We start from the raw sequence: 115,343 nt of genomic DNA on the forward strand, positions 1-115,343 counted from the left end.
ACAAGTAGAATCAAGACGATGAGTGCATAAATTACTTTTTGTCGTACGTCAGGGTTCATCGTTCGAGTGTTTGTTTTCTTCTGATGATGGCCGTTTGTTAACGTGCGCCCATACCATCTAGCAATAACCATCTGGACAGCGATGCCTGCCGCTGCTACACCCGTGAACCATATCGCTCCAAATTGACCAAGTGGAATAAAGATCCACATGGTCAGCATAGGGGCAAGGGATTGCCCTGCATTGCCGCCTACCTGAAAGATGGATTGTGCAAGACCACGACGTGAGCCAGCAGCCATATGGGATACGCGTGAGCCTTCTGGGTGAAAAGCAGCTGAGCCGAGTCCCACGAAAATAACCGCGATTAGAACAGATGAATAGTTTGCAGCGTACGCAAGCAATAGCATGCCTGTGAAAGTAAATCCCATCCCGATCGGAAGTATTGCGGGTGTGGGTCTTTTATCTGAGAACCATCCCACTACAGGTTGCATAATAGATGCCGTGAAATTAATGGCGAACGAGATCATGCCAATCTGGGCAAAGGTAAGGTTCATCGATTGCTTCAGAATTGGAAAGATAGCTGGTATGACGGATTGAATGGAATCATTAAATAAGTGTACTAAACTAATGGCAATCAATATCCAAAATATGGTTGGATGATTATTATCTTCAGGGCTTGGTTGTAACTTCGCACCTGCTTTGGGGATGGATAGGCTCAGATAGGTGACCTCCTAGGGCATGCAAATTTCAAATTATGAACTAAGAATATGAGGGTTCGTCTTTAGTTCATTTTATCTATTATCTACGGTTTCGGGGTACATGTCATGATTCATCAGTCTATGTTGCGCCATAGCTTCGTATTTCGTATTTTCCTGACCATAGTTACAGTAGGGATCAATAGATATACCACCACGTGGTGTGAATTTGCCCCATACTTCAATATATTTAGGGTCCATTAACTTAATAAGGTCATTCATGATAATATTCATACAATCTTCGTGGAAATCTCCATGATTACGGAAGCTAAAAAGGTATAACTTCAGAGACTTACTTTCAACCATATGAATATTAGGAATGTAACTAATATAGATTGTAGCAAAGTCCGGCTGACCTGTGATCGGACAAAGACTAGTGAATTCAGGACAATTAAACTTAACGAAGTAATCTCGGTAGGGATGCTTGTTCTCGAAGCTCTCTAGAATCTCGGGGTCATATTCAAAAGAGTACTTCGTTCCTTGATTCCCGAGAAGAGTAATATCTTTCATTTCATCTTGTTGTCTTCCAGACATGTTCATTCTCCTTTTGTCGCTATTAATCATAGCCAAATGATATTTTATTTTATACACCTCGTTTATTTCCCCACACTAACGTATGAAGCTGAGGAAGCACTCGAACGTTATTAAGAATAGTCGACTCCATGACCTGTTCAATTAACCACTCATAACGTTGCAATAGAAACGAGGTGTGGTCCGTTATATCCATCGTATGCACGTCTGGATTTCCAATCTGGAGGAATAAAGGAACAGTAGGATAACGTAAATGGATCTTCTCAGAGTAGTTCAAATCAATGGCATCAAAGATAACGACTTTTAGACTGTGTGTAAAAGGAGCAGGACGTTGCTCTAGACGCTCCAATATATAATCAAGCTTCTCCCAATCCGTGCTCATGCCAGAGCTTGGAGGCTTAGGAGACAAAGTGACCTCATCAATATCCAATAGCCAATCTTGCCATTTAGAGCCTTGCGTCTCTACTGCAACCGTAATATGGTGCAAATGAAGTAAGTCTATCAGTGAACCTAATTGAGGAAGTAGGGCGGGGTTGCCACCTGATAGAGTTACATGAGAGAATCGTTGCCCCCCAATATCGGATAGTTTCGTCCATATGTCCTCCGGCTGCATGGCTTGGATCTGGTCAACACCACTACCGTCCCAAGTAAAGGCTGAGTCGCACCACGAGCAGCGATACTCGCAGCCCGCCGTACGAATAAACATGGTCTTGGTCCCAATGACCATGCCCTCACCCTGAACGGTGGGGCCGAATATTTCCATAACCGGAATAGGAGGAGATGACTTGCCCTTACTCATTAAATCATCCACTCCCGTCTAGCCTCAGCATAGCTGGTTGGTGTCTCATACAATCTTACGAATTCTGTACGTGTTGTGGCTTCTGAGGTCTGATGTATTCTAGTACTCAGGGCCATCTCTAATTGTTCAAATAGCCATACGACCATATTTTCAGCTGTAGTGTTCATCTTCGGTAAAGTTTCATTCAAATAGCGGTGATCTAGATAGGGTTCAATAGACTCTTTCCAGATCGTTTTGATATCTCCGAAATCCACGGTAATCCCCACGTCATCAGGGACACCGCTAATACCGAAGACGGCTTTATACGTGTGTCCATGTAAGTTTTTACATTTGCCCTCATACGCATGTAAGTGATGAGCAGCGTCGAATGTGAACTCTTTGCACACGAGTACTCTTTTACGATGATAACGTAGCTCTTGATGATCTATATCCTCACCTAATCGCTGCAGTTGGTCAACAATGCGAAATTCCCCTGGAGTTCGCATCATGACTGTACCTTGCCTTGCAACGGGGAGGAGTTTCGCTCGGCAGAATACTGCTCAAGACCAGCCTTCCGAAGCTTGCATGCGGGGCATTCTCCACATCCATCGCCAATGATGCCGTTATAGCAAGTTAGTGTACGTTCCTGTACATACTCAAAGGCCCCTAACTCATCAGCCATTTTCCACGTCTCAGCCTTATTTAGCCACATTAGAGGAGTGTGGATGACAAAATTATAATCCATGGATAGATTAAGTGAGACATTCATCGACTTGATGAATACATCCCGGCAATCAGGATAGCCACTAAAGTCTGTTTCACATACACCTGTAATAAGATGTCTGGCACCTAATTGTTTCGCGAGAACTGCGGCAAAACTAAGGAATAGTAAGTTACGACCCTCTACGAAGGTGTTAGGAAGCTCTCCTTCTTCGTGTGAAATTTCTTGGTCGCTACGAGTGAGTGCATTAGGAGCAAGCTGATTCAGGAGACTCATATCGAGAATCGTCTGTTTGACACCCAGATCCGCGGCTATACTTGCCGCACATTCAATTTCTAGCTTATGACGTTGTCCATAATCGAACGTCACTACCTCTACCTCAGTAAAGTGTTGTTTTGCCCAGAATAGGCATGTGGTGCTGTCTTGACCACCGCTAAATACGACGACTGCTTTTTCGTTTGTAAACATAAAAAAACCTCCCTATCTTCTTTAGATTCTTAGAAGAGAGAAAGATTCATGAACTAGTTTCCAACTCAAAAACAATCCTTACCCGTAATGAAATAAGGAAAATAGTTTTTTATAGAGGGAGTTCGCGAACCTCTCCCATGCATGTATGCATGGATCATCTTCAATTGTTTCAAATCCACATAAAGTGCGTGTTCAAAAAGTTGACTTTTTGAACAACCTCTTATGGGATGTTGAACGAGATTCATTATAACATGAACATTATTTAATAAACACACCTCCGAAGGGAATCACTTCTCTAAGGATGCGTTTGATGACGCCTTCATTCTCCATTTCCTTCTCTAGCTTGTGATTCTGCCTTCCCGCTTGATATAGGACAGTACCAAGTCCAGTCATCTTCCAATGATAGCTCATGTATTGGCTAGCTAGGGTGTTCCCATAGACTGTAAGTTCCAGCTTTGCATTCTCAGGATAGGCAACGAGGCTGCCAGCATCTACATACAGAGGCTCAGTAGGATGAAGCTCAGTTTCACATACGGGTCCTTGTGTTAGGATACCAACTGTTCCTGTACCCGCGAATTTCACTTTGACAGCATCACGTGTGATAAACATATTTTTAATTCGTAAAAGTCTAGTCTGCATCGTGATGTCATGACTATAGAAAAAAAGACTACGGAAATCATAGAGCAGATCACTTCCCTCTTTCAGTTCGACAGATTTCATAGCAAAACCAGGAGGTAAAGCTGCAACAAATTGGCAAGGGCCTGTCATGTCGGCTTGAATCAGTCTACGTTTACGAAATATCCCTTTCACGTTCATGAAGCGATCACTACGACCATCGGAGGGACCACGATAGGATACAATCTGTTCAGGATGGAGTAAATGGAGCTGTTCTTGATCTCTAAGAGAGAAGGTCACAGCTTGTCCGATTCCACCATCGTTGTGATTATTTGTCTGGATCTTCATTTATACCGTGCCCCCTGAAATTACTATTTATTAGATCTTTGCATGATGAATCTTAGGGTACGTATAAGAATGAAGTAACCTATGAATAATGCAATCGCCCAGATAATAACGACTTTGATTTGTTGTGTACGGCTTTGCTTTGAACTTTCAGCATCCTGTAATAATGTAATGGTCTCTGTAAGCTGACGATTCTGCTCCATCAGACTTATTTGTTGTTCTTGGTAATTCTTGATATTTACTCTTGCTTCTTCGAGTTCATTAAGGGTTTGTTGGTAGTTCTCCTTCAGTTTATTCACTTCACTGGGAATTTCTGAGAGCTGCTCAACTCCATTATAGAAATCAGTAAAATAATTAGCGTGAGCTGTGGGTGACAAGAATAGAAGACAGCCAGACAAGAGTACAAGGAAGAAAGAATAGATGATACGTATTTGATCATTCTTCATATTAATCACCGCCTAAAGTTTGTAAAGGATTGATGTGGGTTATATGTATCAATACACTACTTAAAGGACTACGAAAAGGATGCAAAATTCTGAAAAAAATATATATAAATATTCATTACTGTTAATGGCGAGCCGGTAGGAAACGGACTCTTAATCGATAAAATTACACTTATCTACCTATCAAGATGGAAGGTGAATCTTCCATTGATGCAGAGAGACAACGGAGTTATCGTAAATTTCAATCTAATCTAGGATGTAGAATGAGTCCCACACGTGAGTGGGGCTTTTTTTATGTAAGAAAATGTTTAGTGTGAGTTCAAGTTCGATTCTTTCCATTATACTAAAATAACATAGTTATGGCTTTGACTCTATTGCATAAAATGTAAAAAAATGTCGGATAAATCTATAAAAAAATAGCTGAGATGTGAGGATAATATGATATTTTGTAGTCAATAAGGTTAAAGCTTAATAGAAGATTCTTCTCATCAATGTATGTTCTGCAACTTGTAATGTAGATGGTCATAGAAAGTACATATATAACAATATATCTTCAGATGAGCCGGTTCGCTAATATGCGACCGTTTTTTTTCTATATTTTACAAAAAACGACACGAGAACGTACGTTCCCTGACAATCAGTTGTCAATTTATATTGGTACATTAAGTATATGAGAGGGGTAAAAAATATGAAAATGGGGATTGAAGCAAGCTATTCTTGGAACCATGAGCACATATTTGCCAGAGGTGCCGACAAAATATACTTATTAGTCCAATGGTATGCGGGGATGTTACCAACAACAAGAAGAAGATCCACACCTAAGCTACTAGCTCGTGACGTTGAACTATACTTATGGCTTGAACCATATATAAAAATTGAACGTATCTATGGATGTGAGGATGTGAAAGGATCTCAGCAGTTATTAATCATTCCGCTGGGGCATCTTTATAATGGTATAAAGCAGAGCTTAATTGTAGAGTGTACTCTTCTACCATCTCAAACAGCAGGTGTGAAGCATGTGCTTTCTGCACAATGGAGATATAAGGAGGGAAATAGAGGAAGAGCTAAGCAACTTTCAGTCGAAAAAATTAATATCCACTACACCTACGATCTAGGTCGTATCCGGAGTGTTGGAGATATTAATGTAGAGAAGCATATTAAATTACTTAAAACCCCGACAGTGGTAAAGGAGGCAATTAAATGGTTTGAATCTGGAGATGTGGATCAAGGTGAATATATATTAAGGAGAAAGGGAGATGAATTGCTATTGTTTGCAATTCATTCGGGAGATCCCAAGCTTATTGAAGAAGCTGAGATGCTGTATCGATTAAGTAAGCATTACGCCGATACATACCGAGGATTTTCATGAGAGTGAAATTAAATATCGGGACTATACTATCATTTTTTTAGTATTTCATGTATAAACATAGCTAAATAGTTCCATATAATACCAAGATTTTAGAAGGGTAATATACCTAGAAAGTCGAATGGACTAGTTGCGCAACATTTAATGAGTCTATTTTACTACAAAAGCTAGGGGAGTTTATATGACTGACAGGCTAATCCGCTTAATGCGTATCATTACGTTAATTCAAGCGAGGCCTGGTATTCTTACCAGGGAACTTGCGGAGCGTTGTGGAACTTCAGAACGTACCATTTATAGGGATATGGTCGCGCTTAGTGCAATGCATATTCCTATTATTCATAAGGGGCATGGAAAGGGGTATATGTTCATAGGCAACTTTGCTCTATATCCGTTAGATTGGACGGATGAAGAGATGCAGGCCTTCTCTAAATTGAATACAGTGATGGATCAGATCACACCCTTACTTCCCGTTGAATTTCAAAGTGCCTATGAGAAAGTCATGGCAGCTAACTATAAGTACAGGACGGACAGAGCTGAATTGGTGCAACAGTTAAGTGATACGCATGGTATTGTGGTAAATGATGAACGTTTGTGATCTATAATTTGACGGTTCTCAGCTAAATAACGTACACATTTTTTAAGCCAAAATCCCTAACGGTGATTTTGGCTATTTTTTTGTGGGATAGTACAAGCGGAGGCAGTTTAATGTAGGTAGCTTTTTTTTATGATAGAATAGTAAAGGCGATCATGGAACCTGTGATCATGAACGCGACTAACTATACAAGGAGGAGAATCAGTGAGTGATTACGTACCAGATCGATCGCAGCAAGAATCTTCAAAAGACAAGAACAGCTTTAACTTGCGGATCAATCTATTTTTCTTTAGTACATTCCTCATATTTTGTGTCATTATCGTACGTCTGGCGATTCTGCAGTTCGTAGAGGGACCAACACTCACGGGCGAAGAAACAAGAAGAGATGTTAAAAATGTACCGCTTAATCCAATAAGAGGAACCATATTCGACGCAACGGGAAAGGTGAAGTTAGCTTATTCCACCCCGACGCAGTCCTTATATATTACGTTACAGAAAAACTATAGCGATAAATTGGATGATAATGGTAAAAAAGTTAAAAGTAAAAACTATCCCGAATTAGAAAAGATAGCAGAAGATATCGTAGCTGTTTTTGATCAACATGGTGAATTTGGTAGTACACGATTAACAAAAGAAGATGTTCTGGATGCTATGGATATCAATTACAGAAAATATCAAGGATACGTCCCTCGGCGAATTAAGATGGATGTTACGGAGAATGAAGTTGCATATTTCATGGAACACAAAACGGATTTCCCAGGTATAGAAATTGTGGAGGAGAATATTCGTCATTATGATGCGGATACAGTTGCTGTACAGACCGTGGGATATATTAAAGATTTCAAAAGATCTAAGACACTGAAAAAATATGAGACAATTAGTGCAGATATCCAGAGTGGCAAGGAGCTAGATCCAGGTCTGATCTACACTGAGCCTGAGTTTGTAGGTTTTGATGGCTTAGAGCTGATGTTTCAAGACGAGTTACGTGGTAAAAGTGGATATAGAAAAGTTCCTGTCGATCCAAGGAATATGCCTGAAGGTGTAGATGAAATTGTTGCACCGGAGAAGGGGAATGACATCTATTCCACTATTAATAAAGAGGTACAGGTAAAGACAGAAGCTGCCATTATGGATCAATTGAACTGGTTGCATCGTAACCCCGTTTCTGGGAAGCTTCATCCAGATGCAACTACGGGCTTTGCTGTAGCGATGGAAGTGAAGACAGGTAATGTCGTTGCCATGGCTAGTATGCCTGATTATGATACGAATCTTTGGAGTTCAGGAACGATAGCCTCGAAGGATTGGACCAACAAGGTTGAATTCATCTATCAGAATGGGACCATTCGTGCTTTTAATCCAGGTAAGAGTGGTGCCCATCCAGAGTCCGTGGTTCTTTTAGGTTCTACGATTAAGCCACTTAGCGTATTGATTGGTTTGAATGAAGGACTGTTCACAACGAATACCTATTACAATGACACGGGCGCAGCTTATTTTGGTAAGGAAGGTCATCAGGCAAGGGTTCGTAACTCGGGTGGGCATGTATATGGTTCTATGGACCCTGCAAGAGCAATTGAGAAGTCTTCTAATGCATTTATGGTGGATAAAGTGGGGATACCACTGAATAATAAATACGGATCTAAAGTGATTGAAGTATGGGATGGATATATGAAGGATTTCGGTCTCGGAGTGGTTACGGGAAGTGGGCTTCCTGGAGAACAGAGCGGAATACGTGAGTATACGAACGAGATTGAAAGTACGCAGTCTAGAATGGCGTATGCATCTTTTGGTCAAGGAGGTAAGTATACGACACTTCAGCTCGCGCAATTCACAGCGATGCTGGCTAATGAAGGGAAGCGTATGAAGCCCCAGCTTGTTAGTGAGATTAAAGATAGTAATGGTAAGGTAGTGAAGACGTTCGAGCCAGAAGTGCTTAATACGGTGAATTTCCCTAAAGCCTACTGGGATGAAATCCACCGCGGCATGAAGAGTGATGTATCCGCTTTTGGCGACTTCCCTTATTCGTTTGCCCGGAAGACGGGTACCTCAACGCAGGATGTTGGCCCCAAGAAAGTGGATAACGGCGTATTCATCGCTTACGCGCCACGTGATAATCCGGTATTGGCCGTCGCGGTCATGATTCCGGAAGGCGGATTCGGTTCGCAAAGCGCCGCGCCGATTGCACGGAAAATATTCGATGCGTACGACGAGGTTTATGGATTAGATGGAACACCTCATCCTAAGACAGATACTACAGTTGACTAAGCAGAATAACGTCAGCTTACAGGGTACGATTTAGGTGAGCATATGATAGGAGGATAATGATGAGTAACCAATACAAATTGTTAGCGTTAGATATGGATGGCACTTTACTTAGAGATGATGAAGAGATTTCACCCGAGACAGTGAAATGGATTAAGAAAGCTGTAGAACATGGCATACATGTCTGCTTGTCTACCGGGCGAGGGTTTGCCGGTGCTTTACCTTATGGTGAACAGCTAGGCCTTTCTACACCTATGGTTACTGTGAATGGAAGTGAAGTATGGAAGGCACCACATGATCTTTATCGTCGTTCTTATATGGATGTACAATTAGTTAAGGATATGTACGAGATTGGAATGAGAAAGAATTCGTGGTTCTGGGCTTATTCTGTGGATACAGTCTATAACAAGGAACATTGGATACAGAAGCCTATTGAAGACGAGCAGTGGCTGAAGTTCGGTTATCATATAGAGGATCATGACGTTCGTCATGAAATATTGATGGAACTACAGAACTTGGGTGGACTTGAGATTACTAATTCTTCACCGTTTAATTTAGAGATTAACCCGCAAGGGGTGAATAAGGCAACAGGGATTCTAGAAGTATGCCGATTACTTGGGATTGAAATGTCTGAAGTGATCGCTGTGGGGGATAGCATGAATGACCTCGCTGTCATTCAGCAAGCGGGTCTTGGTGTGGCTATGGGGAATGCACAGCAGGTCGTGAAGGATGAGGCGGATGTGGTGGTTGCAACGAATAACGAAGATGGAATTGTAGAAGTCATCCAGAAGTATATTTTTGGATAGGAGTTGGGTTTGAGTGACAATACTTGGATGGATTCTCATCATTGCTTTGTTTGGAGTAGGAATGGCGGGTGCGGTGTTCCCGGTTCTTCCGGGGGCATTAGCCATTTATTTAGCCTTTTTTGTATATGGTTGGTTTTTTGGCTTTGGTGCCTTCGGAGCATGGTTCTGGATCATTCAAACATTAATTGTCGTAGTTCTTTTTGTAGCTGATTATATCGTAGGTGCATGGGGAACTAAGAAATTTGGTGGTTCTCGTCTATCTGTCATTCTAAGTACGATTGGTGTCATTATCGGTCCCTTTGCCATACCAGCCTTCGGTCTTATTATTGGACCGTTTATTGGAGCTTTGGTTGGGGAATTGATATCGGGCTCATCGTTATCGAAGTCGGCAAAAGTAGGCTGGGGATCCTTGGTGGGTTTATTTAGCAGCATGGTTGTGAAGGTTATTTTACAGATCGCTATGATCGTTGTTTTCTTTATTTGGATCGGTAGGTACTAACCTATGAATAGTAATTAAAGTATGTCTTACATGCGCTCTGCTGGTTGATGGAAAGAAGGGGAAGAGGTTTGGCGAAGAAGGAATCTTTTATTAAAGGAACACTTATTCTGACAGCGGCTGCTTTAGTTGCTCGTGTGCTGGGGCTTGCACAACGGGTTCCATTGGAGCATATGCTTGGAAGTGTAGGTAATGCTTCATTCGGTATTGCTAATACCGTCTATTTAATGTTATTAACAGTGGCAACAGCAGGTATCCCTAGTACACTTAGTAAAATGGTGTCGGAACGTTATGCATTAAATAGACCGGGTGAGGCTCAGCGGGTCTATCATGCGGCTTTACTATTTGCTGCGATGGCAGGGGTTATTATGACACTGTTGGTGTATTTTGGCGCTCCTTATTATGCAACATATGTAGCGAAAGTACCGGAATCTGCATTAGCTATCCGTGCGCTTGCGCCAGCCTTACTATTATTCCCGACTATTGCCATGATGCGTGGCTATTTCCAAGGTCGCAACAACATGGCAGCTGGCGGTATTTCACAAATCGTTGAACAGTTTGCTCGTGTGGGTACGGGGCTTATTTTGGCATTCGTATTACTGAATATGGGCTATAATGATAGCTGGGCGGCCGCTGGAGCTTCATTCGGTGGGGTGTTAGGAAGTATCGGAGCGTTTGGGGTTATGTTGTACTATACGGTCAAAATGCGTAAGCAGGACAAGGTTGCTCTACTTCAAAGTGGGCCCGATGCAGCATTACCACTGCTGAGGATCTACAAAGATATTTTTACGTTATCTATACCGATCGTTCTGTCCTCACTGGCCGTGCCAGTAGTCAATTTTATTGATTCTTCCATTATTAAAGGCTTACTAATTCCTCAAACGGGTGAATCCCAAGCCACATATCTGTTAGGTATTTTGACTAGTCGTGCGCAGAGTATCGCAGGTATTCCACCAATTCTGGCAATTGCGCTAAGTACATCACTAATACCGATTATTTCTGCTGCTTTTGCACGACGGGATGAGGAATATCTGAAACAACAGGTTACGTTAGCGATGCGGATCGCTATTCTAACTGGCATGCCTATTGTCATCGCACTTTGTGTGGCATCTTATTCTGTAAATGGTCTTATATTTAGTAGTCTGGATAGTAGCGGAATTATTATGATACTTACATTCGGTACTATATTCCAAATTACAATGATGACATCCAACTCTATTCTGTTAGGGATAAGCAAAGCAAAAGTATCCATGGTGAATGTCATGATCGGGATTGTGGTGAAGTTTGGCGCCAGCTATTTACTAGCTCCGTTCTTTGGGATTTACGGCATTATCGCAGCAACAGGTCTTTGTTTCCTAGTGATCACTTTACTTAATTTGAGAACGTTGAAGAAGATTGTTCCTTTCTCCATTCTGGGATCACGTTGGGTAAGTTTCCTTGTCGCGGTGGTTGTATCGGGAGGAGTTGGGTTCGGCCTGAATCAAGCGGGTATTCAGCTTGTACATATTATGCCCGATAGATTAGCATTTCTAGTGACCTGTCTTATCGTTGGGGGAGCTGTTGTCGTTGTTTATTTGGTATTACTTATTGTCCTAGGCGTACTTAGAGAACAAGAACTAGCTAGTTATCCACGTATGCTTCGGAGAATATTTACTCCCCTTATGAAGTTACAACCTTCACGTCTGAGAACTCGTAAGCATGAAGTTGGATCAGAATAATGGGAGATGCTCATTTATTTATGCCCATGATATCATGAGCTAAGCTAATCTTTTGTATCGCATTACGATGATCATGACTCATTTCAATCAGAAGGGGTCTTGGAGGCTGAGTGATATATTGAGTCAGTTCTTCCTTATCCCTTAACCAATCGTAACGAGGAATAGGATCATACGGCATGTCGTACCATACATCATTTAGAATAGGGCTATAAATTCTCTTCTCAAGGGGTAGCCATTCGTACTTTAATAGCTCTGAACTCTCATGTAGAGAGTTTAGGGCTGTTTCTTTGTCCGTGGTAAACAATTGAGGCCAATACTCACTACGTGAACCTTGGTGTTCGGTGTGAAGAGCATATGTCGTTACTCTTTCTAGTACATCTTTGTAGCCAAACAAAAGACCATAAAGCGCTTTGCCAAGATTAATTCGTTCATCAATATCGGAGAAATTCTCAAGTACTAAACCTACTAATCCATATGTAGGTCCTGTATTTTGTCTAGTGTTATCGGGGTTATGTTCATCACGACTGCTTCTACCTAAGGGAAATAAAATTTGGTTGATATGGGCGAGATGCTGCATCCTATACTCAGAACTTTGAAAAATATTTTTTTGAAAATAGTTATGCTTTACCACACGCTCTTCGATATAATGCTGCTCATTAATTATGAGACCGACAGCTAAAAGCGCACTATTTCGATCAATCCAGAAATTATTCCAGAAGGGTGTCATGAAGGTTGAAATATGAAAGCTTGGTAAAAGGTGAAAACAGCTACTTCCGATTCGTTTACTGTGGATATAGAGCTGTAGTTGTGGATATGCATCTTGAAAGATAAGTGCATTACAGCGTTCTAACATTCGGTAAATGTCATCTCGAAGAGACGATGTCATCAAGTTCTTCATCAATTCCCCTTTGAGATCACTCATGTTCCAGCCTCCATTACGAGATACTAGATGAGCTAAAAGTGCCCAGTGAAGCTCGGGATATTGTTCATAGCATGCTAAATAAGCTTTCGTCCGTGTCATATTACTACGATTGGCCTGGGTGGTTGCATCACGAATTTGTTGTAGGATGGAGAAATCTTGCTCTGTTAAGGACTGGACGCTACTGTCTTTCTTGTATAAAGAATTGTCATGTGAACGATTGATATCGTCGGTTGCCCGTTGCACTTGCATACGAATGATATGGGCTGTCTGCTCATTCCATCTTAAGGATCTACGATGCTTATGAAATTGGCGGGATAATCGCCAGCAGGTGTATTTACCTTTTACCACTTCGGTTACATTCTTAGGGAATGTACTTACAAGGCTCATGATCTCAGTGAATCGGTGGGGATCCGTAGGATGCATATCAGGCATAATGATTTTCCTTTCTAGGTAGATTAGACTAACAGATTAGTTCCTACCCACAGTATGTGTTAAAAATTTGACTTCCACTCTCTATTTTGTTTCACTTAAATAAAATAAGAGAAACTAAAGAGGGTAGATCTTAATGGAGAAAGTAACTTCGAAAGCGGAGTTTGATGTATCTATTCAATCTTCAAGACTAACCGTAGCTTTATTCACAGCAGATTGGTGTTCTGATTGTAGATATATCCATCCGTTTATGCCTGAGGTTGAGAAGAAATTTACACACGAATTGACTCTTGTTGAGGTAGACGTAGATCAGGTTGGGAGCGTAAGTCAAGAACAGAACATTTTGGGAATTCCAAGTTTTGTTGCTTACACAGACGGAAGAGAATTAGTTCGGTTTGTGAACAAGCTTCGGAAGTCACAAGAGGAAATTGAGCAGTTCCTACAAACTGCTGTAGATGTGTATAACACAATTCACAAGTAAAAAAATCACGTCACTCCGCTGAGTGACGTGATTTTTTGTGAACATTTTGTCACAAAGGGACTATGGTAGAGTTATACTTATCAGGTATAATTGGAAAGTATTCTGTATATGTTATAACCAAAATTTGATCGCAGGTGAGATATTTGAGTGCTAAACAATTGAAATGGTTGAGTTATGCTACTTTTTTTGTTATGTTCTTTGCTACTGTAGGAGGAACGTTTGTTTCTAAAACGGGATCGGGTCTTGGGTGTGGTCATGAATTTCCACTGTGTCACGGGAAGTTTGTTCCAGCTCATACGGTGGAGTCGCTTATTGAGTATTCACACCGACTGGTCAGCGGAATGGCAGGGTTATTGGCCCTCGCTACTGTTATTGCATTCTGGCTGTATAACAAGCGTCGGGATCTAAGAGTATATGCTGTGATGACTTTAGTGTTCGTATTAGTGCAAGCTGTAATGGGTGCGCTCGCAGTAATCAAGGATCAATCATCTGCTATTAAGGCGCTTCATTTTGGATTTTCACTGATCGCTTTTGCCAGCTCATTAATGCTTGCACTAGGGATACGTAGATTTAGTAAATCCAAAGGTGATTTAGAACTTGTACTATTACCACGAGTAAGCATAGCTTTTAGGAATTTAACTTGGTTTACGACTATTTATTGTTACGTTGTAGTCTATGTTGGAGCTTACGTTAGTCATACCAATTCAGCAGGAGGTTGTTCAGGTTGGCCTCTTTGTAATGGCGAGGTGATTCCAGAATTAACCGGTGGAGTCGGAATTGCCTTCATTCACCGACTCGCTGCCCTATTGTTATTTATAATGATAGCTACGATGGCTCATTTCGCCTATCGTAAACATGAAGGTAATCGTGAGGTTCAGATGTTAGGTGTTGCAGCGGTATTACTGTGCTTAATGCAGGTATTCAGTGGTGCTGGAATCATCTTTGCTCTAGGAAACGGTGAGCTATATGTGTTTGCTGCTTTACTGCATAATCTGCTTGTTTCCTCCTTATTTGGAGTTCTTTGTTACCTTAGTGTAAGAGTATGGCAATTAAGCAAGCCTGCCGTCATTAACCGTACTCACTAGCCCATGATTTCCCTGTACTACATCAGAACCGCATGTGGCATTGTAAAGATGTGATATATCCAGCTATGATTGTTGGTAAACAGTTCTAGGAAGATTATTATATCGGATATCGGAGAATAAATAATCAGGGAGAGCTTGCCATGCTGCGTAAGTTACTTGTAGATTTATCCCATGAGGATAACAATCCGTTAATAGAAGATGCTAATCAAGCTATGTTACAGACCATCCAGTTGTTACAGGAGGAAATGAATGTTAGCGAAGACCCAACGCATGATCTACGTAAGATAGAGGTCTGGACACGAGGCCTTATCTTCTCACTTTCGGAGTTGGAGCAAAGTTACGTTGCTGCCGCCTTCTTTAGAAGATCTATTAAAATGGGATTCATGGATGATATGACAACTCAGGAACAAATGGACTACGCGCGATATGTTTATTTCTACAAGAATGGATTTATTCGTGTACTTTCTGTACTGGACAAGCTAGGCACAGTTTTGAATGAGCAATATAATTTACAGACAGCAAAGGTCAAAGCTCAATATTCGTATTTTTCAGTAATGCGACAACTTACCCTCTACAAGCAGCATAACTCTTTGAGTGAACAGCTATCAGAGATTAAGGATTATTATCGAGAGCCTATTAATATCTTGAGGAAACGCAGAAATGCAGAAATTCACTATATGAATACGGAGATGGAAGATGATCTCTGGCAACGGCACCAAGGACTTCACGACAAAATCGTGCTGGAAGATGTAGATAAACATTTATTGGAGTTGAAGCTAGGCATGGACATGATTTGCAAGTCTCTTTCTGCTGCTTACCATTATATTCATGATCAATGGCACAACAAAACATTAAATGCTAATTCTAATTCAACCTAACAGGTGAATTTTTCTTTTTGACAAACATCATAAAAGATTCTATACTAACAATACTTAATTTCATATCGTATTTTCTTATCGAGAGAGGCGGAGGGATAGGCCCGATGAAGCCCGGCAACCGATTAAGGAGTAATGAACGTTATCACTCTTTAATGTCATGGTGCTAATTCCTACAGATCGCATACAGGCGTTTCTGGCAGATGAGAGGCATTGTCTTTACACAAAGAGAGCCCTTTTTCATACTGTGAAATGGGCTTTTTATGTTTTCTTTTCTATATTTTTGATATACGTCATGAACGAAGGAGGGACTTACATTGATTGAATTAAAGCAATTGACGAAACAGTACGGTAAAGGTGGTCGAGTAACTACCGCACTATCTAATTTGGATCTGTCAATTGAGAAGGGTGAAATATTTGGAGTCATCGGACATTCAGGTGCGGGTAAAAGTACACTTATTCGATGTATCAACTTATTAGAGCGACCTACATCAGGTGAAGTATGGGTAGATGGTGTAAATTTAACTGCACTGAACACCCAGCAGTTGCAGAAAGAACGACGAAGAATAGGTATGATTTTTCAACACTTCAATTTGCTATCCTCTGCCACGGTGTATGACAATATTGCGTTTCCTTTGCGCTTAGCTCATACATCTAAAGAAACGATTGAAAAGAAGGTTAATGAATTGTTAGCCCTTGTAGGGCTAGAGCAGCATCGTGATAAGTATCCAGCGCAGCTCTCTGGTGGGCAGAAACAACGGGTAGGTATTGCGCGTGCACTTGCAAGTGATCCCGAAGTACTGCTGTGTGATGAAGCGACATCAGCACTTGACCCGCAGACAACAGATTCTATTCTGAAGCTACTGCTAGACATCAATAAACGTTTCAAACTAACCATCGTTCTCATAACCCATGAGATGCATGTTATCCAAAGTATCTGCGATCGTGTTGGAGTGATTCACGAAGGTGGAATTGTTGAGTATGGAGCAGTAACGGAAGTGTTTCTTAAGCCTAAACATGCCGTTACACGAGACTTTATTCGTGGCGAAGCTAGCGGTAACGAACTGTTACAACAAGCTATTCATGCCACTCATCTTGCATCCTCTCAAGCCGTGAAAATTACCTTCCTAGGTGAAAAAACGTATGGGTCAATTCTGTCGAAGACAGTACGAGAGACTGAAGTGGATTTTGCTATCCTGCAGGGTACGATATCTACGATCAAGGATACTCCTTATGGTCAATTGATTGTACGTTTTGAGGGTGAGAAGGATGGTATTGCAAAAACTATCGACAAGCTTGTTCAGCAAGGTCTTGATGTGGAGGTGATGGAATGATTCTTAGCTTAGATTTCTCTGAAATTGTTTGGGACGAGATTGGAACTGCCATACTAGCTACATTGAGTATGTTGGGTACTTCTGCGGTATTTACGTTTATTTTAGGACTTCCACTCGGAATATTTCTTTATCTTGCGTCACGTTCAGCTTCTAAGAAAGTACGCTTCACGTATACTATTTTGTCTTTTGTTGTTAATATTTTGCGATCGGTACCATTTATCATTCTGATAGTGGCTATGATCCCAATTACGAAAGGGATCGTTGGGGTATCCATGGGAGTACTAGGGACAATTCCACCGCTAGTTGTAGGTGCAGTACCCTTCTTCGCACGGCTTGTGGAGACAGCATTAGCAGAAGTGGATCGTGGTGTTATCGAAGCAGCGGAGGGGATGGGGGCTTCTACAAGTCAGATTATCCTACGTGTGTTACTTCCAGAGTCTAGACCAGGTCTCTTAGCAGCGATAACCATTACCGTGGTTACGCTTGTGTCCTACACCGCAATGGCGGGTCAAGTAGGCGGAGGTGGATTAGGTGACCTAGCCATCCGTTACGGTTACTATCGTTATGAGATGGAAGTGATGTTGATATCCGTAGCACTGATAATCGTATTAGTACAATTACTTCAAATGGCAGGAGATCGGCTTGTACGTCATTTTATAAGAAAATAATGGTTGCGTGATTATAGTAATACCCGAATATAAATTCGGTCGCATATAATTCATATTATTCTTATCGAAGAAAAGGGGAATGGACAAATGAAGAAATGGACACTTGGTTTTGTAAGTATCGCACTGGTAGTAGCCTTATCGGCATGCGGTAAAAGTGATGAAACAACATTGAAGGTGGGGGCTACAGTTGTACCTCACGCAGAGATTTTAAAGCATATTAAACCACAGCTAGAAAAAGAAGGAATCAAACTAGAAATTATAGAATTCACAGATTATGTTCAACCCAATACACAGTTATATGAGAAACAATTAGATGCTAATTTCTTCCAACACCAACCTTATCTTGATGTTGAGAACAATAAACGCAGTATGGATCTTGTCTCTGTAACATCTGTTCATGTGGAGCCTCTTGGAGCGTATTCCAAAAAGTACAAATCTATCGATGAGCTACCAGAGGGTGCTAAAATTGCTATTCCAAATGATGCAACCAATGGCGGTCGGGCGCTTAGCCTATTAGCTAAGAGTGGCTTAATTAAGCTTCAGGATGAGAATAAAGTAGAGTCTAAGCTAAGTGATATTACCGAGAATCCGAAGAAATTTGTAATTACAGAGAATGATGCAGCTATTTTACCGCGTCAACTGGAGGAAGTTGATCTAGCTGTTATTAATACAAACTTTGTTCTTGATGCGGGTCTAGATCCAGTCAATGATGCACTTATCATTGAAGGTAAAGACAATCCGTATGCGAATATTCTAGTAGCACGTCCAGATAACAAAGATTCGGAAGCTATCAAAAAATTAGTGGATGCACTAACATCTGATGACGTTAGAAAATTCATTGAAGATAACTACAAAGGCGCTGTAATACCAGCATTTTAAAGAGGTTATTTGATTATAACGATTATGCGATTCAACTATCCAATCCCGCAGGACCAATTTGGTTCTGCGGGATTTATATTTGTAGCGTAGACTTAAATCTTTTATACTTAAAGAATCATCGTTGTTTGGAGGAGGAGTAGACTTGAATGGTAGAGTAGCCCTAATTACGGGTAGTGCAAAGGGGTTAGGTAAGACGACTGCGCTGGCATTAGCCGATCAAGGTTGTCATATTGCTCTTAATTATGTCCATAGTGCCGCGGAGGCTGAACAATTACGTGCTACCATTCAAGCTAAAGGTGTGCAATGTATAGCTGTTCGTGCAGATATTTCAGATTCGAAGCAGCTTGAAGAGCTAGTAGATAAAGTAAGTCAACAGCTAGGAAGTCCAGATATTGTTGTGAACAACGCCGGTCCATTTATTCGTGAGCGCAGGTTGTTCCTTGAATATACGCAGGCCGAGATTATATCCCTCATTCAAGGAAACTTGATTGGGGCAATGCTACTTGATCACTTAGTTATTCCCTCAATGCGCAAGAAGAACTGGGGACGGATTATTCATTTCGGATTTGGTCATGCGGGGGAGGCAAGAGCTTGGCCACATCGTGCTGTTTATGCAGCAGCTAAGACAGGGCTTGTCTCATTCACGAAGACATTAGCAGTGGAAGAGGCTCCCTATGGTATTACGGTGAACATGGTGTGTCCAGGAGATATCAGGGGAATGAACAAAGAAAAATCAATTGCAGAGGTTGAGCATGTAGAGGATTTGGAGACTCCGCGGGGTAGACCTGGGAGTGGAGAGGATATTGCACGGGTTATTCAGTATTTATGTCACAAGGATTCTGACTTTATCACAGGGAACATCATGGATATTTCTGGAGGCCTTGATCCCATAAGACCATGGATAAGTAATCAAGGATAAACGAGTTTGTCATCTCCGTAGGAGACATTCGTTTACCCATGAAATAAGGATAGAAATTTTATACTTTCAAATATTATAAAAAAAGTCTTGGTAGACTCTTTCGAGGAGACCAAGACTTCATTGTTTACCATATATTTGTTTCTATATTTCTATAGATGTAGGATTTAGAATACTTGGACAACTTCTTGTATACCTTCAACTTCTTCAAGAAGTGCACGTTCAATCCCAGCTTTCAAAGTAATGGTGGAGCTTGGGCAACTGCCGCAGGCACCCATTAATCTGAGTTTTATGATGCCGTCTTCTACGTCGACCAATTCCACGTCACCGCCATCGCGTTGTAGGAACGGACGAAGTTTATCCAACACTTCTAATACCTCATCATACATGGTACTTTGTGCGTTTTCGCTCATTTTGTTCAACTCCTTCCTAAGTGTTATTATAGTACAAATGATCACAAAATAAAATGGCTATATAGATTGAACTAAAGTTTACGTCTTCCATGTTAGTCTTTAGTTCTTCTATATAAGTAAAGCAGGTGAAATGAGAATGAGACCTATCATAGAATTTTGCACGAATAATATGCATTTCGGTACGGATGAAGTGATGGATAAATTGGAGTCCAACCCTGATTATGATGTCATTGAATATGGTTGCCTGAGCAACTGTGGCCAATGCTACATGATGCCCTACGCTATGGTTAATGGTGAAAACGTGTCAGCGAACAGCTCCGATGAATTATATAATGTCATTATAGAAAAGATCAAGGAAGCAGAAGCTTGGGAGAACCTAGACTTAGATTAACCTAAATGACGTTTAGATAACCAGAGTACACCACTTTTTAGAATACGTGGAACTCGTCCCATAACGGATGTTTTACCCATAAGTCCAAATCCAGCCTTCTTGCCTAATGCCCCTAAAGTACCTTTGAGGTGGAGAGCATTCAGTTTCGGTGTCTCTCCTCGCCACAAAGCGAGAATAACATGAGCTACTTGTTCTGCTTGTGCGCCGGCAGCTTGTGCACTTGGAGCGAAGGGTAGACTTGCACAATCTCCAATGACATACACATCAGTATATTCTGGTATTTGAGAAAAAGAATTGAGTATAACTCTTCCACCGGGGTCCTTAGCAATCAGGAGATCCTGAACGACTTTGACAGGTTGAATACCTGCTGTCCAAATCGTCTCATCACTGAGAATCGTTTCATCTCCATTATACAGCACGCCATCTTCTACACGTGTTATTGAAATTTGAGAACGAGTAGCAACATCATGTGACTGAAACCAATGTTCTACATAGACAGATAATTTAGATGGAAATGAGGATAACACACGGTTACCTCGATCGAGAATGGCGATATTAAGATCAGGTCTACTCTCACGAAGTTCTGCTGCTAGCTCTACACCACTAAGTCCACCCCCAACAATATTAACGTTCCCATAAGGCTTCACATTGTTCAATTGCTGATAGGTCTGACGTGTATTTGAGAAGGTCTGAATGCTTCTAGTGTACTCCTCGGCACCTTCAATGCCATGATAACGATCGGTACATCCTAAAGCGATGACTAAATAATCATATTCAATGATATCTGATTGCGATAAGAGTACTCTTTTACCTTCTAGATCAATGGAAGTAATTTCACCGTATTTGATGGTGAGCTTAGGGTGTATTGGAAAGGAGACACGTAGATCGAAATCAGATGCTGTTCCAGCTGCTAGTGCATAATATTCTGTTTTGAGTCCTTGAAAGGGCATTCGATCAATCAATACCAATTCTACATCTTCAGGAAGATGGTTATTAAGGAGCTCTTGAATGATCGCGAGTCCTCCATATCCTCCGCCAAGTACGACCAATTTTCTCATAACATAATACCTCTCTTTATCCGCACATAGATGCTACTTGCGTGCTATTCGTACACTTGGATCTCATTATAGAAAGTGTCACGTTCAACTGGAATGCGTCCAGCTCCTTTAATGAGCCAGATTAACTCTTTGCGAGTTAAGCCTTCTGGAGTTAAAGCGCCTGCTGCGTGGCTAATACGTTCTTTAATGATGGTGCCATGAACATCGGAAGCACCGAAACTTAGAGCAACTTGGGTTAATTGAGCACCAATATTAATGAAATAGGCTTTGATATGATCGATATTGTCCAGCATTAGGCGGCTAATGGCGATGGTCTTAAGATCCTCATAAGCAGAGTTGCGACGCATAATTCCCGCGTTCTTATTCTTCGGTTGCATGGACAAAGGAATGAACACCATAAATCCATTGGTTTCGTCTTGAAGCTCACGAATTTGAACCATATGCCGAATTCGATCTTCATGACTTTCGATAGAGCCGTATAACATGGTCGTATGTGTCTTCATACCCAATTGATGAGCAGAACGATGCACGTCTAAATATTGTTCCACATTCGCTTTATCGACTTTCATTTTTTGACGGTATTGATCTGATAAAATTTCAGCCCCACCACCCGTTAGGGACTGCAATCCAGCCTTCTGAAGACTTTGTAATACTTCAGTAGTACTGAGACCGCTTATCCGCGTGAAAAATTCAATCTCAGCAGCTGTGTAAGCCTTTAATGTTACATCGGGATAATGATCGGTTAAAGTTTGTAAGGAGTCTACATAGTATTGGAAAGGTACGTGACTATTATGTCCACCAACAATATGGAATTCGCGAATACCTGGGTGAATATGTTGATCGACGTACTGAACCATCTCTTCACCTGAAAGCGTATATGAACCGTCTTCTCCTTGGTCTTTACGGAAATTACAGAAAGCGCAATAAGATTCACATACGTTCGTGAAATATAGGCTCATGTTCTCAATGAAGTATACTTTTTTTCCGTTTTTGCGTAAGTTTACTTGGTTAGCTAGCTGCCCTAATGTCAAAATATCATCGCTTTCATATAGATAGACACCGTCTTCAATGGAAAGACGTTCGCCATTCTGTACCTTTTCTATGATCGCTGTCATTTTGTTATCTGTAAAAGGCGTTACGAGTGTAGACATCGTGATCGTTCCTCCTGTTCGATAGACCCTTGTCTATTTGTGAATAAATACTGACAATTATCTCTACTTCATTCCTTTCCTATTATAGACCTCTGTTTGCAGGCTTCGCAATATGATGAAGAGGAAAAAAGGGGTTGACTATAAGAGAAGTTCACTGATTCACTTGAGGGCAACGAGGTTGTGGAGTATACTTGGGATAGGAACAATTAGAAATAAGTTAGACACTCGTTAGATTGAGTAACACTTGTCTATGTAAGTGGAATCAAGAAAGAAGTTTAGAAAGAGGAGGTTAAACCATGATTAATATTAGCGAAACAGCATCAGATAAATTAAAAGTGATGCTCTCTGAACAAGAACTTCCCAATATGTTTCTTCGTCTTGGTGTACAACCAGGTGGATGCAGCGGTTTCTCATACGCCATGGGATTTGACGATGATGAGACAGAGAACGATCTATATATGAATGTGAATGACATGAAAATTGTCGTGGATAAAGAAAGCATTAAATATTTGGATGGCCTGGAAATTGATTTCGAAGAGTCAGGTATGTCAGGGGGCTTTACCATCAATAATCCGAATGCATCAGCTACGTGCGGTTGTGGATCAAGCTTCCGTACAGCGAAGGATGCAGGGAAGCCAGCTGCTGAGGGCGAGTGTTAATTGAGGTTAAAGAACGTTCGAGGTATAAGTAACAATAGTTAAATGTACGTGAATTCCAACCTCTTGAACCGTGGTGTGACATTTGCACACGCTTCTAGGAGGTTTTTTTGTTATGTTGTATGGTATCCAATTCAAAATACCTACCAACATTCCGATAAAAAAGGAATGTTGGTAGGTATTTTGATAATTGATTAGGAGGCAGGGGTTATAAATGTATGATTGATCATCAGGACGACCATAGAAGCTGCTGCTATCGAAAAGGCAATACAGCTCATACCAAGAATACTTCGTTTTTTCTTTATAAAATTAAAGCCGATGGCAAAGATCAACACGGTCGTCAAAGCAAGTGTTGCAGACATGCCGACGATGGCGATCCAGTATAATACTTCGAATAACTGTGACAACTTGATTCCAACCTCCTTTTTTAAAATATAAGAAATATTAAATTACCACTATACCTTGCTTATATTTCTACGAGAAATGGTTACCGTCCCTTTAAGGACGGCGAAGCCGTTCCTTCTTATTTTATCCATAGTATATCTGATTTACAGTAGTAAGCCAATATTTCTGGTGGAATGATTTGGAGTTAACATTTCCAAAATCATGTGACGATGATGGACAATCATCCAAGAAATAAGTTAGGTTTGCGAGTATGTTAAGGTATATCAGCCAAGTGGAGGTGGTAACATTGGCGGGAAGACAATTAGCTAGCAAATGGTTAAAGACTGAAGCGTTGTTGACGGATCGTAGGATTGTTCCATACATTCCTCATACGATGATATTATCCCCATCCCATTTACAGTACATGTTACGTAAATATCGGATGGTCGTAGTGAAGCCTATTGTAGGTGGAGGTGGTTATGGGGTTATTCGAATGACTAAAGATTCTAAAGGTTATACATTAACTCACTTATCTCAAACGATAAGACATACTCATTTTCATAATATATACCTTGCCTTGAATCGAATGAAGGCGCAACGTAAATATTTAATACAACAGGGTATATATCTAGCTACTATTAAGGGACGTCCAATTGACTATCGGGTAAAAATGGTGAAGGTTCATCGGCACTGGGTGTTTCGTTCTATGGTTGGCCGACTAGCAAAGCCAGGGTTATTTATTACTAATCTATGTAAGGGAGGAACACAGCTGACCTGTCTACAGGGCCTTAAAGCCTCAAGATTGCAAGGCTCTAGTCATCATAAGTGTCAAGAGATGAGAAAGCTTAGCATCATCTGTACGGGGATTATGGAGCGTCATTTTCCGGGAATAAATGAACTTGGATTTGACTATGGAGTAGATGTTAATAATCGGATATGGATCTTCGAGGTCAATACGAGACCACAATAGAAAAGTTGAATTTTAATAGTTTAATAATGGGTATAAAGGTTATTTAGTAGATATATGCCAAAATATGAAAATATATTTTGACATTTTTTGATAGTTTTTTAGCCTGTGTATAACAATTATCCACATTATCCACTGCTGTTTTACTGGCTTTAATGCACTTACCAACAAATTATACACAGGATTTCCACAATTGCTTGTGGATAAAGCGAACGCTTGTTCCGCTATCGATTGTTTGATATGATAGATTTAGGAAAAAAAGGAAAGGCTGTGAGGATGATGGCTATATTAAGTGATGAAATGTTGTTGGAATCTTACTATCTAGCAATAGATTTAAAGCTTGAGCATGATTTCATAACGTTGTTGCTAGCTGAAATACACAAACGCAGATTACAATTTCAACAACTGATCATGGTGTAATTAGAGCACCTTACCGTTGGTGGAACGTTTTCGCATTTTTATCAGACTTACGGAGGTGTCTCATACATTATTTACTTACATGATCTAACACACATAATAAGGGTATCCTAATTAGACGGCTGTAGTACAGATCGTCAAGCACAGGATACCCTATTTCTAATCTTTATGAATAAATATATATTTTTTACATTTTCATGTTGCTACTGTGACCTGGTGAAAGACGTGCATCAGGATCTAGGTACACTTTCGCATTATTAACAGCAGTCGGAGCCTCGCCAAAACCTACAGCAATAAGCTTCAGCTTACCAGGGTAAGTTGTAATATCTCCTGCAGCGAAAATTCCTGGGATATTGGTCTCCATTCGTGTATCTACTACGATTGAATTACTCTCAATAGAAATGCCCCATTCTGCAATAGGTCCTAATGAAGATATGAAACCGAAATTAATAATAACATCATCCACTTCGATCTCTTGTGTTTCCTTAGTCTTGATATGAGAAAGGGTTACTTTGGTGATCGTCTCTTCGCCGTGAAGTTCTACGATCTCTGTAGGTGTTATAATGTTCACCTTAGAAGCCATTAAGTTCTCAACACTGTGTTCATGCGCACGGAATTTATCACGGCGATGGATGAGTGTTACTTGTTCTGCGATAGGTTCAAGCATAAGCGCCCAGTCAACAGCAGAGTCACCGCCACCACTAATGAGTACTTTTTTACCTTTAAAAGCGTTGAGGTCATTCACGAAATAATGAAGATTACTTTTCTCAAAGCGATCTGCACCTTCTACTTCTAACCTACGTGGTTCGAATGCACCAACGCCAGCAGTAATGATAATGGCTTTGGAAGAGTATTTACCTTTATCCGTCGTTACAACAAAATGGCGTTCCTCTATCTTCTCTACGGCGATTACTTTTTCTTCAAGTCGCAAAGTAGGATTGAAATGCTCCATTTGCTGGTACAAATTATTTACAAGTTCTTGTGCAGTCACTTTAGGGAAACCAGCGACATCATAAATGTATTTCTCGGGATATAGCGCAGCAAGTTGTCCACCCAATTGTGGCATACTTTCAATAATGGTTACGGATGCTTGTCGCATTCCGCCATAAAATGCCGCAAACATGCCTGCTGGGCCGCCCCCGATAATGATCAAGTCGGACATTTCATCACCAGTGTGTGGGGATGTCATTAGGTAAAGCACCTCCATATATATGCGATTTAATTTATATAATCTTATTCATTATAATCGTACTGGCCTTATCTGCAAAGTTCGGGTGTACATAAACACATATAAAAAACATTTAAATATGTATTTTTTCGTATGAAATTGAGGTGGGAAGGCATTAAAGGTAGCATTCAGCATGAAATAACACTTGATCTTTTAACTGGAAATAGCTAGTATTTCAATAGTATGTTAAGTTGATGTTTGTCTATTTTCGAACAATTACTCTGTTATGAATATTATCATTGATATTTATTTTGATAAAATAGGAGTGAAAGTTTAAAATAAATGTGAGAAATGTCTCAATCACTGAATTGTGAAGCTTCTCAATCTATTAATGTGTATATTTTCACTAACCACATAGGCTACTTACTATAAAAGAATGAACTAGCTGTTTCTTACGTCTTAGTTCATTCTCTATATAGATATATAAAGAAAAAGAAGGATTTGGAAGGAGTAAAATTAGACCATGAGTAGCATTCCCAAAATAGTTATCCTTGGTGCTGGATATGGAGGAATCCTAACTGCACAGCGTCTTCAAAAAGAATTAAATTACAACGAGGCAGACGTGACGTTAGTTAACCGTCATGATTACCATTATATTACGACACATTTGCATATGCCAGCTGCAGGCACAGACAGCATCGAGAATACACGTATCTCCATTTCAAAGCTGATTGACGAATTTAAGATTGATCTTGTGAAATCCTCGGTAAAAGAAATTCGTCCGCAAGAGAAAAAGGTCATATTGGTGGACGGAACTCTTTCTTATGACTATTTGATCGTTGCTTTAGGTGGAGAGCCTGAAAGCTTCGGTATTCCGGGACTTGATGAATATGCGATGACGATTCGTAGTATTAACTCCGTGCGCTTGATTCGGAAGCATATTGAATATCAATTCGCACTTTACAAGAATGAGAAGACGCCACAAGAACGTATTAACTTTGTTGTAGGTGGCGCAGGATTCAGCGGTATTGAGTTCGTAGCTGAGTTAGCGGATCGTATTCCTGAACTGTGTAAGGAATATGATGTTGATCCACATCTTGTTAATATCTACAACTGTGAAGCAGCTCCAACGGCATTGCCTGGATTTGCACCTGAACTTGTTGAATATGCGATGGATGTTCTTAGAAGAAAAGGCGTAACATTCAAGATTGGTATTGCCATCAAAGAATGTACACGAGAAGGCGTACTCCTTGCAACAGGTGAAGAGATCAAAGCAGCTACTGTAGTATGGACTGGAGGAATTCGCGGTAATCATATGATCGAAGCTGCAGGCTTCGAGACAATGAGAGGTCGTGTCAAAGTGGATGAGCAATTACGTGCACCTGAATATGACAATGTGTTTATTATCGGTGATAATTCACTTGTTATGAATCCAGAAGGTCGTCCATATCCACCAACAGCACAAATTGCTATGCAACAAGGTGTATGTACAGCTCAGAATGTCGTATCTACGATCCGTAATAAACCACTTAAGAAATTCGAATTCAGCAATAAAGGTACCGTTGCCTCGCTTGGCAAAGGCGAAGGTATTGCTGTTATAGGTAATAAATTGTTAAAAGGTTGGAGTGCCGCACAACTGAAAAAAGTGGTTGATATGAGGTATCTCCTTACTATAGGTGGTATTCCGTTGATGCTGAAAAAAGGAAGATTCCTATAAGATGCGCCATTGCAGCGTTCAAGTCCGTGGGTTGCTTACGCGTGATGAACTGGATCGTTATAATGCATTAATGGAAGTAGGTTCTTTTCTAGAGTCTAAGGAATCCTACGACCTAGCTTATACGATTCAAAAAGAAGTAGATATCCTCATTCTTCCGGCAATCGAAAGATTGAAGGATAAGGGGCGAGCTAGGGACGCGGCGACAGTAGAGTTCCTAAATTCTCTAAACTCCTTGAAGGATGAAGAAGAGGAATAAGATCGTATTAATAAGGATTTGCCATCGTTTTGAATGGAGGCAGGTCCTTCTTTTATGGGATCATTATACAAAAATGCCTTCTCCAGTTCTTAAGCTGGACAAGGCATTTTTTATTTATGTTACTAGCACTTTTACAAATTACAATTTAAGTAATTCTTCAAAAGATTGTTCATTTAGTAGACTACCAACGTAGAATGATCCAAATTCACCATAACGGGCACTAACTTCGTCAAAACGCATCTCATATACCAGTTTCTTGAAATGAAGGGCATCGTCAGAGAATAAGGTTACGCCCCATTCCCAATCATCTAGACCTACAGAACCTGTAATGATCTGCTTCACTTTACCAGCATAACTGCGTCCAATCATACTGTGGCTACGCATCATTGTTTTACGATCTTCCATGGTGCGCATGTACCAGTTATCGTCTAGATTACGTTTCTTGTTCATCGGATAGAAACAAATATATTTATTCTTAGGTAAGGTTGGTTTCAAGCGAGCGACTACTTCTGGATTCTCCATTGGATCTCCACCGCTTGCTCCGCCTATATAGTTACTCAATTCAACTACGCTTACATATGAATAAGATTTGGTAGTATATTGAGCAAATGTAGTCTTGTTAAAGGCAGTCTCGACAGCATTTATCTCTTCTAACGTTTCACGAAGGTGCATGAATACAAAGTCGGCTTTTTGTCCAACGATCGTATACACTGCGCTGCTTCCTTTTTTGCTGGTCTCAATCTCTGTCCAATCTTGTAGAAAGGCTTGAAGTTCATCGAGTGCCATCGCTCGATCTTCATCATCAGCAGACTTCCAAGCTGTCCAGTTAATAGAACGGAAATCATGTAGTGAGTACCAACCTTCTAATGTTAAGGCAACTTCTGACATATGATTATCACTCCTATGGGTATGTAGTTTACTTCTAGCTTTGCTTCCTATTGTATCCCATTGAGAATGATTAGAGCAAACGATGACACAATCTATTCACGAAGTGTTCGTTGCTTCGTTATAATTTTTTTAGTAAACTATCTACTAGATTGTATTTCTGTGACATAATTAATAGAACAGGCTCAATAAAGATGAGGTGAACTGATCAAAATGCAATTTATTCCTGTGCTTGTGCTGATGGTATTGTTTTTTGTTATGATGTTCGGCATTGGATTTATTCTCAATATGTTAATGAAAACTACATGGTTTCCGTCTTATTTGTTTATCATTGTTATTTTACCCATCGTCGTGTATTCCTTGTGGGATCGAAGCGCAACGTTATGGACTCATTTAGCCTCATTCCAAATGGTTGATTATTTCACAGGGATTGCTGGATTAGCAGGGGCTATATTAAGTGGTTGGTCGATTCAAAAGTTACGTGATGGCGGATATAAAATGTTCTAAAGCGAGTATACATGCGAAGCAGCTCTTCCTTTTAGGAGGGGCTGCTTTGTTGTCAGTAATTAACACGAATTACGTCGAACGTTACTGAGGATTTATGTTAGAATGGTAGAAGTCTATGTAAACGATGGGGGGTTAACCGATGCGCATGAAGAGTCTATTACATTATACAGAGAACCATAGATACTGCGTTTATCGTGATTTCTGTCTCAGCAATCTGGACAACAGAATGTTGAGTAACACATACCAGCCCATGGTCGGAGCGTTCGCTATTAGCTTATATCAATTGTTGTTTCAACAGATTCCTAATGAGAAAATAGGTTATTCTCACACAGAACAACAGCGCCGACTTTTCTTAACGCTTGGGCTTGAGCCAAGTGAAACAGGTCGGAAGTTTCTTATTGAGCAGACTTCTAAACTGGAAGCGGTAGGTCTATTACAAACAAGTCGTATTTATGTTCCTGAGAACGATGATTATATGTACGAATATGAATTGCAGGCTCCTTTGACGCCTACAGAATTTTTTAATACACAGCATTTAACGCTTCTATTACGTGACAAAATCGGGAAATTTGCTGTCCTGTCTTTGCGGGAGGAACTTTGGGCAAAGGAACCTGATGAATGGTCAGGTACATCGCGGAATAAGGAAAACATTTCCGTACCCTTCTATGATATTTTTGAACTTAATACGCATGTCATTGATTATGAACTGGAGCAAGCCTTAACTGAAGTATCTACAACGAGACAGCCTGGGATGCAATTAGGAGAAGAAGGTGACGGTCTGAACTATGCCGAAATTATTCTTCGCTTTCCACGTGGTTCTGCGAATCGACATTTTGTAGAGAAGCTACGCTTTAACTTCGAGCAGATGGGGACTATCAATTATGTCGTTAATAAATACGATCTTAGTGTGCAGGATTTATGTCGATTATTAGATGAGGATGGTATATTCACACCCGAAGGAGACATTCAAGTAGATGAATTACAACACCAAGCTAATCTACATTTCCGTCAAGGGAAAAAGCGACAAGAGCAACGTGAAGTGTTGAGCGGTAAAATTGTTGCAATCCGTCAAAATGAGGAGAACTCGGACGGGGCCCTTCAGCTGGAGCATGCTGTGCAAATGGAGTATTATGTTGAGGTACCCATACAGTTCAAGACGAAGTGCGACATTCATCAATATAATATGATGCTTCGCAATGAACCCTATACGAAATTGCTCAAAACATTCTTTCCAGGTTCGGTGCCTGATAATTTAATTGATATATTTGAGAAAATTGATCTTAGTTATAAATTACCTGGGGAAGTTATCAATGTGTTAATTCATTATCTGATGTCTTTATTGTCTACCAATGGTGACCAGCGCATTAACCGTAATTTTGTGGAGGCCATTGCTTCTAATATGCTTCTTAAACAGGTTAATTCGTACGAGAAAGCAGTGCAATATATTAAAGATCAGTCGAAAGTGAAAGGGAAGCAAGCCGCAGCAACGGGAGGCGGACGGGCTAGATCATATGGTAAGCCAGTGAAGATGAAGCCCGAGATTCCTATTGTTCAGGACAATGGGGAAGATAATACGGTGTCTGAGGAAGATTTTGAACAGATGATGAAGTTTGCAGCAGAGATCCAAGCGAATAAGAAGAAGGGCGGGGCGTAATCGTCAGTAATCTTAACTTGTGAAGAAAGGAGGATCAAGACGATGGAATCAATAGGCGATCTACTTCGGCAGATGAAAAATCCGGAATTTCGCAAACGATCACAAGCCATCACGAACGAAGTGTTGAACAATCCACTCGTTAAGGAACTTCGGGAGCATCATCCTGAACTTGATGAATCGACTCTAAAACTAAATATGAGCCGGTTGTATCAATACATTGGTGACAAACGTAATTGCGATAACTGCCCAGGACTTGAACGATGTCCGAACGATTTTCAGGGGCATTTTAGCAAGCTAGAAGTACAGGTTGTGAATGGTGCCGCAGAGCTTTACGAGCGAAAGGTGCCTTGCACTTTGCATACGAATAAGCAACATGACGATCAGGTGAAAAAGCGAATTCGTAGCTTTTATGTCGATGAACGAGCATTAAATGAAGGATATAACGAAGTTGAAATTATGAGTAAAGATCGGCTTCGTGTCCCAGCAGTGAATCAGGTATTTCGATATATTGAAGATACGAAAGAAAAAGGTCTCTCCACACGTGGTTTGTATCTCTATGGTTCATTTGGAACAGGAAAGACATTTTTGATGAGTTATTTACTACATGAGCTTGCTATTGCTGGACATACCGGCGTGATCGTATATATGCCTGAATTTGTAGAAGATCTGAAGTCGATGATGACAGACAATCAGAAGCTGAAGGAAAGCACGGAAATCATGAAAAACTGTGATCTTCTAATATTTGATGATATTGGGGCAGAGAATTTGAATCCCTGGGCAAGGGATCATATCATGGGCTCAATTTTGAATTATAGAATGAATCGCAAACCGACCTTTTATACGTCCAATTATACGCTTGAGGGTTTGGAGAAACATTTGAGCTTCACGAATAAGGATGGAGAAGAAGGTTATAAAGGTCAAAGGTTGATGGATCGGATTTCTCCATTCGTAGATGTAGTTTATTTGCATGGGGAGAACCAACGGGGTAAGAATTAAGGATATACAACTTTGTTCCAAAAGGACGGCATTCGTTTCGTTAACCTATGAAATAGGGATGAAGTTTAACGTTCTAATATTATAAAAAAAGTCTGGCCTCCATTGAAGGAGATCAGACTTTTTTTTGATGTACATGTTAACCTGAGATGATGAACTTGATAATAACCATTGCGGCGAAAATAACGGTCATAAAGAGGGTCATTCCACCAACGCCAACTATTAAATCAAAAAGATCATTTCGCGGCTCTTCATTCACATGGTCTCGTGCATCGTTGAAATGTACGTTAGTGTCCATGAACAATTCCTCCTCATAAAGGTTCTTTCTTTTGCACATGATAATAATCATAGACAAAGGAGACCTGAGTTGCAATAAGTATACCCAATTCCCAAAGATTTTGTAAAGAATATCTATATATTTTAAAAAAACGGATTTCACATTGACCATAAGTATGTGATATACTTATAACTGTCCACAAAGACGTATCAGTTTAAATTTCTCTAACTTTCCTATAAGGAGGAAAAATATCATGGCTATTGTTAATGTATCCGATCAGTCCTTCAGCACAGAAGTGGGAGGTCAAGGAACGGTTTTGGTAGATTTTTGGGCGCCTTGGTGTGGTCCTTGTAAGATGATTGCTCCAATCTTGGATGAATTATCTACAGAATTAGGTGACAGCGTGAAGATTGCAAAATTGAACGTTGATGAAAATCCAGAAACAGCTTCCCGTTTCGGTGTTATGAGTATCCCAACACTAATCTTCTTTAAAGATGGTCAGCCTGTGGATAAAGTAGTTGGATTGAATTCCAAAGAAGCATTGAAGAACATGATCTCTAAACACCAATAAGGTGTATGTTATACCACAGCGCCTCCGGATTATCGGGGGCGCTTTATTAATAGTAGTACAATTCCCGTAGGAGAAGGGGGTGTAGTATATAACCATGGAAGATTTAACAATGACTGATCATGAACGTGATAAAGCTGCGGAGAACATCCGTCATAAGCTGGCGTTATTGCCCGATCAATCGGGATGTTATTTGATGAAGAATAGCGAAGGCACCATTATTTATGTCGGTAAGGCAAAGGTTCTGAAGAATCGTGTACGCTCCTATTTTACCGGAAGTCATAATGGGAAAACACAATTGCTCGTATCTGAAATTCGCGATTTCGAATATATCGTGACAGGTAGCAATATGGAAGCACTCATCTTAGAATGTAACCTTATCAAACAATATCAACCACGTTATAACGTATTACTTAAAGATGATAAGACCTTTCCATATATCAAAATAACGAATGAGGCTCATCCCAAATTGGAAGTCACTCGGCGTGTATTGAAGGATAAGGCAAAGTATTTCGGGCCCTATCCTAATGCCTATGCTGCCCAACAGACGAAGAAGCTGCTTGATCGCATGTATCCGCTTCGTAAATGTGGGGTTATGCCGAAGGAAGTGTGCTTGTATTATCATATGGGACAGTGCCTAGCACCTTGTGAGAAGGAGGTTCCTCAGTCAGCTTACGAACAGATCACACAGGAGATTAGCGCATTCCTTGGTGGCGGACACGAGCAGATAAAGAAAGAGCTTCAACGGAAGATGGAGGAAGCCGCAGAAGAGCTTTATTTTGAGCGGGCTAAGGAACTTAGGGATCAAATTCTGAATATCGATGCGATTATGGAGAAACAGAAAATTACGACTTCCGATGCGAGAGATCGAGATGTGTTCGGATTTGCTGTAGACAAAGGTTGGATGTGTGTGCAGATTCTTTACATGCGCCAAGGGAAAATGATCCAACGTCATACCTCTGTCGTTCCGTTTTATGGAGAGGCATATAGTGATTTCATATCGTTTGTTACCCAATATTATAGTGATAATCCAGCTTTACCTCAGGAAATCCTGCTTCCCGATATGTTGAAGGAAGAGCTTGAGGTTGAGGTAGATACTGGTTCTGTGGACGAAACGCCAGTAGCTGAAAGTGAAATCCATACGTCGCTTATATCAGATGGGATAGATGAGATAAGTGGGGCCTCATCCTTGCAGGAATGGCTCGGTGTTAAAGTACTCGTTCCTATGCGTGGATTGAAGAAACAGATGATTGGAATGGCCACTGAGAATGCGAAGGTAGCACTGAATGAGAAGTTTCGTCTAATCGAACGTGATGAAGAGCGTACCTCCAAAGCGGCATCGAATCTAGGCCAGGTTATTGGGTTAGATTCTTTACATCGTATTGAAGCATTCGATAACTCTAACATTCAAGGAACTCATCCTGTATCTGCCATGATTGTATTTATTGATGGGAAGCCTGAGAGAAAAGAGTATCGTAAATACAAGATTCGTTCTGTTGTTGGAGCGGATGATTATGAAACCATGCGTGAAGTCATCAGGCGTCGATATGAGCGCGTGATGAAGGAGAACCTTGAGATACCCAACCTTATCGTTGTTGACGGTGGTAAAGGGCAAATTTCTGCCGCTGTGGACGTGCTAGAGAACGAGCTGGGTTTATTTATTCCAGTATGTGGATTGGTCAAGGACGTGAAGCATAGAACATCGCAGCTTATGGTTGGTGATCCCGCAAAGGCAGTATCTCTTCCAAGGGACAGCCAAGAGTTCTATTTATTGCAACGGATTCAGGACGAGGTGCATCGATTCGCGATTACCTTTCACCGTGAGCAACGTGGCAAGTCTATGGTAACCTCCCGCTTAGATTCCATTCCGGGGATTGGAGAGAAACGTCGTAAGTTGCTATTGAAGCACTTTGGTTCACTCAAAAAAATAAGAGAGGCCAGTCTCGAAGACTTTAGGCCTCTCTCAATTGGCGACAAGCTCGCCGCTTCGATTATTGCAGCACTTCAGGAGGAGTCGTAACATACGGCTTCTCTTTCTTTTTGGAATTAAACAGGTAGATAACGTAAGCTACGATTGCTGGCATGATCATAGAGACAATGCCTGCTGAGACATTAGTTATATCACCAAGCACGAATAGACTAAAGCCCATTAAGATGCTGTCAAAAATAACGTGGCTGAAGAGGGCAGCAATAAAACCATATCGCAGAAATATAAAGCTAAAGATTAGCCCGATTACAAGAAGTTCAATAGGTCGCGAGATGACGGGATAGATAGGATATAGGGTATGTCCTAGCGCCCAAATGATGGTTGGAATCAGACAAGCGATAAAAGTGTTCTTAACGATCTTCTGCATCATCTTGATACCAAATAAACGGTAAACTGCTTCTTCGGATATTCCTGCCAGCCAAGCTAATAGCGGAAATGTCCAAGGATAAAGCATATTAAAAGGTGATTGTGATGAATCGGTTGTGGACCAAGTATGCAATGTGTGCTCAAGCACAAAGAATAGGATAGATTGGACCCCAAGTAATATTAATGCCCATAAATAGCCTACATACATACTATTTAGCACGTATGAGCCATAGCCCGGTTCTTTGGACCTGGGCCATGGATTTAGTCCAGCTTCTTTTCGCCATAAGCCATTCCCACCAACCAGTGAGAAATAGAGTAGAGCAGACATGATTAATGAAATGATACCCGTACTAATGAGTGAGAATGTCATATCATTAAGCGTCTGTCCTTGTGCCTCTAATGCGGGCATCATATTGTATGTGCTTAGCATGGATACAGCAAAATAAAATACACTCAAAAATATACCTCTTACAAATGAAGTATGTGTATGTGTTAGTGCGCTGTAAATGATGGCCAATATGCCGAATACTAGAGTTAGAAGTCCATAGCCTAGTATAGTTAACCATAATGCTGTCGCTGTTTCCTTCTCTACATATGCAATGTGATCTGTTGGAACTGAAAAGGCGGGTTCGAAGGAGGAAATTCCTTTCACTCCAAAAATAAATTTAAATTGCAGAGCAGCATCACCAATCTTCGTATTAGGATCAGTGTACACGAGGCTGGATTTACTATCCTGGGTGACCTTAAGATTGGAGCTCTTATATCCCCATTGTTCAAGCCATGGTTCTGCGAGCTTTTGTTTATATTCCACCTCTAATAACTCATCCATAACTGGTGTTTTTACCGGGATTTTACTCTCCTTAGATGCATAGCTAAAGGCAACTACTTTGCCTGTGTTCATATGTACATCTACATTAAGATAAGTATCTACTTCTGTCAGACGGACGCGAAAAACATCATAAGGAAAAGACCCTTCAAATTTAGTTGAATATTCTTTGATGAGCTTATTCTTGGATAAGTAGCCATAGAAGTCAGATTTGGACTGGTAAGTGACAATGGCATCCGCATCATTTTCATCTAGAATAATGCCGCCTAATTGGGATTGTGCAAATTGCGTGGCAGCTTGTGTAGCTTGATCTTTACTGATTATTTTCACATTCAGCTGTTCAGTCGAACTTGAAGACATGGCAGGTAGTAAAAAATTGAAAATGCCAAATAAAATTAGACCTATTGCCCCAAGTATACCCAAAACCTTATAGTTTGCTTTAATCTTCAAAGGTTGCCCTACGGAATTCATCTAATACCCCCTAAATATAAATGTGTTGAACCATCAAAGTAAACATAACATACGTTTCATCTTTAGAACCAGTTCCTTATCTAGAATTGAACTAAAGTTTAAGTTCTCCAAGTTCTATAGATTCTAAAGAAAATCAAGAATACGAGGGACGCCTTTAGTTCATTCTATAAGTGTAGACTAAATGATGAAAACATGATGAAAATGGAGAGATATTACGAAATTTCATGAAAAGTGTATCTCTTATTCATTTAGTATACTCAATTCGGGTTTATTTCCATTCTTTATTGAAAATAAAGCTTTGTATAGTATGAAAATAAGGCTTATAATCGGAATGCAATTTAATATTACGCCGAATTTTCTTTTGAATTACGGGGGAACCAATATACAACCGATACGTCTTTAACGTTGAGCGTTGTTGGGGTGAATTTCGTTGTATTACAACGAATAGGGTAACCTGTGCATACCCGAATCCGTCAGCTAACCTCGTAGGCGATATGCTAGCAGGAACCAACCCGAAAGGCATTGGATTTCCGATGTCTTTTTTCGTTGATCTTTTTTAAGGGGCGAATCAATTGAAATTTCATTTAAAATGGTTAAGATTTTCTCCTCCACAGATTTTGGTCATGGGATTTGCAGGGATTATTCTCATTGGAACGTGCCTGCTTATGCTACCAATCTCTAATACTACTGGAAAGCCACTCGGTTTCATTGATGCGTTCTTCACAGCAACTTCCGCTACTTGTGTAACAGGGCTTGTTGTAAAGGATACCGGAATCTTCTTCAGTACATTTGGACAAGTGGTTATTATGTCACTTATACAAGTAGGTGGTCTTGGAATTATGACTGTGGCAACCTTATTCTCTTTAATGTTGAAACGCAGAATTTCTCTACGAGATCGATTATTGTTACAGGAGGCTATGAACCAGAGCTCAATGGAGGGAATCGTTCGCCTGATCCGTAAAGTATTGCTTTTTTCATTCATTATTGAAGGAACAGCGGCGATAATCTTGACGATACGATGGGCTTTTGATATGCCCTTCGGTAAAGCTCTTTATTATGGTGTGTTTCATGCCGTTTCGATGTTTAATAACGCCGGTTTCGATTTGTTTGGTCACTTCCACAGCTTAACAGGTTATGTATATGATCCAGTTGTAAACTTCGTAGTGATGTTCCTTATTGTATCCGGTGGGATAGGATTTATTGTACTTGCAGACATTGTGGATTTCCGTAAGAATCGTAAATTTTCATTGCATTCTAAGGTAGTATTATCTATGACAGCAGCTTTGATTATATTCGGAGCGCTCGTTATATTTGTATTTGAGTTTACGAATCCAAGGACACTCGGGTCACTTAACTGGGGAGGTAAGATTCTAGGTTCTTTATTCCAATCTGTCACTCCACGGACGGCAGGTGCGAATACGATAGATATTGCGGGTATGCGTCAAGCGTCTCAATTCTTCATGATTATTTTAATGTTCATCGGAGCTTCTCCAGGATCGACAGGTGGAGGAATTAAGACAACCACATTCACGATTATTATAGTTGCCGTTATCGCTATGATGCGAGGACGTGACGATATTGTACTGTTCCGTTATCGGTTAGCTCAAGAGAGAATCTTCAAGGCACTGACTGTTATGCTTCTGGCTCTCTTACTCGTAATAGGCGTATCGATGCTGTTATCTACCACAGAAGATACTAACTTTCTTATGATATTATTTGAGACTACCTCAGCCTTTGGCACCGTTGGCTTGAGTATGGGAATTACTCCAGAATTATCAGTGTTTGGTAAGGTATTAATTAGTCTGACAATGTTTGCTGGTCGTCTAGGTCCACTCACACTTGCGTATGCACTCGGACCGAAAAAGGGTAAAGAATTATATCGGCACCCAGAAGGAAAAATAATCATTGGTTAATACAAGAAATGGATTAATATAAAAGGGGTATAGAGCTAAAAATGAAAAGACAGCAGTTTGTTGTTATTGGTTTGGGGCGTTTTGGATCTGCGCTAGCACTTGAGTTAATGGCCTTGAATTATGAGGTGCTCGGGATTGATAGGAACGAAGAGATTGTAAGTGATATGAGTGAATTCCTGACATATGCAGTGGTAGCGGATGCTTCGGACGAAGAGGTACTGAAATCACTAGGTGTTCGTAACTTTGATTGCGGTATTGTGGCCATTGGAGATGATATCCAAATGAGCATACTCGCTACTATACAATTAAAGGAACTTGGAGTTACGCAAGTTGTAGCTAAAGCGATATCAGTGCTGCATGGTAGAGTACTTGAGCGGCTAGGAGTAGATCGAATCATTTATCCCGAGCGAGATATGGGAATACGAGTTGCTCATCAACTCGTATCCCCGAATCTGCTGGACTACATCGAGCTTTCTAAAGATTATACGATTGCAGAGATGAGTGTTCCAACATGTCTAGATGGGAAGACCCTCTCAGAGATTAATACACGTTCTCGGTATGGTTGTAGCATCGTAGCTCTTCATAGACCTCATGGTATTATTGTAGCTCCTACGGCTATGGATCAGGTTCATACGAATGACATTATGGTTATCATTGGCTCTAATGAAAGTATTGATCAATTTAAGAATGAAGTTATAAACGCGAATTAAAGAGGGCCTCTGTCTCGTTAACCCATTGTCTTGCTGCTGTACTCAGCTCCGCGTGTTCACCGAAGATGAGTGACGTGGTCCGCCGGGTTTCCTTCAGATCTGGGATGTGAATAACAATAAGCTCGTTATCGTCAAGGAGTTGCTGGTGCAGATAGGATTTAGGAAGAAGTGCCGCAGCTTTAGAAGTAGGTAATAAACGAACGATGGCTTCGAAAGAATCAATCTCCATCCGTATATCTGGCTTCACTTTACATTGTTGAAAGAGTTCATCTGTTAATTTCCGATACCATGTTCCATTGGAGAAAACAATCATGGGTAAATCATGCAAGTGTTCCATTTGAACTTCCTTGGATTCGGCAAGGAGATGATGACGAGGCAGAACCAATTCTAAATGATCTTCAAATAGAGGTATGCACTGTAATCCTTGCTCAAGGATGGAAGAAGCAACGATTCCAACATCTACTTTCTTCTCACGTACGGCGGATACGATTTCATGTGTTTTGCCAGTTACGAGCTTAATTTCTGCGGATGGATGTTTGTCCATGAAAGCATTTATTAATGGAGGAAGAGTCGTCTGTAAAGTAGTCAGACTAGCTCCAAGCGTAACTGTCATTTGGCTTCCATCCTTAAACTGAGCAAGTGTGCGAAGAAATGTATGTTGTTGTTTTCTTTGTTCCAAGGCAAAGGTGTAAGTTAACTGACCTATAGAAGTAAGGACAAGCCGTTTCCCCTTGCGGTTAAAAAGGCTTACGCCTAAATCATGCTCGAGCTTGGAAATCTTGCGCGATAGAGCAGGCTGAGAAAGATTAAGTAGCCTAGATGCTTGGTTAAGACTCGATTGTTCGACGACAGTTGCGAAGACCTCTAACGCTTCAAACATAACAATCACCTCATTCGTTTAATTTCTTATGCGTTAATGTTATAACTATTAATAATTATATTGCAATTCCATTATAAGATAAAAAGGAGTAACATGAAAAGTGCCACAAGTTGTTCACAGAATTGTGACAGGAAGGGCTGAATTCAGCTATTTATTGCGGCATTTCTCACTTTTTATTTATATTTAACGATTAATAATCACATTTTGTTGAAAACGCTGTCTCATGGAAAGGGGAACAACTATTTATGAAAGGCTATTATTCCAGAAAGCTGCATTCGCTACTCGGTGTTATTCCGCTCAGCTTTTTTATTCTGGAGCATTTAGTAACGAATTTCGCCGCTTTTGAAGGTGGTAAGGACGCCTTTAACGAAGGTGTGGCTTTTCTTAACGGCTTACCACTCGTGTTATTCATGGAGATGTTTCTTATTTGGTTACCTTTGCTTTATCACGGTGTCTACGGTTTATACATTGCTTATCAGGCTGATTCAAATGTGGGGAGTTATAAATACGAACGAAACTGGCGTTATTTATTTCAACGTATCACAGGTGTTCTCACATTCATGTTCATCATTTGGCATGTATATGAGACAAGAGTTCAGGTGGCTCTTGGGAATGTCACACATGAAGAATTAGGTGGTGTTATTCACGCCGCTGTAATGAACCCGATCACATTTACATTGTATTTAATAGGTGTAATTTCAACGGCATACCATTTCTCTAATGGGATTTGGTCATTCCTCGTAAGTTGGGGAATCACAGTTGGACCACGCGCGCAGCGCGTATCCTCTTATGTATGTATGAGTCTATTCGTGGTTGTATCTGTGATGTTTGTATTATCTCTTATCGCTTTTCGTGCAGTTGAATTCGATACAGCTTCAGCATTCATAGAAACATTCAAGTCAGTTTTGAGTTAGGGAGAGTGAACTGAAATGGCAACAACTAATATTATTATTGTGGGCGGCGGTTTAGCAGGGTTGATGGCCACCATTAAAGCGGCAGAAGCGGGCACTCATGTTCATTTGTTCTCATTAGTACCTGTAAAGAGATCTCACTCCGTATGTGCACAGGGTGGAATTAACGGAGCGGTTAATACCAAGGGAGAAGGAGATTCACCTTGGGAACATTTCGATGATTCTGTATATGGGGGAGACTTCCTAGCGAATCAACCTCCTGTTAAGGCGATGTGTGATGCTGCACCTGGTATTATCCACTTGATGGATCGGATGGGTGTTATGTTCAACCGTACACCTGAAGGTTTGCTTGATTTCCGTCGTTTTGGAGGCACGAAATATCACCGTACTGCCTTTGCTGGGGCAACGACAGGACAGCAATTATTGTATGCACTTGATGAGCAGGTTAGGCGCTATGAATCAGAAGGGTTAGTCACGAAGCATGAGAACTGGGAATTCCTATCGGCAGTCATTGATGACGAAGGAATATGTCGTGGTATTTGTGCACAAGACCTTAAGACGATGGAGATCCATACTTTTGTTGGGGATGCGGTTATTCTAGCAAGTGGTGGTCCTGGTATTATCTTTGGTAAAACAACGAACTCTGTCATTAACACAGGTACAGCTGCAAGTGCTGTTTATCAGCAAGGCGCGTATTATGCCAATGGAGAATTTATTCAGATCCATCCTACGGCTATTCCGGGTGATGACAAGCTACGCTTGATGTCAGAATCTGCGCGTGGAGAAGGTGGTCGAATTTGGACTTATAAAGACGGTAAGCCTTGGTATTTCCTTGAAGAGAAATATCCTGCATATGGTAATCTAGTGCCACGTGATATCGCCACAAGGGAAATTTTCGATGTGTGCGTTAATATGGGACTAGGTGTTAATGGTGAGAATATGGTGTATCTTGATTTATCTCACAAAGACCCAAAAGAGCTAGATGTAAAACTAGGTGGAATTATTGAAATCTATGAGAAATTCATGGGAGATGATCCAAGAAAGATCCCTATGAAAATATTCCCGGCAGTTCATTATTCTATGGGCGGTATTTGGGTAGATTACAATCAAATGACAAACATCCCAGGGTTATTTGCCGCTGGTGAATGTGAATATCAATACCATGGAGCAAACCGGCTAGGCGCGAACTCTTTAGTGTCGGCTATTTTCGGAGGTATGGTTGCGGGTCCTAAGGCAGTCGAATATATCAAAGGTCTGAAGAAGAAGGCTGAAGATGTACCTAAGTCATTATTTGATCGCTATACCAAGCAACATACAGATAAATATGAGAGCTTGTTGAATATGAATGGTACAGAAAATGCCTACGTGATTCACAAAGAGCTAGGCGAGTGGATGACGAATAATATGACAGTTGTTCGCTATAACAATAAGCTTGAGGCTACCATTGAGAAGATTAAAGAGCTTAAGCAACGCTACGCTAATATCAATATGACGGATAAATCTCGCTGGAACAATCCAGGTGTGGCTTTTACTCGTCAGTTATGGAATATGTTAGAGCTGGCACATGCGATGACATTAGGGGCACTGTTACGTGATGAGAGCCGTGGTGCTCACTATAAACCAGATTATCCAGAACGTAATGATGAGAAGTTCTTGAAGACAACGAAGGCTAAGTGGACGCCTTCAGGTCCAGAGATCACTTATGATGAAGTGGATGTCTCCTTGATCGCGCCGCGGATTCGTGACTATTCGAAAGAGAAATAGGAAGGAGGAACTCAGATGGCAGTTGATACAACTAAACCAACCAAAAGCAAAAGTGTCAAACTCATAATTACTCGACAAGATGGACCTGAGGGAAAGTCATACGTTGAGGAGTTTGAACTACCTTATCGTCCAAATATGAACGTAATTAGTGCTCTTATGGAAATTCAGCGTAACCCAGTGAATGTCCAAGGTCAAGATATCGCACCTGTATGCTGGGATTCCAATTGTCTTGAAGAAGTATGTGGCGCATGCTCGATGGTGATTAACGATAAGCCTCGTCAAGCCTGTGCGGCACTCATTGATAACTTAGAGCAACCTGTACGTATAGCGCCTATGAGTACTTTTCCCGTCGTTCGTGACCTTGTTATTGATCGCAGTAGAATGTTCAACGCGCTAAAAAGAGTCAAAGCATGGATTCCAATCGATGGAACGTATGATTTAGGACCTGGGCCTCGAATGCCTGAGAAGAAACGTCAATGGGCTTATGAATTATCGAAGTGTATGACTTGTGGTGTCTGCCTCGAAGCTTGTCCTAACGTGAATGAGAAGACAGATTTCATCGGTCCTGCTGCTCTATCTCAAGTCCGTCTCTTTAACGCTCACCCTACAGGTGAAATGAATGCAGAGGAACGTCTTGAGACGCTTATGGAAGATGGGGGTATTGAGGGTTGTGGTAACTCTCAGAACTGTGTCCGTTCTTGTCCTAAAGGAATTCCATTGACAACTTCTATCGCAGAGCTTAATAAGCAAACGACGAAGCATATGTTCAAGCGCTGGTTAAGTGTATAATCTACAAATCTAATGCTAATGGGTACGATTGATAACCTATGAACACCTCTGCATTTCGCATATGCGATTTTGTGGAGGTGTTTTACTTTGTTACATAGAATAATACAGTATAGAAGAGTATTACGTGATTACTGCGTCCAAAGCTTTCAGAATGGGTATGCAGGCTGGTTACTTTACGAGAACGAGTCAAAGGAGTGTGTTTCGAGAACTCGACGATTGGATGAGAAGAAGTCTTCGAATAAGCCTATGGAAAGAGTGGAAATTACGGAGAATAAGGTGAGGAAACAAATATAATATGAACCGCTGTATACCGAACGATGTATGGTGGATCGAGAGGTCGGGGGCTAGCCCCCGACCTCTCGATCTTATCGTACAGGATATGAAGTAAACGAACAAAAGCAAAATCATCTAAAGTAGAGATTTTGTATACGGAATGATGCCAAGGTTTGCGTAGCTACAACTGTATATGTCCCACTTGGTAAGTTAGGTACAACAAACGAATCTACGCCCGAGTCACCAAAAGGTCCACCCCACGCCGTGTAATGAGAATTACTATAAACAAGTTGTCCACTTTCGTTATATACATTTATACCGTAAGGATAATGGCCAGAAGGTCCACTATACTGCCCAATTACAACAAGCTCACCTTGTCCTTGAATCTGTTGTCCAGTGTTGCTCGCAGAAGCTGACAGAGGAAGCATTGCAAACACGAGGAAAAATAGCATAAGAATGGATAGGGTTTTTCTTTTCATTAATATCATTCCTCTCAACATATTAGGGGGAAGGTGTCGAGTCTAGTGAAGGGCGATAGCTGGCCAGCATTTCTATTAATTTCAAATCCCCATCAATAGAATATCACATTAAAACTAGAATACAAACAAATAATTCCAAATTAATATATTTTTTTGACTTTTACCCAAAATATAGGTTTATTGGGAAGTGGAGGTCAACACTTAGCGGTTTATGTAATCTGAATATTGAATATCATCGAATTACATACTTAACTCACATCATGGAACACTACTCACAGTTCACAGCCTTGATCTACAACATGGGTGTCGTGTTATAATTAATACAAATAACATAGACAAGGGTGAGCTATTTCAGTTTTTCGAGAGTCGAAAATTGATAAACATCCTTTTACCGATATAAAAGCAAGAAGATCGGGGTACCAGAGCTCTTCTAATTATTATAATATAGTCGTGAATCAGGAGGAATGTATATGATATGCCGAGAATTGAAGGAAGCCTGGGTCATGATAGAACAACACCAACACGGATTAATTGCGGGTAAATTTGCAAATGCTTTCAATTCTAAGCTTTTCCTTGAGAGTAAGCGTAAAGATGAAGCCATATATGCGATATATGAGCATGATCGGGGCTGGATTGATTTGGATGATACTCCCTTCTTGAATACTTCTGAGGGTACTCCCTATACTTTCATGGATTTTCCGATTGCTGTTAAGTTAGCTTTCTACTCCAAGGGACTAGAAGAAGTACAGGCTGAGAGTCCATATGCGGCACTGTTATGTAGCTTACATTTTGAAAGGTTATTGATCCAAGCTGACATAGAGCACCCTGCTTTTACTAAATATATGGAGCAGGAACGACTACGTAGAGATCACATCCAGAAGCAATTGGGCATCACAGATCCGGCGTCAGAGGAGGAGCTCATCTTTCATTCGTGGGTATTGCAGTTCTGTGATGACCTATCCCTCTATTTATGTTTGAATGAGCCAGGATCAGATAAAGAGCATGAGCACCCGTGGTGGCGTGATGGATTCACCATATCTGAGAATTTTGACTTTACTAGTGGAGGGATGATCCAAGCGAATTGGGTCGATCGTAATAAAGTAAAGCTTACGCCTTTTCCATTTGAATCATCATTATCGATTGAACTAGGTTACCGATATGTATCCAAAAGTGATATTCAGAAATTAGGATTGTCTGATGCATATATGCAGAGTGAGGAAATTCGCCATCGCTTTGAAATTACTGCTAGCTAGAATGAGAGTTAGGACAACATATCCACTGGTATGAGTAGGCTCATTGTATATTTTGAAGCTGCCTAAGAGAAGTTCACGATGAGCGTGGACTTCTCTTTTTAAGAATGATATTGGAGGTTGCAATATAATGAATAGTAAGGAACGTTCCTATGGGGATCCTCCGACAGAGATTCCTTCTAGGAGGGATTCCCCAAAGCATAGAGTCGATAACAAGATGACGAGAAGGCAATTTCTTCGTAGGGGTGCATTAGCAGTTATAGGTGCCGGATTATTTACAGGGGGATACTCTTGGTTGTGGGAGCCACGGCATTTATCTATAGAACGTGTTCAGCTTACCTTCACAAAGCTTCCAGCTGCCTTTGATGGATTGAAGGTTGTCCAATTTAGTGATCTTCATCTAGGACACCACTCACATGAGAATGATTTCAGCGAGCTCATGGATGCCATCATGAGCCAGTCCCCTGATCTGATCTGTTTGACAGGAGATATTGTAGATAGCCATGCAGAGCAAATGACGAGCTTCGTTCCTTACTTGGCTTCACTTAAAGCCCCTCTAGGGAAATTTGTTGTTTTAGGTAATCATGATTATCGGGGGCAGTACGATGAGGTGGGTCGCATGCTAACAGAAGCAGGTTTCATATTACTGCGGAATTCGCATCGTCTGCTGAAGAAGGATGGGAAGGCCATAGCCGTCGTTGGATTGGATGACCTTTTACAGGGAACACCTGATCCAGATCAGGCACTTAAAGGAGTTCCAGACGGAACGTTCTCTTTGTTGCTTATGCATGAACCGGATTATGCGGATACGGCGGTACTATACCCATTTGATATACAATTGTCTGGACATAGTCATGGAGGTCAAGTAAGATTTCCACTGATAGGTGCAATTACGACACCTGCCGGTTCTAAGCGATATATTCAGGGATTATATGATTTTCAACCAAGCGGTATGTTACTCTACGTTAATCGTGGCTTCGGAACGACTCAGTTGCCTATAAGGTTGTTATGTAAGCCTGAGTTGACGGTATTTACTTTGAATTCTGGAGATAAGTAATTCGTCTGTATGAATACACCGAATAATGGATAAGAGTATTCCATAGTTCTGCGAGTACTAGGTTGTGTGAGGAGAAGAGGAGCTTGCTGAATAACGGTGTGTTAGTAGGGAAACAGGTTCAGTTAAGACCACTTAGAATCCATGATGAAGCTGACGTATGGTCTTTGTTATCTGATCCTCAGATTAGGTGTTCCATGACTAGAAGCACGGGTTCTTCTTATCATAGTTCTAAACAAGTTCTAGCACAGCTGCTTAGTCGAAATCAGCGAGATTCTTTGCATTTCGCGATATGTTTATGTAACGAAGGGGAGAAGTTCATTGGGATTGTTTCTTTTCAGCGCTGGAATTCTTCTAAAGGCAAGGCTATGCTGGGCTACATGCTAGACAGTTCTTACTGGCATCGAGGATTAACGACAGAGGCGGTTGGCCTTTTGCTTCAGTTTGCAATTAACAATCTCGGTCTGCGAAGAATTGAAGGTAGATGTCGTAAAACGAATAAGGCTTCAGCTAAAGTTATGCTAAAGAACGGACTCGTATTGGAGCGGGTTCTTCCACTCATGGATGGATCAGACGAAGCCAGTGAAGATGGAATTCACATTTATGGTCTGACCATAGAGGAGGGTATTCAAGCACTTGATGGAGATTAAGGTTTATCAACAAGGAGGACATAAGGTATTGTGAAGGCAGAAACATGGTTTAGACATCCTGTGGGTATTTTGATTAGTTCGCTGGGAGCAACGGTATTGTGGGGAAGTGCATTGCCCATAGTCAAGTTGAGCTATGCTCATCTGAACATGAAGCAGGGAGATTTTTTTGGTCAATGGGTATTTGCAGGGTATCGATTTACGATGGCTGGAATGATTCTACTCTTACTTTCAACGATGTTGGGGAAAAGTACAAGTATCGGCAAACAAAGGTTACCTTTATCTAGGTTATTTCGGCTAGGTGCGATCCAAACATTTATGCAATATTTATTATTATACGTAGGATTAAGTTATAGCTCGGGGATCGAAGGATCGATACTCGTGGGGTCGACATCTTTTTTTCAAATATTGACTGCACGCTTTATGGCACCTCGGGAAAAGCTTATCGCAGCTAAATGGTGGGGACTTGCAATGGGCTTTGCAGGGATTGTTGTCATGGGTTTCGGACAAAGTGGTGGCCTTCATTTCCATTTCGGTATCGGATCAGTCTTGCTACTAGCTTCGGCGGTCTTTGGTGGTTTCGGTAATGTGTTGGCACGGCAGGAAAGTATGCATGAATCCGTTATTTCATTAACAGGTAAACAAATGCTCATTGGTGGACTGGGACTACTCCTTGTTGGGGGAGTGAACCGAGGATTTACTCCTTATTCATTCGATGGACAGGCCGTGGGATTGCTGATCTATTTATCCTTATTATCTGCAGCTGGATTTGCACTTTGGAATACAGTCATGAAATATAATTCGGTAGGAAGAGTCTCAATGTATCTATTCTTTATCCCTGTCTTTGGTGTCATCTTATCTGCATTCATTCTGCAAGAACAGGTATCAAGCTGGGTTGGATTATCACTTCTATTAGTCGTTGCTGGGATTATTACAGTAAATGTTTCGGGTCGACAATCTAAGCGGGTGGTACGTGAAATATAGGGAATCTATTTATGGTTATCCAAAGGGCAAGGTTTGTTACACAAATGAAATATAGTCGTTACGTGTCTTTAACAGTGATAGGTTATTATTATCACATAACCCCCCTTTTTGAATATATGTTTGGACCCGTTGCTGGCGGGTCCTTTTTTTTTTTTTTTGCGGCTCACAAGAGTACAAGATATGGAGTATTAAAATATACATATATTTGTGAAGAATATCACATATTTATTGATTTGTTATATATAGTGTATTTAATGAAATATAATGGGATAAAACTCGAGATAGGTGGAATGGTATGTTCTCATATATTGTGAAAAATATGTACAGACATAAGCTGAGATTATTTCTCACGTTCATATTGCTTGTGACTAGTTTCATTCTTGTGAGCTTTTCGCTTCAGGTACTGCTCAATTTCTCCAATATGATTAACAGTAGTTGGACGAAGGGAAGGCGTGCGTGGGGAAATTTTATTTTCATAAATAGTGTTGAGGGTAATCCGCGGGATCAGTCCCACGAATTACCCTTTTGTCATGTAGTCTAAAGAAGTGGAACGACTTGTTTTTGCTTCTGTTTGTAGTACACCCACTCTTTAAATCCTATTTCCTTAAGGCGGGTACTCACTTCTAACAACTCTTCTCCCACTCGTTCAGGCTTATGAGCATCAGATCCGAAAGTCACATCGACACCGAAATAGTATGCTCGTTCAAGTATTGTATCTGATGGGTACCAGCCCCCACTTTGTTTCGTTTTGCCTGAGGTATTGATCTCAATGGCAACATTACATGCTGCAATAACTCTCAGGGTCTCATCAATCTCTTCATGAGCAATAATGTCAGAGAAGCGAGGATAGTTCCCTTTCATAGCGTCAATATGTCCTAGGATTTGAAACATACCACTACGTGCAGACTCCTGAATCATACGGTAATATTCTTTTTTGACTGCGATTTGCTGTGTATCATTTAATTTTTTCCAGCGATTAGCATTGAAGATACTAATATCCTCTACTTGATGGACAGAACCGATAATATAATCAAATGGATAAGCTGCGAGTGTCTTGCGATAGAGCTCAGCATGGATTGGAAAGTAATCAGATTCAATACCTAACAGCACATCGATGACCCCGGAATACTCCTTTTGAAGTTCAAGCACTTCTTGTACATAGGAGGATAACTCAGATTTAGCCATAGAGATTAATGGAAATGCTTGCTCCTCTTCTCTGCCAAAGAAAGGGGTATGATCGGAAATTCCGATGACTTGAAGGCCGGATGAGATGGCTGATTCGATATAATCTCGGATATTACCGGAAGCATGTCCGCAGCGAAAATGGTGTGTGTGAAGGTCAAATTTCAAGTTGAGGACACTCCCTTATATAGTTATTCTGAACTGATAAACTGCGTTTCTGGCATGCCTTTCAGGTCACTGAGGAACTGCTGCATAGCAGAGTTTAAATATCGACCTGATTTATAGATAACACCTACTGGATGTGTAACCTCAAGTTCGCAGATGGGAATAATCTTGAGTGTCCCTAGACGAAGCTCTGACGTGACAGCCAATTTAGAAATAATGGCGGCACCCAGATTTAGTTCTACCATTCGTTTGACTTCTTCACTACTGGATAGCTCCATCACGACGTTAGGAACAATTTTGTATTTCTTAAATAAGTCATCCATAAATCTCCGACCTACGGTATCCGGTGAGAGCAGAATGAGTGGGACATCTCTTAACACCTCTATTGTAGCTATGTTTTGCTTGGCAAGAGGATGTTGTGGTGATACAACAAGTTGAAAAGTATCGTAATAAAGAACTGATGTAATTAAGTTAGGATTGCGTTCGATAAGATAACCAATTCCAACGTCGATGGTCCCATTTTCTACATTATTATAGATTTGGCAAGAGGACATAGATTGAATATATGTTTTGATTAAAGGAAATTGATCCTGGAAATATGATAAAACACGGGGTAACATTTGAATGGCTATTGAAGTTGTTGTTCCAAGAACGATATGTCCCTGAGGAGTTTGATTTAAATCCGAAAGTCGTTGTTTAAGTTCTTCGACGATGGACAAAATTCGCTCAGCATGTTCAAGAAATACATCTCCACGATCTGTTAATGTAACAGGCTGATTGCGATCTACAAGTACAGTTTTGAACTCATCCTCTAAACTTTTAATTTGGGCAGACACAGCAGGCTGGGTTAGGTTAAGTAACTCTCCTGCCTTGCGGAAGCTCATGGTCTTAGAGATGGTTAGAAGTGTCTCCAACTGACTAATGTTCATGCATGACCTCCTTGAAAATATATTTACAATTCTTCGTTCTCGGCCGTATCTTTCCTTAAATTATAGGTGATTCCGTTTGACAGGGCAATGTGGCATTACTTTTCCATTCACATTTTGAGATTTTTGACCGATAAATATATAGGGAAAATATTGCATCGTTCAAATTTGGAATAAACAGATGAATATATAACTAGAAACATAGTGAATTAGAACTATCATCTGGAGTGCTGGACAATATTAAGTGATTTATTTTTGGGTTTAAAGTATAATGATTTTTAAGAAAAACGGGACTTTTGATACCGTGACAAATTTCCTGTTTCAAGGGGGCTTACTTACAATGAAAGCAGAAATTATTAATCCGTTCATAGAATCAGCGCGGATTGTAATTGAACAGGTCATTCAGATATCACCCTCTACGGGGAGTCTCGGAATCAAGGATATTGAGTTTAATAAAGACCATATCTGGATTCAAGTGGGGATGACCGGGCAATTAACTGGTAATATCGTGTTTGGACTTCAAGAAGATGTTGCGTTAAGAATTGTATCTGCCATGATGGGCGGTTTTGTCTTGACAGAGATGGATGAGATGGGACAAAGTGCAATCTCTGAACTCGGTAATATGATTAGTGGGAATGCTAGTACAATCCTTTACAATCAAGGTGTGATTGTAGATATTACTCCCCCTAAGTTTATCATGCTTGAGAATCTTACATCAAGTTTCCCTAGAAAGGCACTGAGTATTCCCTTGCTAATGGATGGTATTGGAGAACTGGATATTCAAGTTATGATATCGTAGACTAAACGATGAACTGAATATCTCTTCCCCAATAGGAGGACTAAGGATTATGATGAAGGATAAAGTAGTAGTGATAACAGGAGCCTCCAGTGGCATTGGGGCTTTGACAGCAAAGCTGCTATCCGAGCAAGGGGCTATTCCGATACTGATTGCACGCTCTCAAGATAAGCTTGAAGCCGTGGCGAATCAATTATCAGGACAACACGAGCTCATCGTTATGGATGTTACGAAGCAGGAACAAGTGCAGAATGTAATGAATGATATTATTCATAAATATGGACAAATAGATGTTCTGCTTAACAATGCTGGTTATGGTAAATTTGAGTCTATTTTGGACATGTCCATAGAACATTATAGTGATATGATGGATGTCAATTATATGGGTACTGTTCGTTGTACGAAAGCTGTTCTCTCACACATGTTAGAGAGGGGAGAAGGTCATATTGTGAATGTGGCTTCTATCGCAGCTAAGATTGGAACAGCTAAGTCGACAGCATATACAGCTACTAAGCATGCTGTATATGGATTTAGTAACAGTCTTCGCCAAGAGCTACGTGGGACAGGAATTACCGTGTCCACTGTGAATCCGGGACCAATCGATACTCCTTTTTTTGAATTGGCTGATCCTACAGGTGGATACGTAAATAATATTCGGTGGTTCATGATGAAGCCTGATCTTGTTGCCAGCAAAATGGTGAAGCTTATGGATAAGAAGCAGGAAGAGATTAATCTTCCTTGGTTAGCTGCTGTGGGGATATGGTTCTATCAGTTATGTCCACGTTTTGCAGATAAACTGACATACAGAATGATGAATAAGAAATGAGTAGGGCCGGCTCAATCGAGCTGGCTTTTTTGAAGTATCAGAAATGATTAACTTTTAATTTTTGGGACGATGAAGTCGCATATTCTTAAATAATTATAAGTATTCATTTAACTTATTGGCTAACCATTTGGTGGGATAACTATTTTAGCATATAATGATATTGAAAGATAACGAATGATATGAACATAAAGGATGGACTTAAATGAATTTAACTTCTTTTGAAGAACTAGGTATCCATACGGATTTAGTTAATAAACTATCCGAATTCGACATCAAACAGCCTTCTCCAGTACAAGCAGAGGTTATTCCTGCTGTGATGCAAGGAAAGGACGTTCTGGCTCATTCTCAGACAGGAACAGGCAAGACTTTAGCTTATTTGCTTCCTATTCTGCAAAGTATTGATGCTAATCGCAAATCTACGCAAAAGCTGATTCTGGCACCTACACAGGAGCTAGCTATGCAAATTGTGCGGGAGAGCGAGCGTTATGGTGAGCATCTTGGAATTTCTGTACTCGGTGTAATCGGGGGCGCGGCAATTAAGCGGCAAATAGAGAAACTAAAAGTACCTCGACAGCTGCTAGTGGGTACCCCTGGACGAGTACGGGGATTGATCGAAATGCGTAAAATAAAAATGCATGAAGTAACAACGATTGTAGTAGATGAGGTAGACCAAGTCTTTCAACTCGGTGCAGCTGGTGATGTAGATCATATTATTCGCAGCGCTCAACGTGATCGGCAATTATTATTTCTCTCTGCAACGGTGAGTAAGGAGACAGCAGCACTCGTTAAGCGTGAGATGAAGGAACCGGTAGAGGTCGGAATTGATCCAGAGCAGATGACTGCAACGGGACTTGAACATTTCTATTTCGTATCCGAAGAACGTAATAAACCGGATACTCTCCGGAGATTAATTCGTCACTATAAACCGAAGAAGGCCATTGTTTTTGTGAATACTACTGAAGATATTGCTGAAGTGGAAGCTAAGATGAACCATATGGGACTTAGAGCACAAGCGCTATATGGTGATGCTGACAAGATGTCTCGTAGTGGCGTACTTGCAGGCTTCCGTAGTGGGAAATTCCAAGTGCTAGTAGCAAGCGATTTAGCTGCGCGTGGCTTGGATATTGAAGGCTTAACGATGGTTATCAACTATGATCCAGCGACAGACTCCGAGCATTATGTGCATCGTGCAGGTCGGACAGGCAGAATGGGACGTAGCGGCATTGTGTTATCTATTGTTACGGATCGTCAAATCTTCATTATGAAAAAATTCATGAAAGAACTGGATGTCACCATTGAACTACGTGATATGTTCGGCGGTAAAGTGATGCACCCTGACGAAGCGTCATTGGGAAGCCAGGCACGTAAAGTGTATTCTGATAAAGGTGAGACTGTAGCTCCTCGCAAATATGAGGATACTAAACGTAAACCTAACGTAACAGGGGCTGGTGAGGCTGGGCATAAGAAGGTAAGCAATGATACTAGCTACAACACCAAAGCCGCGTCAGAGATAAGAGAAGTCGCTCAAACGAAGGGGCAACAGGGTGAGACTCCTACGGTTAACTCAACTAGCACTCAGCCCCCATTCAATTCAGTGAAACCTAAAGGTAAGTCAGGTGGAGGCAGTAAAGCAGAACGTGAGCGTGCACGCAAGAATAAAGGCGCACCCAAGTGGTTGAAGAATAAGCCACCACGTGTGTAATATACTGCAAGGGGTATAGGAGCAGAGAAATATCATAAAGTTGTCGCCCTTCTGCTCGGTAGTAGCTATTATTAATCGAGGTGAGAATAATGAGTGATACACCTGTACTTGATATTCAATCATTAACCGGCGGCTATAGCCTAAATCGTCCTGTTCTGCATGATGTAAATTTTGAGGTGGGAACCGGGGAAATGATCGGGCTGATCGGGCTTAATGGTGCTGGTAAAAGTACAACCATGAAACATATTTTAGGCCTCATGTCACCTCAAAAGGGTGATATACGTGTACATGGTAAAAAAAGAGATGATGATTCTGAAGCCTATCATAGTGCGATTGCATTCGTGCCTGAATCCCCACTCTTATACGAAGAGATGACGGTTAGAGAACATTTAGAGTTTACTGCACGAGCTTACAATGTATCCAAAGAAGATTATGAGGAACGGTCAAGTCAGCTATCCGAGCTATTTCGGATGGAAGACAAGATGGATAGCTTATCTATCCACTTATCCAAAGGAATGAAGCAGAAGGTCATGATTATGTGTGCATTTGTAGCACGCCCTTCATTGTACATTATTGATGAACCCTTCCTCGGACTAGATCCGCTTGGAATTCGTTCTTTGTTAGATTTCATGCTGGAGTTAAAAGCAACGGGTGCTTCCATTCTATTGAGTTCACATATTCTGTCAACCATAGAGAATTATTGTGATCGTTTTATCGTGCTTCATCAGGGTAGTGTTATTGCTCAGGGCACTTTGCAAGAAATCGCCGAACAAGCAGGAATGCCGGGAGCTCCATTAGAGGAACTCTTCTATACACTTGTTCAAGGTAAGGTCTGAGTATGGATCTGAAGAGTCTTCGAGTTGAGCGACGTAGCCATTTTTGGGGAGAAATCATTCCTTATTTAGGATATGTCATGCAGAGTGGTGTTGCGGTACTGTTTATGTTTGTGTTGATTACTTTCTCTGCATGGTATACATCTCTTGTACAGCATATTCCAGAAGGGCTACCTATTCGCTGGATCATGTTAGTGCTTTTAGTCCCATTGACGGTACAAAGTAGTTTTCGAACTTATTTACAATCACCAGATGTCGTTTTCTTGCTACCGCAGGAATCAAAAATGAATCAGTATTTATCAGGAAGCTGGTTTAGCGGTGTAGTGTATAAGTTAGTAGGTCTTCTGTTAGTTTTCTTAATCGCTTGGCCGCTTTATGTGCGAAGTGATGCTGAACCAAAACCATTCTGGACATTTCTGATGCTCCTCGTAATCCTCAAAATCATTTCAAGTTATGGGGGATGGAAGGAACTATCCATGGTCTCGAATCGTGCGGCTATGGGATATCGGCTACTTCGGTGGGGGGTTATGATACTCGCTATTGCCTCGTGGCTATGGGAGCCTACTGGCAAGAGCCTTGTCTATATTGGATTACTATGTATCACCTATATCGTAGCGGGGAAATTTCCTGTTAAGCATCTAGTAGCATGGGAGCGACTTATTGAGAAAGAGAAAACTCAAATTGGTCGAGTGATGTCGGTATTGGGTTGGTTCGTAAATGTTCCAGAACGCCAACAACGAGTGTACTCACGCCGTCTGCTCTCAAGCTTAGGAAGCGGGATACCTTGGAAATCCAATTATGCTTACAGATATCTTATTACGAAAAGTTTCATACGTAGCGATATTCTTGGCATTATTATTCGTGGAGGCTTGCTCGGATTACTGCTTATCTGGTCGACACGCGGGAGCTTGCTTGCAAGCGGTATTTATTTGTTCTTTCTTTTCATTATTGGGATGCAGTTATCGTCTCTTAAGCGATATCACAGTGAATCCTTCTGGTTAAATATATATCCAGTTCAACCAAATAGCAGACAAGAGAATGTGACGGTGTTTGTATTCCGAGTGATTACAATCATCGCTTGTATTCTGTGGTTACCTTTGCTAGGTACAGGGTTATCACAAATAGGTCTACTGGTGGGGACATTAGTTGCAGGATTATTGATGTCTGTGTTATTCCGTATTCTTCTTTCACGTAAAAGTAGCATGGATCCAGATGAGGAGTAATCTAGCTCAGGAGTAGGTATATATTTATACAAAAAAAGGTGCCGTCTATTTATTATGGACGGTACCTTTTTGTATGGATTGATTACCAGAAAGAGCGTGTGATAATAACTAAAAGAATGAAAAGTACTAATATAGCACCAGTGCTGTTATAAGCACCGCCGCCGTATCCACCTCTGACTTCTCCTGCACCCATATTCATTCCCCTTTCATAAGGAAGTAATTCTGTACATCGTATTGTATGAAAGGAGGGAACTAGGTGATTGGACGCAACCCAATAAATATAAAAGGATTAATTTCACAATTACTTTTAAAATCTAAGAAAGCTCACACCAAAATCAGTGCTTGAAGGTTGATAAATGACCGCTACGCTTTTACAAGACAATTCCGGTATCGAAGCTACGATTAGCATAGAACTCTATTTTCAGCAAGCACTGATTATGAATTAGAGTCTATAAGCAAGTATTAGTTTTTACTATTCTTTCTTATATTTCTACGAGAAACGGTTACCGTTCCTTTAAGGACGGTAACCGTTTCTTCTTGTTAGGATGTAGTTTGTAGATCTTGAACGCCTTGATAAATCAGACTATAGAGATCCTCTAAATATTGTTCATCAATACATGAGAAAGCGATTCGTAGATCATGCTCTCCAAGAGCAATCGTACCCACACCATATTCATGAATTAAGTGAACACGTAGAGCTTCAGCCGTCACCGTCTTAAGCTTCAAGCACATGAAGTAACCAGAATTAAAGGGATAGTAGTCCCATACTTCCTTATACTTATCATTGTCCAGTAATGCTTTAACTCGGTTTGCACGGCCTTTCATAATTTGGAACTTCTCTTCTTTTTGAGCTGCAAATTCAGGAGATTTAAGAGCGTCCAGTACAAAAGTCTGAGAAGGATGAGCACCACTAGAAATGGTTGCACGAATAATTCCTAATGTTTTTTGTTCCAAGGCGGTTAGGACATCCTTGCTTTCCGAAGCAAAGGTTATAAAACCAACCCGGAAACCCCATACAAATTCTTCTTTAGTAGCTCCATCTATTTTGACTGCCAGCACCCGAGGATGAATTCCAGCAAGTTTACCAAACAAAGATTCTTTCATGGAATCCTCGAAGAATAGAGAAAAGTAGGCATCATCAGTAACGACAACGACGTTAATACCTGCATCAGCGGCGTCTTTGATGGCTGCAACAATTTCTTCACCTTCCTGATTTCCAGGGGTATAGCCTGTAGGATTGTTAGGGAAGTTTAGCAGAACGATAGCTTTACCTTTATCTTGCTGAGAGAGCAAAGCTTCACGAAGTCCAGCACTGTTGAATGTCATATTCTCGGTGAAAAGCGGATAGTTAACCGTTACTCCATGACGACGAACGCCAAAAGTAAGCTCATAGTTCTCCCAATTCTTATCAGGATAAATGACAGCATCACCTTCATCACAGAACAAATCAGCGACAATGCTCAGACCATGTGTTAGCGCATTGGTTACAACTGGGTTTCCAAAGGATTTATCTTGTAAGGTAGGATTTTCTTGCAGCATTTTGCTGCGCCATACCGTACGAAGCTCTGGTTTGCCTGCTGGAGGAGCATAGCTGTAAAGATCCTTGGGTGCATAGGCGGATAGTTTGTCCTGAATCACACCTAAGTGCATAGGAACTCCACCTTCAGTGGCGATACCAATCGTAGCATTGTATTTCTTGGCGTGACCTGAAGCTTCTGCCGATTGACTAAGAATTCCTTCTTTTGGGAAATAGATCTCTCTTCCGAGTGTCGATAACATGTCATAAACGTGAGTATTAGAAGCGTTGATACTTTCATTTAACTGTCCAGCAAGTGGGTTCATTTGTTCCATCCTTCCGAGTCTGTTTAGGTATGGGAAAAATCAATTTTCGCTGGTTCATATTATACCACTTAGCTAAGAAAGCGTCACTGAGAAATAACAAACTATGGCGAGTATGGGCAGTATTTTTTCATAAGCTCGATGGTTTCCTCATCTTGAGGTAAAGAACGCTCTTGAAGTCTATTTATAACCTTGTCCATCTTAGCTTCTGATAAATTCTGACCGAACTTGAACTTAGCGATCACTTGATCAGGGATAATTCGAACGATAGCGACCCCATGCAACCTTGGCTCATTCTCTAAAACCATGTTTGCGGGGTTACGTCTAGGTTATGCTGTACTTCCAAGTTCACTTGTAGAGCCTGTAGTCTGTGCAAAGGCACTGTATGATCCATTCTCGACGGGCGTACTTGAGCAACGAGCACTTGCACACTTTATGAGTCGGGGTCATTATGGGAGACATTTACGGCGGATGACTCGCATTTTTGGAGCTAGATATGATATGCTGTGTAGCCTAATGACTAAGCATGTTCCAGAATTGTTTACGTTAGTATATAGTGATGCAGGTTTACATATATATGCCCTTTGGCGACAGTCACCGCAACAATTTACAGCTTTTGTATCTGCTGCAAAGGCTAGAGGGGTAGAGTTTAGGGATGCTTCGCTCTATCAGATTGAATCCGGTTTACCGGCTGCTTGTTTGGGATTCGCTCATTTAGATGAGAATACGTTGACTGAAGGTGTTCTGCGACTCGCGAAGGCATGGAAAGATGTGCAAAAACAGTCAGGACATAGTATTATTATGAAGAGAGAGTAGTTGAAAACATAAATGAGGGGGAAATCACGTCATGCTGCATGCAGCGCCGTCCTCTTTTGAGATCAAGCCCGCTTTGGCCAAAATTGTATGTGAACCGAATTGGAAATGGCAAAAGCGAGAGATTCCAATGCAAAATTATGATCTGTTCTATGTATGGAGTGGAGAGGGTACGGTGGTTCAGAATGATGAATCATTCACTGTCGGTAAAGGAAGTTGTTTTCTATTCCGCCCCGGAGACCATACGAGTGCAGTGCACAATCCACAGAAGCCTTTAGTGCTGACTTATATACACTTTGATGTATTAGAACCTGTGAAAGAAATTCCACTTCCTTATCGAACCGTGCGAGAAACAGTTGACTTTGAATATATGTTAGCTCGTTATGTACGATTGTTCTTAGTACATACCTATGCAGCTGAGGAAGAGGGGCAGCTTATTCTTAAGCAATTAATGATTCATTTATTGCGTGAGGACAAGGAGAGTCCTGTGGAGAAGACTGTTAGTAACCAGCTAGCAGAAGTGATCCTAGAAATATCGAATTATGTGAAGCAGCATCCGGGGATTCAACATCGTGTGGAAGATTTGGCGGCCCGTGCGGGATTGTCACCACGTTATTTCTCCATCAAATTTAAGGATTTAATTGGTTCACCTGTACAATCTTACATTATTAAGACACGTATTGAGAGAGCTCAGCATTTATTGCAGCATGCTGGGATGAATGTTACAGAAGTAGCTGATGCTCTGGGTTATCGTGATATCTTTTTTTTCAGTCGTCAATTCAAGCAATATACAGGACAGAATCCTTCGGAAATTCGTTAATTAAGGCTAGAGAGGAGGTATAAGGAATGAATTATAGACGGCGGTTTCGTAGCCGGGTGAGTGTTGTGGTTCGCGGCAGTTTATTTCAGAATCGCTTAAGACGATTGAAACGGAGCGAAGCTGAAAGTGCAATGTGGTTCTAAACCTATCTATGAATGAAGATGAATAGATGAAATTATATATGAGGTACAAAAACAGCTTGGGAAATATATTTTCCTGAAGTTGTTTTTTTTGTGATTGTTGTGTAATCTTCAAGAAAGCGAAATGGGGAAGGGGGAGTTTACCATGAGGAGGAGTGCTCAGTCTAGGCGTGTTGCTCTCGTTACAGGGTGTTCAAGTGGATTTGGACTCCTTACGAGCATAGAACTTGCCAAGCAAGGATATGTTGTCGTGGCAAGTATGCGTAGGCCAGAGGCAAAGGATGCCCTGTTAGAAGCAGCCCGTGTTGTAGGAGTAGAATCATCTATCGTCGTAGAAGCAATGGATGTACGGAATGAAGAACAAGTCACATCAGTAGTTCAGCAAATTTATGAATGTTATGGTCGTTTGGATGTGTTGGTTAATAATGCAGGAGAAGCACTCGGAGGATTAATCGAGGAAATTCCGTTATCTGTTTGGCGCGAGCAGATGGAAACAAATTTCATTGGGATGGTGTGTGTTACTAAGGCTGTTCTCCCACTGATGAGGGCAAGCAACGGAGGCAGAATTATTCAGTTGAGCAGCATTAGTGGTGAAGTGGGGTTTCCAGGATTTGGGCCGTATGCGTCCTCTAAATTCGCGATGGAAGGATTCAGTGAATGTCTTGCACTTGAGGTCAAGCCCTTCGGTATCGACGTAGTTCTAATTCAGCCTGGAGCTTACGGGACACCGATCTGGGGTAAAGGATTTTCTTCTATGAGTACTAATACAGATTCGCCCTATCAAGAATTATTGAAGTCTATTCTGAGTTATTCTAAACGGAGTGCTGAGGACGCAGGTAACCCTTTGGATGTAGCCAAATTAGTGGCACGTGTCGCTACCATGAGGTCCCCAGCATTTCGTTATCGAACTCCTTTAGGAACAACCGTCACTATGCTTGCGAAGCGAGGGTTACCAGAACGTTGGTTCCAGCGAATGATACTCACCCTTTTGACAAGGAAGTCTTAACGAGGGGTAGACTGATCAGAAATATGCATACGCCCTAGGTATTGACCCATACGTACGGCATCTCCAGTCTTCAGATCGCTAGATGGGGTAAAGGTGCCGTTCTCAGTAAGAAGGACAACGGTGGACCCAAATTCGAAATACGCTAAATCATCACCCTTGTCCCATGCTGTGACGTCCGAATCACTATATTTAATACTACTTACGTTCATGGCTCCGACCTTTACGACAGCGATTTCTCCAAATGTATGCTTGATGTATGTAATGAGTCGTTCATTACGGCTTAACACCGATGGCATGTGCGTCATAGCGAAATCATTCACAGGATATACCCGGCCCTTTATATGTTCGCTTTCTACCTTAGTTCCAGTTACGGGTGAGTGAATGCGATGATAGTTGGTTGGACTTAGGTACAACACGAATACATAACCATTCTTATATAGCTCTAGATGAGGGGAATGATGAAGAAGATCCTTTACCGTATAATTCTGTCCCTTAACGTTCAATATCGTTCCAGAAGAGATGGGACCCATTGCTGTAATTAGGCCATCTACAGGGCATGTTAATGAATGCTCAGAGTCATCAATGGGTCTCATACCCGTTTTGAGCTTGCGTGTGAAGAACTCATTAAGCGAACGGTATTCATGTATGTCTTTTTCCGCTTCTAATGCGGGAATTTGATAGGTTTTGATGAACATTGGGATGAAGTATCGGCTTACTCTGCTGTGAGAAAAGCGACCCATTATTTTAGAGATCGATTTTCTGGAAGAGAGCTCAGTCATTAGCCGTAATATTTTTTTTGCCATGGTCATTCTCCCTTCAGATGTAAGTAAGCACTCTGCAATATATTGACATAGAATAGATTTTAAATCAATAAGGATGAGATATAAATCGATTAAGCCAACTTATTATGCGCTCATGTAACGTATAGGAGGAAAGCCAGAACCCTTAGATCAGAATATGAAAAAAGCAGTTCCCCCTGTACATGGTTATTTGACTAGGGATCTGCTTTTTTTGGTGCTGTCATACTATTAAATTTATAGGTAGAAGATCAGTATTATGTTGCTTCATAGGGTAATAGGTACTCTTGATTGAATAGAAAACGAGCGTACCCCATCGGTTGTCTATAGGAACTCTTCCAGGTTTCCATAAGTTTAGCTTTCCGAAATCCATAACGTTGATCTCTCCCATTACATTCGATAAAATACGGATGGCCAGAGGATGTGAGACCGATGTCCATTCCTAGGTCGGCAGCAAAGGGAATATATCTCTCTAATTGATGTGCAATACGGAGAGCTAGTTGCCCCACTTGATCGATTATCAACTCCGGTTGAAGATTCTCAAGGCTCTTAGAGAGAATATACTCGATAGGGAAAACCCCTCCACCGTGAGCAATATTAGTAACAAAAGTATTAGAGAGAGCAACTTTTGCGAACATACCTGTAATTTGCCACTGGCTATTTAGTCCACGTTGGATCGTAACTCGTAGATCATAAGGGCAATCATTGTATGTTGCAAGCTGGATGCGTTCTTGAATTATATAGGGAGTAAGGAGGATCTGGTTGCGTAGAAATAGAGGAAGCTTTCCTTTTATTAATAATTGGGTAATCGACGTTCGATCTGATCCAGGCCTAGTATATGTTAATTCCCAGTTTGGTTTGACATATTGAAGTCTCATAATTCCCCGTCCTATACTACCATTACATGGTTTGAGAATAAGATCATTATAACGAGTCATCATGTCTGTGATGTTGGATGTAGTGGCATCTGTCGTATGAGGAAGAAAGGGTTGTAACGTAGTATCCTGATTGAGTAACTTGTGTACCTCATCTTTACCATACCGATTAAAGGTATTAAAGATAATGAATCCCTGTTTAAGTAATTTCTCTATTGTTTGGTTGGCTTTAGCATCGGTATAAATCGCACGATTATGGATAATGCTCGGAATGGGCATGGCAGTCCTTACATATTTGTGTTTTTGTTTAAGATAGGCTGTGCATTGACCTGTAGTCAGATTTAAATCTTGTAGCCTCAAATAACAAGGAATTAACCCATACATTGCCGCGGCTTCCTCGTAATTATCAATGGACTCTACTCCAGTTGCGCTATTGGGTATTCCTAGGTACGTTTTATTATTAAACAAGATCCCAACATGGATTCGTTGCACAGCCGTCCTCCTATTCTGTTGCTGCTCTAAGATTTGTACTTGATATTGTATGTATTAGCGGATGAAGAGAAAACGGACGGCTGTCCATACTCAGGTGCCTATTTTTTATTAAACTCGGTGACATTCGCCTACGAATTTGCATATGATGCCCAAGATGCATTACGTCAGGAAGGAGCGAGTGCTTTGAAAAAAAAGGTGAACAGTCAATCGGCCAAAGCCAATAAGCGCCTCTATTATGTGGATAACCCGAATTTGCAAGAACTGGATTTAATTAATAAATCCAAGAAGGTAGGACGTCAATTCCCAAAAGAGAGCAATCAAGTCAATGTTCATGCTGTATCTACGCCAGTTGCAGATGATGAGGTTGAATCTAAAGACACGAGCATGACGGGGACAGAAGATGTGCAAGCAGAGCAAGAAGAGCAAGAAGTAGTTGTAGCCGAAGAGTATTCTATAAATGATGGAAATGTGACAGAGGAGGAGAATAGAGAGGTAGAATGGATTCTGGCTGAGAAGAGAATGCCAGGTGCCCCCCAAGCCTTCATCTATACAGAAGACCTAAGTCTTGGATCTGTGACAGCAGATAAAATTGCAAAGGGAGCTATTGACCGTACCAAGTTGCAGCAAGGTATTATCGCTAGTGAATTCATTGCAGACTACGCTGTGACTCATACACAGCTTGCTGATGGTTCAGTTATTTCTTCCAAAATTGCTCATGATTCAATCATTGAGGAGCACATTGTAGATAGTTCCTTATCAGGTAATAAGATTCGTGATCGTTCTATCGGTGGGGAGAAAATCAAAGATGGGAGTATCACCTCTTTCAAATTAGCCAATCAAATCATTGATGCCAGCAAAATCGCAGACGGCTCGATTGGTCCTCGTCATCTGAGTCATGTGCTTATCTCGAATGAGCTGTTGCAGGATGAATCTGTCACTGGTAGCAAGATTGCTGGATCCAGCATACATGATCATCATTTAGTAAATGAAGTGATTACGACTTCTAAGATTAGCGACGGAGCAATAACAGGCTCTAAGATTCGGAATGGCGAAATTACAGGTGATAAGCTTGCGAATCAATCTATAGAAAGCATTCATCTTAGTGATCACTCGGTGACTAAGGAACATATTGCGAAGGAATCCATTGGCAGAGATCAATTAGCTCCTAAGAGTGTGAATTCTGAGCAATTAGCCCCAGATTCTGTAGGAAGAATTCATCTTCAGCAAGGTGCAGTAACTTCACAAGTACTTTCACTGGATGCTCTTACAACAGAGCATCTAAGAGGGATCACATTGAACGGAAAACATATCGGCTCAGGTGAAATAATAAGTGCTCATCTTGCGGATCAAAGTATAGGATCTAATAAGCTTGCCGACCAATCGGTGGGAACCATTCATATTGTAGAACAGACCGTTACAGCATCTAAAATTGCAGATCAGAGTATTCTGCCGCATAAGATCGCTGATGAAGCCGTACTGACAAGGCATATTTCCAAAGCAGCCATTACCGGAATGCATATTGCAGCAGAAGCTATTATCGCTAAACATGTCCGTCCTGGAGCTATCCATGGAGGACATATGACAGCAGATAGTGTGTCTGATATTCACTTACAGTCGCATTCCGTGACTTCAGATAAAATTGAAGTGCGGAGCATTGAAGAACAGCATATTGCGGATAGCGCCATTGTGACAAGGCATATCCAAAATTCAGGTATAACGACAGATAAACTTGCCGAGGGTAGTGTGACCTTTAGTAAGCTTTCTGCTGGAGCTGTTGGTGGACACATTATTGCTAATAACGGTGTTACTTCTCATCATATTACTACGGGGGCTATAAAGGATAAACATGTCGCTGAGCAGAGTATTGGCTCAGCTCAGATTCAAGCTGAAGCTGTTCAGACTAAGCATATTGCATCAAGGGCTGTGTCGATACAGCAATTACAAGAAGCAAGTGTAGACACGCATATCCTGAAGGATGGTTCTGTAATAGCAAGTAAATTAGCATTGGGAAGCATTAAGACGGAGCACTTAGCGCACGGAGTGATATTCCCACAGCATTTGGCAGATAACGCTGTGACTTCGCTTAAGTTGTCCCCTGAGAGTGTATCGAGTGATAAAATTCAGGATTTGGCAGTGACATCATCTAAGCTGGCAGATGGAAGTATTGGACATTCTAAAATCAAAGCTGCGTCTATACTGAGCGAGCATTTCGCTCATGAAGTAATCGGGCCCGAAGCTCTGGCTAAAGGGGCGATAGGTTCCGAACATTTGCAAGAGCAATGTGTGGAGGAGAGACATTATGCACTTGAGTCAATAGGGGGCAATGTCCTACAACCTGCATCTGTAGGTCCAGATCATCTACGAGTACACAGTGTGCAGGAGTATCATCTCGCACCGGAAGCTGTTACTTGTGAACATTTAGCAGAAGAAGCTGTAAGTACTTGTTCTTTACAAGATGGTGCAGTTACGACTTCGAAGATTGGATTAGGGGCCATAAATAGTCAACATTTGGCGGCTTCGTCAGTGAATGGTTCTGCTCTGCAAGAGGGTGCAGTTACAGCTGTGAATCTGAGCGGAGCGGCTGTAGGAAGCGAGGCGCTTCAAGAGAGTTCCGTGTGCTCAAAGCATCTACAAACGCAAAGCGTACAGATGAAGCACCTTGCTTTAGGAGCAGTAAGTGCGGACCATTTAGGGATTTCTTCTGTAGGAAACGCAGCACTGCAAGAGAGTGCAGTTACTGCGGCGAAGTTGGCTGTAGAAGCTGTTGGGAGCGAAGCGTTACAGTCTGGAGCTGTAGGGGCCACTCATCTGCAAGTGAAGAGTGTACAGGAATGGCATATCATGCCAGGGGCAGTTATCAGCGAGCATTTGGCAGCATCCTCTGTAGGCAGTACTACGCTGCAAGAAGGTGCAGTGACGGCCGCGAAGCTGGGAGGGGCGTCAGTTGGAAGTGAAGCGTTGAAGGCCGGAGCGGTAGGTTCGGAGCATCTGCAAGCACAGAGCGTGCGGAAATGGCATCTTGCACCCGGAACTGTAGACGCAGCTCATATGGCTATCTCCTCTGTAGGCCATACTGCGCTACAAGAGGGTGCAGTTACAGCTACGAAGCTAGGTGCGGCTTCCGTAGGAAAAGAAGTGTTGCAAGCAGGGGCAGTAGGTTCTGAGCATCTTCAGCCTCAAAGCGTGCATAAAGGACATTTAGCGCTTGGATCTGTTGGAGCCGAGCAGATTGAGGCATCCTCCGTTAGTGAATTAGCACTTCAACAAGGTGCGGTCACAGCAGATAAGCTGAGTGTGGAATCGGTAGGTAGCGAAGCAATACAGTCAGGTGCTGTGGGCTCAGAGCATCTAAAGGTTCAGAGTGTTCATAAGTGGCACCTTGCTGATGACGCACTAGATGGTATTCATCTAGCAGCATCTTCTGTGAGCACTTCAGCGATCCAAGAAGGTGCGGTTACGTCTGCGAAGCTGGGTGAAGATGCGGTAGGAAGTGAAGCGCTACAGGCAGGAGCAGTAGGGGCAGGGCATTTGCAAGCGCAGAGCGTGCAAGAATGGCACCTAGCCCCAGACTCGGTAGTCAGCGGCCACTTAGCGGCTTCTTCCGTGGGTAGCCTGGCGCTGCAAGAAGGTGCAGTCACATCTGCGAAGCTGGGCGTGGAAGCCGTAGGAAGCGAAGCGTTGCAGTCAGGCACGGTCGGAACGAAGCACTTACAAGTACAGAGCGTACAGGAGTGGCATATTGCACCAGAAGCCGTTGTCAGCGACCACCTGGCAACGTCCTCTGTGAGCACTTCAGCGCTCCAAGAGGGTGCAGTTACTGCGGCAAAGTTAGGCGAGAATGCGGTAGGGACGGAGCACCTGCAAGAGCAAAGCGTGAATGAGTGGCATATCGCAGTGGGTGCGGTAGTTAGCGAGCACTTGGCAACGTCCTCTGTAAGCACTCCAGCGCTCCAGGAGGGTGCAGTCACGGCGGCGAAGCTAGGCTTGGATGCGGTAGGAAGCGAAGCGCTACAGGCAGGAGCAGTGGGGCCAGAGCATTTGCAAGAGCAGAGCGTGAAGGAATGGCACTTAGCTCCAGGTGTGGTAGTTAGCGATCACTTAGCGGCTTCTTCCGTAAGTAACCTAGCGCTGCAAGAAGGTGTAGTCACGGCTTCGAAGCTGGGTGTAGACGCCGTAGGAAGCGAAGCGTTGCAAGAAGGCGTAATAGGTTCTGAGCACCTGCAAGAGCAGAGCGTACAGAAATGGCATATCGCAGTGGGTGCGGTAGTCGGCGAGCACTTGGCGACGTCCTCTGTGAGCACTTCAGCGATCCAAGAAGGTGCGGTTACGTCTGCGAAGCTGGGTGAAGATGCGGTAGGGAGTGAAGCGCTACAGGCAGGAGCAGTGGGGGCAGGGCATTTGCAAGCGCAGAGCGTGCAAGAATGGCACCTAGCCCCAGACTCTGTAGTCAGCGGCCACTTAGCGGCTTCTTCCGTGGGCAGCCTGGCGCTGCAAGAAGGTGCAGTCACAGCTGCGAAGCTGGGCGTGGAAGCCGTAGGAAGCGAAGCGTTGCAGTCAGGCACGGTCGGAACGAAGCACTTACAAGTACAGAGCGTACAGGAGAGGCATCTAGCCCCAGGTGCGGTAGTTAGCGACCACTTGGCAACGTCCTCTGTGAGCACTTCTGCGATTCAAGAGGGTGCAGTTACAGCGGCGAAGCTAGGCGAGAACGCAGTAGGGACCGAGCACCTGCAAGAGCAAAGCGTGCAGGAGTGGCATATCGCAGTGGGTGCGGTAGTTAGCGAGCACTTAGCAACGTCCTCTGTGAGCACTTCTGCGCTCCAGGAGGGTGCAATCACAGCGGCGAAGCTAGGCTTAGATGCGGTAGGAAGCGAAGCACTACAGGCAGGAGCAGTAGGGTTAGAACATTTGCAAGCACAGAGCGTGCAAGAATGGCACCTAGCCCCAGGTGCGGTAGTTAGCGACCACTTAGCGGTTTCTTCCGTAAGTAGTCTAGCGCTGCAAGAAGGTGTAGTCACGGCTGCGAAGCTGGGTGTAGACGCCGTAGGAAGCGAAGCGTTGCAAGAAGGCGCAGTAGGTGCTGAGCACCTGCAAGAGCAGAGCGTGCAGGAATGGCATATCGCAGTGGGTGCCGTAGTCAGCGAGCACTTGGGAGCGTCCTCTGTGAGCACTTCAGCGATCCAAGAAGGTGCGGTTACGTCTGGGAAGCTGAGAGAGGATGCGGTAGGAAGCGAAGCGCTACAGGAAGGAGCAGTGGGGTCAGAGCATTTGCAAGAGCAGAGCGTACAGGAAAGGCATCTAGCCCCAGGTGCGGTAGTTAGCGACCACTTAGCGGCTTCTTCTGTGGGTAGTCTGGCGCTGCAAGAGGGTGTAGTCACAGCGGCGAAGCTGGGTGTAGACGCCGTAGGAAGCGAAGCGTTGCAAGAAGGCGCAGTAGGTGCTGAGCACCTGCAAGAGCAGAGCGTGCAGGTGTGGCATATCGCAGTGGGTGCCGTAGTCAGCGAGCACTTGGGAGCGTCCTCTGTGAGCACTTCAGCGATCCAAGAGGGTGCAGTTACAGCGGCGAAGCTAGGCTTGGATGCAGTAGGAAGCGAAGCAATGCAGAAAGGTTCTATAGGCTCAGAGCATTTGCAAGAGCAGATTGTGCACAAGCGGCATCTTGCATTGGGAGCGGTAGGAGCGGAGAACTTGGCGAAGTCTTCTGTCAGTGGGGCAGCGCTGCAAGATGGGGCGATCACTGCTGCAAAGCTGGGCTTGAAAGTGATTGGCAGCGAAGCGTTGCAAGAAGGAGCAGTTGGTGCTGTTCACCTGCAAGTACAGAGTGTGCATACGTCACATATTGCACCGGGAACGGTAGGCAAGGATCACTTGACGACAGCATCGGTGAGTAGTTCATCAATAGAGGACGGAGCTGTTACTGCAGCGAAGCTGGGTGTTGAGGCGGTAGGTACTCATGCGTTACAGGATCACGCGGTTACTGCTGCGAAGCTTGGCATAGAAGCGATAGGAAGTGAAGCGATCCAAGAGGGTGCAGTCGGTTCAGAGCATCTGCAAGCACAGAGTGTGCAAGAGTGGCACCTCGCATCTAAATTGGTTAGCGCGGATCATTTGCAGGAGGGAGCTGTTCATAGTACACATCTGGCGCCAGAATCCGTCAAACCTGAGCATCTCGCATTTACACCTGTATATGGTAGCTCTAGTGAGCCGACGCTACAGCAGTTTGGAATGACACCTTTTATTTTCAAAATGGGAGAGAATTGCGTGGAGGTGCCGGTTACCTTCGAGAAATCTTTTCCAGACATTCACTATGTGATTGTCGCCATGTGTAATCATCCTGACTTTTACGCATCATTGAAATCACAACGAGAGGAAAGCGCCAAAATTGAAGTCGTTCGGCGTGAAGGTGGGGGATCACAGTCGTTTGGATATTTATCTTGGATCGTAGTGGGTTCTTCACCACATATAAGCTAAGTCATTAGAAGCATCAGACAGTACTTGCTTGCTTTATTTATACCTTCTATAGAAACGGGTATCGTCCATATGGATGATACCCGTTTCTATTTCATGCATTTATACATATTCAATGTACAAACGCCGTTACGTGATAATCGTCCTAACATAAACTAAATATTAACAAGATTATCTATATAGAATGAACTAAAGACCAACCCTGGGACGAAAACTTTAGTTCAATCTATCTACATTCACATTAGGGGGGAGAGAGGGACGGTATGAGAATGAGACTCCATTCCTCTAAGAGAGTAAGCAAGGATCGGCATTCGTTAAATGATGTGCGAAGAAGAATTGAGAAAGCTCATCATGGTGTGCCCATTGTTTCTGTTATTATTCCAGTGATGAATGAACGAAAGACGATTGGCGCTATCATTCGAGAAGCCAGACGTATCCATCGGAGTGTAGAAGTGCTTGTCGTGGCTAATGGATGTACAGATGGAACATCATCTATAGCTAGAAGGTACGGAGCGAAGGTGTTGGAATATGAGAAACCATTAGGTCATGATGTTGGAAGAACATTGGGAGCACAGGTAGCTAGGGGAAAAGTATTATTGTTTCTAGATGGTGACATAGTTATCTCTGCTAAGGAATTACGTCCATTTGTGGACGCCGTTCTTTCTGGGACTGACGTCGCTCTTAATCAATATAGTGGCCCCATTAAAAGGAAGCAGGCTCACCCCGTTGTATTAGCCAAGCATGTGCTGAATGATATGTTGTCTCGTTCTGATCTTAAAGGCGCTTCAATGACAGCTATTCCGCATGCTTTAAGTCGAAGAGCGCTCGAGATTCTAGGAACGGAGTGTTTATCGGTTCCTCCATTAGCATTAACCATGGCCGTACACTCCGGATTGAATGTAGCCACAGTTCACGTTCTCCAGGTAGGACGCATAAACCGTAAGCGTACAAAGCGAGGTAGCGTAGATCCGTTATTAAATATTATTGTCTCTGATCACATGCAAGCGATTCGCTGGTTGATGGAGCAAACAAATGAGAGAAATGGATGTGGCGATTTATATCGAAAGCGAAATAGGGTAGGGTGATTTCATTGATTAAACAACCGAAGAGACAACCGAAGAGACAATCGAGGAGACAACCGAAGAGGCAAGCAAAAAGTCATAGATTAAGAGGGCGCAAGGTCAGTAACTTACCTTCAAGTCATCGCCAATCCATATGGATAAAGCGAGCTTTTCTCGAAGGGGAAAAAGCAGGTTCACAGAGTGACTCTGCGCTAGGCACAACAGATGAGATGTTTCAATCCATACAACAATCTTTCAATAGTTGGTGCTCCACTGAATTCAAGAAACGTCCAGATTATTCACTCATGAAGAAGCTTTCTTCTTTCTACTGCCGAGGTGTTTTGAATTCTACAGGTAAGAAAGTTCGGGGAGTTCCTCTGTTGCTTCAAGGAAGTGCATCCGCCGTTGTATGTGCAAGTAATGAAGGCGAGAGTTTGAATCTCGTATTAGATGAGTTAGAGAGGCTACCCTTAACGGACATCATTGTTATTCTAAATGGTTGTCATGACAATAGCTACAAAGTTGCCAGAAGTCATAAAGGGACAACAATTGTCCATTATGATCAGCGTCTTGGACATGATGTGGGGCGCTCTATTGGAGCGGGTATAGTTAAGACAGATATCGTACTTTTCACAGATGGGGATATTGTGATTCCAGCTGAGGAGTTGGCTCCATTTCTATACGCGGTTGATGGGGGAGTGGATGTGGCTTTGAATAATATTACACCCTATCTTCCTTCTTTTAATGATCACGATGTGGTGACACGTAATAAAAGCTTCTTGAATATGATATTACAACGCCAAGAGTTACATGCTGATTCCTTAACCGCTATACCCCATGCCTTATCCAGTCGATGTATTTCAGGGATCGGGCTATCTTCATTGATGGTTCCACCCAAAGCACAGGCATTAGCTCTGGCTCAAGGATACCGAGTCGCTTCTGTTCACTCGGTGGATGTGATCTCGAGAAATCGATCTCATACTAGTAATCGTGGCAAACATAATGTAGTAGCCGATTTGATCAAGGGGGACCATGCGGAGGCACTGCATGAACTGATGTCGAAATATGGTCTTCTGTTATTTACACCCCTTGAGTCTCGTTCTGATGTTGCTATACGGAGGAATACCAGATGACAAAGACAAGTATCATTATTCCTACCTTTAATGGGCTTCCTCTGCTCTCAGCCTGTATTGATTCTATCCGAAGTCATACGATAGCTGAGCAATATGAGCTGATTATTGTTGATAACGGATCGACGGATGGAACAGCAGAGTATTGTATTCGCGAAAGATTAACGTTCGTATCTCTTCCAAAGAATATTGGATTTCCGAAAGCTTGTAATATCGGGATATCCATAGCCACGCGAGATCAATTGCTGCTGCTGAATAACGATGTTATCTGCACTCCGAACTGGTTATCTAATCTAACTCAGGCGTTAACAAGCAGTCCAGATATAGGTATCGTCGGTCCTAGTAGCAATGATGTGAATGGGTTGCAGCTGGTTGAGGTTTCTTATTCGAACATGGAAGAATTTCAGCAAATGGCAGCTCTTAATAATAGCTCGGATCCAAATCGCTGGCTTGAAGTACAACGAGTTGCAGGATTATGCTTCTTGTTTAAAAGAGAGGTTCTGAATAAAGTAGGAGTATTAGATGAAGCTTTCTCTCCCAGGTATTATGAGGATGACGATTATTGTTTTCGTGCACGGATAGGAGGATATAAATTGTTGCTATGCCAAGATGTGCTCATCTACCATGGAGGTAGTGCGAGCTTTAAAACATCTTATGCATCTGAAGATATTGCAGCAATTATCGATAGGAACTATCAGCTATTCATAAATAAATGGCATGTAGATCCTCATCAATTTATCGATTCATGGACCAAAACCACTCCTGAAGGAGGAGAAGTGCAGTGAAAGGTGTTATTTTGGCGGGTGGAACGGGCACACGTTTGTATCCGTTAACTCAACTGATTAACAAGCATTTACTTCCTATCGGTAAATATCCTATGATATGTTACGGTATTGAGAGGCTAAGGCAGGCAGGGATTACAGATATTTTGATTGTGATGGGTAAGCATTCTTCAGGTCTATACACAGACTTCTTGGGCAGTGGCAAAGAATGGGGTGTTCAGCTCACCTATCGAATTCAAGAAGCTGCGGGTGGTATTGCGGAAGCATTAGAGCTGACCCAAAACTACATGAGTATAGGTGAAAGATTTGTGGTTCTACTCGGTGACAACTTATTTATAAATGATCTGAGACCTTATGTGGATCGTTATTTAATGCAGCCCGAGGGCAGTGCCAAAGTGCTGTTGAAGCAAGTCAATGATGCTCATCGTTATGGCGTTCCCGTATTCGATCAGTATGATCCGACTCGTATTGTATTTATTGAAGAAAAGCCCGTAAATCCAAAGTCGGATTACTGCGTAACTGGAATTTATATGTATGATACAGAAGTGTTTAGTAAAATTTCACAGATTCAAGCTTCTGCTCGCGGAGAGTTCGAAATTACGGATGTTAACAATTTATACGCTGGAAGCGGACAGCTAGAATATGATACTCTGACTGAATGGTGGATCGATGCGGGAACTTTCGACTCTCTGCAGGAGGCTGATCGCCAAATGAAAGGGTTTCTTCCATAGGTTTTAATATGAGATAGGGGCTATTCTGAAAGATCTGAAGAGATCTGATGGAGAGTCCCTTTTTTGTTGTTAATTCTAATATTCCGTAACTGTCCTTAGGTGGGCTGCATATGATGTAGCAGGCAGAAGCGGAGATAGAGGTAAGATCACCTTTTTGTGTGCAGGTGATATGAATTCTAGATTAGGGGGAATTGGATGCAGGCCAAGGTCGACCAGATAATCACTCATCTATCGCATTCCCAACAGCAAATGGCTCGAATATTAGATGCCGAACGACATGTGGTTGTGCATATAGCTCAAATTATTCATGATTTACCGGATCCTAATCCAGAATTAGAGGAGATAGAACCTTTAATCGAGAATTCTGTGCAAATCAATAAAAGCATAATTTGTTACATGGAAAGTCTTGCTGATTTGCAGGAAGCCCTGGCAGAAAATTTAAGTCATGTTGTAAGGGAATTGTGTCATCATGAGGAAGAGTAGTAGAAGTTACGAGGAGGAGGACCCTAGATGAGCAGAGAACATTCTTTTTTACAGATGCTTGAAGCTTCCTCCAAAATACAGTTAAATATTGCTCTAATTCTGGAAGCTAAAGCTATAGAAGCAGAGAAGATTCGGAATTGGACTGTGAATTGTTTGAGCGCAGATGTTCTTCATTGCCATGATAAGCAACTAAGTGTACCTTTACAAATCCATGGACAAATTGTAGAACTTCTTGAAGGGATGACTAAGCTTGAAAACGGCATTTGTAGCAACTTAAAGGCCGTTTTAAGAGGGCAAGAATCCGAAGAAGATGGCGGCTTGGGTATGGGAGAGATGGACAAATGAGTTATCTTGGCAAACAGCAGGAGGCCAAAATTTCACTAGTGAATTCTATTGCTCTTAGTCAAAATGCACTTGCCCGAATTCTCAGCAGTATAGCAGACATCTCTTCCCATTCGGAAATATCAGCCCGCAGCTTGCAAGACAATATAAGACTGCTTACGCAATATCAGAGCACGATGTGCCGGATGATGACAGGCATACAGCTACATTGTCATAAAGATGGTATACCTACATTACCCTGGCTGAATCTAACTCAAGTATCTAACCTCAATTTACCAAGTAGATTACAGGAGGAATAAGGATGGTTAATAAGAGGAGGCTATTGCTTCTTAGAAAAGTAAGAGCCCAGCGTCATAGATTGTTGCTCTTACGGAGGAAACGCGCACTCAATATTCGCAGACGTAGACGTAGAACATTAAAGTTAGTAAGGTGGCGTCAACTTTCCCACGCCGCTTCAAGATGTAGAGAACGGAGTCTTAAGAAAAAAAGGCATCGTCGGAGGTCTAAAGAACCGAAGGTGTGTCTACCGGTTCTGACTGCTCTGCCGATCGTTGCAGAGAATGCTCCAACGGATGGTTCATACAATCAGACATTTGAAAAAATGTATAATGAAGGTTTCAATGCAGGATTCGCTAAAGGATTCGAAGATGGAAATTATATAGGTATAGGTTACCAGCCGAAGTAAGAAGAATATAGGATCTAGATTAGAACTACCGCAAGCCTTCAGGCTTCATGTTACAACATGAAGCCTGAAGGCTTGTTATCGTAATTACAGGGCATCCGCCAATTTCCTCATTTAAAGGCCATCGTCCACGATACATTAGCCTTTTCCGCATATAGTTATACAAGTCATATAAACCATGACAGACAGGATGATGAGGTGAAAACGGTAGTCCAAAGAAAAAAAAGCAACCACTACGTTTTATTACAGACCGGGTATGACATTGAGACCTACGTAACATTTACGGAGTTGCAAAATAAATTGAAATATAATCAGGAGCAGCAACGAATTGCTTATCGGGGATGGGCCATTATAACGCGCAAAAAAGAGGGAGTGACCATATGCCGGAAATTCAGAGTATTACAGAGGCTAAGCAGCTTCATTCTAAATATCGAGGTTTTGAAGCAAGTCTTCAACAGCTGGATGCTCGATACCGGGATGGATATGAAGAAGGATATTTACGTGGACGAGCGAGTAAAATCATAAGTCAACCCCCAGAAATCTTCTCGGTGAGACAGCTTCATATTCTATTTGTTTCATCAGGAAAGGGATATCCCTATTCACCTATCGATGAAGCCATTACAGCCACCTTGCAATCATTAGTAACCCGGGTAACTGTTATCAATTCTGGGACTTCGATTGCTGAAGCTGCTGTTCAACTTTCACCGGATCTTGTACTCATACTGGATGGAATGTTTATAAGCAGAGAGGAACTTGACCGCATACGTGAGCAAGGATTTCGCACAGCTGTTTGGCTAACAGATGATCCTTATTATTCGGATCTGACGATTACGAAGGTGCAACATTACGACTTTGTATTTACACTAGAATTGAATTGCGTCAACCTGTATAAGCAATTGGGATGTGAACACGTTTATTATCTCCCTTTTGGTGTTCGAACAGAACACTATCAACCTCTTCTTGCCCAAGTTCCATCCTCACTAAAGCGTGATATCAGCTTGATTGGTTCTGGCTATTGGAATCGAATCCATTTCCTTCACCCCATCCTTCCACATTTGATGAAGTACAATACGAATTTCAATGGAATATGGTGGGATCGCCTGCCCGAATATCCTATTTATCAGCATAAGATCGAATTAGGGAAGTGGATGGGGCCTATAGAAACAGCAGCTGCATATAACGCTTCGAAAATTGTCATTAACCTGCATCGTTCTCATGATGACGATAGCGTCAACAATAATTCACTTCATATTCCTGCAGCTTCTCCTAATCCTCGAACATTTGAAATATCAGCGTGTGGAACTTTGCAGATGAGCGATGCTAGAGATGACTTAGTACGATTCTATGAACCTGGTAAGGAAATCGTCACTTATAGTTCTCCACAGGATTTTCTGGAGAAAATTGAGTTCTATCTTACGCATGAGAAAGAGCGACAGGAGATAGCTTTGGCTGCTTTAGAGAGAACCTATAGAGATCATACGTATAACTCAAGAGTGAATGAGCTGTTATCCATCGTGTTTCCGTAAGTGAAGGGAATCGCTCCTTTTAGATGTAAAATATGGACGTATGGAGGGGAATAAATGTCGTACCCGTACCAATATCAATCTAATATATTATACAACCTAGGTGTAAGGAGGTAAGAGTTTGTCCCAGTACCTATTAAGGTGGTCGAAACTTAAACGATGAAGAAACCTAAACTCATGCTATTCTGCCACGTGAGTAATATCGAGAGCATAACAGGCTCTGAGAAGCTCCTATTACTGTTTTGTCGTCATATATCCGCTAGTTTTGATTGTATCTTAGTTGCACCGCAAGAGGGGAAATTCACAACATACGCAAGACAGCAACAGACAGAGGTGCGAATTCAGCCTTATCCGTTGCACTACGAAATGTATACACCTCATGCCAATCTACTGAACGATGTGGAGGCGTATAGAAACGCGCCTAATTATGATGCTATCCTGAGATTAATTGTGGAAATTTCTCCAAATGTGGTTTTGACGAATACATGTGTAAATATAGTCCCGGCTATGGCTGCCAAGTCATTAGGGATTCCTGTCGTTTGGAAATTAACTGAAGTCATCACGGAGAATGCCTATACTTCTTTGGCGGTGCAATGGATAGACCAAAATAGTGACTGGGTGATTGCTATTTCCCATGCGGTAGCACAAAGTTTTGTAGGAAATATGACTTCCCCCATCTCTATTTTGTATCCTTCTATAGGGCTTCGTATGAACGATATCCTGTTGAATCAGAATCTACGTATTCTCAAACGTAAAGCTCTTGAGCTGAGTTCCAACGAATCATGTATCGGTTATATATCATCCTTCATCTATGAGGATAAAGGACTCAAGCAGTATATAGAGATGGCGTTATTACTCTGTGTAACTCACCCTGATGCAAGGTTTCTTGTTATTGGGAGTTCTATAGATAATGGTTACTTTGATGCTTGCGTTTGTAATGTAAAAGAGTCAGGTTACGAATCCCGCTTCACTTTTATCCCCTATGTAAAGACGGTCCACCCTATATATTGTGCTATGGACATTCTAGTTATTCCCAGTATGGTCAATGAGGGCTTTGGGTTGACAGCTTTGGAAGGATTAGCGTCTGCTAAACCAGTCGTGACGTTCTCTTCAGGTGGTTTAGTGGAAATGATGCAGAGCATAGGTAATCAGGATCGGCTTGTTGGTACAGGTGACAGTCAAGGACTGGCTACAAAAGTAGCCTATTTACTTGATCATCCAGACGAAGCTGCGGCTATAGGTAAACACAATCAAGTAATAGCTAATACACTTTATGGAATAGATTCATTCATGCAGAAATTGCTGGAGATGATCCAGCACTGGGGTCATGTACATCCTGAATGGTTTATAGAGCCTATTCTCTCTCCATTCCAATTTCAATTACAGCCTTCTACAAGGAAGGCTATTCATGCTAGGCGTAAGAAAAGACTTGATCGCCGCAAAAAAAGAGCTGTTCAGAAGAAAATAATCCGGAAGAAAAGTAGATCCTTGAAGAGGAGAATTCTTCGTGAAAGGGGAAAGTTTCTGAAAAAACGCTATGCTTAAGGCATCGTAAGAAACTGAAAAGAAGAAGGTAGGGAAGCGAAAACATGAGAATTATGACGATTTTGGGTACACGTCCCGAAATTATCAGGCTCAGCTTGATCCTTCCTAAGCTGGACCGATATGCACAGAGACATGTACTAGTACACACAGGGCAAAATTTCACAGAGAGCCTAAGTGGTGTGTTTTTTCGGGAGATGGGTCTACGAGAGCCTGACTATATATTACAAGATGCGGCAGCCTCCCTAGGAGGTCAGTTGGCATCGATGTTTCTACAACTAGAGCCTATTCTGGTTCAAGAGAAGCCAGATGCAATTCTACTCTTGGGGGATACCAATAGTGCATTATGTGCGATCCTAAGCGAGAGACTTGGCTATCCTGTCGTGCATATGGAAGCAGGTAATCGTTGCTTTGACTTGAATGTTCCAGAGGAAAAAAATCGGCGTATCATCGATGCCATTTCTTCTATTAATATGCCATACACGCAACAGAGTAAAGAACATCTCATACGTGAAGGTGTTCCAAGTCAGCGCATTGTATTGACTGGTAATCCGATCTATGAGGTTATGCAGCATTATGAATCTAAGGTGTTGAATAGCGATGTGCTGAATCGCCTTTCGCTGAAACCTGATGAATATTTTCTTGTAACTACTCATCGTTCGGAGAATGTAGATCGACCTGATCATTTGTTTCAAATTATGAGTGGATTGAACGCCGTTGCTGAGACACATGGACGTCGTCTCATATGTAGTATTCATCCACGAACAGCTTCTCAAATTACGAAGCATTTGCAATTAAAGATGCATCCACTAGTGGAATTTCATGAGCCCTTCGGATTCTTCGATTTTATTATGCTTGAGCGCCAAGCTTGCTGCGCTCTTACTGACAGTGGAACTGTTCAGGAGGAATGTTGCATCTTGCATATTCCAACCGTTACGATGCGTTGGACTACAGAACGCCCAGAGACTGTGGATTGTGGTAGCAATATTGTATCTGGTGTAGATGCTGTAGCTATAGCGAATTCGGCATCCATGATGTTGAACATGCCAAGAAGGTGGCAGTGCCCAGAAGGATACTTGGTAGACAATGTATCGGATAAGGTTATCAAATTTATGCTTGGAGGGAAAGTATATGTTTGAAAATCAGCGTATTTTGGTAACAGGAGGGACAGGATCTTGGGGGCAGGAGCTCATTACACAGCTGTTGCCACGTCAGCCTAAGGAAGTCATTATTTATTCACGTAATGAGTCTACTCAGGTAGCGATGAGTCGTCAATTTGAGAGCGATCTACTAAGTTTCTGTATTGGCGATATTAGAGATCGTGAGGCACTAACCGTGGCCTGCCAAGAGGTGGATTATATATTCCATTTAGCAGCACTTAAGCATGTGCCCATATGCGAAGAACAGCCTTACGAAGCGCTTAAGACCAATGTCATCGGAACACAGAATGTGATTGAGGCGGCTATTGAGAATCGTGTGAAGAAGGTCATTTATATATCTACAGATAAAGCTGCTAATCCATCCAACTTCTATGGCATGACTAAAGCAATCGGTGAAAAATTAATTGTGTACGCCAATCTGCTACGTAGTCAGACTCAATTTGTTACTGTACGCGGTGGGAATGTGTTAGGTACAAATGGTAGTGTTGTCCACCTATTCATGGATCAAATTGAGCGCAAAAAACTAGTCAACATAACAGATATGAGAATGACACGATTCTTCCTAACGCTGCCAGATGCGATTACATTATTGTTCAAGGCATCTATTGAAAGTGTAGGTGGAGAAATATTCATCATGACGATGCCAACTTGTCGTATCGTAGATTTAGCTGAGGTACTCATTGAAGCTTCAGGAATGGAGTATGTGAGTATGATTGAAACAGGCATTCGTCCAGGGGAGAAAATCCATGAGATCTTGATGAGTGACTATGAGAGCCAAACAACGATTGTTTTCGATGATCAATATCTTGTAATCCTTCCTACCATTGATATTCCCTATGTGAAAAAACATTACAGTCGTTATCCTCATGTTTCTTTCAGTAGTTTCAGCTCGGAACAAAATATTATGACGAAAGAGGAGATTAAAGATATTCTCGTCCGAGGAGGCTTCTTGTCATGAAGCTGCTGATTTTAGGCGGGAACGGCATGGCAGGGCATATGCTAGTTGATTATTTCAAGAGACAAGGGAAGCATAGTGTGTTCTACACAACGAGAAATGAGAAGGACCCCTCAGGTCTTATTCTAGACGTATCGGATATGCATAAGGTGGAACAAATGATTGAAGTTGTCCATCCTGAGGTAGTCATTAACGCAATTGGAGTACTCAATCAACATGCCAAGGAAGACATTATTCGGGCTTATCGTATTAATGGTTTGTTGCCCCATCGTCTTCAAGCTGCTGCTGATCACATTTCTGCACGTCTCATTCATATTAGTACAGATTGCGTATTTCTAGGAACCCGTGGTCAGTATGTAGAGGAGGAATGCCCAGATGGAGTCACACCCTATGCCGTGACGAAGGCATTGGGTGAAGTTCGTATGCAGGGTCATTTAACGATACGCACCTCCATCATTGGACCTGAGATTCGCTCTAATGGTATAGGTCTGATGAATTGGTTCATGAAGCAGCATGGAGAAGTTCTTGGATATAAGTGTGTATTATGGAATGGAATAACGACCCTAGAGCTTGCAAAAGCGATAGACCATTTCTTGGACACAGATACCTCTGGTATTGTTCATTTAGCTCAAAGTACCTCTATAAGTAAATATAACTTGCTTCTAATGATGAAGGATATATGGGAGAGAAGAGATATTCACGTCATTCCAGATGATAGTCTTAAACAAGATAGAACGTTGAAGACAACGCGTCGTGATGTGACTTATTCCGTACCTCCTTATAGATTCATGCTTGAAGAACTTGCTGTTTGGATGAACATGCGATGAAGGAACAGACATTGCTTATTACAGGTGCTAATGGATTTACAGGAAGGCATGCTTGTGATTATTTTGCAACGAAGGGAATTAGAGTTATCGCCGTGATCCGTCGCCCTGATAGTCTGCCACCCATTGCAGGAGTTGAACCATGGGTTTGTGATTTGACCGTGAAAGATGAAGTACAGACATTGGTTCATCATGTGAGACCAGACTTTGTTCTGCATTTAGCAGGCAAAAACTCGGTTCCTGAATCATGGATCGATCCTTTGCTATACATGGAGAACAATATATTAGCCACTTTAACTTTGCTTGATGCATTACGTAGCCATCCAGAAAGTCATATTCTTATTGTAAGTTCACGTTTGAAGTTTACGCTGGCTACCCCTCCTCGCCCTCCACATCCTTATAGTTTGAGTAAAACGTTGGAGGAGTGTGCTGTATTGTCATGGAGGGAATTGTTTCAACAGCATATATTACTAGCCGAGCCGAGTAATCTAATGGGACCAGGACCCTCCACGGGAATTTGTGCATTGCTTGCTAGACATATTGTCAATAGTGAGCAGGGAAAGGATATGAATTCTTTTCGTATATCCTCACGTTATGACACGCGAGATTTCGTGGATGTAAGGGATGCTATTCTAGCTTACGATCTAATTCTTGAGAAGGGGGAGTCGGGGAGGGTGTATCCAATATGTTCTGGTGTGAAGCGTTCACTAGGAGATATTGCGACTTCTATGGTTGAGTTGGCCAAAGTACCCATCCTATTGGAAATGGGTCATGCTCCACAGTCCTCTTGGATAGATGATGAATGCCAGTCTAAGGATTTGTATGATATGGGATGGAAGCCCCAAATCCCTTGGGAGCAATCTCTTCTTGATATTATGGAGTACTTTCGTACTGAGGGGGTAAAGGGAGAATGACAAGACCATTGGTAAGCGTAGTAATTCCTTTTTATAATTGCCCTTATATTGATCAAGCGATACAATCAGCACTTTCGCAAACCTATACCCCGCTTGAGATTATCGTTGTAGACGACGGTTCTACACAGCATGTAGATAAAATCACTCCCTATCTTCCGTATATAAATTATTTGGGTAAAAGTAATGGGGGGACAGCAACGGCTCTTAATCGCGGAATTGTACACGCCACAGGACAGTATGTGGCTTGGCTTAGTTCTGATGATATATTCTATCCAGCTAAAATCAATAATCAGGTTCTCTTTATGCAGGAACATTATGCTTATATATCTTATACAAATTTTAATCTAATTGATGCAGCCAGTAACGTGACACAAGAGAAAGCAGGTGCATCTTTCTGTACTGTGAAGGACTTTTATAGCTGTTTCATACATGGAAATCCAGTGAATGGATGCACAGTTATGATGAGAAAGGAACTGTTTGGCTTTATTGGATTATTTGATGAAGGGCTACCTTACACACATGATTTCGATCTGTGGTATCGCGTCATGTTGGGTGGATACTACTTTCCTTTTCTTAACGAATCGTTAACAGCATACCGCATTCATGATGAGATGGGATCGTTAAGACATCAAGCTACGATCCAACAAGAAATTGTTGCTACTAAGGCTCGTTATTATGATCCGTTCGTGCAATTTCTGCAAAGACTTGGAGGTTAGAAGAAAGGAGGGAAGTAGCATGTACGATGAAACGAACGCCTTAGATGCTTCACTTCAGTTTCAACAGAAGTTAAAATGTTCAGAAAATATACTGGATGATGGGCCTAAAGTATCGATCATTATTCCTTTTTATAACTGTCCCTACGTCGATCAAGCCATTCAAAGTGCTAGAGCACAATCCTATAGCAATATAGAAATTATTGTAGTGGATGATGGTTCGACAGCACACAGGCAACTTATTACCCCATACTTGAATACCATTCGCTACTTTCGTAAGAGCAATGGGGGGACAGCGAGTGCACTGAACTATGGAATATTACAAGCAACGGGACAATATTTCGCATGGCTTAGTTCCGATGATATCTATACTTCAGATAAAATAGAGCGACAACTTCAATTTATGCTAACGAATCATGCTCTAATAAGTCATACAGCTTATTATTATATCAACTCTGAGAGCATTAGAACGAGTGAGCCTATTCGTTGTTCTTTTCAGAGCCCAAGACATCTACTAGAAACTTTAATGAGCGAATGCCCTATTAACGGTTGCTCCATCATGATGGATATGAACGTGTTAAGAAAGGTCGGCCTATTCAATGAAGAGCGACGATACACCCATGATTATGATCTGTGGCTCCGTATTTTGCCTTTTTTCAAACTATTCTATGTAGATGTCGCACTTCTCGAATATAGGCTTCATAACAACATGGGAACAGTGCTATATAGAGATGAATTATACAATGAAATGAGACTTGTGCAAGACACACATCGCGAAACTATACTTCAGCTTATTCAACAGGAGGGATGAGGGATGCGATTTACATTTCCTATACTAACGTTGTGTCATGGTGGAGCTCAGAGGATGCTAGTAGAGATTACAAATCGGCTCACTAAAGGTGGACACGAGGTCTACATTGTTATGCCAAAGCAAGGTGTTATTAAATATGATATTTACTCTAATCTCGTTCATACAACTCATACAGAATTGTATGAATCTGATTTTCCGATAAGTGATATTATTATTTCTAATTTTTATACAACGGTTCCAGTAGCTGAGCAAGCAAGTAAGAACGGAAAGGGTATCCATATTCGTCTTTCGTTGTGTTATGAGCCTACATTCTTGACAGAAAATCATGTATCCTTTCCTAGCTATCACATGGTGCCTAACTTACTTGTTTTATCTGGCTGGCAGCAGCAAATGATATTTAATAACCATGGTATATATGGAAGTATAGTTCCCGTGGGAGTTAATTATTTCTTTAAAAATCTTAAAATTCGTTCCGAGACAGAGCAATCTGTAAATGTATCAGCCATAATTAGAATGCCTGAAGGTGGCTTTGCATGGCATCGAGAACAGAATTATTTGATTGAGCAATTAACAAAGGTTAAAACTCAGTTTCCTTCTGTTCAGATTAACTTGATCTCACCACCAGGCGAATATTATCAGTCTCCAATCTTGCAAACATTGAAGGATACAGGTTATTTCGTTATCTACACACCTGCTGATGATCTGGAATTGAGATATCACTACAACCAGACAGATATTTTTGTGAGTTCAGGTACCTATGATACAGGCTCATTACCAGGTCTTGAAGCGATGCGATGTGGTGCAGCATTGGTGACTTTGTACGCTGGAGGAAATACGGAATATGCAGTAAATGAAGTGAATTGCTTGATGACCTATAGATATGAGAACAAGTTGGCTACTGATATTATTAGACTTTTAGAGAATCCAGCTCTACGTAAGGAATTAGCAATGAAGGGAGAGCGAGATTCATATCACTTTTCTTGGGAAAGAAGTTATACTGCATTTGAAAGAGCTGTGTTAGATATGGTTAGTCGTGCAAATTTATGACACATCAAGAAACTTCCAATTTCACATTACGGGTGACTTTGGAATTTTTTGAAACTACCAATGAGAGAGAATAGAGTTCAGCGAACCGAGGTTCGTCGTTGTGTACATAAAGTTCATAACACTATTTGGCTGTGGGTTAACAAAGAAAAGATCATGGCAAGGACCCACTTTGTTTAAGTGGGTCCTTACTAATACCTCCATGTTGTTGGAATATTCTATGAATCATTGAAGAAATGGTGATTATACATGCATCAATTCTAGGTATGCTCTTAATGTGGCTTCAAACATCACTTCAAGGGATCGATGTTCGGTAGCCCAGATTTTAGCATGCTTTCCAACCATAACGCGGATATGATCATGCTTTAACACGAAAGCAATTCTTTCGCATAGAAGTTCTGGATTATCTGGAGGGGTTAACCAACCGGTAAGTTCATGCTGAATCATTTCTGGCATCCCGGTAGTATTGGATACGATACAAGGTATTCCAGCAAGCTGGGCCTCAGTTACGGAGAAGGGTTGGGTATCCTGTAAGCTAGGTTGGACGTAAATATCCGCTTTACATAGAATGGAAGGAATATTTTCTTGTTCCCCCCATAACACAACATCCTGCTGGATATCTAATTGAATACAGCGAGACTGAAGCTCCTTACGCATGCTTCCCTCTCCAACGATCCAACATACCCAATCCTGGCGGTTTTTTTTTAATTTACCAAGCGCCTCAATTAATAGCTGCACTCCCTTTATATATTCTAAGCGTCCCGTGTACATAATTACTTTTTTCCCTAAGGGTGGAAGAACTGCGAATTCCACTTTAGACTTGGTATCATAGGTATTTAGATTAATTCCATAGGGAACTATACGAAATTTTTCTGTTGGAATACCAAGCTCCATAATCGTCTTTTTAATCCAATAAGAAGATACGATAAGTCGATCTGCTACATGAGCGCCTAAGTATTCCATAGATTGATAGTACATACATAGGTCTGTCTTCTTAAATTCTTTCCATGTCAAGGTTGGAGTGATGGATTGGTACTCGAAGAACATCTCTCTTGCAAAAGAACCATGGAAGCTAGCAATTAGAGGGATTTTTTTATCAAGAATACGGCTTATGGCATAGGAAGATATGGGATCTTGTGCATGGATCAGATCGTATTGATCGATTCCCAAGTAGGTTGCGCCCAGTTCAAAAGTGTTACGTTCTACTTCTAAGCTGAGGATTTGTTCATGACTAGTTTGATATGAGGTGAGGATATTAGAGATTGTTTTTTCTCGGAGTATTTCTCGAACTTCTTTTTTATTAAAAGACTTATTTTTATTTAGAATGTATAAAGCGTCGTTCTCAATGTCAGTTCCCATGAGATCAACTTCATACCCTTGCTGCTCAAGCCTGGAGGCTAACTGGTTCATGTACGTCCAAATTCCTCCCATATTTGTTAAACCCCAGTAAGTCACAAGTAAAATTTTCATGATGATTATCTTCTCCGATCTTTGAATGTTCTAAAAAACGTGAAGTTCATTCATCATTTGACGAAAAGAAGTTACATATTGTTCGGGAGAAAAATGTGAAGCTATGTGTTTCTGTCCTTGAGTTCGAATCAAATGGCGTAATGGCTTATTTCGCATGATCTCTATTCCTTCTTCAACAGCTTTGGTAATGTTGCCACGAGGATAGAACTTACCTGTAGTATTATGAGTAATGAATGACCGAACACCATCGGAATCGGTACTAAGAACAGGACATTTACAGCTCATAGCTTCAGCTACGGCATATCCGAATCCTTCTAGGATTGAAGTCGATAATAGAAATCCTCCAGAATCTCCAACCATAGAGTAATATCTAGGCATTTCATGATGCGGAATATTGGAGAAATACCCAATGACAGAATCTAAGTGTAGTTGTTGAACCATGATTGTGAATTCGTCGCGATCTCGTTCATCGAATAAATTGGCGTCTTGGAACATCCAAATTCCTATATTAGGTTGTATCTGTAAGAGTTGATAACTAATATTTAGGAATTCCTTCCAATTTTTATTGGCTTCCAATCTGCCAACCCATGCAATTGCAGGATAAGGAGGAGATTCCGTCGTAAGATGCGTAAAGGATGAGGTTTCTAGCAGATTTGGAATGATAAATCGGGGTAACCACGGGCATAGATTAATAAAAATTTCAATTAAGTGGGAAGTTTGTGGGAGTAGAACAGCGCTGCAATAGCGCTCAAGGAAAGTTGCCGCTTCAGTTATCGTGGCTGTAGCTTGTTCAAGTGTTCCAAATCCTTGAGCTTCAAAGAGAAGTGGACCTTGGTATCCGAGTGAACGTAGACGTTCCAACATAAAGTAATCCGATATTACGACAATGGCATCGTAATTGTGTTCATGCAATAAAGAGGAAATTTCTGAGTCATCAGAAGTTATATAAGTAGGGATATTATGAATATTTTGCTGACCTGCTCCCCATTGAAGATATAGTAAATGTCCCTCAATACCGTGTTTTTGTAGGGCAATACAGCGCAGGCGATTAAGTGTTTCAACTCCACCACTCGGAACATAGAATGTGAACAATACCTTCAATATAGATCACCTCCAAGACACTCTTCTGTTATACAATACGCCTTATTTCAACTGCGGTGTGTATGGGCAATCAATTTGGGTTCTTTTTGAGTAAGTATTGCTTTTATGTCAAATCCTTTCAGCATAGCTCTTCGTTTAGCAGGTCATCCTAATCCATGTAACACACACTGTTGAATGGAGGCTGAATGAATGATACGATCGAAAGCAATTAATTTATCTTTATCGACAGCGCTTCTTGTAAGTATGTTTGGTGTAGCGGGGTGTATGACGAAAGAGCCAGCCAACACGAATATTAATACGAAGAACGTTCGTAACACTAATGATGATAGACGTATTGGAGTTAATTCGTTACGTGATGGTAGAGACCGATTAACTACACGTAATAACACAACAATGGATCAGATGACGAATCTGCATGTCGATCGTAAACTTGCGGCCAAAATTGCAGCAATCAAAGGAGTCCGTTCAGCTAATGTATTCTTGACGGATGACAATGCTTACGTTGCTGTTTCTTTGGACAACGCCGGTAATACAGTGAATAACTTAAGTGTGGGAAGAGGGCCAGCATATATCAATAGTGCAAATGGAATAAATGGTCTAAATGGAGTAAGAGATGTAAACAACAATGTCAATGGTCTAAATGGAGTAAGAGATGTAAACAATAATGTAAATGGTCTAAATGGTGTAAGGGATGTAAACAATAATGTAAATGGTATAAACGGTCAGTATAACTCTTACAGAAATGACAGTAAAGGAAACAGAGGATTAAATGGCACGACGGCGACAGGAAGTTACGGCCTATTACGTGATATGACTTCTGATAATAATGGTATTGAAGGAAATGGATATAGAGCTAAAAATATCCAGAATAACAATGCTAGAACAAGTAACTATCATAACAAGGTTACACCACTAGACAATGAAGGTGTAAGATATAATCGAAGTAGTACAGCTGTAAATAATATCCCTACGGAGATTAGAAAACAAATTACATCCATTGTACAGAAACAAGTACCTGGAATCAAAAAGGTATATGCATCTTCTGATCCAGACTTTGTAGCACGTCTAAACACATTTGCTACAACGTATGGTACTGGAGTAAACAATGTGAATAACACTAATTTAGTGACTGATTTCAAAAAATTGGTTTATCGTATATTCCCAATGCACGATAGTACCATGGATCCAGATAAATAATATGTCTTTATTAAACAATCAAACCCTTGTTTTTCAACAAGGGCTTTTTTCATTAAATAAGCAAAGTATAAGTTTTCACTATACTTTGCTTATATTTCAACGATAAACGGTTACAGTCCCTTTAAGGACGGCGCAGCCGTTTCTTCTTATTTATGTGGTTTTTTGATGATAAATTGCCAGACGATATAAACGAGTAATATGAACTGAGGGATGGATGTTTCCCAAGTGGGATACATACCTAGCCACGAAAAGGAGGGTAAATATTCATGGGTATGTGCAGGGAATTGACCTGCAACTTGTAATGCATGAATACTTTGACCAAGAAATCGTAACACTAAATAGTAAATTAACAGTGTAGCCGTAAGGAAAAAACCACGGATGGGTAATTTAACACTTAGTACGATAATGGCATAGCCAACGACAACAAGAATGGCAAGTGCAATGCTAATCCCTAAGATGAGCTGGAAAGGATCAATAGAAGGAGCCATCCCTACATAGAAGATCGTTGTCTCTGCTCCCTCACGAAGAATAGCAAGTCCAGATACGGCAAATAATGACCACAAGCTACCCTTAGCCAGTGCATTATTTACTTGATCTTTCACATAATTGTTCCATGCAGTGATATTCGCTTTACTGTGCATCCAATAACCTACAGTTAGCATCATGATGACAGCTACCAGACCTGTAATTCCTTCAATAAATTCACGTGTACTTCCCGATGTTGCTTGAGAAATCGTGTAATGAAGCACAACAGCGAGGATGAAACTCAGGATTAAGCCGACACCTGCTCCAGACCATATCCACTTCTTTCCATGATCAATACCACTACGCTTAAGGTAGGAGAGTAAGGCCGCTAACACTAAGATGGCTTCTAATCCTTCACGAAGTAGAATGAGCGACGCATCCCAAGCGGTATATGTCTGATTACTTGAAATGGGTTCTAGGGATGTAAGCATATCATCCATAGTTTGTATTGCTTTGGCGAGTAAAGGCGGTTTCGAGAGTAAATAGCCAGATACAGCTGTCATTTGATTCTCGATTTCGGTATATAGTTTCGCAGAATATAATTGTACTTCACCTTCTACAGAAGGCCATAATGTAATAAATTGTTCCATGTTCTGAGCCGCTTGATCTATTTGTCCATCCTGAACCTGATTACGTGCAGACTTTAGAACTTGAAGTAAATCTTTAAGCGTATGTTTGTCAGTGGTGATACTGTTGTTTGTTTTACCTTCTGAATAATCTTCAAGTAAGCTGATAAGCTTCTGCATCTGCAGTTTTGCTTGATCTCCTTTAATAGGATCTGCCTGAAGATTTACACGGACTAGAGTAATTTGAGTTTCTAATTGTCCATATACATTAAATTGGTCTTGACGGATAGCAGACTCGGATTTTTTCCAGTCTTTTACAATATATTGATAGCTTTGTTCTGCTTTTGTCCAATCTTCCTGCTCCATGGCTACCATACTTTCTTTAGCATAGGAGAGCAGTTTTCTAGCTGTTTCGGGTCCTCTATTAGTATCCTGTTCAGATTTGGGTTGGACAGCAGAAATATATCGATCTACGGACTTGGCTAGCGTGGATAATGATTTTTTAGCTGCTTGGATGTCTTTGATTTCAAGTTTTTGTCTAGCTTCGGTTAATGCGGAGTCAATATCGTTAGCCAAGGCGGTTTCACTAGCAGGTTCTTTAGATTGTAATGTATCCCACAGTTGTTGCACATACTGTAAATCGTCTAACGCAGTATCCCATTGTCGTTGACCTGCTTCTACAAGAACGCTACCGACAGCAGGCATGAGTTGATCGATAGCGGAATTGTTGTCATTTTCTGCTGAAACAGAAATGGGATAGGCACATATGCAACAGACAATGAGGAGAGCACTCACCCATGCCGTAATTCTTATGCGTGATAATCGAATGGATAATAGCATTGAAATAGGTCTCCTTGGTTTGAATTTCTTGAAATTAGAATAAAGAATCACCTATATATCTTCCTTGTTCAATGCCAGGAAAACAAGCAAAAACTGCACTTCCAATATTAGAAATGTACTCGTTAAGCTTATCCCCAGCAGCAAGCTTCTGCTGGATAGGCACAAATTGTTTATATAGATCTCTTTGAAAGCTTATAAAGAGTAATCCTGCATCTAGCTGACCTCGGGTTGAATCTATCCCACTAGAATAAGAATAAGAACGTCGTAGTAACTTTAAGGTTCCATCGCCATGAGATAAAGCCACATGGGAATTGGCTGGAATCTGGAGATTACCCTCAGGCGTTGTAGCATGAACGTCTACAGGATCAAATTCTTGTTGAGCTCCCATCGGTGCACCGCTATCACGATAACGCCCGAAGGTTGCTTCCTGATCTTTGAGACTAGATCGATCCCACACTTCGATGAGCATACGGACACGTCTTACAACCATGTAACTGCCGCCAGTCATCCATGTAGCACCATCTGTGTTTTGAGCCCATACGACTTGGTTCATGAGATCAGGGTCAGATACATCTGGATTGCCTGTACCATCCTTAAATCCAAGAAGATTACGGGGCGTTCCTGCAGATGGGTCTGCTTGAGTTGTACGCTGAAATCCATCTTGTGTCCAGCGAAGCACGGCTTTACCTCTAGCAAGTCTAGTTAAATTTCGAATAGCATGAAAGGCAACCTGCATATCGTCTGCACAGACCTGTACCATCAAGTCACCTCCACACCATTGGGGCTGTAGCTGATCTCCCCGAAAGGAGGGAAGATCTTGAAAGTTAGCAGGACGCTTAGACTGCAATCCAAATCGTGAATCGAAGAAGGAGGGACCAACACCAAAGGTAATGGTGCTTCTTGAAGGTGAAAGTCCCGCAGCTTCACCTGTATCTGAAGGTGGAAGGTTCTGATTATTATTACTACCAATCAGACTCCCTTGTGTCATGGTGAGGGTAGCCTCAGTCCATACTTGAAACAGTTTGCGTACTTCACCAATATCACTAGTAGTGATATCAAAAGCTGCACAGCAAATGAAATTCTGGGCGGGTGTAACAATCCCAGCCTGATGCTTACCATGAAATGGAATACGATCTATGTTGGAAATGCTAGCTTCCTCAGACTTAACTTTGGTGCGTGTAGACAGGATGCCGCCAATCCCAGCCCCGCCTAGCATGAGGCCAATCCCACCCACACTAGCGATTCGTAATAGTTCACGACGGTTGATTTTTTTCTTGAGAATAGATTCGGGTTGATTATTAGATTCAGAAGGTTCCATCATTTACACTCCCAAAATAGTACCCATATTTGAGAGGGGTTCGGCAAGGGCATCTAAATTTTGACTTAGTGTACGAACTTCTTCCTCTTTCAACTGCTCGTATGAAATATATCCTTTGCCTTCCTTGAAGGGCTCAAGTTCTTTCAGTAGCGCAGTAAAACGTTCGCCGATTTGTTTTTCCAAATCAGCATCTTTTGTTGCGAGTGCAGGTTTTAAGATTTCATAGATCTTACTTGCGCCTTCTACGTTGGCTACGAAATCATATAAATCGGTATGAGAGTATAGTTCTTCCTCACCTGTGACTTTCGAAGACGATATTTCATTTAGTAGTTCAACCGCACCTGTTACCATCATGGCGGCATCGATTTCTACGGTCTCTACTTTGGCTCGAAGCAATTGAGCGTCTTTAAGTAATTGATCAGCATATTCTTCCTGCCCATCCGTTGTGCCATCTTCCCATAGACTTTTCTCTATGCGATGGAATCCTCGCCAATTGGCTTCTTCAACATCATTCACACGAGCATCGATATTAGGATCAAGATCGCCTAGTGCCTCTGCAATAGGTTCAATTCGTTCATAATACATACGGGTTGGGGCATATAAAGCTTTGGCTTCCTCCAATTTACCTTCCTTAACTGCGTTCGTAAACTTCTCCGTTTCCTTCACAAATATATCGCATTGCTCAATAACAAAGTTACGGTATTGATCGATGGCCGAGGTGAAATCGATTGAGACCGTCTGATCCGTTGTGACAGTCTTTGTAGCTGTAGGCTTGTTATCTGCAGATGAGGTTGATTCATTTACAGAGCCGGTGGCATTGCTAGCGTCGTCCTTGTTGGCACATCCGGTAAATAGAATAGAAGCGGCAATAAGACTAGCGGGAACAGCAGAATGAAATTTCATTAGAACACCCCTTTTATATGTATAATTGATAATGATTATCAATTAATCTGGGTTTATCATAAGTCCGTAGCCTTTTACTGTCAATATAAAAATGTGATTTCTTCAATTTGAAGTTATAGCTCAAAGGGGATGTAGGCGTTTGTGATGGTAATCTATTAACTGCTGTAATACAGGTAATTAATGATAGAGGGTGTATTAATGAGGGGGACAGAGTAGCAACGACATAATACCCTGCCGATTCTTTTTGTGAGTCTTTAAATTACTGGCCTGTATTACACTGTAGAGCGCTCTATTATGTGGTAATCCAGTTTTCGGTATATAGGTTGTCCTCCACCATCTCCGGTAATCTGTCCGTGAATGATTCGAAATGCGGCAGCGCCCATCTCGAATAGCTGATTATCTATTGTTGTTAGTCCTAGCAGTCTACCAATAGGCTGGTTATCAAATCCGATCACTGCGAGGTCTTCAGGGATGCGAATGTGATGCTTCCCTGCTTCAATGATCAGACCGGCAGCGACATGATCCCCGGTAACAATGATAGCGTCAGGCCGCTCTGTCATATTTAACAGTCTATGCAGCACCTCAGCGCCGTCCTCTTCATTCAGACAGTCAAATATCATCCACTCCTCTTGAAAAGGGAAGTCAGATTCTGCAAGGAAGTCATGGAAAGCGGATAGTCTAATAGAGTTACTACTGCCAAGTTTTCTTCCCATGCAGCATCCAATTTTACGGTGTCCCTTGTCGGATAAATATTGCAGACCGTGGCGGAAGGCAGAATAATGCTCTATATATACAGAGGAAAAGCTGCGTTCGCCACTATCCTGACAGGTTACAATGGGGCCGTAAATCGTATATTCCTCAATGACTTCAGGCTTCAGTGCTGTAGACACGATGACAACGCCGTCAATTTCCTTGTTGCGTAGCATGTCGAGTACCTTAATTTCCTCTTCGGAACGGTAATCAGTTTGACACAAAATCAGCCGGTATTGCGATAACAACGCTTCATGAGCAAGACCCTCCATAATGACTGAGAAATAAAAAAGGCTAATATAGGGCATAACCACAGCTATTGTTTTCGTGCGGCCGGTAATGAGATGTACGGCGTTCATATTCCGGGTGTAGTTTAATTGCTCTATAGTGTTCTGCACAGCGGCTCTTTTGTCCTTACTGACATAAGGATGATCATTGAGCACACGCGATACGGTAGTTACGGAAACACCAGCGATGCGTGCGATTTCTTTTATGTTAGCCATCGGTGCAGTTACCTCCTTAGAGTACGAGAATGTAGTTATTTTATTTTATCATATTGTCAGTCGGCTTCTGAAATAAAAGACTTGCTATGAAATCCATTTCATAAAATACACTAGCATTGTACCAGCGTTATCGGACTAAATCGGCGTGACCGAGAGGGCGTGACGGACCGGTAAGGTTAGTTCTCTACACCGCCATTTTGGCGGTGTTTTTGTATCTATTATCGCCCATTTTAGAGTTGCAACGGCACCATTAACCCTCCCAATACATAATATGTGTTGACTGTATCCCTTTACCTTGTTAGACCATATAAACCCGGGCAAGGAGGGGTGACACCATTGAAGGGAAATAACGACCACAAGAGCAAATTTTTGTTGACCCACCGTGAACGAGAAGTATTTGAATTACTTGTTCAAGACAAAACGACACGAGATATCGCAGGGCAGTTATTCATAAGCGAAAAAACGGTGCGTAACCACATTTCAAATGTCATGCAAAAACTAAATGTCAAGGGACGTTCGCAAGCTGTTGTCGAGCTGATTAAGCTTGGCGAACTTGTGATTTGACCTAAGACCTAAGCCTTCAATTTCCCCTTGGCCTTCTGAAATGTGTCTCCCTTTAAATTAGGTAGTTCACAGTCAGAAGGTTATTTGTTGTTCTTTTACTTCGTAGAATTCTGATCCAAATGAGTAAACATAACTTCAAGCATGCTTAATGCCATTTGCTGCTCATGAGTTGGACGGTCCTGGAGCAATTGTGTAATTTTATGAATGAAGTGACTTTCCTTCATTTTGAGGGATGAGTGAAGTAAATCATCTGCCGTTACTCCCAATTGATTGGCTAACTTGATAAGGGTTTCGAGTGTGAGGCTTCGCTCTCCACGTTCAATCTGTCCAATGTAGGCATGAGAGACGTCGATCTTCTCTGCCAATCTTTCTTGGGTAAGATTATGTTTAAGTCTTTCTTGACGCAACCGCGATCCTAATTGCATATAATCCATCGTTATATCACCCTCCACCTTAAACAGTAGTGAAAGGTTAACAGAAATTTAATATACTGCTAGTTTCATTGTGTTTACTGTTAGTTCAATATGGTATATAATTACTTTAATGGGTTGTTATTCATTGATATGAAAGAAAGGAGAATGAACTTGACTGTCTTAAATGTAACTTTGAGAACGAAAATACAGCCAAATTTTGTGATCATTGTGGCAATTTGTTATATGCATCTTTCAAAGCACAGCTTAGAAATAACGAAGTAAGAACGGAAGAAATTATAGCTTCTTTACCAGAAAAGAAAAAAAGAGGTAAAAGCTTAAAGCTCTCTCTTATCGCCATATTTCTTTTAGGGATAAGCTTGCTAATTACAATTTTGTTGGAATGAACATATAATGCAGATTACAATTATAAAGATTTATCTTGAAATCGGAAAGAGTAGATGGAGACAAAGTGCGATTTATAGCAGAACATACATATGTGATCAGACATGAAGAACCGCCTTCTATAATCTTAAGAAGGCGGTTTTAAGTTACTAAACAACAAGATCTTAATGTTCTAATTGTTTATTCATTTCATGCACAGAATTCTCTTCACTATGTTCTTCATTCTTGCTGCTTAGGAACCAGCCTAAGACAGCGATCAAGACTAGAACGACATAAAAGCTAACTTTCCAAATAGTGCTATGTGCAAAAGATTCAGAAAGCACGCCAAGGGATGGGTGAGCAAGTGTGATTACAGCAAGCTTGACGCCAACCCAACCTACGATGAAGAAGGCTGCAACTTCTAGACCAGGACGTGAATGTAACAATTTCACGAAGTATGATGCTGCGAAACGCATAATGATCAATCCAATTAATCCTCCGGCAAAGACGACTAGGAACTGTCCGCCATCCAATCCTCCAATTCGCGGAAGCCCACTTTTTGGTAATGCTACTGCCAATGCTACTGCGGCTAGAATGGAGTCTACTGCAAAAGCGATATCAGCGACTTCGACTTTAAATACCGTCATCCAGAAGCCAGATTTCTTTTTGGGTTGAGCTGAACTGCCATGAATTTCTTCTGTTTTTGATTTTTTGAAAACAAATTTTCTGAGAATATGATTTGCTGCGATAAACAAGAGATAAAGGGCACCAATAGCCTGTACCTGCCAAATGTCTACTAAGTATGAAATAACAAATAATGAACCGAAGCGGAAAACAAATGCGCCTGCTAACCCGTAAAAAAGTGCCCTTTTCCGTTCATTATCCGGAAGGTGCTTCACCATAATCGCTAACACTAACGCATTATCTGCTGCGAGTAACCCCTCTAATCCAACAAGTACAATAAGTACCCATCCATACTCCAATAATAATCCAAAATCCAACGTTGTTTCCTCCCTTTTATATATCTAGTTAAGTAGTATAAACATCTACGGCTTTTTAAGCCGCGCGTTTAGCAAAATAATGATGTGTTACTTATTACTCTCAAATTGCTGTGAGAAAATCGTCAATTAATGTATCTTCCTAACTAATAACATTAAAAAAGACCTTTACCAAGAAAGTAAAAACCTCTAAAAATAAAGGATTTACTACTTGGTAAAGGTCTCGCTAACAGTTGTGAATTGTCAACAAAGCCGGAGAAGATTCTCTCGTATTGACGACTTTATTGTACAGCTACTCCCCTTTACAGGTGGAAGATATTTAATTGTTGAAGTAAATGAAAGAATAATCTAGCAAAATCATATATTTTTTCGAAGTTAATGTCAATAGGGTATACTATAATTAAGAAAAAAGCACGATTTAGGGGAAAGGAGATTACATAAATAGTGAACATGCCAGAAATGATTACTTGGGATTATGGGATCAACCAAGTTAAAATATCGATGTCCTATCCGTTAAGATGGGTGAACAGTTATGTATTACAAGATTCATCCGGTGGTGTAGCCATTATCGATCCGGGACCACGCAATAGCATAACAGAAAAAGAGTGGGAGAAAGCACTCGAGTACTTAGGTTATACGCTTCATGATGTAAGTGAAGTTTTTGTTACTCACCATCATCCAGATCACTACGGACTGGCTGGTTGGTTTCAATCCCAAAGCGACTGCTTGGTATACATGTCTCAAAGAGCCTATGATGAGTCTCTTATGATGTGGGGAGAGGACTCCGTTATCAATACAGAATTAATGTTATGGTTGCGACAGCATGGATTGCCCGAGAAATGGACAGGTCAGATGGAACAACATTTACTTGATTTCTTACCTCAGGTTTCACCTGCACCTGATATTACAATAGTAAAAGGTGAAAGTCACCTTGAATTGGGTGGTCTATCTTGGTTAGTTATAGAGACTGGAGGACATGCACCGGGACATCTATCTTTATACAATCGTGACTTCGGTCTTATGATGTGTGGTGATGCTGTTCTACCCCAGATTTCACCAAATGTCAGTTTGATTCCCGGTAGTGATCCTGAACCGTTGAATACCTTTATGAATAGTTTGTTGAAATTTAACAACGTTGAGGTGAAACAAGCTTTTCCAGGACATAGGAATCCATTCTCTACTTTCCATAAACGAATAGAGGATCTGCTAGCACATCATGAACAACGCTTATTAGAGATTGAGAAGCTTCTAATTCAATCTCCGCAAAGTGGGTATGAGATTTGCGCTACTCTATTTGGTAATAGATTATCTCTTCACCAAATGAGGTTTGCCATGTGTGAAGCTCTCGCTCATTTACAGGAATTGGTGCGTCGAGATAAAGCACAATCTTCATCTACTTTGAACGGTGGCATCATCTTTACCGCAACTAATAAACCTCTAGGTTCACTTTGAAAAGTGTACTTGGAGGTTTATTATTATTGACCAGCTCTAACTAGAACTTTAGCTAGCTTCCCCATAATAATAGGTTCATTCCAATTAAAGGTTAGAAATATACCAATCTACTAGTAGATTAGCATAAACAAGTCTTTGACAGATTTCATAGTATATATTAATCCAAATGGAAGGGAGGAAAACAAAATGTCAAATAAATCTAAATCTAAGGCTAAGAATTATGTCAAAGTTCGCATCCAGAACAATCCGGAGAATATCAACGTGAACACACTCATTAACTTTGACCCCGATGATACGGAGGCTAATGCTGGCGGCGGAGGCGGCGGCGGCGGTACCGGTACTGGTGGCGGTGGTGGCAATAATTAAGGTGGCGGTGCTCATCAAAGTGGAGTAGTTAGCTAACTTTATAATGCCAAATGCACAGAAAAGGAACGCTGTACAAAAACAATCATCAGAAGGGAGGAAACAAACATGTGTGATTGTCATAAATGTAAAAAGTTAAGAAAAATTAAAAGAGAATCTCGTAAACTTAAAGAACAAGTTAAAATCTTAAATAAACTCCTTAGCAAAATAAAGATTGTAGTCAATGTCAAAAATAATCCGAAGAATATCAACGTGAACACACTCGCTAACATTGACCCCGATGATACGGAGGCTAATAGCGGTGGCGGTGGCGGCGGTGCTGGTACCGGAACTGGTGGCGGTGGTGGCAATAATTAAGGTGGCGTTGCTCATCAAAGTGGAGTCGTTAGCTAACTTCATACTGTCAAACGCGCAGAAAAGACAGTCAGTTCATCTTATAGTCAGTCGATGATGACGTCAGAAAGTTTTACTATTCATTTATTCAAACCCTTTCCAAGCATGCTTGGAAAGGGTATCAACAAAGCGAGTGAGGGATACTTTCGATCCTTGCCCGTTTTGTTTGATTACATCAGGCACTAACGAAGCACTCTTGCTGAAACTTCAGAAAATATAAAGAAGCTGCTAGTGTCATGGCAGTTTCTTTTTTGCTTTCAACGATTTTAAGTGCCGTCAACTTACTCTGAAGTTTGTCTAAAGAGGATTAGATTCCTTATTATCTTCAGTGTAGTTCGCTTCTTTCTCAGCTTGCTTCCGGTGGGCAATGCGACTGCTAGCCGCAGCAGCCACTGCGCCTACAATGTCGTCCAGAAAAGTATGAACTTGTCCTGAGGTTTTATCATTAAGTCTTTCTAACACGCCAGGTTTTAACTTGTCCACATAACCATAATTCGTAAATCCAATGCTTCCATATACATTTACGATGGAAAAAGCAAGAATTTCATCGACGCCATAGAGTCCCTCATCATTCACTAACATTTCCTGTAAAGGAGAGATTAGTTTTCCCTCTTCTGCGAGAACGTCTAACTGAATCCCTGTTAATACAGCATTCTGTACTTCACGCTTACTGAGGACCATCTCAACATTCTCAATACACTCTTCCATCGTTAGGTTGGGATAATATTTTTGTTGCAAAAACATCACCAGCTCAGCGATTTCTGTGATTTTGACGCCCCTTTTATGTAACCATTCATGAGTTGCATTTGCTACAGCTTTACTGTTTAGACTATATGGAATTTTTTCGATATCCATAAAATCACCTCATTTTCTTGTAGTATACTTCATGTTCCTAAATAAAAAGTGGTTATTTTTTCAATAAGGGGCTCGTATACATATTAGTACAAACTGTACAAAATTGTTAGGAGGAGAACATAGATTATGTCTAAAATTTATAGAATACGCAGGATTTCTGCTGCTGGATTGTTGGCCGTACCTATTATTATGTCCGGATGTAGCGGTTTTAGTAAAGAATCTAAGGAAGTAGATCCACCACCAGCACAGCAGGAGGCTCAAATGTTACAGATGGTGAACGGTGCTGTTACTGATGGGGCGACGAAGACTACGGCTGTTGCACCTACAGCTACCGTTTATTTATTCAACGAGAATGGCTTGTTGGCTCCGGTGTCATTAGCTCTTCCACAATCAGATGATAAGAACGTTGGCGCCTCCCTTCGCGTAGCACTCGAATCTATCGTGAAGGACGGCCTCTACAAGACGCTTATACCTGAAGGATTTATGGGTGTGTTGCCAGCTGGAACGGAAGTGAAGGATGTTAGCGTAGAGAAGGACAAGAAGACTGCGATTGTGGAGTTTAGTAAGCCATTCGTTACGTATGATGCCAAGAATGAACGCGCCATGCTAGAAGCAATCACATGGACGCTCACTGGAGACGCTAACATTAAACATGTCCAAATTTGGGTAGATGGTGAGAAGCTCACGCAAATGCCTATAAATCAAACACCGCTTGATCAATCGCTTGGCCGTGAATTCGGGATTAACCTTGAAAAGGGAGAGGGGGCAAATTATTTGACTTCAAGTCCGGTAGTTGTATATTTCTCTGCTTTATCGCCAGCAGGAATTCCATACTATGTACCGATCACACGGTTGGTGGATCCTGGTCAGAATAAGCTACATACGGCACTTGGTGAACTCATTCATGGACCTGGAATAAGAGGGGATTTAGTACAGGTCATGACTTCAGGGACTTCTTTAGAATCGGTAAAGACATCTAAGGACGGAACGGTGACGGTAGCCCTAAAGGATGATATGTTTGCTGAAGGAGAGCAGGTGCCGCAGGAAATGTTACAGTCAGTTGTTCTAACCGTTGCGGAGAATGCAGGCAACCCGAAAGTGAAAATCCAATTGAACGGAACGGCTCCTGTTATAGGATCAGATCAATTAAATTATAGCGAACCTGTATCTAGACCAGAGTATATTAACGAAATCCCCCTCTAAGAGAGGTTGTTCAAAGAGCCACCTATTGATCACGAAGTATACTTCTGAAGCGTTTTGAAAAAACGCGGCATCGTAGGCATAAGCTATGGTGCTGAATAATCGACTTTTTGAACATGCACTAAGAGACATGACATTTTCAAAAGGTGCTTTTATGTTAACACTTTGATAAAATGGGGTTGGTTTGCTTGAATTAAAGGAAAGCTAATGATGTAGGAGGCAGAAAATATGAGATCAGACGGACGGGATAGCGATCAGCTGCGCCCGATGAATTTAACAACAAATGTTAACAAATATGCTGAAGGTTCCGTTTATATTGAGATGGGAGATACCAAGGTTATTTGTACAGCTACTGTAGATGAGAAGGTACCCTCATTTCTAAAAGGACAAGGAAAAGGCTGGGTAACAGCAGAGTATTCAATGCTCCCACGGGCAACGCATTCACGTAATCAGCGGGAAGCTGCTAGGGGTAAACTTAGCGGTCGAACAATGGAAATTCAAAGGTTGATTGGCAGAGCACTTCGTTCCATTGTGAATCTGAAGGCCTTGGGTGAACGTACGATTACGATCGATTGTGATGTTATACAAGCCGATGGTGGTACGCGTACGACATCTATTACAGGTGCTTTTGTAGCCCTGTCTATTGCCGTAAATAAAATTGCTCAGCAGCATCGCCTTCCTGTTTTCCCGATTACTGATTTCTTGGCTTCGGTCAGCGTAGGTGTGGTTGGAGGACAGTCACGATTAGACTTGAATTATGAAGAAGATTCTAAGGCGAAAGTGGATATGAATCTGGTGATGACGGGTACTGGGAAATTTGTAGAGCTTCAAGGCACGGGTGAAGAGAGTCCCTTTTCACGAGAGGAACTAAACGAATTGCTTCAGCTTGGAGAACAAGGTATTCAGGAAATTATTATTCGCCAGAAGGAAGCTTTAGGTCCTATTGCATTGATGATTGGTTCCACTCAAGCAGTTAAAGGAGTGGAACGATGAAGTTCGATCAGGATACGATTATAGTTGCAACGAAGAACAAAGGGAAAGTTCAGGAATTTGAGCATGCTTTTGCACCACTTGGATTGAAGGTGAAGAGTATGTTTGATTACATTGAATTGCCTGACGTGATTGAAGACGGACATACGTTTGTTCAGAATGCATTGAAAAAGGCTACAACTGTAGGTGATTCTCTCGGCTTACCCGTTCTTGCTGATGATTCTGGATTGTGTGTAGATGCTTTAGAAGGTCGCCCTGGTGTATATTCTGCACGATATGCTAGTGAGAACGCTACTGACCAAGAAAATAATGACAAGCTTCTACAAGAGCTTGGGGAACTGAAGCAAGGGGAAGATACAGAACAGATATTACTTAGTCCTGCTCGTTTCGAATGTTCTCTGGTACTATATGACCCCTCTACAAAAGGGCATATAGAGGCATCGGGTTCAGTAGAAGGTTGGATTACGTCTGAGGTAGCGGGACAAGGAGGATTTGGTTATGATCCTCTGTTCTTTCTTTCTCAGTATGAGAAGACTATGGCTGAATTGACATTAGAGCAGAAGCAATCCATTAGTCATCGTGGTGCTGCATTGCGGGAATTAGTAGCAAAGATATCCGAGTTATAGTATTAGAAAAGGCTGCCCCTGTTTTGAACTGCGCCCCAATTGTTAGACACAACTAACAATTGGGGGTGCAGTTCACTTCATAAGGGACAGCCTTTTTTGAACTATAAGAAGTATAAGTTTTTACTATACGTTCTTATAGTTCTACGAGAGACGGTTACCATCCCTTTAAGGACGGCGTAGCCGTTTCTTTTTGTGAATAATGAAACTAACGGATGGAAACATTGTATGTGCGGAGCCAGTGGTTCACTTGCCCTAAATAGGCGAACAATTGAGGGCCAGACATGAGCTGCCCAAACCAAGGAAGGTTCGTAGACGCATCAGGCGATGACGCTAACTCTCGAATTTTAACGGTATCAATAAGTGGTAGTAACGGAGAGGATGGATCATCTAATATCGATAGGATCTGGTTTTTAACAGCAGATAGAAAATCGGGATTATGCGTTTTGGGATAAGGACTCTTTTTACGATAGAGAACATCTTCAGGGAGCATACCTTCGAGTGCTTTGCGAAGAATTCCTTTTTCACGGTTGCCCGTCATTTTGATATCCCACGGAATATTCCATACATATTGGACTAATCGATGATCACAGAAAGGGACGCGTACTTCTAGACCAACACCCATACTCATACGGTCTTTTCTATCTAATAAAGTAGGCATGAAGCGTGTGATATTAAGGTAAGACATGACTCGCATCTGAGCTTGTTTCTCTGTCTCTCCCTTGAGTGTGGGAACTTCATGTACAGCTTCGCTGTAGCGGTCTCCAAGGTAGTCTAGAGGAGTAATCCAATCTCTGATTTCTGGGGACAGTAGGCTTGCTCTCATGTCGGGGGCTACAGCCCAAGGAAATGTGCCTGAATTCAACATGTCATCACGGTGAAACCAAGGATAACCACCAAATATTTCATCTGCTGCTTCACCTGAGATAGCTACTGTAGCATCTTTCTTGATCTCACGGCAGAATAAATACAGCGAGGAATCGACATCAGCCATACCTGGTAAATCTCTTGCTAATGTTGAGGCATTTAATGCTGCAACAAGTTCTGGTGTATCTATTTCCAATGAATGATGTTGTGTTCCTAATTCATCCACCATTCGTTTAATCCAAGGAGCATCTGCTCCAGGTTGGAAAGAATGAGATTTGAAATGTTTGTCGTTATCTACATAGTCCACAGAATAGGTATGAAGATTACCTTGACCATTCCGGCGATAGTAGTCTACAGCAAGTGCAGATAGGGCGCTTGAATCTAGCCCACCAGAAAGTAGAGAACATACAGGGACATCAGATATCAGTTGCCGGTCCATTGTATCCTGTAATAATTCCCTTAGTTTGGCTGCTGTAGCTTCTACATGATCTTCATGATGATGGCTCTCCAGTTTCCAGTAAGTATAATTCCGAAGTCCACCGCGACTAAAAATCATAGCGTGCCCTGGACGTAATTCTGATATATCTCGGTAAACACCGTGACCGGGCGTTCTTGCAGGACCTACAATAAATACTTCTGCTAAGCCTTCGGGTCCAACAACAGGCTCTACCTTTGGATGCTGGAGTAAAGCTTTAGGTTCTGAAGCAAATATGAGTGTTCCATCTATATGACTGTAAAAGAGGGGTTTGACACCCACTCTATCACGCGCAAAAAAGACTTGCTCTTGTACACTGTCCCATATCGCAAATGCGAATATGCCATTAAGACGCTCAACACAATCAGGACCCCATTCAATGTAAGAGACTAGAAGCACTTCCGTGTCACAGTGTGTGCGGAATTGATGTCCTCGCTGGCGTAATTCTGCAGTGAGTTCAGCTGCATTATATAGTTCTCCATTATATACGATGGCATATACATCTTCATCTCGATGAACAATCATTGGCTGAGCACCATTCTCGGGATCGATGACAGAAAGCCGCCTATGACCAAAGGCACAGGGATTCGAAATCCATGTCCCGGCAGCGTCAGGACCACGATGATTCAAGCTCTCCGTCATTTGGACAAGTAGCTGCGAATCCTGTGTTAAATCGCCACTCCATTGTATAAAACCAGTTATTCCGCACATGGTGGTTCATCCTCTCTTCGTCGTTTGTCCATGCTGTCCTTTCTTTTTACTAAAGTGATACCAGATATATGACGAAGTTAGGCATAAAATGTCTGTCCTTATATAAAACTATAGGGGAGCACATAGTTCGTAGCAGGAGGTGGCTGACCTTGGACAAACATAAATATTATGTATCCGTACATGGAAGATCCGTATTACCTGATAAGACACTGGCAGCTTATGAATGGGAGATCTATGCGACACCAGCGCAAGCTGAGGAAATGTTACTGCTAATGGGGTTAGTGCAAGAGAAGGAAGAAGAAGCCTTCCCCGGTTATGTTTTTCCTTGGCCGGATACTCCGGAACAAGTTGTCAACGTTTATTATGAGGATGCACTGAATGATGTATATCAGAAAATTTATGAACTAGGTTCAGAAGATACACGCGAACAGATGAAAGGTTCAGGGATCAATGCATTTCTTGGTTTGTAATACAATAATTTAAACTCATAACTCCTCTTCAGCTAATCCATACTATCCTTAAAGGGGGTGGTGAAGATGGCAGAAAAGTATAAGAAGGTTAAAGGGAATAAATACGCACATCAATATGAATTTGCTGAAGAAGTGATCGCCAAAAATTCAGCTCAACATACGCAAGATAAAACAAACTGGCGACGCGGTAATAAGTAAAGAATGGACTAAACCCCTCTGATAATAGAGGGGTTTAAAATTAATGTTTGATTATATTCAGTTATATGATATAATATTTCTTGCAGACTTTTCAGAGTATATAGTTTGAATAATATGTCTTAGTAGCTCAGCTGGATAGAGCAACGCCCTTCTAAGGCGTCGGTCGGGGGTTCGAATCCCTCCTGGGACACTTATGTAACACCAAAAAGCCATTCCTTATTAGGAATGGCTTTTTGGTGTCATTTCTATACGAAAAGACCTCCGTGGAAGCGGAGGTCTTTGGAGTCTATTTACTTAACTCAGCAGCATCAGAATGATAGAGGATAGCGATAAACATGCGCTGATGAGATAAATGAAAAGTACGGCTTGCTTAGGGCTTAATCCCCAAGAGAGGAGTCGGTAGTGAATTTGACTACGGTCAGCCTTGTACACAGGTTGTCCATTTAAATGTCGTTTGATGACGACGTATATATTGTCGAAGATGGGAACACCCAGTGCTAGTACCGGAACTAGAATGGAAATGACTGTGACCTGCTTAAAAGCTCCATCTAGAGCGATAATACCGAGCATGAATCCTATAAATGTAGCTCCGGCATCACCCATATATATTTTGGCAGGGGGTTTATTGTATTTGAGATAACCTAATGTGATTCCGATAAGTATGATTGCCATGATAGCGGATTGAGGTTGTCCTTTAGCGATAGCTACGATGAACAGCGTCAATGCAGAGATCGCAGATACCCCTCCAGAAAGTCCATCCAAACCATCCATAAAGTTAATAACGGTAGTTACTCCAAAAATCCAGAGAATGGTGAGCAGAAACTGTAGCCACTCAGGAAAGATAATCATGTGACCAGAGAATGGGACACTCATACCTTCGAATGAAATACCTGCAGAATACACGATGACGGCTGCGGACACCTGAATTAGCGTTTTGGGAAGAGCACCGAAATCTTTACCCTTTGTTTTATACCAATCATCAATCATACCGATCCCTAGGATTAATAAAGATCCTATAATAATGCCAGCCATCTCTTTATCCCAATGTTTTGAGAGCAGAATATAAGGAATCATGAATCCAAGAAATATAGCAATACTGGCTAGGTGCGGAACAGGTTCCTTGTGTATTTTTCTACTCGTGGGCCTGTCCACGAAATCCATACGGAGCGCTATTCTTCGTAATGGTGGAATTAGAACGAGAACAATAATCATTGAAAGAATAAATGCGACAGCATACAACAATGTTTTCGGCTCCTTACTATTTTGGAATAACATCTTTTTAACAGAATAAATCTTATTTTTCAAAAAAACAACGCATTTAATAATTTGATAACAATCCAACGGTACAGATTTAACAATGATAGACGACAATGAACCTGTAGCTTGAATGATAAGAAAAGGGTGAAGCCAAATTATGAGAAATTGTAAAGTATTCACGGTGATAGTAGCAGGTGTACTCGTAACTTCTGCTTTATCGGTTGGAATAGCAGAGGCAGCAAGCACCACGAAGCAAACAAGCGAGACTTCAGGAACGAAGGCAGCAGCTAAATACAAAGTGGATAGCACTGTGGTTAGCGTAAATGGAGTCAACGTCACCATGAAATCTATTCTCGTCAAACAAGTGTCATTATACGCGCTTAGTGACATTGCGCAGGCTGTTGGAGCTACGATCAAGTCATCCAAGGGAACGATCACCCTTACAGATGCAACGTCAACCAACACGATTCAAATGGATTCGAAGTCTTCGAAGTATCAAGTGAATGGTAGTAGCAACACGTTCAAATTTGCGCCTGTAATGCAAGATGGAAGAACATACGTGGAACTTCCTTCTATTGTTGAAGCACTAGGTGGTGAATGGATTAATGATGCAGGTCAAGAGAATCAATTGTTAAGTGTGAAAAGACTTACGGGTGAGTTTGACTCTCTTCATTGGGATGCCTCAGGTCATATCATCGCAGTTAAGCAAGATGAGGAAGTACCTCAAGTATACAAATTGAATAAATCTTATCACGCTGAATTGTTATCTACAAGTGCAGAAGTAGCCGGTATGGAGGTGTCTCCGAATGGCCAGTGGGGGATTTACACGGATGACAAAGATCATTTGGTTCTACTGAACTTATCCAATGGACAAGTGCAAACTCTTGGTGAGGATACGTCGGTGAAGACGGATCTTATGTGGTCTTCTGATAATTCTAAGGTGTACTTTATTCAAGGAGATAAGCAGGATAAGATTTCTTACATAGACGTTAACTCCGCGAAAATAACTCAAGTACTAGAAGACAAAGTAGAGAATAAATCTGAAGTGCATCTATCTGCTGATGGAACAAAGCTAGTCTATATTGTAAATATTACGGGTGTTGCTAAGAATGATAGCAGCAGTTCCGAAGATTCTTTAACTATTGACTACTCTAGTGCTGGAGCGCAACTCTACTCCCTTGATTTAGTTGCAAAGGATGCTAAACCTAAAGCATTAACAACAAGTAATGATAATAAGCTCTATCCTTCTCTGGTGAGTGGAGGCAATGTTGTATACCTTAGCGCAGACCCTGATAATTCAACAGCTTCTAATGTACTGAAGATCGTAACCCAAGATGGGAAATCGCAGAATCTAGTTCAGAATCTGGACGTAACTTATGTTAATACAACCTACAGTGGAACAAGTATTGTGGTTGGTCTGGCTCAAGATGGTTGGATGAAAGTATTCAAGGTTTCAGCTGAGGGTGCTGTTCAGGAATTATATAGTACAGAAAGTAACATTACGGAAGCCAGTCTTTCACCAGATGGAAGTCAATTGGGGTTGATCTCTGATGGTCGGTTGATTGTCGTAGTTAACGAGCAAGTATTACAGCTTACACAATAATAGGTAAATTTGAGAGGGGTTTAATATAATGAAATTATTCAAAAGAGTATCTTTAGTAGCGGTAACTTCAGTAATGCTGGTGTCTACATTGATGGGATCAGCTTCAGCAGCAAGCACATTAAGCGGTAAAATTACAGTGAATGGTTCTACAGCTTTACTGCCTTTAACGTTACAAGCGGCTAAAGAATTCCAAAAGTTAAATCCAAAAGTTAGAATTGCCGCTTCCGGTAAAGGATCAGTAACAGGACCTCAGGCTGTAAAAAAAGGAATCGCGGATATTGGTGCTTGTGACTGGGATGCCAGTATGGATGTACCAGGCTTTAAAGCATTTGATGGACAGGTAGCGAATAAAGTTGCAGTTATTCCATTTGCTACGGTTGTTAACAAGAATGTCAGTGTAAGTAACCTAACTACGGACCAATTAAAAGGAATTTACTCAGGTAAAATTACGAATTGGAAAGATGTAGGTGGGGCTAACGCTGATATCGTAGTCGTTACTCGCGCTTTCGGTTCTGGAACTCGTGTTAATTACCAAGCTAAGGCACTTGGTGGTGGTGAAATTACGAAGAAAGAAAAAAGCTATAAAGAAGTAGGATCAAGTGGCGATATGAAAACGGCTGTAGCAACTACACCGAACGCCATCGGTTATATTGATCTTGTATATGTAAACAGTGATTTGAAAGCTGTGAGTCATAACGGAGTTGAGCCAACAACAGATAACGTTATCAATGGTAAATACAAAGTATGGGCTTATGGATACTATATGACTAAGGGGCAACCAACGGGAGTTACTAAAGCGTTCATTGAGTACGTACAGAGCCAAAAGTTTCAACAAGGATCACTTAAGAAGTTGAAATTCATTCCGATTTCCGCAATGAAATAAGCCTGTAGTACTGTATAGCATACTCCAGCAGCCAGCCTCGGAACAATGAGGCTGGCTGCTGTATGGGAGGATTAAAATGAGCGGTCCTATTCAACACTTGCTGCCCCAAGATACTGATATTCCACAGAAATTTGCTAGGAAACTTCGCTTTGACCGATATGCACGAGTGCATTTAACGAATAGGATGTTCAAGTATTATTTTCTATTTAGTATTATGGCCCTATGCTTTGTACTAGGACTCGTTATTTTCTTTATTGGTAGAACAGCGTTGTTAACATTTCAGCATGTCTCGATCACGGATTTCTTTTTTTCCTTCGATTGGACACCAGAAGAGGGAAGGTTTGGTGCTGCTTTATTTATCATCAACACCCTGTCTTTAACGTTCCTAACCCTTCTGATTGCTGTACCAGTTTCCGTGGGTATGGCCATTCTGATTGCTGAGATTGCACCTAGTTGGTTCAAGTCCTTTATGCGTCCAGTGTTAGATTTGTTAGTGGGTATTCCATCTATTGTGTATGGGTACTTAGGCTTGACCGTACTCATCCCTTTCTTACGTGAATTAAGTGGAGAGAGTTTAGGTGACGGTTTGCTTGCTGCTGCTTTAGTATTAGCATTAATGGTTCTGCCTACCATTAGCCGCATTAGTGACGAGGCCATCTCTTCTGTCCCTCAAAAATATCGAGATGCTGCATACGCCATGGGGTCTACTCGTCTTCAGGTCATTACGAGGGTTGTCCTGCCAGCAGCAGGGAGGGGTGTCATCTCAGCGATCATTATGGGCATGACCCGTGCCATTGGTGAGACGATGGCCGTCGTGATGGTTATTGGAAATACGGCTCAACTTGCGAAATCTTTATTTTCTCCAACTTCCGTACTGACAAGTAACATTGTGATGCAAATCTCGAATGTAGATTTTGATTCGACATGGAATTATGCTCTGCATATGATGGCCTTTCTATTGCTGTTGATCTCATTTTCACTGATCTTGTTTATTCGATTCCTTGGTAAAAGAGGAGGGGATGTGGCATGAGCGGATTTACACGTTCTGCTAAAATGGCTCGATCCCTGTGGCTTAATAAATTAGCTACGATTGGATTCTACGGGCTTGGAGTACTTGTTCTACTCATTATATCTTGGTTGCTTCTTACCATTCTAAGTAAAGGACTCCCGAGTCTTTCCTTAGGATTTCTAACAAAGCTACCAGAAGAAATGGATGTGGGTGGAGGGATTGGGCCTGTCTTATTTAATTCATTCTATATACTAGGGTTATCTTTAGTTATTTCTATCCCAATCGGGGTAGGGGCAGGAATTTATATGGCGGAGTATGCACCTCAGAATAAATGGACAGACCTCCTACGTATTTGCGTAGAAAGTTTATCATCTGTTCCCTCGATTGTGTTTGGGATGCTTGGACTCGCTATTTTTGCCGAATACTTTCAGGTGGGTCTAACGATATTAGGAGGGGCTGTTAGTTTAGCCTTTTTAAATTTGCCGATGTTAGCACGTGTAACCGAGGAAGCTGTTCGTGCAGTACCCAACGATCTTCGCAACGCCTCTTATGCACTTGGAATGACCAAATTCCAGTGTATTCGTACTGCGGTGCTACCTATGGCAATGCAAGGCATCGTAACGGGCATTTGCTTAGTGGCAGGGCGTGCATTTGGTGAATCTGCGGTTATATTACTAACGGCAGGCTTAAGTACCTCTGGTGAGATGTGGGACTTCAACCTCTTCTCACCCGGAGAAACGTTGGCGGTTCATCTTTGGTACGTTCAATCAGAAGCAATTGTAGAGGACGCGCATCAAATTGCTGATCGATCAGCTGCTGTGCTTGTGATTGTAGTTCTCCTCATTAATGCCATATTTCGGATACCCCTGTGGATAAATAATAGATACTTAAAGCGTTAGAATCATAGACTTTCTCAATCCCAGAACGCAAAAACAGCCTTCCAGAAGGAAGGCTGCTTTTTGTATGTCCCAGGAGGGATTCGAACCCCCGACCGACGCCTTAGAAGGGCGTTGCTCTATCCAGCTGAGCTACTGAGACAAGGAAAATTCAAGCAAGAAGTATCATATCATGCGGGAATCTAAATTTCAACCCTTTTACTTATTATATTTGATGTAAGAAGAAAATAGACTTTTTTTAATTTTAAAGTTGGGTATGCTATAATTTACAAATTAACAGAAGCATCGGAAGAAAAAGGAGGGCTACTTATAGACGGCACTAATTCCCCTGCCCGAGATAATATTGTACTGTTTCCGAAGACGCTTGACTACTATCAGATTCAATTAACAGTCATGCTGGAAAATGAACGATATGCGGAAGCAATGGAGCTGTTACGTTTTCTACTACAATGCCAGGGTCAGGAAGAAAGGCATTATGAGGAATGGCAGGCGCTTCTAGAATGGTTAGAAACTGCATTTCCCCAATACATCCATCCAGCTGAGGGTACAGATTCCGATACGGATGAAGATGAACCGGATGAAGAAGAGATCTCCCGTCGTAATGCACATTTCAAGCTCGCTGAGGACTCTTTATATGCAGATAAGCTGCTTCGTATCGTCAAGGAAGAGCCTCTATCTGAACAGACAATGCTAGCTCTAGGACAACTTGCTCATTTGACAGGAAGTAACATAGACTTGGCTCTAGTGGAATGGTTACAGACTAATAAATTGCATTCTCTCTTGCAATTTCGTGTTCTACAGACGCTTCATAAGCGTGGAATGCAAGGCAATATCAGGTTTACGCGTGGACAAGAAGAAGTAGATATAGATATTGAGACGGTTCCTTTGAACCAAGCTGAATTTCCGCTAGCTATACAACAGATATTAGATCGAGTAGCTCAACATACGGAAGTGAAAGAGCCTACGCTTTATTATTTTGCTCAAGAGTTATGGTCCCAATTTGTGATGTCGGTCTTTGGAACACACGATTATCAATCGATGCTAATTGAGGAAGACCTTGCGATGGATATTTGGGCTGCTACGTTGCACCAGATCGTATCCGAGAGTCTGACAGGAAATCGCAATGAAGAAGAGATTAGGGCAATGTATGGCATTACTGAAAATATTCGTTTTCAATTCGAGCAAGCCTACAGAACAATGAAACAATTTATTTCAACAGGTTCAGGCGAATAAGGAGCATATCAATGTTCGTTTTCTTGTCATTTGGAGCGTTGCCTGCTATTGTAAAAGAATTGAATCTTGTTTATACTAGAATGGTTGTTCTGTGCGTGATAATATGTTAATAGTGTAACCATGTGAATTATTTTTGGAGGGGAAAGCATAAAATGAAAGCAACTTGGGAAAAAATAGAGAAGAACCTTGGCGTTCTTGAAGTAGAAGTTGGAGCCGATCGTGTTTCCGAAGCGTTAGATAAGGCTTTCAACAAAGTCGTTAAAAAAGCAAATGTATCTGGTTTCCGTAAAGGTAAAGTACCTCGTTCCATTTTTGAAGCACGTTATGGAGTAGAAAGTTTGTATCAAGATGCCATTGATATTTTACTTCCAGAAGTATATACAGAGGCTGTTGATCAAACAGATATCTTCCCAGTAGACCGCCCTGATATTGATATCGACCAATTTGCTAAAGGTGAAACTTTCAAGTTTAAAGCTAAAGTTACTGTTAAACCTGAAGTATCCTTGGGCGAATACAAAGGCGTAGAAGTACCGGTAGAGAAGGTAGTTGTTACTGAAGAAGAATTGAATGATGAACTTGTTCGTCTTCAAGAACGTCATGCAGAACTTGTTGTAATCGAAGAAGGCGTTGCTGAGAATGGCGACATCGCGATTATCGACTTTGATGGTTCTGTAGAAGGCGTACCTTTCGAAGGTGGACAAGCTGAGCGTTATTCTTTGGAACTTGGAAGCAATACTTTCATTCCAGGATTTGAAGATCAAGTTGTAGGTTTGGCTACTGGAGATCTGAAAGACGTTGAAGTAACATTCCCAGATAGCTACCATGCTGAAGATTTAGCTGGTAAAGTAGCTGTGTTTAAAGTGAAAATTCACGAAATCAAACGTAAACAACTTCCAGCATTGGATGATGAATTTGCCAAAGATGTAAGTGAATTCGAAACTTTGAATGAGTACAAAGAAGATTTGAACAAACAACTAGAGGCTCGTAAACAACAAGAAGCACAAGGTGTTCGTGAAAGTGCTGTTGTTGACAAAGTGTCGGAACTTGCTGAAATTGAAATTCCTGAATCCATGGTTGCTAGTGAAGTTCAGAATATGATGCGTGATTTCGATAATCGTCTGAAAGCTCAAGGTATGAATCTTGAAATGTTCCTCAGCTTCTCTGGTCAGACTACAGCAGATCTGCAAGAACAAATGAAAGATGATGCATTGAAGCGTGTTCGTAACAATCTCGTTCTTGAGCAAGTAGCTAAGGAAGAGAAGATCGAAGTTACGGAAGAAGATGTAACTAAAGAATTGGAAACTATGGCTAGCACTTACAAACGTTCTGCTGAAGAGCTTCGTAGCGTTCTTGCTGCTAACGGTTCACTTAACAGCCTACGTGAAGAAATTTCTTTACGCAAAACGATTGAATTCTTGCTTGCTAATAGTATCGAAGGCGCTCCTGTAGAGAGCACTGAAGAATCAACTAAAGAATAACCACAGAAGACAAATAAAGAAGGCTAATCTCTTTAGTTTTCATATTTAGATTAAGGCACGTATTTCTTTTTGCGTGCCTTATTTCTACCTTATGACATCCATTTTATGGTTCATATTAGTAAGGAATGGTTGTTATTGCCCATACATATTGTTTTTTAGAGTGATCATGTGCTGTAAGTAGGTGAAAAAATGACATCATGCTTCTAACGTGTTAAAATACCCTTGAAAGCTCTGAATGTTTAATCTTTAAGATGTCATTTTTAAAACAGAAAAGAGGTTGGACAAATGAGTCTGGTACCTATGGTTGTAGAACAAACCACTCGAGGAGAAAGATCTTACGATATTTACTCCAGATTACTTAAGGATCGCATTATCTTTTTAAGTAATGCAATTGATGATGATGTTGCCAATCTCGTCATTGCACAGCTCTTGTTCCTAGCTGCTGAAGATCCAGAGAAGGACATTAGTCTATATATAAATTCACCGGGTGGTTCTGTGACTGCGGGAATGGGTATATTTGATACGATGCAATATATTAAGCCAGATGTATCTACAATCTGTGTAGGTATGGCTGCAAGTATGGGATCGTTGCTTCTAACAGCAGGGGCTAAGGGTAAGAGATATGCACTAAACAACAGCGAAGTTATGATTCACCAGCCATTGGGTGGTGTACAAGGGCAGGCAAGTGATATCCAAATTCATGCTTCTTGGATCATTAAGACTAGAGAAAAGCTTAACCAAATATATGTGGAACGTACAGGTCAGCCCCTTGAAAAAATTGAACGCGATACGGATCGTGATTTTTTCATGAGTGCGGAGGAAGCGATGGCTTACGGCCTCATTGACCAAGTTCTCACGTCACCGATCAAATCTTAAAGGGGTGGTTAGATGTTTAAATTTAATGATGAAAAAGGACAGCTTAAATGTTCTTTCTGTGGTAAAACTCAGGAACAAGTACGTAAACTAGTTGCTGGTCCTGGTGTTTATATATGTGATGAATGTATTGAATTGTGCACTGAGATTGTGGAAGAAGAGCTCGGGCATGAAGAGGGCGAATTAGATCTTAAGGATATCCCGAAGCCTAAAGACATTTGCGATATTCTCGATCAATATGTGATCGGACAGGACCAAGCGAAGAAATCGCTCTCTGTTGCGGTATATAACCACTACAAACGCATTAACACGCAAAACAAAATTGAAGACGTAGAACTCTCTAAGAGTAACATCCTTCTTTTGGGTCCTACGGGTTCAGGTAAAACGTTGCTTGCTCAGACCATGGCTAGAATTCTTAATGTTCCTTTTGCTATTGCTGACGCGACTTCATTAACAGAAGCGGGTTATGTAGGTGAGGATGTAGAGAATATCTTGCTTAAATTAATTCAAGCGGCAGATTATGACGTGGAAAAGGCAGAACGCGGCATTATCTACATTGATGAAATCGATAAGGTAGCACGGAAGTCTGAGAATCCTTCTATTACTCGTGATGTTTCGGGTGAGGGTGTGCAACAAGCACTCTTGAAGATCCTTGAAGGTACTGTAGCTTCAGTTCCACCACAGGGTGGACGTAAGCATCCACATCAAGAGTTCATCCAAATCGACACAACGAATGTATTGTTCATTTGTGGTGGTGCCTTTGACGGACTAGAGCAACTTATTAAGCGCCGTATTGGTAAGAAGGTTATTGGATTTAGCTCCTCTGGTGAAGGTCAAAAAGACCTCAAACCAGGTGAGTATCTATCCATGGTTCTACCTGAGGATCTGCTTAAATTCGGTTTGATTCCTGAATTTGTGGGTCGTTTACCTGTTATTTCAAGTTTGGAACCTCTTGATGAGAACACGCTTGTTCGCATCTTGTCGGAGCCGAAGAATGCTTTGACTAGACAATACGAAAAGCTGCTTGAAATGGACAACGTAAAACTTAAATTTGAACCTGAAGCTTTGATTGCCATTGCGAAGGAAGCCATCAAACGTAATACAGGTGCCCGTGGTCTAAGAGCCATCATTGAGGGTATTATGTTGGATGTCATGTATGAGGTTCCTTCTCGTGATGATATTAAGGAATGTGTTATTACGGAGCAAGTGGTTCATGATAAGAATATTCCAGAACTTCAGAATTCTAAAGAAGATAAAAAACAAGAAGAAAGTGCCTAAGGTCGTAATGATCTTAAGGTGCTTGTAAATTGATTGCCTGTTCTCCACTTTCACCCATCATGTCGTGATATTTACGTCAGGGTTGGAGGTGGAGAATTGGCGTTATGGGAGAGAGTAATCATGTTCTTGAGAAAAGACACGCGTCCTGTTAAAGTTGGGAACCTGACTATAGGTGGTAACAACGACGTTATTATCCAAAGCATGTGTACTACCAAAACTGCCGATGTGGAAGCAACGGTTGCCGAAATTTTACGGTTAGAAGAAGCTGGATGCCAGATGGTTCGAGTGACCGTCAACAATGAGGAAGCTGCAGCTGCAATCAAAGAAATTAAGAAAAGCATTCATATTCCGCTCGTGGCGGATATTCATTTTAATTATAGATTAGCTCTGGCTGCGATAGAGAATGGGATTGATAAAGTTCGAATTAATCCAGGTAATATCGGACGTAGGGATAAAGTAGAACAAGTGGTAAGAGCTTGTAAAGAACGTAATATTCCCATTCGTATCGGAGTTAATGCAGGGTCGTTAGAGAATCATTTACTAGAGAAGTACGGTTATCCAACACCAGATGCAATGGTTGAAAGTGCACTTTATCATATTGGTATTCTTGAAGAACTAGATTTCCACGATATTATCGTATCTCTTAAAGCGTCTGATGTACCTATGGCAATTGAAGCTTATCATAAGGCATCTGAAGTGATTCCTTATCCATTGCATTTAGGGATTACTGAAGCGGGGACACTGTTCTCAGGCACGATTAAAAGTGCTGCTGGAATTGGTGCTTTGTTAAATTTAGGAATAGGTAACACATTACGAATTTCACTTTCTGCTGATCCAGTGGAAGAAGTGAAGGTTGCTCGTG

The 115,343-nt window shown here is 41.5% G+C and carries 115 protein-coding genes, 2 tRNA genes and 3 riboswitches (2 of these 120 cut by a window edge); of the genes, 80 read left to right on the plus strand and 37 right to left on the minus strand.

Annotated elements, in window-relative coordinates:
• The 7 genes from UB51_RS01570 to UB51_RS01600 form a co-directional block, all read right to left on the minus strand.
• On the minus strand, positions 1-704 hold the 5' portion of the coding sequence (locus UB51_RS01570) for an MFS transporter (RefSeq protein WP_044875772.1). The gene continues 532 nt to the left of window position 1, outside the view; only the first 704 of its 1,236 coding nucleotides appear in the window; its start codon is at positions 702-704; its stop codon lies beyond the left edge, outside the window.
• Between the two features lie 84 nt (positions 705-788).
• Positions 789-1,286 (minus strand): preQ(1) synthase, encoded by a 498-nt coding sequence (gene queF, locus UB51_RS01575; RefSeq protein ID WP_044875773.1) that lies wholly within the window; start codon positions 1,284-1,286, stop codon positions 789-791.
• 49 nt (positions 1,287-1,335) lie between these two features.
• Positions 1,336-2,082, minus strand: coding sequence for a 7-carboxy-7-deazaguanine synthase QueE (gene queE / locus UB51_RS01580; protein WP_044875774.1), 747 nt, complete (start codon positions 2,080-2,082; stop codon positions 1,336-1,338).
• A complete protein-coding gene (queD, locus tag UB51_RS01585) occupies positions 2,082-2,567 on the minus strand; it encodes a 6-carboxytetrahydropterin synthase QueD (RefSeq protein ID WP_044875775.1) in 486 nt (161 codons plus the stop codon). The genes queE and queD overlap by 1 nt, the downstream gene beginning before the upstream one ends.
• Complete coding sequence (queC, locus tag UB51_RS01590) at positions 2,567-3,250, minus strand: 7-cyano-7-deazaguanine synthase QueC (RefSeq protein ID WP_044875776.1); 684 nt, start codon at positions 3,248-3,250, stop codon at positions 2,567-2,569. Before queC ends, queD begins: the two co-directional genes overlap by 1 nt.
• Positions 3,251-3,351: 101 nt before the next feature.
• A riboswitch (PreQ1 riboswitch) is annotated at positions 3,352-3,389 on the minus strand.
• A gap of 119 nt (positions 3,390-3,508) precedes the next feature.
• The gene (locus tag UB51_RS01595; RefSeq protein ID WP_044875777.1) at positions 3,509-4,213 is read right to left on the minus strand and encodes an AIM24 family protein; all 705 of its coding nucleotides are present in this window, start codon (positions 4,211-4,213) and stop codon (positions 3,509-3,511) included.
• A 23-nt stretch (positions 4,214-4,236) separates the two neighbouring features.
• On the minus strand, positions 4,237-4,656 hold the full coding sequence (locus UB51_RS01600; RefSeq protein WP_044875778.1) for a hypothetical protein: 420 nt from the start codon (positions 4,654-4,656) through the stop codon (positions 4,237-4,239).
• 685 nt (positions 4,657-5,341) lie between these two features.
• Here UB51_RS01600 and UB51_RS01605 point away from each other — a divergent pair.
• The 6 genes from UB51_RS01605 to UB51_RS01630 all read left to right on the plus strand — a co-directional run bounded on the left by UB51_RS01605 (position 5,342) and on the right by UB51_RS01630 (position 11,890).
• Entirely contained in the window at positions 5,342-6,022 is a 681-nt protein-coding gene (locus tag UB51_RS01605; protein WP_044875779.1) for a hypothetical protein, read from the plus strand.
• Positions 6,023-6,200: 178 nt separating this feature from the next.
• A complete protein-coding gene (locus tag UB51_RS01610; RefSeq protein WP_044875780.1) occupies positions 6,201-6,614 on the plus strand; it encodes a helix-turn-helix transcriptional regulator in 414 nt (137 codons plus the stop codon).
• Positions 6,615-6,815: 201 nt separating this feature from the next.
• Positions 6,816-8,873, plus strand: a complete 2,058-nt coding sequence (locus UB51_RS01615) for a peptidoglycan D,D-transpeptidase FtsI family protein (RefSeq protein WP_044875781.1) — start codon at positions 6,816-6,818, stop codon at positions 8,871-8,873.
• Positions 8,874-8,932: 59 nt separating this feature from the next.
• Positions 8,933-9,676, plus strand: a complete 744-nt coding sequence (locus UB51_RS01620) for a Cof-type HAD-IIB family hydrolase (RefSeq protein WP_082062991.1) — start codon at positions 8,933-8,935, stop codon at positions 9,674-9,676.
• A gap of 13 nt (positions 9,677-9,689) precedes the next feature.
• The gene (locus tag UB51_RS01625; protein WP_044875783.1) at positions 9,690-10,175 is read left to right on the plus strand and encodes a DUF456 domain-containing protein; all 486 of its coding nucleotides are present in this window, start codon (positions 9,690-9,692) and stop codon (positions 10,173-10,175) included.
• Positions 10,176-10,243: 68 nt separating this feature from the next.
• Complete coding sequence (locus UB51_RS01630; RefSeq protein WP_044875784.1) at positions 10,244-11,890, plus strand: putative polysaccharide biosynthesis protein; 1,647 nt, start codon at positions 10,244-10,246, stop codon at positions 11,888-11,890.
• Between the two features lie 10 nt (positions 11,891-11,900).
• Here UB51_RS01630 and UB51_RS01635 read toward each other — a convergent pair whose 3' ends face one another.
• Complete coding sequence (locus UB51_RS01635; protein WP_044875785.1) at positions 11,901-13,244, minus strand: DUF2515 family protein; 1,344 nt, start codon at positions 13,242-13,244, stop codon at positions 11,901-11,903.
• A gap of 133 nt (positions 13,245-13,377) precedes the next feature.
• On the opposite strand from UB51_RS01635, the gene UB51_RS01640 reads away from it, so the two are divergent.
• The 7 genes from UB51_RS01640 to UB51_RS01670 all read left to right on the plus strand — a co-directional run bounded on the left by UB51_RS01640 (position 13,378) and on the right by UB51_RS01670 (position 19,482).
• On the plus strand, positions 13,378-13,722 hold the full coding sequence (locus tag UB51_RS01640) for a thioredoxin family protein (protein ID WP_044875786.1): 345 nt from the start codon (positions 13,378-13,380) through the stop codon (positions 13,720-13,722).
• 143 nt (positions 13,723-13,865) lie between these two features.
• Positions 13,866-14,807: a COX15/CtaA family protein gene (locus UB51_RS01645; protein ID WP_044875787.1), complete on the plus strand. Its 942-nt coding sequence runs from the start codon at positions 13,866-13,868 to the stop codon at positions 14,805-14,807.
• Positions 14,808-14,947: 140 nt separating this feature from the next.
• Positions 14,948-15,685: a Cthe_2314 family HEPN domain-containing protein gene (locus UB51_RS01650; protein WP_044875788.1), complete on the plus strand. Its 738-nt coding sequence runs from the start codon at positions 14,948-14,950 to the stop codon at positions 15,683-15,685.
• 72 nt (positions 15,686-15,757) lie between these two features.
• Positions 15,758-15,892: riboswitch (SAM riboswitch) on the plus strand.
• A gap of 107 nt (positions 15,893-15,999) precedes the next feature.
• Entirely contained in the window at positions 16,000-17,016 is a 1,017-nt protein-coding gene (locus UB51_RS01655; RefSeq protein ID WP_044875789.1) for a methionine ABC transporter ATP-binding protein, read from the plus strand.
• The gene (locus UB51_RS01660; RefSeq protein WP_144407080.1) at positions 17,016-17,684 is read left to right on the plus strand and encodes a methionine ABC transporter permease; all 669 of its coding nucleotides are present in this window, start codon (positions 17,016-17,018) and stop codon (positions 17,682-17,684) included. The genes UB51_RS01655 and UB51_RS01660 overlap by 1 nt, the downstream gene beginning before the upstream one ends.
• An 87-nt stretch (positions 17,685-17,771) precedes the next feature.
• Entirely contained in the window at positions 17,772-18,563 is a 792-nt protein-coding gene (locus tag UB51_RS01665; RefSeq protein ID WP_044875791.1) for a MetQ/NlpA family ABC transporter substrate-binding protein, read from the plus strand.
• A 142-nt stretch (positions 18,564-18,705) separates the two neighbouring features.
• Positions 18,706-19,482, plus strand: a complete 777-nt coding sequence (locus UB51_RS01670; RefSeq protein ID WP_044875792.1) for an SDR family oxidoreductase — start codon at positions 18,706-18,708, stop codon at positions 19,480-19,482.
• 164 nt (positions 19,483-19,646) lie between these two features.
• Here the strand turns inward: UB51_RS01670 and UB51_RS01675 are convergent, their stop codons facing one another.
• Positions 19,647-19,892 (minus strand): NifU family protein, encoded by a 246-nt coding sequence (locus UB51_RS01675; RefSeq protein ID WP_044875793.1) that lies wholly within the window; start codon positions 19,890-19,892, stop codon positions 19,647-19,649.
• A 136-nt stretch (positions 19,893-20,028) separates the two neighbouring features.
• Here UB51_RS01675 and UB51_RS01680 point away from each other — a divergent pair, with 136 nt between their 5' ends.
• The gene (locus UB51_RS01680; protein WP_044875794.1) at positions 20,029-20,283 is read left to right on the plus strand and encodes a YuzB family protein; all 255 of its coding nucleotides are present in this window, start codon (positions 20,029-20,031) and stop codon (positions 20,281-20,283) included.
• On the opposite strand, the gene UB51_RS01685 is transcribed toward UB51_RS01680, so the two are convergent.
• Positions 20,280-21,341: an NAD(P)/FAD-dependent oxidoreductase gene (locus UB51_RS01685; protein WP_044875795.1), complete on the minus strand. Its 1,062-nt coding sequence runs from the start codon at positions 21,339-21,341 to the stop codon at positions 20,280-20,282. The two genes, UB51_RS01680 and UB51_RS01685, sit on opposite strands and share 4 nt — an antisense overlap.
• 44 nt (positions 21,342-21,385) lie before the next feature.
• On the minus strand, positions 21,386-22,492 hold the full coding sequence (gene mqnE, locus UB51_RS01690; RefSeq protein ID WP_044875796.1) for an aminofutalosine synthase MqnE: 1,107 nt from the start codon (positions 22,490-22,492) through the stop codon (positions 21,386-21,388).
• A 296-nt stretch (positions 22,493-22,788) separates the two neighbouring features.
• Between mqnE and UB51_RS01695 the strand changes: the two genes are divergently transcribed.
• Positions 22,789-23,151 carry a HesB/IscA family protein gene (locus UB51_RS01695; protein WP_044875797.1) on the plus strand — a complete coding sequence of 121 codons (363 nt, stop codon included), beginning with the start codon at positions 22,789-22,791 and terminating at the stop codon, positions 23,149-23,151.
• Positions 23,152-23,342: 191 nt separating this feature from the next.
• Here UB51_RS01695 and UB51_RS01700 read toward each other — a convergent pair whose 3' ends face one another.
• A complete protein-coding gene (locus UB51_RS01700; RefSeq protein WP_044875798.1) occupies positions 23,343-23,555 on the minus strand; it encodes a hypothetical protein in 213 nt (70 codons plus the stop codon).
• Positions 23,556-23,839: 284 nt separating this feature from the next.
• Here UB51_RS01700 and UB51_RS01705 point away from each other — a divergent pair, with 284 nt between their 5' ends.
• Both UB51_RS01705 and sda read left to right on the plus strand, forming a co-directional pair.
• Positions 23,840-24,502, plus strand: coding sequence for a YheC/YheD family protein (locus UB51_RS01705; protein ID WP_044875799.1), 663 nt, complete (start codon positions 23,840-23,842; stop codon positions 24,500-24,502).
• A gap of 276 nt (positions 24,503-24,778) precedes the next feature.
• A complete protein-coding gene (gene sda / locus UB51_RS01710; RefSeq protein ID WP_144407081.1) occupies positions 24,779-24,919 on the plus strand; it encodes a sporulation histidine kinase inhibitor Sda in 141 nt (46 codons plus the stop codon).
• 184 nt (positions 24,920-25,103) lie between these two features.
• Here the strand turns inward: sda and UB51_RS01715 are convergent, their stop codons facing one another.
• Positions 25,104-26,105 carry an NAD(P)/FAD-dependent oxidoreductase gene (locus UB51_RS01715; protein ID WP_044875801.1) on the minus strand — a complete coding sequence of 334 codons (1,002 nt, stop codon included), beginning with the start codon at positions 26,103-26,105 and terminating at the stop codon, positions 25,104-25,106.
• A gap of 502 nt (positions 26,106-26,607) precedes the next feature.
• Here UB51_RS01715 and UB51_RS01720 point away from each other — a divergent pair.
• Both UB51_RS01720 and UB51_RS01725 read left to right on the plus strand, forming a co-directional pair.
• Positions 26,608-27,801: an NAD(P)/FAD-dependent oxidoreductase gene (locus tag UB51_RS01720; RefSeq protein WP_044875802.1), complete on the plus strand. Its 1,194-nt coding sequence runs from the start codon at positions 26,608-26,610 to the stop codon at positions 27,799-27,801.
• A 1-nt stretch (position 27,802) separates the two neighbouring features.
• Positions 27,803-28,057 carry a hypothetical protein gene (locus tag UB51_RS01725; RefSeq protein WP_044875803.1) on the plus strand — a complete coding sequence of 85 codons (255 nt, stop codon included), beginning with the start codon at positions 27,803-27,805 and terminating at the stop codon, positions 28,055-28,057.
• A gap of 138 nt (positions 28,058-28,195) precedes the next feature.
• Here UB51_RS01725 and hemQ read toward each other — a convergent pair whose 3' ends face one another.
• Complete coding sequence (hemQ, locus tag UB51_RS01730) at positions 28,196-28,945, minus strand: hydrogen peroxide-dependent heme synthase (protein WP_044875804.1); 750 nt, start codon at positions 28,943-28,945, stop codon at positions 28,196-28,198.
• A 210-nt stretch (positions 28,946-29,155) separates the two neighbouring features.
• Here hemQ and UB51_RS01735 point away from each other — a divergent pair, with 210 nt between their 5' ends.
• From UB51_RS01735 to dnaI, 3 genes are all read left to right on the plus strand, one after another.
• Positions 29,156-29,449: a YuiB family protein gene (locus UB51_RS01735; RefSeq protein ID WP_044875805.1), complete on the plus strand. Its 294-nt coding sequence runs from the start codon at positions 29,156-29,158 to the stop codon at positions 29,447-29,449.
• Positions 29,450-29,588: 139 nt separating this feature from the next.
• Positions 29,589-31,103: a replication initiation and membrane attachment family protein gene (locus tag UB51_RS01740; protein WP_044875806.1), complete on the plus strand. Its 1,515-nt coding sequence runs from the start codon at positions 29,589-29,591 to the stop codon at positions 31,101-31,103.
• A 42-nt stretch (positions 31,104-31,145) separates the two neighbouring features.
• Complete coding sequence (gene dnaI, locus UB51_RS01745; RefSeq protein ID WP_044875807.1) at positions 31,146-32,099, plus strand: primosomal protein DnaI; 954 nt, start codon at positions 31,146-31,148, stop codon at positions 32,097-32,099.
• Between the two features lie 136 nt (positions 32,100-32,235).
• On the opposite strand, the gene UB51_RS27525 is transcribed toward dnaI, so the two are convergent.
• Complete coding sequence (locus UB51_RS27525; RefSeq protein ID WP_144406932.1) at positions 32,236-32,394, minus strand: YqzM family protein; 159 nt, start codon at positions 32,392-32,394, stop codon at positions 32,236-32,238.
• A gap of 232 nt (positions 32,395-32,626) precedes the next feature.
• Between UB51_RS27525 and trxA the strand changes: the two genes are divergently transcribed.
• Both trxA and uvrC read left to right on the plus strand, forming a co-directional pair.
• Complete coding sequence (gene trxA / locus UB51_RS01750) at positions 32,627-32,944, plus strand: thioredoxin (protein WP_044875808.1); 318 nt, start codon at positions 32,627-32,629, stop codon at positions 32,942-32,944.
• A gap of 94 nt (positions 32,945-33,038) precedes the next feature.
• Positions 33,039-34,961, plus strand: a complete 1,923-nt coding sequence (uvrC, locus tag UB51_RS01755; protein WP_044875809.1) for an excinuclease ABC subunit UvrC — start codon at positions 33,039-33,041, stop codon at positions 34,959-34,961.
• Here the strand turns inward: uvrC and UB51_RS01760 are convergent.
• On the minus strand, positions 34,933-36,591 hold the full coding sequence (locus tag UB51_RS01760) for a CPBP family intramembrane glutamic endopeptidase (RefSeq protein ID WP_044875810.1): 1,659 nt from the start codon (positions 36,589-36,591) through the stop codon (positions 34,933-34,935). The genes uvrC and UB51_RS01760 overlap by 29 nt on opposite strands.
• Before the next feature lie 337 nt (positions 36,592-36,928).
• Positions 36,929-37,097: riboswitch (cyclic di-AMP (ydaO/yuaA leader) on the plus strand.
• 66 nt (positions 37,098-37,163) lie between these two features.
• Between UB51_RS01760 and UB51_RS01765 the strand changes: the two genes are divergently transcribed.
• Positions 37,164-38,504: a TrkH family potassium uptake protein gene (locus UB51_RS01765; RefSeq protein ID WP_144406933.1), complete on the plus strand. Its 1,341-nt coding sequence runs from the start codon at positions 37,164-37,166 to the stop codon at positions 38,502-38,504.
• Positions 38,505-38,545: 41 nt separating this feature from the next.
• On the plus strand, positions 38,546-39,214 hold the full coding sequence (locus UB51_RS01770) for a potassium channel family protein (RefSeq protein ID WP_044875811.1): 669 nt from the start codon (positions 38,546-38,548) through the stop codon (positions 39,212-39,214).
• On the opposite strand, the gene UB51_RS01775 is transcribed toward UB51_RS01770, so the two are convergent.
• The gene (locus UB51_RS01775; RefSeq protein ID WP_044875812.1) at positions 39,198-40,094 is read right to left on the minus strand and encodes a LysR family transcriptional regulator; all 897 of its coding nucleotides are present in this window, start codon (positions 40,092-40,094) and stop codon (positions 39,198-39,200) included. The two genes, UB51_RS01770 and UB51_RS01775, sit on opposite strands and share 17 nt — an antisense overlap.
• A gap of 245 nt (positions 40,095-40,339) precedes the next feature.
• Here UB51_RS01775 and UB51_RS01780 point away from each other — a divergent pair, with 245 nt between their 5' ends.
• The 4 genes from UB51_RS01780 to UB51_RS01795 all read left to right on the plus strand — a co-directional run bounded on the left by UB51_RS01780 (position 40,340) and on the right by UB51_RS01795 (position 43,852).
• Positions 40,340-41,008, plus strand: a complete 669-nt coding sequence (locus tag UB51_RS01780) for a succinate dehydrogenase cytochrome b558 subunit (protein WP_044875813.1) — start codon at positions 40,340-40,342, stop codon at positions 41,006-41,008.
• Between the two features lie 15 nt (positions 41,009-41,023).
• On the plus strand, positions 41,024-42,769 hold the full coding sequence (gene sdhA / locus UB51_RS01785; protein ID WP_044875814.1) for a succinate dehydrogenase flavoprotein subunit: 1,746 nt from the start codon (positions 41,024-41,026) through the stop codon (positions 42,767-42,769).
• Between the two features lie 15 nt (positions 42,770-42,784).
• The gene (gene sdhB, locus UB51_RS01790; protein ID WP_044875815.1) at positions 42,785-43,558 is read left to right on the plus strand and encodes a succinate dehydrogenase iron-sulfur subunit; all 774 of its coding nucleotides are present in this window, start codon (positions 42,785-42,787) and stop codon (positions 43,556-43,558) included.
• Between the two features lie 87 nt (positions 43,559-43,645).
• Complete coding sequence (locus UB51_RS01795; protein ID WP_044875816.1) at positions 43,646-43,852, plus strand: hypothetical protein; 207 nt, start codon at positions 43,646-43,648, stop codon at positions 43,850-43,852.
• A gap of 110 nt (positions 43,853-43,962) precedes the next feature.
• On the opposite strand, the gene UB51_RS01800 is transcribed toward UB51_RS01795, so the two are convergent.
• Positions 43,963-44,310 carry a T9SS type B sorting domain-containing protein gene (locus UB51_RS01800; protein WP_044875817.1) on the minus strand — a complete coding sequence of 116 codons (348 nt, stop codon included), beginning with the start codon at positions 44,308-44,310 and terminating at the stop codon, positions 43,963-43,965.
• A 470-nt stretch (positions 44,311-44,780) separates the two neighbouring features.
• Between UB51_RS01800 and UB51_RS01805 the strand changes: the two genes are divergently transcribed.
• The 4 genes from UB51_RS01805 to UB51_RS01820 all read left to right on the plus strand — a co-directional run bounded on the left by UB51_RS01805 (position 44,781) and on the right by UB51_RS01820 (position 48,245).
• Complete coding sequence (locus UB51_RS01805) at positions 44,781-45,563, plus strand: DUF3891 family protein (RefSeq protein ID WP_044875818.1); 783 nt, start codon at positions 44,781-44,783, stop codon at positions 45,561-45,563.
• A gap of 127 nt (positions 45,564-45,690) precedes the next feature.
• Entirely contained in the window at positions 45,691-46,617 is a 927-nt protein-coding gene (locus tag UB51_RS01810; RefSeq protein WP_082062995.1) for a metallophosphoesterase, read from the plus strand.
• Positions 46,618-46,700: 83 nt separating this feature from the next.
• Positions 46,701-47,264: a GNAT family N-acetyltransferase gene (locus tag UB51_RS01815; RefSeq protein WP_052675727.1), complete on the plus strand. Its 564-nt coding sequence runs from the start codon at positions 46,701-46,703 to the stop codon at positions 47,262-47,264.
• 30 nt (positions 47,265-47,294) lie between these two features.
• Positions 47,295-48,245, plus strand: coding sequence for a DMT family transporter (locus tag UB51_RS01820; protein WP_044875819.1), 951 nt, complete (start codon positions 47,295-47,297; stop codon positions 48,243-48,245).
• Positions 48,246-48,782: 537 nt separating this feature from the next.
• Here UB51_RS01820 and UB51_RS01835 read toward each other — a convergent pair.
• Together UB51_RS01835 and UB51_RS01840 are read right to left on the minus strand one after the other, a co-directional pair.
• A complete protein-coding gene (locus UB51_RS01835) occupies positions 48,783-49,595 on the minus strand; it encodes a histidinol-phosphatase (RefSeq protein WP_044875822.1) in 813 nt (270 codons plus the stop codon).
• 23 nt (positions 49,596-49,618) lie between these two features.
• Positions 49,619-50,521 carry a LysR family transcriptional regulator gene (locus tag UB51_RS01840; RefSeq protein WP_044875823.1) on the minus strand — a complete coding sequence of 301 codons (903 nt, stop codon included), beginning with the start codon at positions 50,519-50,521 and terminating at the stop codon, positions 49,619-49,621.
• A 337-nt stretch (positions 50,522-50,858) separates the two neighbouring features.
• Here UB51_RS01840 and UB51_RS01845 point away from each other — a divergent pair, with 337 nt between their 5' ends.
• From UB51_RS01845 to UB51_RS01865, 5 genes are all read left to right on the plus strand, one after another.
• Positions 50,859-51,317, plus strand: a complete 459-nt coding sequence (locus UB51_RS01845) for a chemotaxis protein CheX (protein WP_044875824.1) — start codon at positions 50,859-50,861, stop codon at positions 51,315-51,317.
• A gap of 49 nt (positions 51,318-51,366) precedes the next feature.
• Positions 51,367-52,140, plus strand: coding sequence for an SDR family NAD(P)-dependent oxidoreductase (locus tag UB51_RS01850; RefSeq protein WP_082062997.1), 774 nt, complete (start codon positions 51,367-51,369; stop codon positions 52,138-52,140).
• A gap of 202 nt (positions 52,141-52,342) precedes the next feature.
• Positions 52,343-53,842 carry a DEAD/DEAH box helicase gene (locus UB51_RS01855; protein WP_044875826.1) on the plus strand — a complete coding sequence of 500 codons (1,500 nt, stop codon included), beginning with the start codon at positions 52,343-52,345 and terminating at the stop codon, positions 53,840-53,842.
• An 89-nt stretch (positions 53,843-53,931) separates the two neighbouring features.
• Entirely contained in the window at positions 53,932-54,678 is a 747-nt protein-coding gene (locus UB51_RS01860) for an ABC transporter ATP-binding protein (protein ID WP_044875827.1), read from the plus strand.
• A 2-nt stretch (positions 54,679-54,680) separates the two neighbouring features.
• Positions 54,681-55,898, plus strand: a complete 1,218-nt coding sequence (locus UB51_RS01865) for an ABC transporter permease (protein ID WP_044875828.1) — start codon at positions 54,681-54,683, stop codon at positions 55,896-55,898.
• Between the two features lie 82 nt (positions 55,899-55,980).
• Here the strand turns inward: UB51_RS01865 and UB51_RS28650 are convergent, their stop codons facing one another.
• The 3 genes from UB51_RS28650 to UB51_RS01875 all read right to left on the minus strand — a co-directional run bounded on the left by UB51_RS28650 (position 55,981) and on the right by UB51_RS01875 (position 58,045).
• Positions 55,981-56,091: a YjcZ family sporulation protein gene (locus UB51_RS28650; protein ID WP_234405524.1), complete on the minus strand. Its 111-nt coding sequence runs from the start codon at positions 56,089-56,091 to the stop codon at positions 55,981-55,983.
• A gap of 347 nt (positions 56,092-56,438) precedes the next feature.
• Positions 56,439-57,740 (minus strand): aminotransferase class I/II-fold pyridoxal phosphate-dependent enzyme, encoded by a 1,302-nt coding sequence (locus UB51_RS01870; protein ID WP_044875829.1) that lies wholly within the window; start codon positions 57,738-57,740, stop codon positions 56,439-56,441.
• A gap of 101 nt (positions 57,741-57,841) precedes the next feature.
• Positions 57,842-58,045, minus strand: coding sequence for a hypothetical protein (locus UB51_RS01875; protein WP_044875830.1), 204 nt, complete (start codon positions 58,043-58,045; stop codon positions 57,842-57,844).
• On the opposite strand from UB51_RS01875, the gene UB51_RS26150 reads away from it, so the two are divergent.
• The 3 genes from UB51_RS26150 to UB51_RS01890 all read left to right on the plus strand — a co-directional run bounded on the left by UB51_RS26150 (position 58,044) and on the right by UB51_RS01890 (position 60,516).
• Positions 58,044-58,553, plus strand: a complete 510-nt coding sequence (locus tag UB51_RS26150) for an aminotransferase-like domain-containing protein (protein ID WP_144406934.1) — start codon at positions 58,044-58,046, stop codon at positions 58,551-58,553. The genes UB51_RS01875 and UB51_RS26150 overlap by 2 nt on opposite strands.
• Before the next feature lie 31 nt (positions 58,554-58,584).
• Entirely contained in the window at positions 58,585-59,370 is a 786-nt protein-coding gene (locus UB51_RS01885; RefSeq protein ID WP_044875831.1) for an AraC family transcriptional regulator, read from the plus strand.
• A 285-nt stretch (positions 59,371-59,655) separates the two neighbouring features.
• Positions 59,656-60,516, plus strand: a complete 861-nt coding sequence (locus UB51_RS01890; protein ID WP_044875832.1) for an SDR family oxidoreductase — start codon at positions 59,656-59,658, stop codon at positions 60,514-60,516.
• On the opposite strand, the gene asd is transcribed toward UB51_RS01890, so the two are convergent.
• Positions 60,513-61,319 (minus strand): archaetidylserine decarboxylase, encoded by an 807-nt coding sequence (gene asd, locus UB51_RS01895; RefSeq protein ID WP_044875833.1) that lies wholly within the window; start codon positions 61,317-61,319, stop codon positions 60,513-60,515. The genes UB51_RS01890 and asd overlap by 4 nt on opposite strands.
• Positions 61,320-61,570: 251 nt before the next feature.
• Positions 61,571-62,680 (minus strand): YheC/YheD family endospore coat-associated protein, encoded by a 1,110-nt coding sequence (locus tag UB51_RS01900; protein ID WP_044875834.1) that lies wholly within the window; start codon positions 62,678-62,680, stop codon positions 61,571-61,573.
• A 45-nt stretch (positions 62,681-62,725) separates the two neighbouring features.
• Here UB51_RS01900 and UB51_RS26155 point away from each other — a divergent pair, with 45 nt between their 5' ends.
• The 18 genes from UB51_RS26155 to UB51_RS01990 all read left to right on the plus strand — a co-directional run bounded on the left by UB51_RS26155 (position 62,726) and on the right by UB51_RS01990 (position 83,848).
• Positions 62,726-69,151 (plus strand): WIAG-tail domain, encoded by a 6,426-nt coding sequence (locus UB51_RS26155; RefSeq protein ID WP_052675729.1) that lies wholly within the window; start codon positions 62,726-62,728, stop codon positions 69,149-69,151.
• 260 nt (positions 69,152-69,411) lie between these two features.
• Positions 69,412-70,233 carry a glycosyltransferase family 2 protein gene (locus UB51_RS01910; RefSeq protein WP_234405525.1) on the plus strand — a complete coding sequence of 274 codons (822 nt, stop codon included), beginning with the start codon at positions 69,412-69,414 and terminating at the stop codon, positions 70,231-70,233.
• 5 nt (positions 70,234-70,238) lie between these two features.
• A complete protein-coding gene (locus UB51_RS01915) occupies positions 70,239-71,342 on the plus strand; it encodes a glycosyltransferase family 2 protein (RefSeq protein ID WP_234405526.1) in 1,104 nt (367 codons plus the stop codon).
• The gene (locus tag UB51_RS01920; RefSeq protein WP_044875835.1) at positions 71,339-72,124 is read left to right on the plus strand and encodes a glycosyltransferase family 2 protein; all 786 of its coding nucleotides are present in this window, start codon (positions 71,339-71,341) and stop codon (positions 72,122-72,124) included. The genes UB51_RS01915 and UB51_RS01920 overlap by 4 nt, the downstream gene beginning before the upstream one ends.
• Positions 72,121-72,852, plus strand: coding sequence for a sugar phosphate nucleotidyltransferase (locus tag UB51_RS01925; RefSeq protein WP_044875836.1), 732 nt, complete (start codon positions 72,121-72,123; stop codon positions 72,850-72,852). The genes UB51_RS01920 and UB51_RS01925 overlap by 4 nt, the downstream gene beginning before the upstream one ends.
• 195 nt (positions 72,853-73,047) lie before the next feature.
• The gene (locus tag UB51_RS01930; RefSeq protein WP_044875837.1) at positions 73,048-73,335 is read left to right on the plus strand and encodes a hypothetical protein; all 288 of its coding nucleotides are present in this window, start codon (positions 73,048-73,050) and stop codon (positions 73,333-73,335) included.
• 27 nt (positions 73,336-73,362) lie between these two features.
• Positions 73,363-73,680 (plus strand): alpha-helical endospore appendage domain-containing protein, encoded by a 318-nt coding sequence (locus tag UB51_RS01935; RefSeq protein ID WP_044875838.1) that lies wholly within the window; start codon positions 73,363-73,365, stop codon positions 73,678-73,680.
• Positions 73,677-73,976, plus strand: coding sequence for a hypothetical protein (locus UB51_RS01940; protein WP_044875839.1), 300 nt, complete (start codon positions 73,677-73,679; stop codon positions 73,974-73,976). Before UB51_RS01935 ends, UB51_RS01940 begins: the two co-directional genes overlap by 4 nt.
• Positions 73,977-73,978: 2 nt before the next feature.
• On the plus strand, positions 73,979-74,362 hold the full coding sequence (locus UB51_RS01945) for a FliH/SctL family protein (protein ID WP_044875840.1): 384 nt from the start codon (positions 73,979-73,981) through the stop codon (positions 74,360-74,362).
• 377 nt (positions 74,363-74,739) lie between these two features.
• A complete protein-coding gene (locus tag UB51_RS01950) occupies positions 74,740-75,885 on the plus strand; it encodes a CgeB family protein (protein WP_044875841.1) in 1,146 nt (381 codons plus the stop codon).
• A 156-nt stretch (positions 75,886-76,041) separates the two neighbouring features.
• Complete coding sequence (locus tag UB51_RS01955; protein WP_052675730.1) at positions 76,042-77,427, plus strand: glycosyltransferase family 4 protein; 1,386 nt, start codon at positions 76,042-76,044, stop codon at positions 77,425-77,427.
• Between the two features lie 44 nt (positions 77,428-77,471).
• Positions 77,472-78,563 (plus strand): non-hydrolyzing UDP-N-acetylglucosamine 2-epimerase, encoded by a 1,092-nt coding sequence (gene wecB / locus UB51_RS01960; protein ID WP_044875842.1) that lies wholly within the window; start codon positions 77,472-77,474, stop codon positions 78,561-78,563.
• Positions 78,556-79,542, plus strand: a complete 987-nt coding sequence (locus UB51_RS01965; RefSeq protein ID WP_044875843.1) for a polysaccharide biosynthesis protein — start codon at positions 78,556-78,558, stop codon at positions 79,540-79,542. Before wecB ends, UB51_RS01965 begins: the two co-directional genes overlap by 8 nt.
• Complete coding sequence (locus UB51_RS01970; protein WP_044875844.1) at positions 79,539-80,366, plus strand: dTDP-4-dehydrorhamnose reductase family protein; 828 nt, start codon at positions 79,539-79,541, stop codon at positions 80,364-80,366. The genes UB51_RS01965 and UB51_RS01970 overlap by 4 nt, the downstream gene beginning before the upstream one ends.
• Positions 80,363-81,277, plus strand: coding sequence for an NAD-dependent epimerase/dehydratase family protein (locus tag UB51_RS01975; RefSeq protein ID WP_044875845.1), 915 nt, complete (start codon positions 80,363-80,365; stop codon positions 81,275-81,277). Before UB51_RS01970 ends, UB51_RS01975 begins: the two co-directional genes overlap by 4 nt.
• Positions 81,274-81,993, plus strand: coding sequence for a glycosyltransferase (locus tag UB51_RS01980; protein ID WP_044875846.1), 720 nt, complete (start codon positions 81,274-81,276; stop codon positions 81,991-81,993). Before UB51_RS01975 ends, UB51_RS01980 begins: the two co-directional genes overlap by 4 nt.
• 19 nt (positions 81,994-82,012) lie before the next feature.
• Entirely contained in the window at positions 82,013-82,801 is a 789-nt protein-coding gene (locus tag UB51_RS01985; protein WP_082062999.1) for a glycosyltransferase family 2 protein, read from the plus strand.
• Between the two features lie 3 nt (positions 82,802-82,804).
• A complete protein-coding gene (locus UB51_RS01990) occupies positions 82,805-83,848 on the plus strand; it encodes a glycosyltransferase family 4 protein (RefSeq protein ID WP_044875847.1) in 1,044 nt (347 codons plus the stop codon).
• Between the two features lie 240 nt (positions 83,849-84,088).
• On the opposite strand, the gene UB51_RS01995 is transcribed toward UB51_RS01990, so the two are convergent.
• Positions 84,089-85,315 (minus strand): glycosyltransferase family 4 protein, encoded by a 1,227-nt coding sequence (locus UB51_RS01995; RefSeq protein ID WP_044875848.1) that lies wholly within the window; start codon positions 85,313-85,315, stop codon positions 84,089-84,091.
• 30 nt (positions 85,316-85,345) lie between these two features.
• Positions 85,346-86,416, minus strand: coding sequence for a glycosyltransferase family 4 protein (locus tag UB51_RS02000; protein ID WP_044875849.1), 1,071 nt, complete (start codon positions 86,414-86,416; stop codon positions 85,346-85,348).
• 189 nt (positions 86,417-86,605) lie between these two features.
• On the opposite strand from UB51_RS02000, the gene UB51_RS02005 reads away from it, so the two are divergent.
• On the plus strand, positions 86,606-87,613 hold the full coding sequence (locus tag UB51_RS02005; protein ID WP_044875850.1) for a YhcN/YlaJ family sporulation lipoprotein: 1,008 nt from the start codon (positions 86,606-86,608) through the stop codon (positions 87,611-87,613).
• A gap of 146 nt (positions 87,614-87,759) precedes the next feature.
• On the opposite strand, the gene UB51_RS02010 is transcribed toward UB51_RS02005, so the two are convergent.
• The 4 genes from UB51_RS02010 to UB51_RS02025 form a co-directional block, all read right to left on the minus strand.
• The gene (locus UB51_RS02010) at positions 87,760-89,544 is read right to left on the minus strand and encodes an FTR1 family iron permease (protein ID WP_052675731.1); all 1,785 of its coding nucleotides are present in this window, start codon (positions 89,542-89,544) and stop codon (positions 87,760-87,762) included.
• Positions 89,545-89,578: 34 nt separating this feature from the next.
• Positions 89,579-90,865, minus strand: a complete 1,287-nt coding sequence (gene efeB, locus UB51_RS02015; RefSeq protein WP_044875851.1) for an iron uptake transporter deferrochelatase/peroxidase subunit — start codon at positions 90,863-90,865, stop codon at positions 89,579-89,581.
• The gene (efeO, locus tag UB51_RS02020) at positions 90,866-91,765 is read right to left on the minus strand and encodes an iron uptake system protein EfeO (RefSeq protein WP_044875852.1); all 900 of its coding nucleotides are present in this window, start codon (positions 91,763-91,765) and stop codon (positions 90,866-90,868) included.
• 272 nt (positions 91,766-92,037) lie between these two features.
• Positions 92,038-93,018, minus strand: coding sequence for a LacI family DNA-binding transcriptional regulator (locus UB51_RS02025; protein ID WP_044875853.1), 981 nt, complete (start codon positions 93,016-93,018; stop codon positions 92,038-92,040).
• A gap of 336 nt (positions 93,019-93,354) precedes the next feature.
• Here UB51_RS02025 and UB51_RS02030 point away from each other — a divergent pair, with 336 nt between their 5' ends.
• Positions 93,355-93,582 carry a helix-turn-helix domain-containing protein gene (locus UB51_RS02030; protein ID WP_044875854.1) on the plus strand — a complete coding sequence of 76 codons (228 nt, stop codon included), beginning with the start codon at positions 93,355-93,357 and terminating at the stop codon, positions 93,580-93,582.
• Between the two features lie 95 nt (positions 93,583-93,677).
• Here the strand turns inward: UB51_RS02030 and UB51_RS02035 are convergent, their stop codons facing one another.
• Both UB51_RS02035 and UB51_RS02040 read right to left on the minus strand, forming a co-directional pair.
• Entirely contained in the window at positions 93,678-94,016 is a 339-nt protein-coding gene (locus UB51_RS02035; protein ID WP_044875855.1) for a helix-turn-helix domain-containing protein, read from the minus strand.
• A 545-nt stretch (positions 94,017-94,561) separates the two neighbouring features.
• Positions 94,562-95,377 carry a TerC family protein gene (locus UB51_RS02040; RefSeq protein ID WP_044875856.1) on the minus strand — a complete coding sequence of 272 codons (816 nt, stop codon included), beginning with the start codon at positions 95,375-95,377 and terminating at the stop codon, positions 94,562-94,564.
• A 447-nt stretch (positions 95,378-95,824) separates the two neighbouring features.
• Here UB51_RS02040 and UB51_RS02045 point away from each other — a divergent pair, with 447 nt between their 5' ends.
• The 3 genes from UB51_RS02045 (at position 95,825) to UB51_RS02055 (ending at position 97,546) form a co-directional block, all read left to right on the plus strand.
• A complete protein-coding gene (locus UB51_RS02045) occupies positions 95,825-96,826 on the plus strand; it encodes an MBL fold metallo-hydrolase (RefSeq protein ID WP_044879839.1) in 1,002 nt (333 codons plus the stop codon).
• Positions 96,827-97,012: 186 nt separating this feature from the next.
• Complete coding sequence (locus UB51_RS02050) at positions 97,013-97,192, plus strand: hypothetical protein (protein WP_044875857.1); 180 nt, start codon at positions 97,013-97,015, stop codon at positions 97,190-97,192.
• A gap of 105 nt (positions 97,193-97,297) precedes the next feature.
• Positions 97,298-97,546: a hypothetical protein gene (locus UB51_RS02055; RefSeq protein WP_044875858.1), complete on the plus strand. Its 249-nt coding sequence runs from the start codon at positions 97,298-97,300 to the stop codon at positions 97,544-97,546.
• 333 nt (positions 97,547-97,879) lie between these two features.
• Here the strand turns inward: UB51_RS02055 and UB51_RS02060 are convergent, their stop codons facing one another.
• On the minus strand, positions 97,880-98,437 hold the full coding sequence (locus tag UB51_RS02060; RefSeq protein ID WP_044875859.1) for a phosphatidylglycerophosphatase A family protein: 558 nt from the start codon (positions 98,435-98,437) through the stop codon (positions 97,880-97,882).
• Positions 98,438-98,563: 126 nt separating this feature from the next.
• Here UB51_RS02060 and UB51_RS02065 point away from each other — a divergent pair, with 126 nt between their 5' ends.
• The 3 genes from UB51_RS02065 (at position 98,564) to UB51_RS02075 (ending at position 101,253) form a co-directional block, all read left to right on the plus strand.
• Positions 98,564-99,640, plus strand: coding sequence for a GerMN domain-containing protein (locus tag UB51_RS02065; protein ID WP_044875860.1), 1,077 nt, complete (start codon positions 98,564-98,566; stop codon positions 99,638-99,640).
• Between the two features lie 225 nt (positions 99,641-99,865).
• Positions 99,866-100,630 (plus strand): ribonuclease PH, encoded by a 765-nt coding sequence (gene rph / locus UB51_RS02070; RefSeq protein ID WP_044875861.1) that lies wholly within the window; start codon positions 99,866-99,868, stop codon positions 100,628-100,630.
• Positions 100,627-101,253, plus strand: a complete 627-nt coding sequence (locus UB51_RS02075; protein ID WP_044875862.1) for an XTP/dITP diphosphatase — start codon at positions 100,627-100,629, stop codon at positions 101,251-101,253. The genes rph and UB51_RS02075 overlap by 4 nt, the downstream gene beginning before the upstream one ends.
• A 205-nt stretch (positions 101,254-101,458) precedes the next feature.
• Here the strand turns inward: UB51_RS02075 and asnB are convergent, their stop codons facing one another.
• Positions 101,459-103,303: an asparagine synthase (glutamine-hydrolyzing) gene (gene asnB, locus UB51_RS02080; RefSeq protein WP_044875863.1), complete on the minus strand. Its 1,845-nt coding sequence runs from the start codon at positions 103,301-103,303 to the stop codon at positions 101,459-101,461.
• 149 nt (positions 103,304-103,452) lie between these two features.
• On the opposite strand from asnB, the gene UB51_RS02085 reads away from it, so the two are divergent.
• The 3 genes from UB51_RS02085 (at position 103,453) to UB51_RS02090 (ending at position 104,161) form a co-directional block, all read left to right on the plus strand.
• Positions 103,453-103,773 (plus strand): hypothetical protein, encoded by a 321-nt coding sequence (locus UB51_RS02085; protein WP_044875864.1) that lies wholly within the window; start codon positions 103,453-103,455, stop codon positions 103,771-103,773.
• A 66-nt stretch (positions 103,774-103,839) separates the two neighbouring features.
• Positions 103,840-103,971: a hypothetical protein gene (locus UB51_RS29235; RefSeq protein WP_267884723.1), complete on the plus strand. Its 132-nt coding sequence runs from the start codon at positions 103,840-103,842 to the stop codon at positions 103,969-103,971.
• Between the two features lie 116 nt (positions 103,972-104,087).
• Positions 104,088-104,161 (plus strand) — tRNA-Arg (locus UB51_RS02090).
• Positions 104,162-104,265: 104 nt separating this feature from the next.
• Here the strand turns inward: UB51_RS02090 and UB51_RS02095 are convergent.
• The gene (locus UB51_RS02095; protein WP_044879840.1) at positions 104,266-105,246 is read right to left on the minus strand and encodes an MraY family glycosyltransferase; all 981 of its coding nucleotides are present in this window, start codon (positions 105,244-105,246) and stop codon (positions 104,266-104,268) included.
• A gap of 139 nt (positions 105,247-105,385) precedes the next feature.
• Here UB51_RS02095 and UB51_RS02100 point away from each other — a divergent pair, with 139 nt between their 5' ends.
• From UB51_RS02100 to pstA, 4 genes are all read left to right on the plus strand, one after another.
• Positions 105,386-106,831, plus strand: a complete 1,446-nt coding sequence (locus UB51_RS02100) for a stalk domain-containing protein (RefSeq protein ID WP_082063000.1) — start codon at positions 105,386-105,388, stop codon at positions 106,829-106,831.
• A gap of 28 nt (positions 106,832-106,859) precedes the next feature.
• Positions 106,860-107,714 (plus strand): phosphate ABC transporter substrate-binding protein, encoded by an 855-nt coding sequence (locus tag UB51_RS02105; RefSeq protein WP_044875866.1) that lies wholly within the window; start codon positions 106,860-106,862, stop codon positions 107,712-107,714.
• A gap of 76 nt (positions 107,715-107,790) precedes the next feature.
• Positions 107,791-108,744 (plus strand): phosphate ABC transporter permease subunit PstC, encoded by a 954-nt coding sequence (gene pstC, locus UB51_RS02110; RefSeq protein ID WP_052675732.1) that lies wholly within the window; start codon positions 107,791-107,793, stop codon positions 108,742-108,744.
• Positions 108,741-109,622, plus strand: coding sequence for a phosphate ABC transporter permease PstA (gene pstA / locus UB51_RS02115; RefSeq protein WP_044875867.1), 882 nt, complete (start codon positions 108,741-108,743; stop codon positions 109,620-109,622). Before pstC ends, pstA begins: the two co-directional genes overlap by 4 nt.
• A gap of 65 nt (positions 109,623-109,687) precedes the next feature.
• Here pstA and UB51_RS02120 read toward each other — a convergent pair.
• Positions 109,688-109,761, minus strand: a tRNA-Arg gene (locus tag UB51_RS02120).
• 251 nt (positions 109,762-110,012) lie between these two features.
• Here UB51_RS02120 and UB51_RS02125 point away from each other — a divergent pair.
• The 5 genes from UB51_RS02125 to ispG form a co-directional block, all read left to right on the plus strand.
• On the plus strand, positions 110,013-110,852 hold the full coding sequence (locus tag UB51_RS02125; protein ID WP_044875868.1) for a hypothetical protein: 840 nt from the start codon (positions 110,013-110,015) through the stop codon (positions 110,850-110,852).
• Between the two features lie 152 nt (positions 110,853-111,004).
• Complete coding sequence (gene tig / locus UB51_RS02130; RefSeq protein WP_044875869.1) at positions 111,005-112,330, plus strand: trigger factor; 1,326 nt, start codon at positions 111,005-111,007, stop codon at positions 112,328-112,330.
• Positions 112,331-112,615: 285 nt separating this feature from the next.
• Entirely contained in the window at positions 112,616-113,206 is a 591-nt protein-coding gene (gene clpP, locus UB51_RS02135; RefSeq protein WP_044875870.1) for an ATP-dependent Clp endopeptidase proteolytic subunit ClpP, read from the plus strand.
• A gap of 12 nt (positions 113,207-113,218) precedes the next feature.
• Positions 113,219-114,481: an ATP-dependent protease ATP-binding subunit ClpX gene (clpX, locus tag UB51_RS02140; protein ID WP_044875871.1), complete on the plus strand. Its 1,263-nt coding sequence runs from the start codon at positions 113,219-113,221 to the stop codon at positions 114,479-114,481.
• Between the two features lie 120 nt (positions 114,482-114,601).
• Positions 114,602-115,343, plus strand: partial view of a flavodoxin-dependent (E)-4-hydroxy-3-methylbut-2-enyl-diphosphate synthase gene (gene ispG, locus UB51_RS02145; protein WP_044879842.1) — the 5' portion only. It continues 362 nt past the right edge of the window; the window shows 742 of its 1,104 coding nt (coding positions 1-742); the start codon lies at positions 114,602-114,604; its stop codon lies beyond the right edge, outside the window.

It is taken from the genome of Paenibacillus sp. IHBB 10380, assembly GCF_000949425.1.
GTDB lineage: Bacteria > Bacillota > Bacilli > Paenibacillales > Paenibacillaceae > Paenibacillus_AQ.

Excerpts from the sequence above, each read along its gene's own strand:
- UB51_RS01845 (WP_044875824.1), top strand. The coding sequence starts at position 50,859 with ATGAAAGCAGAAATTATTAATCCGTTCATAGAATCAGCGCGGATTGTA.
- UB51_RS01605 (WP_044875779.1), top strand. The coding sequence starts at position 5,342 with ATGAAAATGGGGATTGAAGCAAGCTATTCTTGGAACCATGAGCACATA.
- clpX (WP_044875871.1), top strand. The coding sequence starts at position 113,219 with ATGTTTAAATTTAATGATGAAAAAGGACAGCTTAAATGTTCTTTCTGT.
- UB51_RS01725 (WP_044875803.1), top strand. The coding sequence starts at position 27,803 with ATGCGCCATTGCAGCGTTCAAGTCCGTGGGTTGCTTACGCGTGATGAA.
- UB51_RS02125 (WP_044875868.1), top strand. The coding sequence starts at position 110,013 with ATGCTGGAAAATGAACGATATGCGGAAGCAATGGAGCTGTTACGTTTT.
- UB51_RS01970 (WP_044875844.1), top strand. The coding sequence starts at position 79,539 with ATGAAGCTGCTGATTTTAGGCGGGAACGGCATGGCAGGGCATATGCTA.
- sdhB (WP_044875815.1), top strand. The coding sequence starts at position 42,785 with ATGGCAGTTGATACAACTAAACCAACCAAAAGCAAAAGTGTCAAACTC.
- asnB (WP_044875863.1), bottom strand. The coding sequence starts at position 103,303 with ATGTGCGGAATAACTGGTTTTATACAATGGAGTGGCGATTTAACACAG.
- UB51_RS01995 (WP_044875848.1), bottom strand. The coding sequence starts at position 85,315 with ATGAAAATTTTACTTGTGACTTACTGGGGTTTAACAAATATGGGAGGA.
- UB51_RS01955 (WP_052675730.1), top strand. The coding sequence starts at position 76,042 with ATGAAGAAACCTAAACTCATGCTATTCTGCCACGTGAGTAATATCGAG.
- UB51_RS01695 (WP_044875797.1), top strand. The coding sequence starts at position 22,789 with ATGATTAATATTAGCGAAACAGCATCAGATAAATTAAAAGTGATGCTC.
- UB51_RS26150 (WP_144406934.1), top strand. The coding sequence starts at position 58,044 with ATGTTTGCGGGGTTACGTCTAGGTTATGCTGTACTTCCAAGTTCACTT.
- UB51_RS01890 (WP_044875832.1), top strand. The coding sequence starts at position 59,656 with ATGAGGAGGAGTGCTCAGTCTAGGCGTGTTGCTCTCGTTACAGGGTGT.
- pstC (WP_052675732.1), top strand. The coding sequence starts at position 107,791 with ATGAGCGGTCCTATTCAACACTTGCTGCCCCAAGATACTGATATTCCA.
- trxA (WP_044875808.1), top strand. The coding sequence starts at position 32,627 with ATGGCTATTGTTAATGTATCCGATCAGTCCTTCAGCACAGAAGTGGGA.
- UB51_RS02060 (WP_044875859.1), bottom strand. The coding sequence starts at position 98,437 with ATGGATATCGAAAAAATTCCATATAGTCTAAACAGTAAAGCTGTAGCA.
- wecB (WP_044875842.1), top strand. The coding sequence starts at position 77,472 with ATGAGAATTATGACGATTTTGGGTACACGTCCCGAAATTATCAGGCTC.
- UB51_RS01910 (WP_234405525.1), top strand. The coding sequence starts at position 69,412 with ATGAGAATGAGACTCCATTCCTCTAAGAGAGTAAGCAAGGATCGGCAT.
- tig (WP_044875869.1), top strand. The coding sequence starts at position 111,005 with ATGAAAGCAACTTGGGAAAAAATAGAGAAGAACCTTGGCGTTCTTGAA.
- UB51_RS01810 (WP_082062995.1), top strand. The coding sequence starts at position 45,691 with ATGAATAGTAAGGAACGTTCCTATGGGGATCCTCCGACAGAGATTCCT.
- UB51_RS01760 (WP_044875810.1), bottom strand. The coding sequence starts at position 36,591 with ATGAATTCCGTAGGGCAACCTTTGAAGATTAAAGCAAACTATAAGGTT.
- UB51_RS01840 (WP_044875823.1), bottom strand. The coding sequence starts at position 50,521 with ATGAACATTAGTCAGTTGGAGACACTTCTAACCATCTCTAAGACCATG.
- UB51_RS01735 (WP_044875805.1), top strand. The coding sequence starts at position 29,156 with ATGCAATTTATTCCTGTGCTTGTGCTGATGGTATTGTTTTTTGTTATG.
- UB51_RS01780 (WP_044875813.1), top strand. The coding sequence starts at position 40,340 with ATGAAAGGCTATTATTCCAGAAAGCTGCATTCGCTACTCGGTGTTATT.
- UB51_RS01740 (WP_044875806.1), top strand. The coding sequence starts at position 29,589 with ATGCGCATGAAGAGTCTATTACATTATACAGAGAACCATAGATACTGC.
- UB51_RS29235 (WP_267884723.1), top strand. The coding sequence starts at position 103,840 with ATGGCAGAAAAGTATAAGAAGGTTAAAGGGAATAAATACGCACATCAA.
- UB51_RS01770 (WP_044875811.1), top strand. The coding sequence starts at position 38,546 with ATGAAAAGACAGCAGTTTGTTGTTATTGGTTTGGGGCGTTTTGGATCT.
- UB51_RS02005 (WP_044875850.1), top strand. The coding sequence starts at position 86,606 with ATGATACGATCGAAAGCAATTAATTTATCTTTATCGACAGCGCTTCTT.
- queD (WP_044875775.1), bottom strand. The coding sequence starts at position 2,567 with ATGCGAACTCCAGGGGAATTTCGCATTGTTGACCAACTGCAGCGATTA.
- UB51_RS02035 (WP_044875855.1), bottom strand. The coding sequence starts at position 94,016 with ATGGATTATATGCAATTAGGATCGCGGTTGCGTCAAGAAAGACTTAAA.
- UB51_RS01685 (WP_044875795.1), bottom strand. The coding sequence starts at position 21,341 with ATGAGAAAATTGGTCGTACTTGGCGGAGGATATGGAGGACTCGCGATC.
- UB51_RS01865 (WP_044875828.1), top strand. The coding sequence starts at position 54,681 with ATGGATCTGAAGAGTCTTCGAGTTGAGCGACGTAGCCATTTTTGGGGA.
- UB51_RS28650 (WP_234405524.1), bottom strand. The coding sequence starts at position 56,091 with ATGGGTGCAGGAGAAGTCAGAGGTGGATACGGCGGCGGTGCTTATAAC.
- UB51_RS01985 (WP_082062999.1), top strand. The coding sequence starts at position 82,013 with ATGTACGATGAAACGAACGCCTTAGATGCTTCACTTCAGTTTCAACAG.
- UB51_RS01870 (WP_044875829.1), bottom strand. The coding sequence starts at position 57,740 with ATGAACCCACTTGCTGGACAGTTAAATGAAAGTATCAACGCTTCTAAT.
- UB51_RS01640 (WP_044875786.1), top strand. The coding sequence starts at position 13,378 with ATGGAGAAAGTAACTTCGAAAGCGGAGTTTGATGTATCTATTCAATCT.
- UB51_RS02105 (WP_044875866.1), top strand. The coding sequence starts at position 106,860 with ATGAAATTATTCAAAAGAGTATCTTTAGTAGCGGTAACTTCAGTAATG.
- UB51_RS01775 (WP_044875812.1), bottom strand. The coding sequence starts at position 40,094 with ATGTTTGAAGCGTTAGAGGTCTTCGCAACTGTCGTCGAACAATCGAGT.
- UB51_RS01945 (WP_044875840.1), top strand. The coding sequence starts at position 73,979 with ATGGTTAATAAGAGGAGGCTATTGCTTCTTAGAAAAGTAAGAGCCCAG.
- UB51_RS02010 (WP_052675731.1), bottom strand. The coding sequence starts at position 89,544 with ATGCTATTATCCATTCGATTATCACGCATAAGAATTACGGCATGGGTG.
- UB51_RS01950 (WP_044875841.1), top strand. The coding sequence starts at position 74,740 with ATGCCGGAAATTCAGAGTATTACAGAGGCTAAGCAGCTTCATTCTAAA.
- UB51_RS01620 (WP_082062991.1), top strand. The coding sequence starts at position 8,933 with ATGAGTAACCAATACAAATTGTTAGCGTTAGATATGGATGGCACTTTA.
- UB51_RS01930 (WP_044875837.1), top strand. The coding sequence starts at position 73,048 with ATGCAGGCCAAGGTCGACCAGATAATCACTCATCTATCGCATTCCCAA.
- efeO (WP_044875852.1), bottom strand. The coding sequence starts at position 91,765 with ATGAAATTTCATTCTGCTGTTCCCGCTAGTCTTATTGCCGCTTCTATT.
- UB51_RS01800 (WP_044875817.1), bottom strand. The coding sequence starts at position 44,310 with ATGAAAAGAAAAACCCTATCCATTCTTATGCTATTTTTCCTCGTGTTT.
- UB51_RS02050 (WP_044875857.1), top strand. The coding sequence starts at position 97,013 with ATGTCAAATAAATCTAAATCTAAGGCTAAGAATTATGTCAAAGTTCGC.
- UB51_RS01875 (WP_044875830.1), bottom strand. The coding sequence starts at position 58,045 with ATGGTTTTAGAGAATGAGCCAAGGTTGCATGGGGTCGCTATCGTTCGA.
- UB51_RS01860 (WP_044875827.1), top strand. The coding sequence starts at position 53,932 with ATGAGTGATACACCTGTACTTGATATTCAATCATTAACCGGCGGCTAT.
- UB51_RS02025 (WP_044875853.1), bottom strand. The coding sequence starts at position 93,018 with ATGGCTAACATAAAAGAAATCGCACGCATCGCTGGTGTTTCCGTAACT.
- mqnE (WP_044875796.1), bottom strand. The coding sequence starts at position 22,492 with ATGTCTACACTCGTAACGCCTTTTACAGATAACAAAATGACAGCGATC.
- UB51_RS01855 (WP_044875826.1), top strand. The coding sequence starts at position 52,343 with ATGAATTTAACTTCTTTTGAAGAACTAGGTATCCATACGGATTTAGTT.
- UB51_RS01675 (WP_044875793.1), bottom strand. The coding sequence starts at position 19,892 with ATGAGCGAAAACGCACAAAGTACCATGTATGATGAGGTATTAGAAGTG.
- queC (WP_044875776.1), bottom strand. The coding sequence starts at position 3,250 with ATGTTTACAAACGAAAAAGCAGTCGTCGTATTTAGCGGTGGTCAAGAC.
- efeB (WP_044875851.1), bottom strand. The coding sequence starts at position 90,865 with ATGATGGAACCTTCTGAATCTAATAATCAACCCGAATCTATTCTCAAG.
- UB51_RS02075 (WP_044875862.1), top strand. The coding sequence starts at position 100,627 with ATGAAGTTCGATCAGGATACGATTATAGTTGCAACGAAGAACAAAGGG.
- UB51_RS02100 (WP_082063000.1), top strand. The coding sequence starts at position 105,386 with ATGAGAAATTGTAAAGTATTCACGGTGATAGTAGCAGGTGTACTCGTA.
- queF (WP_044875773.1), bottom strand. The coding sequence starts at position 1,286 with ATGTCTGGAAGACAACAAGATGAAATGAAAGATATTACTCTTCTCGGG.
- pstA (WP_044875867.1), top strand. The coding sequence starts at position 108,741 with ATGAGCGGATTTACACGTTCTGCTAAAATGGCTCGATCCCTGTGGCTT.
- UB51_RS01635 (WP_044875785.1), bottom strand. The coding sequence starts at position 13,244 with ATGCCTGATATGCATCCTACGGATCCCCACCGATTCACTGAGATCATG.
- UB51_RS01965 (WP_044875843.1), top strand. The coding sequence starts at position 78,556 with ATGTTTGAAAATCAGCGTATTTTGGTAACAGGAGGGACAGGATCTTGG.
- UB51_RS01885 (WP_044875831.1), top strand. The coding sequence starts at position 58,585 with ATGCTGCATGCAGCGCCGTCCTCTTTTGAGATCAAGCCCGCTTTGGCC.
- asd (WP_044875833.1), bottom strand. The coding sequence starts at position 61,319 with ATGGCAAAAAAAATATTACGGCTAATGACTGAGCTCTCTTCCAGAAAA.
- UB51_RS01595 (WP_044875777.1), bottom strand. The coding sequence starts at position 4,213 with ATGAAGATCCAGACAAATAATCACAACGATGGTGGAATCGGACAAGCT.
- queE (WP_044875774.1), bottom strand. The coding sequence starts at position 2,082 with ATGAGTAAGGGCAAGTCATCTCCTCCTATTCCGGTTATGGAAATATTC.
- UB51_RS01665 (WP_044875791.1), top strand. The coding sequence starts at position 17,772 with ATGAAGAAATGGACACTTGGTTTTGTAAGTATCGCACTGGTAGTAGCC.
- UB51_RS02045 (WP_044879839.1), top strand. The coding sequence starts at position 95,825 with ATGCCAGAAATGATTACTTGGGATTATGGGATCAACCAAGTTAAAATA.
- rph (WP_044875861.1), top strand. The coding sequence starts at position 99,866 with ATGAGATCAGACGGACGGGATAGCGATCAGCTGCGCCCGATGAATTTA.
- uvrC (WP_044875809.1), top strand. The coding sequence starts at position 33,039 with ATGGAAGATTTAACAATGACTGATCATGAACGTGATAAAGCTGCGGAG.
- UB51_RS01980 (WP_044875846.1), top strand. The coding sequence starts at position 81,274 with ATGACAAGACCATTGGTAAGCGTAGTAATTCCTTTTTATAATTGCCCT.
- UB51_RS27525 (WP_144406932.1), bottom strand. The coding sequence starts at position 32,394 with ATGGACACTAACGTACATTTCAACGATGCACGAGACCATGTGAATGAA.
- UB51_RS01650 (WP_044875788.1), top strand. The coding sequence starts at position 14,948 with ATGCTGCGTAAGTTACTTGTAGATTTATCCCATGAGGATAACAATCCG.
- sdhA (WP_044875814.1), top strand. The coding sequence starts at position 41,024 with ATGGCAACAACTAATATTATTATTGTGGGCGGCGGTTTAGCAGGGTTG.
- UB51_RS02065 (WP_044875860.1), top strand. The coding sequence starts at position 98,564 with ATGTCTAAAATTTATAGAATACGCAGGATTTCTGCTGCTGGATTGTTG.
- UB51_RS01920 (WP_044875835.1), top strand. The coding sequence starts at position 71,339 with ATGACAAAGACAAGTATCATTATTCCTACCTTTAATGGGCTTCCTCTG.
- UB51_RS01975 (WP_044875845.1), top strand. The coding sequence starts at position 80,363 with ATGAAGGAACAGACATTGCTTATTACAGGTGCTAATGGATTTACAGGA.
- UB51_RS01805 (WP_044875818.1), top strand. The coding sequence starts at position 44,781 with ATGATATGCCGAGAATTGAAGGAAGCCTGGGTCATGATAGAACAACAC.
- hemQ (WP_044875804.1), bottom strand. The coding sequence starts at position 28,945 with ATGTCAGAAGTTGCCTTAACATTAGAAGGTTGGTACTCACTACATGAT.
- UB51_RS01720 (WP_044875802.1), top strand. The coding sequence starts at position 26,608 with ATGAGTAGCATTCCCAAAATAGTTATCCTTGGTGCTGGATATGGAGGA.
- UB51_RS01680 (WP_044875794.1), top strand. The coding sequence starts at position 20,029 with ATGAGACCTATCATAGAATTTTGCACGAATAATATGCATTTCGGTACG.
- UB51_RS01715 (WP_044875801.1), bottom strand. The coding sequence starts at position 26,105 with ATGACATCCCCACACACTGGTGATGAAATGTCCGACTTGATCATTATC.
- clpP (WP_044875870.1), top strand. The coding sequence starts at position 112,616 with ATGAGTCTGGTACCTATGGTTGTAGAACAAACCACTCGAGGAGAAAGA.
- UB51_RS01850 (WP_082062997.1), top strand. The coding sequence starts at position 51,367 with ATGATGAAGGATAAAGTAGTAGTGATAACAGGAGCCTCCAGTGGCATT.
- UB51_RS01610 (WP_044875780.1), top strand. The coding sequence starts at position 6,201 with ATGACTGACAGGCTAATCCGCTTAATGCGTATCATTACGTTAATTCAA.
- dnaI (WP_044875807.1), top strand. The coding sequence starts at position 31,146 with ATGGAATCAATAGGCGATCTACTTCGGCAGATGAAAAATCCGGAATTT.
- UB51_RS02055 (WP_044875858.1), top strand. The coding sequence starts at position 97,298 with ATGTGTGATTGTCATAAATGTAAAAAGTTAAGAAAAATTAAAAGAGAA.
- UB51_RS01935 (WP_044875838.1), top strand. The coding sequence starts at position 73,363 with ATGAGCAGAGAACATTCTTTTTTACAGATGCTTGAAGCTTCCTCCAAA.
- sda (WP_144407081.1), top strand. The coding sequence starts at position 24,779 with ATGGCTATATTAAGTGATGAAATGTTGTTGGAATCTTACTATCTAGCA.
- UB51_RS01990 (WP_044875847.1), top strand. The coding sequence starts at position 82,805 with ATGCGATTTACATTTCCTATACTAACGTTGTGTCATGGTGGAGCTCAG.
- UB51_RS01600 (WP_044875778.1), bottom strand. The coding sequence starts at position 4,656 with ATGAAGAATGATCAAATACGTATCATCTATTCTTTCTTCCTTGTACTC.
- UB51_RS02095 (WP_044879840.1), bottom strand. The coding sequence starts at position 105,246 with ATGTTATTCCAAAATAGTAAGGAGCCGAAAACATTGTTGTATGCTGTC.
- UB51_RS01940 (WP_044875839.1), top strand. The coding sequence starts at position 73,677 with ATGAGTTATCTTGGCAAACAGCAGGAGGCCAAAATTTCACTAGTGAAT.